Origin of the sequence: Nonomuraea basaltis, assembly GCF_005893125.1 — a bacterium.
GTDB classification, from domain to species: domain Bacteria; phylum Actinomycetota; class Actinomycetes; order Streptosporangiales; family Streptosporangiaceae; genus Nonomuraea; species Nonomuraea basaltis.
The window spans coordinates 56457-168123 of sequence record NZ_VCJS01000001.1 but is presented as its reverse complement, the minus strand read 5'-3'; the positions used below and the strand labels follow the sequence as shown (position 1 = coordinate 168123).

The following is a 111667-nucleotide window of genomic DNA, read 5'->3' as shown; positions in this document are numbered from 1 at the left end:
GGGATCTCGACGCGCTGAGCGCGCACGCCGCGGCCCGCTTCGGCAGTCCGGCGCCCGGGTCCCGCGGCTCGGCCGGATGGCCGGCGGCCGCTCCCGTGACCTACCCTCTCGTGTCGCGCGGCGAGCGCTTCCCGTTCGACGCCCCCCACGCCGAGACCTTCACCCTTGGCGAGCCGGCCGACGACGTCGAGCGTTACCTGGCGATCCTGCTGGGCGCGGCCTTCGTGGAGCGCCTCTGCTTCGACTACCTCGACCTGCTCGGCGCCCCCGTGGACGGGGAGATCATCCTGACCGGCGGCGCCACGAAGAGCGCATTCTGGACCCGGCTCAGGGCGGACGTCCTGGGACGTCCCGTGACGCTGCGGGAGAACGCCGAACCCGCACTCGGCATGGCCGTCCTCGCCGGCGGCGACCCCGCCCGGATGATCAGGACCCGCGCCGTGGTGGAACCGTCCGGGGAAGACCTGCGGGAGCCGTACCTGCGCTTCGTCGGAGAGCTGGAGCGGCGCGGGTGGCTCCCCGGAAGAGCCGCGAACCACGCCCGTGAGAGGACCTCCCGATGACCGACCTCGTACTTGTCCGCCACGGCCAGACCGTCTGGCACGCCGAGAACCGCTACGCCGGAGTCAGCGACGTCGAGCTGACCCCGCACGGTCACGCCCAGGCCGCCCAGCTGGCCGAATGGGCCGCGAACGCGGGCCTGGAAGCAGTCTGGGCCTCCACGCTCAGCCGGGCCAGGATCACCGCCGAGGCCGCCGCCGCCAAGGCGGGCGTCGCGCTCCGGAGCGACGCCCGGCTGCGCGAGCTGGACTTCGGCGACGGAGAGGGCCTGACCGCGGCGGAGATGAAGGCCCGCTTCCCCGAGGCACGCGCCGCCTTCGAGGCCGACCCCGCGGAGCACCCGCTCCCGAGTGGCGAGGACCCGCACCGGGCCGCCGCCCGCTTCGTGGACGCGCTGGACGACATCGCCGCCGCGCACCCCGGCGGGCGCGTGCTCGTGGTGGCCCACACGACGGCCATCAGGCTCGCCCTGTGCCGGCTGATCGGGGTGCCGCTCGGCGAATACCGCCGGCTGTTCCCGCGCCTGGACAACTGCGCGCTGACCGAGTTGCGCCCGCCGGAGCTCGGCGAGCACGGGCGGGCCGCGCTGCTGCAGTACAACTCCCCGATTGGAGCCGTTCGTTGACCATCCGAGTCCTGGCCGCAGGCGACCACTTCGTCCAGAACCGCCTGCTTGTCCACGCGCTCAGGCGCGAGGTCCCCGGCGAGGTGGACATCCGCGAGCTGACGCTGCCCTGGCCGGTGGAGCCGTTCGGCCGGGTGGGCGAGGTGGACGAGGCGTCGGACGTGGAGGACGAGCTGATCGAGGCGCTGCGCGGCGTCGAGGTCTGCGTGACCCAGATGGCCCCGCTGACCAAGCGCGTCCTCGACGCCTCCCCCGACCTGCGGCTGTTCTGCGTGAGCCGGGGCGGCCCGGTGAACGCCAACCTGGAGGCGGCGGCGCGGGCGGGTGTCGCGGTGACGTACGCGCCGGGGCGCAACGCGGTGGCCACCGCCGAGCACACCCTGGCCATGCTGCTGGCCGCCACCCGCAGGATCCCCCAGACCCATGCCGACCTGGCCGGGGGCGTGTGGCGGGGCGACTACTACATGTACGACAACGTCGGCCCCGAGCTGGAGGGCAACACGGTCGGCCTGGTCGGCTACGGCGCGATCGGCCGCCGCGTGGCGCGCATGCTGGCGGGCTTCGGCGCGGACGTGCTCGTCCACGACCCGTACGTCGACGTCACCGGCCAGGTCGGGCTGGACGAGCTGCTCCGCCGCTCGCAGTTCGTCTCCCTGCACGCCCGCGCCACTCCGGAGACCGCCGGCATGATCGGCGCGGCCGAGATCGCCGCCATGCCCCGCGGCTCGGTCCTGGTCAACTGCGCCCGCGGCGCGCTGCTCGACTACGACGCCATGTGCGACGCGCTGGACTCGGGCCACCTGTTCGGCGCCGCGATGGACGTCTTCTCGGAGGAGCCCATCCCGGCGGGCTCGCGCCTGCTCGCGACGCCGAACCTGGTGATGACTCCGCACCTGGCCGGAGCCAGCAAGGAGACGGCGATGAAGGCGGCCGCGATCGTGGCCGCGGACGTGGCCCGCTACGTGCGCGGCGAGCCACTCGCCCACCGCGCTACCCCTTGAGCGCGCCCGCCATGAGCCCGCGCATGAAGAACCGGCCCAGCACGATGTAGATGATCATCGTGGGGACGGACGCCAGGATAGCCGCCGCCATCTGCTGGCTGTACGGGGTGGCCTGCGCACCCGCGATGTTGTTCAGCATCACGGTCGTCGGCCAGCTCGTCGGCCCGGTCAGGAAGACGGCGAACAGGAAGTCGTTCCACAGCGAGGTGAACTGCCAGATGATGACCACCGCGATCGCGGGCCCGGACACCGGCAGCATGATCGACCAGTACGCCCGCAGCATGCCGGCCCCGTCCACCCGCGACGCCTCGATCAGCTCGTCGGGGATCGTGACGTAGTAGTTGCGGAAGATCAGCGTGCAGATCGGGATGCCGTAGACGACGTGGGCCAGCACCAGCCCGGGGATGCCGCCGTAGAAGACGCCGTCGAGCCCGGTCAGCTCGTTCAGCCCCACCAGCAGCTGCACCAGCGGGATCATCACCCCCTGGTACGGGATGAACATGCCGAACAGGAACAGCGTGAACAGCACGTCCGCCCCGGGGAATCGCCACTTGGACAGCACGTAGCCGTTCATGGAGCCGAGCGCGCACGACAGGAGCGAGCCCGGCACGGCCAGCAGCACGCTGTTCCACAGTCCCGGCGCGAGCTTCTCCCACGCCACCCGCCACGCCTCAATCGTCCACGTCCGCGGCAGGTTCCAGGCCTGGCCCGGGTCCGCCTCCGAGAGCGGCTTGAAGCTGGTGACCAGCAGCACGTAGATCGGGATGAGGAAGATCACCACGAAGATGACCAGCAGGCCGAACCGCATCCAGGGGAACCCCTGCGCCCTGCGCCCGGCCACCGCCGTCATGATTTCCTCTCCTTACGCACGGACCAGATCAGGTACGGAATGACGAAGATCGCCACGCTCACCACGATGTAGGACGCGATCGTGGCCCCCTTGGCCGGATCGTGCGAGTCGAACACCGCCACCCACATGAACACCGCCGGCACGTCGGTGATGATCTGCTTCCCCGACACCGCGACGATCAGATCGAACACCTTGAGCGAGATGTGCCCCAGGATGATCAGCGCCGACAGGGTCACCGGCCGCAGCATGGGCAGCACGACGTACCGGTAGACGCCCCACTCGGTGCAGCCGTCCACCCGCGCCGCCTCTCGCAGCTCTTCGGGCACACCCCGGAACCCCGCCAGGAACAAAGCCATGACATATCCGGACATCTGCCAGATGGCGGGCAGCGCCATCGCCGCCATCCCCCAGTCCTGGTCCCTGAACCACTGCCACTGCGGCAGCCCGAGCCAGTCGAACAGCCGGTTCAGCCCGACCGCCCGCTCCCCCGTCCCTGAGTTCATCAGCCACCGCCACACGATCCCGGTGGCGACGAACGAGATGGCCATCGGGAACAGGTAGATCGCCCGGAACGTCCCCTCGCCCTTGATCCCCTTCTCCATGAGGAACGCCAGGAGCCAGCCGAGCAGCAGCGCCCCCAGCACGAACACGACCGTGAACACGATCGTGTGGTTCACCGAGAGATGCCATCGGGGCTGGTCCCAGATGTCGATGAAGTTCGTCAGCCCCACGAACTCGCCCTCGGACACCTCATCGTGCTTGTCGGTCATGGCCAGCCGGAAGTTCCAGCCGAGCAGGCCGTACACGAAGACGCCGATCGCGATGATCGACGGGGTGACGAGGAGGAGCCCGGGCAGCCACGCGCGTGCCCGCCTCACAACCATTCCCTCCCACGGGTGCGGCAGGCGCGCCCGCGCCTGCCGCACCCCACGAGCCGAGTTACTGAGCGTTTGCCGCGGCCGCGTCGGCCAGCCCCTGCTGCAGGGCCTTGACGTCCTTGCTGCCGATGAACAGCCCGACCGCCTCGGTGATCGATGCCAGCCACGGCTGGTTCACCGCGACGCCGTGCTGGATCGACCCGGCGAGCTTGTTGCTCGACCAGTCCTCCAGCGCGTCGGCCAGGTAGTCGGTGTAGAGCGACTGGTCGGCGTCCTTGCGGGCGGGGATGGAGCCCTTCTTCGGGTTGAAGGCGTCCTGGCCCTCCTTACTGGCCGCGACCTTCAGCCAGGCGGCGGCCCCGTCACGGTTCTTGGCGCCCTTGGGCAGGGTGAAGCTGTCGGACAGCCACAGGTACGTGCCCTCGGTCCCGGGGGCCGGCGCCCAGTCGAAGTCGGTCTTCGACGTCTTGCCCAGGCCGCCCTCGGGCGGGTTGTGGAAGTAGCCGTACGCCCAGTCGCCCATGACGTTGAACGCGGCCTCGCCGTCGGCCACCTGCTTGGCCGCGGGCTGCCAGTCGTCCTGCGGGTCGCCCGCGTACGACATGATCTTGGCGAAGCTCTCCAGCGCCTTGGTCACCTCCGGGCTGTTCCAGTTCGCGCCCGGCTTGAACAGCGCGTTGTAGGCGTCGGTGCCGAGCGAGCCCAGCAGCACGCTCTCCAGCAGGTGGGTGACGGTCCACTCCGACCCGATGGACAGGGGGACCTTGCCCTTGGCCTTGACCTTCTCCAGCGCCGCGACGAACTCGTCGAGCGTCTTGGGAGCGCCCGCCACGCCGGCGTCCTTGAGCACGGCCGGGTTGAACCACAGCACGTTGGACCGGTGGATGTTCACCGGCACCGAATAGATCTTGCCCTCGACGCTGATCTGCTCGACGAGCTGAGCCGGGAAGACGTCCTTCAGTTTCAGCTCGTCGTAGAGGAAGGTCAGGTCCTCGAGGTTGCCGGCCTTGATGTAGCCCTGCAGCTCGGCGCCCGCGTGTCCCTGGAACGTGTCGGGCGGCTGGCTGGCCTGGAGCTTCGACTGCAGCAGCGCCTTGGCCTTGTCGCCGGAGCCGCCCGCCACCGCGGCGTCGAAGAACGTGTAGTTCGGATTCTGCTGCTCGAAGATCTTCCGCATTTCCTGGAGACCGTCGGCCTCACCGGGGCCCGTCCACCAGGAGAAGACCTCAACCTGCTGTTTGCCGCCGCCGCCCGCCGCGGGCGACTGCGTCGCCTGTCCACCGCCGCCACCGCCGCAGGCCGCCAGGCCCAGCACGCTCGCCATCGTGATCGAAACGGTCGCTAACCACCGTCGCATCGCACACCATCCCTTCGAAGTCCCCCCGAAGTAGGTGATTTGACAACGTTGTCAACGATTCTCTTCCCGCTCTTGGTCGTCAAGGGATGGTCGGTAACAGCTCCGCATATTCAGCGAAGGCGCTCCAGCGTCCCCCCGGGGCCCGTCACCACGGTGACACTGAAGTCGTGGCTGGTGCCGGGGAGATCGCCGCCGCCGCAGGCCACCACCAGCGCGCCCTTCGACACGCCGAGACCGACGAGGGCGACCAGATCGCTGCCGCCGCCGGGCCGCCACGTGGTCAGCACCACGTCGGACTCGGCCAGGCCTACCGGGAGGTCGAGCTCGGCCATCCTGGCGAGCAGGTCGGCGTGCGACAGGCGGCGGCCGTCCGCCAGCAGGAGCGCGTCCTGGCGCTTGGCGTCGAGCGCGGGCAGCGCGGTGGGCTCCAGCGTGAGCAGGCTGCGGAAATCGATCGCGTCCAGCGCGGCGCCGAGCGAGACGACCTGGCGCACCCGGGACCCCTCCGCCGCCAGCGTCGCCGTCTCGGCCAGGTCGGGCGTGGTGATCAGGGTACGCGCGTCGCAGGCGCCCAGCCAGGCGGCCACCTCCTCCGCACCGAGCGCGGGATCGATCGGCGCCGCCACCCCGCCGGCGGCCAGCACCGTGTGCACGGCCAGCGTCTGCGCGCCCGCCGTCGAGACGTGCACGCCCACCACCTGGTCGCGCCGGGCACCCCTGCGCACCAGCCCGGAGGCAGCTCTGGTCACCTCGGTCACCAGCCGCCGATAGCCGTAGACGTGGCCGCCGCGCAGGTCGACGAGCGCCGGCCGGTCGCCGCGCTCGTAGGCCCGGCGGAACACCTCGTTGATCACGGTGCCGGTGGTCGAGGCGGTGGGCTTCATGACCGACAACGTACGGCCGCCTCACGGAGCGCAGCATCCACCGATATATGTAGGCCGATGTGCATCTCCACGCCGCCGATGTGCAGACCTGCGCGGGCGGGCCCGAGCCCTGCGCGGCTCGGGCCCGCTGTCACGCGCCCGGTGCCGGACCTCCACCCCTCCGAAGAGGTTCGGCCCCGTGCGGACGCGTGACGTCCCCGATCGATCGGCCGCGACGTCCCCGGCGCGAGGGCGGGGTGCGCGCGGTGCGGTCGATCACTGGAAGCAACGGTAGGCGTGCAGCCGGGCACGGCACATGCGCTGACATGGCCATTCAAAGGTGTAGGCGGACCGGCCCGGCAATGTGTAGACGGGTGGCGCGGTCAGCGGCTCGCGATCACCCACGCGGCGATCTGTGTACGCGTGGAGAAGCCCAGCTTGGCCAGGATGTTGGCCACGTGCCGGGCGGCGGTGGCCGGGCTGATGACCAGTTCGTCGGCGATCGCCCGGTTGCTGAGCCCTCTGGCCACCAGGTCGGCGATCTCGCGCTCTCTAGGCGTGAGCCTGCTCTCCTGCCCGGCCGGGACGACCGGCTCGGCCGACGGCTCGGGCAGCGCCCCGTCGAGCGCGCAGGCCACCGCCTGGTCAGCGGTCATGGCCGTGCCCTCGGCCCACAACACGCCGACCAGCACCTCGCCGAGCGCGGCCCGCGCGGGTCGCAGCACGTCCTCGGTACGCGCGTCCGGCTGGCGGCCGCGCAGCGCCACGGAGGCGGCGGCCAGCAGGATCGCGCGCCGGTGGTCGCCCTCGGCCGCGACCAGGGCCGACCACGCTTCCAGCCGCCTGGCGACGCCGGCCCGCAGCCCCGCGTCGCGGCTGAGCAGCAGCGCCTCGGTGAGCCTGGCCCGGGCCTCCACCAGGTCGCCCTGGTCGAGCGCCACCCTGCCGAGCCCGGCCAGGCAGCTCACGATCTGCTGCCTGGCGTCCACGTGCCGCACCAGGCGCAGCCCCGCCTCGTAGTGCCGCTTGGCGGTCGCCGGATCGCCCGTGCGCCTGGCCACGTGGGCCAGGCCGATGTGGGCGACGGCCTGGCCGTAGTGGTTGTCGAGCTCCTCGCAGATCGACAGGACCTCCTCGAACGCCCGCCGCGCCTCGCACAGGCGGCCCTGGTGCAGGCCGAACTGCCCCCTGGCGACCTGGGCCAGGGCCTCCGTGACGAGGTCGCCGGACTGCCTGGCGATCTCCAGCGCGCGGGTCAGGGCCTCCTGCTCGCCGGTCAGCTGGGCCAGCACGATCGTGCCGACGGCCTCGCCGTACCTGTCCTTGGCCCGCGCGCACAGGTCGAGCCCGGTGCGGGCGCACCTGGTGGCCAGCTCCATGTCGCCCGCCGCCAGCGCCAGCTCGCCGCGCAGGATCATGGCCTGCCCGCGCAGCCCCTGCGGCACCTGCGGCGCGTCCAGCGCCAGCAGCCGGTCGAGCCGCTCGACCATGTCCAGCTTGTGCCCGCTGCCGATCAGCAGGTAGCGGATGTCGATCAGCAGGCCCAGCCCCGTCTCCGGCGTGCCGTTCACGATCGACCAGTCGCAGGCTGCGCCGATCTCGATCTTCAGCCCGTCGAGCAGGTTCACGAGATGCTTGATCACCGTCCACGGCGTGCGCGCGCCAGGCGCCAGCGCCTCCCTGAACCGGGTCGCCAGCCTGGCCAGCGCCATCAGGTGCCGGCGCCGCAGCTCGGCCTCCTCGCCGGAGCCGGCGAGCTGCTCGAGCGCGTATTCGCGGACGGTTTCCAGCAGCCGGTAGCCCGCTTGGCCGGCGATCTCGCCGTCGAGGGCGACCAGTGACTTGTCGACGAGGTCGCAGAGCCTGGGCAGCACCTCCTCCTCCGGCAGGCCGGAGCCCGAGCAGACCCACTCGGCGAGGTCGAGCGTCCAGGAGGAGCGGAAGGCGGCCGTACGGCGCAGCAGCAGCCGTTCCTGCGCGGTGAGCAGCCGGTAGCTCCAGTCGACGGCGGCCCGGAGCGTGCGGTGCCGGGCGGGAGCCGTACGCGCGCCGCCCGCCAGCAGCCTGAACCGGTCGTCGAGCCGCTCCACGAGCTGCCCGACGGACAGCACCCTGACCAGGGCGGCGGCCAGCTCGATGGCCAGCGGCAGCCCGTCGAGCGCCTGGCACAGCGCCACGACCAGCGGCAGCGTCTCGCCGGTCAGCTCGAAGCCGGGCCGGGCGGCGGCGGCCCTGGCCACGAACAGCCGCACGGCCTCGCTCTCCTCGCCGTCCACGCAGAGCGGCGGCACCCGCCACACCGTCTCGCCAGGGACGCGCAGCGGCTCGCGGCTGGTGGCCAGGACGGCCAGCGCGGGGCAGGCTCCGAGCAGGTCGCGGCAGAGCTCGGCGCACTCGCCGACCACGGCCTCGCAGTTGTCGAGCAGCAGCAGCACGCGCCGGTCGCCGATCGTCTCGGCCAGGTCGCCCGCGATGCCGAGCGTGGCGGCGACGTGCCCGCGCAGCTCGCCCTTCTCCAGGTCGGCCAGCTCGATCAGCCACACGCCGCCCGCGTGGCCGGAGGCCATTCTGGCGGCCAACCGCAGGGCGAGCCGGGTCTTCCCGATGCCGCCCGCACCGCACAAGGTCACGGCGCGCGAGACGCGCATCAGTTGAACGAGCTCGTCCATGTCGGACTCGCGGCCCACGAACGTGTTCGATTCGGCCGGCAGGTTGCTGAAGTCGGCAGATCGCGGCATCACTGTGAGTGTGTCATCAACTACGGCGTGCGCCCAGAGATAGTGGAGAACCGGTCAATGCCCACGGACACATTCGGGGCGTAGCGCCCTCCAGGCCAGGGCCTACCGCTGACCGGCGCTCACGCCAGGGCAGCCTCGATCACGGCCCGCGCGATCGGCGCCACGGCCTCGGCCCGCGCGCCGGGATTCTCCAGCACGACCCCCACGGCCACCTCGGGCCTGTCCGCGGGCGCGAAGGCCGTGACGAGCGCTTGATCCTCCGCGCCGGGGACGGTCCGCGAGGTCGCGGTCTTGGCGGCCACCTCCACCCCCGGGATGGCCGCGCCCGTCCCGGTGCCGCCCGCGTGCGTCACCGTGGTCATCATCGCCGCCAGGTGCTTGGCCAGCGTGGGCGACACCGCCGTCCGGTACGGCGTGGGACCGGCGCGGTTGATGACCGAGCCGTCCGGCAGGCGCACCTCCTCCACCAGGTACGGCCGCATCAGCACCCCGTCGTTGGCCACCGCCGCCGACAGCATGGCGATCATCAGCGGCGTGGCCCGGTTCTCGTGGTGCCCGATGGCCGCCAAGGCCGTCTGCGCGCGGTCCGTGGACGGCGGATACCGGCTCGGCGTCGTGGCCAGCGGGATCGCCAGGCCGTCCGCGTTGAACCCGAACGCCTCCGCCTGGTCCCTCAGGACGTCCTGGCCGAGCTGGAGCCCGAGGTTGGCGAACGCGGTGTCGCACGAGACCTGGAAGGCGTACATGAGCATCGGGTGCGCGTCGCGGCAGCCGGGATCGTCGCGGACGGACATGGCGCTCCCGGGCAGCGGCAGCCGCACCGGCGCGTCCAGCAGGCTGGCCGCGCTGTACTCGCCGGAGCCCAGCGCCGCTGCCGTGGTGACCAGCTCGAACGTGGACCCGGGCGGATACGCCCGGTGCAGCGCCCGGTTCAGCAGCGGCTGCGACGGCGCCCGCATGAGCCGCCGCCCCGTCTCGGCCAGCCGGGCGCGGTCGAAGGCGGTGAAGGCGTTCGGGTCGTACGACGGATACGTGGCCAGCGCCAGGATCGCCCCCGTCGCCGGGGCGATGGCCACCACCGCCCCCGGAACGCCCGTCGCCTTGAGACTCTGGTACGCCGCCCACTGCGCCCGATCGCTGATCGTCAACCTGACGTCGGCCCCCTCGTCGGCGCCGTCCCTGACCAGCGACCTGACCTTGACCTTGGCGTCGTCGCCGGACAGGACCGCGTCCTGCGCCTGCTCGATGCCGGTGGAGCGGTGCAGCGACAGGTGGCCGGTGACGGGGGCGTAGAGCTCGCCGTCCTTGTAGACCCTCCGATAGCGGTACGGGCCACCGCCGGCCGGCCGGCTCGTGGCGATGACCGTGCCGTCATAGGTGAGGATGTCGCCGCGCGGATGGCCGAACCTGGTGATCAGCGGCCGCTCGTTCCTGCGGTCGGCGTTGAGCGCCTGCGAGCCGAACGCCTGCACGATCGTGACGTGGGCCAGCAGGGTGAACAGCATCGCCGCGCAGAGCATGGCGACGCGGCGCAGCGACGCGTTGATCCGCCCGCCCTTCGATCCGGCCATGGATCTTGGTTTAGCGACCGGATCGCAAAGGCGGGGCTAGCGGACTCTCCGGTAGTAGGAGATCTTGGTCTGGATGTAGCGCTGGCGCTCGGCCAGGTTCGCGATCTGCGCCTGGACCTGCTGGTCGTGCTCCTCCAGCAGCTTGATCCGGTCGGGGATCGTGTGGTCTCCCGCGCGGACGAGATCGGCGAAGCGCAGCATCGTGGCGATGGGCATGCCGGTGTCGCGCAGGCAGCGCAGCGTGCCGAGCCAGCCGATGTCCTCCTCGCTGAACCTGCGCTGTCCTGCCGCGTTCCTGTCGACACGCTCCAGCAGGCCGATCTTCTCGTAGTAACGCAGGGTGTCGAGGCTGAAGCCGGTCTCCTCGACGGCCTCCGCAGGTGTGTACACGCTCACGCTCCTAGGATCTCACCTGGAGTGCGCTCCAGGTCAACCCGTTGACCTGGAGCACGCTCCAGCTCACAAGGTTGGGGCCATGAACATCGCACTCGGCACGATTCCCTTCGGCACCACCGTCGGCCTGCAGGACACCTTCGCCATCCTGGACCGGTTCCACGAGGCGGGCGGCACCATGCTCGACACCGCCAACAACTACCCGTTCTGGGTGGAGGGCCGCACGGGCGACGAGAGCGAGCAGGCCATCGGGGCCTGGCTGGCCGCCCGCGGCAACCGGGACCAGATCTTCATCAGCACGAAAGCCGGGGCCCGGCCCACCGTCCCCGGTGACACCACCCTGGACTCCGCCGAGGGCCTGTCGGCGCCCGTCATGGCCCGGGCCGCCGAGGGCAGCCTCCGGAGGCTGGGGACCGACTACATCGACCTGTACTGGTCGCACATCGAGGACCGGTCCGTCCCGCTGGAGGAGACGCTCGGGGCGTTCAACGAGCTCGCGACGCAGGGCAAGGTACGCAGCCTGGGCGCGAGCAACATCGCGACCTGGCGGCTCGAACGCGCCAGGAACATCTCGGCGGCGCGGGGTTGGATGCCGTACACGTACCTGCAGCTGCGGCACACGTACCTGCGGCCGCGGCCGCAGGCCAAGCCCGCGGAGGCGGGGCACACGCTGGTGTCGGACGAGACGCTCGACTACCTCGCCGCCGAGCCGGACATGACGTTGTGGGCGTACAACACGCTGATGTTCGGCGCGTACACGCGTCCCGACCGGCCGATCTCCGAGATCTACGACCACCCGGGCACCACCCGCCGCCTCGCCGTCCTCCACGAGGTCGCCAAGGAGCTGGGCGCCACCCCGAACCAGGTGGTCCTGGCCTGGCTGATGGGCGACGGAATCGTCCCCATCGTCGGAGTCTCGACGATGGCCCAGCTCGAGGAGGCCATCGGCGCCGCCGACCTCAAGCTGGACCAGGACCTGCGGGCCCGCCTGGACGCCCCGTGCTGAGGCTCGCACGCAGCCTGCCGCCGCCACCCCTGCGACGCGGCACGCCGCACGGCCTCCGCGTCCCGGGCTTGGGCCGCCGGGGCACTGCACCGGCGACGGCGCCGACCTGACGAGACACCGGCCTGGCAGGCGGATGCGCACCAGCGCGGTCCGCGGCCAGGCCGAGCGGTCGGGGGAGGTTACGGGAGGTGGTCGGCGAGGTAGCGGCGGACCAGGTGCTTGCACTCGGCGATCAGCGCCTCGTCGCCTCGGGGGTTGACGCGGAAGGCGAGCTTGAGCACCGCGTCCGTCGCCTCGACGGCCACCAGCAACGCGCGGTCCAGCCCCGGCCCCGGGGGCGCGTCCAGCAGCTCCCGCGAGAGCGTGCGCAGCCGATCGGCCACGATCGCGTTGTTGTCCTTCGTCCCGTCCAGCGCCCGCTGGGTCCCCTCGATCGCGGGCCCGCCGGGCGCGATGAGCACCTCGCCGAAATCGACGACCGCGAACCCCGGCGTGGTGCGCTTCATGTTCACGAACTCGTCGATGGCCAGGTCGACCAGGTCGGTCCAGTGCCCGAGGTCGGCCGTGGCGATGCACTCGGTGACCCGCTCCAGGAACGCGTCCAGGTTGCGCAGCGCCAGCGCCCGCACCAGCCCCTGCTTGTCGCGGAAGAACTGGTAGAACGTGCCGATCGGCACCTCGGCCCGGCGCGCGACCTCTTTGGTGGTCAGCGCCTCGTATCCGACCTCGTCGAGCAGCACCGCGCACTCGTCGAGCATCCGCTCCACCCGCTCCAAGCTGCGACGTTGGGCAGGACGGCGGCGCAAGATACTCGTCATGCCCCCATCCTGGCCTATTACCAGCAGGTACAGGGAGTCACATGGGCTTCAGTTAACATGAGCCATACTCGCATAACGGCAAGGAGCCCGCGATGTTCCTATGGGGTACGGCCACGGCCGCCTACCAGATCGAAGGCGCCGCGGCGGAGGACGGCAGGGGCGTCTCCGTCTGGGACACCTTCTCCCACGAGCCCGGGCGCACCAGGGACGGGCACACCGGCGACGTGGCGTGCGACCACTACCACCGCTGGCCCGAGGACCTCGGCCTCATGTCCGGCCTGGGGGTGAACGCCTACCGCTTCTCGATCGCCTGGCCGCGCGTCCAGCCGCTCGGCACCGGCGAGGTGAACGCAAAAGGTCTCGACTTCTACGAACGGCTCGTGGACGCCCTGCTGGAGCGGGGCATCCAGCCGGTGCCCACGCTGTTCCACTGGGACCTGCCGCAGGCGCTGGAGGATCGCGGCGGGTGGCTGAATCGTGAAATATCAGAAATCTTCGCCGAGTACGCCTCCACGGTCGCCGAACGCCTGGCCGACCGCGTCCCCCTGTGGATCACCCTGAACGAGCCGTTCGTCCACATGGCCTACGGCTACGCCATGGGCGTCCACGCCCCCGGCCAGGCCCTGCTGACCGGTGCCCTCCCAGCCGCCCACCACCAGCTCCTCGGCCACGGCCTGGCCGTAAGAGCGCTCCGGGCGGCAGGCGCCCGCCAGGTCGCGATCACCAACAACTGCACCCCGGTCTGGCCCGCCTCACAGGAGGAGCCCGACCTGCGGGCAGCCGAGGCCTACGACATCCTCCACAACCGCCTGTTCAACGATCCCGTACTTCTCGGCAAATATCCGGATTTGTCGGCGTACACGCCCGCCCTCGACTTCCTCCACGACGGCGACCTGGAGATCATCTCCACGCCCATCGACGCCCTGGGCGTCAACTACTACAACCCCACCCGCATTGCCGCCCCGGCGGCCGACGGGCTGCCGTTCGCCGACGCGGGCATCACCGGCCACCCCACCACCGCCTTCGGCTGGCCGGTCGTCCCCGACGGCCTGCGCGAGCTGCTGACCGGCCTCAAGACCCGGTACGGCAGCGCCCTCCCGCCTATCCACATCACCGAGAACGGCTGCTCCCAGGAGGACACGGTCACCGAGCACGGCACGATCGAGGACGAGGGCCGCATCGCGTACCTGGAGGCCCACATCGCGGCGATGCGGCGGGCCATGGCCGAGGGCGTGGACGTGCGCGGCTACTTCGTCTGGTCGCTGCTGGACAACTTCGAGTGGGCCGAGGGCTACCACCAGCGCTTCGGCCTGGTCCACGTGGACTTCGAGACCCAGCGCCGCACCCCGAAGGCGTCCTACTCCTGGCTGAAGGCGTTCCTGGAGGGTCAGAACACCGACACGTGAACGTGGTCGTAGTGGTTGGCGGTCACTCCGCCGCGGTCCGACATCGGATCCCAGCCGCCGCCGGAGCGGATGTCGTAGTAGCGCTGCTTCCAGATGATGTACATCACGCCGATCCTGGGGCCGTTCTTGATGAGCCAGGCGGCCAGGGCGTCGCCGTTGGCGGCGTCGGCACCGCCGGCCATGGTGCCGCCTCTTGACATCATGAAGTCGCAGGCCCGGCCCTTGCCGTGCTCGCCGGGGTCGCCGGGACGCAGGCATCCCACGCCGTACCTCATGGGGAAGTTCTGCATGATCTCCGCGCGTACCGAGACCATGCGGGGCGTCAGGCCGTCGGCGCCGCCGGGTTCCTGGAAGCCGAACTTGTTGAGCAGGCGCTCGACCTCGCGGCGCTTGCCCAGCAGGGTCTTGATCTCTTTCTTCAGCTTCTGGATCTTCTCGTTGGCGTCGACCTTCGCGTCCTTGGACGCCTCGATCAGCTTCTGGATTCTCTTGACGCGCTCGGTCCGCTCGGTGGCCATGTAGGCCATGTTGGCCGCGTGCCCCAGCACCTGGTACGGCTCGCCCTCGACGGCGAGGAGCTGGAGGCCGTCGATCGGGCCCGCGATGTAGGCGGTCTGGGCGATGCGCGCCACGTCCGCCTGAGCGGCCTTGAGCTGAGCCTCCAGATCGCCGGACGTGTCGGTGGCCCGCTTCGCCTGGATCCTGATCTCCTCCAGGCTCTGGATCTGACCGCGGTAGAGCTCGTTGAGCCGGGTCGCCTGTTTGGTGAGTTTGCGCAGCTCAGCCGGGGAAGGCTCGGCCGCGGCCGGGGACGGGGCAGGCAGGCCGAGCAGCCCGGCGAGGACGGCGACAAGAACGGCGAACCGCCAGATTCTCACACCCGTCCCCTCCCCTCATAGACGGACCGAAACTATAGAAGATGATCTTTATCCTTGTCATCCGAACGGCAGAACTGCCGTACCTTTGGCGAGGTTTGATCGATTTGTCCAATTGAGCGGACTCCCGAGATTGGGTCTTGTATAGATCGCTCCAACGGTCTGAGATGGCGATCGAACTCGTCTCTGCGAAGGGGCAGACCGTGTCGCGAACATCGACCCTCGCCATGGCCGTGATCCTCGGCTTAGGCACATCCGTCGTGGCCATCCCCGCCCATGTCTCCGCGGCCGCGCTGCCGCCCGGCGACCAGATCGAGCTCTACCAGCTCGACAGCGCGCCGGGCACCGGGCAAGCGCTCAGAGAGAAGGGCTTCGACGTCGTCCAGCAGGAGACCAAGGACGGCAAGGAGCACATCGAGCTGACCGCCGCCCAGGCGGACCTCACCGGACTGAAGAAGCTCGGCTACAAGCCCGAGCCCGTACGCAACCCGCAGGGCGAGACCCAGCTGGAGGCCGCCAAGGCGCAGGCGGCCGGCGGCTACACCGTCTGGAAGTCCTACTCCGAGCCCGGCGGCATCGCCGACCAGCTCAAGGCCATCGCGAACGCCAACAAGGACGTCGTCAAGCTCCAGTCGATCGGCAAGTCCCTGAAGGGCCAGGACATCCTGGCCGCCAAGGTGAGCACGGGAGCCAGGCTGCTGCCCGACGGCCTCAAGCCCGCCACCCTCTACTCCGCCACGCAGCACGCCCGCGAGTGGATCTCCACCGAGATGGACATGCGGCTGCTGAAGTACGTGATCGCGAACAAGGCCCCGCTGAAGGACCTGCTCAACAAGACCGAGCTGTGGTTCGTGCCGGTGGCCAACCCCGACGGCTACGACTTCACCTTCACCGAGGGCAACCGCCTGTGGCGCAAGAACCTGCGTGACGTGAACGGCGACGGGCAGATCACGGTCGGCGACGGCGTGGACCCGAACCGGAACTTCCCCACGAACTTCCACTACGACGAAGAGGGCTCGTCGAGCGTCCCCAGCAGCGACACCTACCGCGGCACGGGCCCGGCCAGCGAGCCGGAGACCAAGGCCATGGACGGCCTGCTCAAGCGCGTCGGGTTCGAGATGCAGCTGAACTACCACTCGTACGGCCCGCTGCTGCTCTACCCGATCGGCGTGCAGATCGCGACGGAGACGGCCGACAACCCGATCTACGAGGCGCTCACCGGTACCGACGAGAAGCCCGCCGTCCCCGGGTTCGACCCCGACCTCGGCGCCGAGCTGTACACCACGAACGGCGACACCAACGACCAGGCGCACCACCAGTACGGGACGTTGTCCTGGACGCCGGAGCTGAACGAGGGCTGCGACGGCTGCGGCTTCGTCTTCCCCGACGACGAGGCCCTGGTACAGGAGGAGTTCGAGAAGAACCTGCCGTTCGCGCTCGACGTCGCCAAGTCCGCGGTCAACCCGGTCGAGCCGGTGAGCCACCTGGGCAACAAGACCGCCGACTTCGTGCTCGACCCGTTCGAGGTCAGCCACGGCAAGGACCAGGTCGTCCAGGTCAACGCCAAGCGCAAGCTCGGCCCGGTGTTCCTGAACTACCAGGTCAACGGCGGGCGTACGAAGACGGCCCTGACGAGCGAGTGGAAGGGCGGTGAGCGCTACGGCAAGGGCTACAACCGCTACTACCACTGGATGCGCGGCAAGATCACCGGCACCGGGCCGGGCGACAAGGTGAAGGTCTGGTTCACCTCGATCGGCAAGAAGAGCGCGGACTTCACCTACACCGTCGCCTCCGACATCGGTGGCAAGGTGCTGGTCCTGGCTGCCGAGGACGTCACCGGCATCAGCCCCGCGCAGGGAGTCACCGAGGCCAAGTACGCCGACGAGTACGCGACGGCGCTGCAGTCTGCCGGATACACCTCGGACGTCTACGACATGGACAAGTTGGGCCGCAAGGCTCCCCACCCGCTCGGCGTGCTCAGCCACTACAAGGCCGTGGTCTGGGAGACCGGCGACGACATCATCCCGAGGTCGGCCGGCCAGGTGCCGGGCACCACGTCGAAGTCCGGCGTGGACACCGAGCTGGCCGTGCGCGACTACCTGAACGAGGGCGGCAAACTGCTGCACGCCGGCAAGTTCCCGTCGTACGCGGCCAACGCCAACGGCGCGTACTACTACGAGCCGGACTACCCCGCGCAGCCCGAGTGCACGGTCGACGACGACCCGCCCTGCATCCCCGTGTTCAACGACTTCCAGCAGTACTGGCTGGGCGCCTACGTCTACTTCGACGACGCGGGCACCGACCACGACACCGGCCTGCCGTTCGCGCTGACGGGCAACGGCGGCAAGTTCGAGGGCTTCAACGCCACGATCGAGCCGAGCCACACCAACGCCTTCGTGGCGACCTCGGCCATCCTGCCCGCGGACCGCTTCCCGCTGTTCGCGAGCTCCGCGCAGGTCAAGTGGGTACGCCCGGGCGGCCCGTTCGACCCGCACACCGGCTCATGGGACGTCTACAGCGGCATCGCCGACGTCTCCTGGAAGCGGCTGACCAAGACCATCGACCTGACCGGCAGGACGAGCGGCGACCTGTCGTTCTGGACCTCGTACGACACCGAGAGCGCCTGGGACTTCCTGACCGTGGAGGCCAGGACGGCGGGCGGCGACGACTGGACCACGCTGCCGGACGCCAACGGGCACACCGCCCAGGACACCGGCGACAGCTGCGACCCGCCCAGCGGCGGCGAGGGCTGGCGGTCGATCCACCCGTTCACCGAGCGTTACCAGGGCCCGAACTGCGAGCCGACCGGCACCTCCGGCTCGTGGCACGCCGCCTCGGGCAACTCCGCCGGCTGGCAGGAGTGGAAGATCGACCTGACCCCGTACGCGGGCAAGCAGGTCGAGCTGTCGATCTCCTACATCAGCGACTGGTCCACCCAGGGCGCGGGCGTCTTCCTCGACGACGCCAAGGTCACGCTGGACGGCGCGACGGCCGAGGAGACCTCGTTCGAGTCCGACCTCGGCGGCTGGACCGTCGGGGCGCCGCCCGAGGGCACCTCCCCGTCGATCAACAACTGGTTCCGCACGGACCAGGTCTTCGAGGAGGGCGGCGGCATCGTCACGAAGGACACCGTCTACCTCGGGTTCGGCGTTGAGAGCGTGACCGACCAGGCCACGCGTACCGATCTCGTCAAGCGGTCCATGGAGCATCTGCTCGGCGATTCCCGCTGAGTCCGGGAAGAGGGGCGCGGCGCGGGCCGCGCCCCTCTTGCATGTGCGGACAGAACATGGTTCGGTCACCTTGAGGCGTACCGTAACCAAGCAAGCATTCGGTCAGCAGGAGGGTCACGACATGCGCCAGCACGACACGCTGTTCATCGGGGGCGAATGGGTGGCCCCAGCGGGCACCGGAACGATCGACGTCGTCTCGCCGCACACCGAGGAGGTCGTCGGCCGGGTGCCTGACGGCACGGCCGAGGATATGGAGCGCGCGGTCGCCGCCGCCCGCCAGGCGTTCGACCACGGGCCCTGGCCGCGCATGACGTTCGCCGAGCGGGCCGAGGTGATCGGCAGGCTGGCCGCGATCTACAACGAGCGGCAGAGCGAGATGGCCGCGCTCATCACGGAGGAGATGGGCTCGCCGATCACCTTCTCCAACCTGGCGCAGGCACCGCAGCCGCTCGGCATGCTGCAGTACTACGCCGAGCTGGGCAAGACGTTCGAGCAGGAAGAGCAGCGGCCCGGCCTGTTCGGCCCGATCACGGTGCGGCGCGAGCCCGTGGGCGTGGTGGCGGCCGTGGTGCCGTGGAACGTGCCCCAGTTCGTCACGATGACGAAGCTGGCGCCCGCGCTGCTGGCCGGCTGCACGGTCGTGCTCAAGCCCGCGCCGGAGACGCCGCTGGACGCGTACCTGCTGGCCGAGTGGGTGGCCGAGGCGGGCGTGCCCGCCGGGGTGCTCAACATCGTGGCCGCGGGCCGCGAGGCCGGCGAGCACCTGATCTCGCACGCAGGCGTGGACAAGGTGGCCTTCACCGGCTCCACCGCGGCCGGCCGGCGCATCGCCGCCATCTGCGGCGAGCAGCTCAAGCGGGTCAGCCTGGAGCTGGGCGGCAAGTCCGCCGCGATCATCCTGGACGACGCCGACCTGGCCGCCAGCATGGGCTTCCTGTCCATGGCCTCCCTCATGAACAACGGCCAGGCGTGCGTGGCGCAGACCCGCATCCTGGCCTCGCGCAACCGCTACGACGAGGTCGTCGAGGCCGTCGCGAACATGGTCACCTCCCAGCCCGTCGGCGACCCGGCCGACCCGGCGACCGGGATCGGCCCGCTCGTGGCCAAGCGGCAGCAGGACCGGGTCGAGGGCTACATCAAGATCGGCATGGACGAGGGCGCCAAGGTCGTCGCCGGCGGCCTCAACCGGCCGTACGACCGCGGCTGGTACGTCTCCCCCACCGTCTTCGCCGGAGTCTCCAACGACATGCGCATCGCCCGCGAGGAGATCTTCGGCCCGGTCCTGGCCGTGATCCCGTACGAGGACGAGGCGGACGCCCTACGCATCGCCAACGACAGCGACTACGGCCTGGCCGGCACCGTGTGGACGGCCGACACCGAGCACGGCATGGAGGTGGCCCGCCAGGTGCGCACCGGCACCTACGGCGTCAACTGCTTCATGCTGGAGTCCAACGCGCCCTTCGGCGGCTACAAGGCCAGCGGCATCGGCCGCGAGCTCGGCCCCGAGGGCCTGAGCGGCTACATGGAATACAAGACGATCGCCCGGCTGGGCTGAGCCGTCCCGCGCAGGGCTCCGCGGGTGCCGCGGGGCCCTGCAGGATGTCACCCAGCGCGCCCCCGCGACGCTAGGTGCACACCCCGCAGTGGACTGCTGGACGCAGACCACGGTGAGCGACTGCCTGACTACTGAAGTATGTCCCACGTCCACCGCATAGGCGGTTTCCTTCCCTGGGGACTTTCTCCCGGCGGTTTCCTTCCATCCGCCCTAGGTAGACGTGTATTACTCACGAAAAGTTTGAAGAGATCCACTTGCCGATCCGGCGGATGAGCTCGGGGGTCGCGGCGGACTCCGCGTGACCGTACCCGGGCTCGATCCAGAGCTCCTTGGGCTCGCGGGCGCCGGCGTACAGCTGGTGCGGGTGATCCAGCGGGAAGAACGCGTCGGCGTCCCCGTGGACGATCAGCAGCGGGGTCGGCGAGAGGAGCGCGGCGGCCTCGTGGGGTGGCATCGGGATCGGGTCCCACCGGCCGCGGGCGATCCTGGTGCGCTTGGCCACCCTGGCCGCCCACCGCCCGACCGGCTGCTCGATGGCCCAGTGGACCTGGCGCATCGGCTTGGTGCCCCGGTAGTACCAGCGGGCCGGGCCGCTCACCGCCACCACCGCGTCCACTCCCCGGCGCAGCCCCGCATGCCGTACGGCCACCGCCGCGCCCATGGAGAAGCCCACCACCGCGATCTTCGAGTAGCCCACCACGCGGGCGTGCCTGACGGCGGCCTCCACGTCGAGGATCTCCAGGTCGCCCACGGTCGTGCGGCCACCGGAGCGGCCGTGGCCGCGCAGGTCGAGCGCGACCACGCCGCCGTAGCCGCTCAGCACGTGCACGATGCGGCGCGCCGCGCGGTCCCGCCACGATCCCGTGAAGCCGTGCGCCACCACGATCCCCAGGTCCGTGTGCGTGGACGGGGTGTGGGCGGCGTCGATGCGGACCCCGTCCTCGGTCCTGAGCATGACGGGGAAATGGGGTGCGAAAGGCATGAATACCAGCTTAAGCACGCCCGGCGCTCACCTTCCGTCGAGGCTCCGCGACTGCACCGGATGGCAACGCAGGGCGCTCAGATCTGCGACGCTCATGACGATGCGTACGCGGGATTCCTCCGCCGCCTCCAGCGCCCGCGGGAGGTCGGAGATCATCACCCGGGCGCCGCTGGCCCGGATCCGGTCTCTGAGCGCGTCCGCGTCGAGGTCGGCGGGCACCGGCCAGGCCACGCCGCCGGCGGCGATCACCGCGTCGGTCGCCACCAGCAGATCCGGCCCGACGGGCAGGCAGATGAGCACGGTGTCGCCCACCCGCACGCCCCTGCGCCGCAACTGGACGATCGCGATGGCGGACCTCTCGTCCAGTTGCTTCTCCGTGAGCTTCTGGCCCGTGCCCGAGTCCACGATGACGATGCGCTCATCCATGGAGCCCACCGTAGGGAGGGCGTCTCGTGCCTACATGGGGCGGAATATGCAGATCCCTATGCAGAAGGGTCCGGCGGGTGCTCGGCGGCCCACACCGCGATCTGCGCGCGCGAGGTGTAGCCCAGTTTCTCCATGATGTTGGCGATATGCCGGGCGACCGTCGCGGGACTGATCACCAGCTCCCCCGCGATGGCCCGGTTCGACAGTCCCCGGGTGAGCAGGTGGGCGATCTCCTGCTCGCGGGCGGTCAGCAGCGAGCGCCTGACGGGCTCGGCGGCCACGGGCGGCCCCGGCGCCGACCGCTCGCCCTCCAGCACGTGGCGGGCGGCGTCGTCGGGGCTCATCGCCCGGCCCCGCGACCACAGCGACGCGGTGCGGCCGTCGCCCAGTTTGACGCGGGCCCGGCCGAGCAGCTCCTCGATCCTGATCGTGGCCGAATGCTGGCCGATCGACTCGCGCAGCGTGGCCGCCGCCGCGGCGGCCAGCACGGCGCCCTCGATGTCGCCTTCGCACTCCGCCAGCACCGACAGACCCACCAGGCAGCGGGCCACACCCTGCCGCTGCCCGGTCTCCCTGCTCAGCGCGAGGCTCGCGGCCAGGCGCTCCTTGGCGGAGCCGAACTCGTGCAGCATCGCCGCGACCCGGCCGATCCTCGCCAGGCAGCGCGCCAGGTCGGCGTCGCTGCCCAGCTCCCGCAGCCAGGGGACGGCCATCTCGTATTGCGCCCTCGCCGTCACCAGGTCGCCGCGGGCCTCGGCCACCGCGCCGAGCTGGGTCGCGGTCCTGGCCATGATCCAGCGGTGGCCGTGCTCGCGCGCCCGCGCAAGCGCCTCCTCGCCATGCCGCTGCGCCTCGCGCAGCCGGCCGCGGGTCAGCGCCACCGCCGAGAGCCCGGCCAGCCCCGCCGCCTGGTTCCACGTGTCGCCGGAGCGCGTGGCGACGGCCAGGCCCTCCTCCGCGTGGTGCAGCGCCTCGTCGGCCCGGCCCATGCGCAGCAGCACCACGGCGATGAGGCTGTGCATGACGCAGTAGGGGAACGCGTTGGCCGGCGACATCCCCGCCAGGCCCTGCTCGGCCACCTCCAGCGAGCGGCTCAGCTCGTCCCTGGCCTCCAGGCCGTAGGCGAGGTAGCCCTTGGCGTGCGCGATGTGCTCGTCGGACACGCGGGACAGGTCGAGCGAGAGCAGCCGCTCTGTCCAGCCGACGATCTCCGTCAGGTTGCCGCCGATCGGCAGCAGCCCCGTGCTGGTCGTGCAGAGCCGCAGGCCCAGCGGCACGTTGCCGGACTCGGCCGCCCAATCGAGCGCCACCCGCTGGTCGTCGAGCAGGCTCTTGCTCGCGGTCAGGGCCCGCAACCGCGCCGGCCACGGTACACCGGGCTCCACCATCTCGGTCGTGAAGTGCCGCTCCTGCAGCTCGCAGAGCACGTTGAGGTGCCGCTCGCGCAGGACGTCGCGCTCGCCCGCCTGCTGGAGTCGCTCGACCGCGTAGCGCTTGATGGTCTCCAGCATCCAGTAGCGCGTGCGGCTCTCGTCGCACAGCACGAGGGACTTGTCGACCAGGCCGCCGAGCAGGTCCACGATCTCCGGCCGCGAGATGGGCCGCTCGGCGCAGACCTGCTCGGCGAGGTCGAGGGCGAAGTCGCCGGCGAACACCGACAGCCGGCGCAGCAGCACCTGCTCCTTGGCCGACAGCAGGTCGTAGCTCCACTCGACGGCCGCGAGCAGCGTGCGCTGCCGGGCCGGAGCGGTCCGGCCGCCCGTGGTGAGCAGCGAGAAGCGGTCGTCTATGCGGTCGGCGATCTGGCCGGGGCTGAGCAGGCTCGTACGGGCCGCGGCCAGCTCCAGGGCCAGCGGTAGCCCGTCGAGCGCCCGGCACAGGCGTACGACGTCTGGAAGGCTGCCGGGACCCAGCCTGGTGCCCGCGGCCGCCGCCCGGTCCATGAAGAGCTGCACGGACTCGGCGTCGGCGCTCTCCGCGCCGGGCAGGTCGAGCGGCGGCACCCGCCAGATCAGCTCGCTCGCGATGCGCAGCGGCTCCCTGCTGGTGGCCAGGATGCTCAGGCGCGGACAGGAGGCCACCAGCGCGGCCGCCACCTCGGCGCAGGCGTCGACCACGTGCTCGCAGTTGTCCAGCAGCAGCAGGCAGAGCATGTCGCGCAGCCTGGCCGTCACGGTGTCGAGCAGCGACCGGTTGGTCTCCTCCCGCACGTGCAGCACGTCGGCGATCTCCGGCACGACCAGCTCGGCCCGGCTGAGCCTGGCCAGCTCGACCAGCCAGACCCCGTCGGGGTAGGCCGGCACAAGGCCCGCGGCGACCCGCAGGGCCAGCCGGGTCTTGCCGATGCCGCCGACCCCGCACAGGGTCACCACGCGGGTCTCGCCGAACAGCCCGCGAAGGTCGTCGAGATCGCGCTCGTGACCCACGAACCGGTTGGGCTCGGCCGGAAGGTTATGCCGCGGGGGCTCTGGCATGTGGTCACCCTGCGTCGCTGAAGGATCACACTCCCCCACAGTGTCGCACTTCTTCACCGGCGAGAAACCTGCTCATCGGGCTGTCGTGCCGGAGAGGGTTTCTCCCGGATCACAGCCCGAGCGAGCTCACGATCGCCCTTTCGTCGACGACGCGCAGGATCGGATCGCCGAGCAATCTCCTGGCCAGGTCATACGGCGCGACCACCATGGTGGCCCGGCGCTCCTGGGCCAGCACGCGGCAGCCGACCAGGCTCGGCTCGTGGGCGACCACGACGTGGGCGCCGGACATCATCGCCAGATCGACCACCCGCAGCCCACGGAACGGCTCGCTGACCGCGCTGATCACGACGTCGTCCTTGCCGATCACCAGCCGCGCGGCCAGCCTGCGCAGGTCTCCGCTCAGCTCGTCGTGGTCGAACAAGCGCAGGCGGTCGAGCGTGAGCGCCGGCCCCGCCAGCGGGCCGAACTCGACGACGCCGTTGAGCACCAGATCCCCGAACGGCCTGGCCCCCGGCACCGGCTGGAACGAGAAGACCTGCTCGACCTTCACCGCGGCAGGATCGTAGCCGCGCTGCGTGATCATCATGCGGGCCTCGCCGGTGGCGTCGAGCACCGCTATCCCGCCCGCCCAGGCGACGGAGTGGACCGCGACGGGCAGCGTGGCGCCGAGCGGGACGTTGACGATCACATGGTCGCCGTACTGCAGGCCGTGGCGGCGCAGCCCCGCGGCGGCCCGCATGACCCGTCTCACGAACGCGGAGTACGACAACACCTCACCGGTCCTGACGTCGCTCACCGCCGGCTGGTCGCCTTTCGTCGGTGCCGCCTCCATAACCAGCTCTGTCCAGGTCATGCCGTCAATCTAGGGACCACGTCCGGGCTTGCCATGCGCACAATTGTGCAACCCGTTATGTAGGTGGGGACTCCGTCCCCAACCTGCGGCGGACCGCTGGACGCAGCCCGACCATGAGCCGGCGGCCCGCCTACGCTTGCTCCATGCGGGACGACTCCCTCGGGCGCATCCTCGACGCCGCCTACGCGACCGAGCCGGAGACGATCCCGCTCGTCAACGATGAGGACGCCCGCGATTACGCTCGCCGTCACCTCGCCCCGCTCCTGCCATCAGGGGGGATCAACTAGACTTAAGTAGTCGCGACTTCGCGCGGCGGCCCCCACGACACAGAGCGAGACGTCATCATGCCTTTGAACAGCCGCGACGACCTGCGGAACATCGCGATCATCGCGCACGTCGACCATGGCAAGACCACGCTGGTCGACGCCATGCTCTGGCAGTCCGGGGCCTTCCGCGCCAACCAGGACGTCGACGACCGCGTCATGGACTCCAACGACCTCGAGCGCGAGAAGGGCATCACCATTCTCGCCAAGAACACCGCGGTCAAGCACGGCGGCATGACCCTCAACATCATCGATACCCCCGGCCACGCCGACTTCGGCGGCGAGGTCGAGCGCGGCCTGTCGATGGTCGACGGCGTGGTGCTGCTGGTGGACGCCTCGGAGGGCCCGCTGCCGCAGACCCGGTTCGTGCTGCGTAAGGCCTTCGCCGCCAAGATGCCCGTCATCCTGTGCATCAACAAGGTCGACCGCCCCGACGCCCGCATCAAGGAGGTCGTGGACGAGGTCTATGAGCTGTTCATGGATCTCGACGCCACCGAGGAGCAGATCGACTTCCCGATCGTCTACGCCTCGGCCAAGGCGGGCCGGGCCTCGCTGAACCGTCCAGAAGACGGCGGCATGCCCGACTCCGAGGATCTCGAGCCGCTGTTCGACATCATCAAGTCGACCATCCCGGCGCCGACGTACGACCCGAGCGCGCCGCTGCAGGCCCACGTGACCAACCTCGACGCCTCCTCCTACCTCGGCCGCATCGCGCTGTGCCGGATCCACCAGGGCGTCATACGCAAGGGCCAGCAGGTGGCCTGGTGCCGCACCGACGGCACGATCCAGCGCGTCAAGATCACCGAGCTGCTCATGACCGAGGCCCTGGAGCGCAAGCCGGCCGAGGAGGCCGGCCCCGGCGACATCATCGCCATCGCGGGCATCCCCGAGATCATGATCGGCGAGACGCTGGCCGATCCCGAGGACCCGCGCCCGCTGCCGCTGATCACCGTGGACGAGCCGGCCATCTCGATGACGATCGGCACCAACACCTCGCCGCTGGTGGGCAGGGCCAAGGGCACCAAGGTCACCGCCCGCATGGTCAAGGACCGCCTCGAGAAGGAGCTCGTCGGCAACGTGTCGCTGCGCGTGCTGCCGACCGAGCGGCCCGACGCCTGGGAGGTGCAGGGCCGCGGCGAGCTGGCGCTGGCCATCCTCGTCGAGCAGATGCGCCGCGAGGGCTACGAGCTGACCGTCGGCAAGCCGCAGGTGGTCACCAAGATCATCGACGGCAAGGTGCACGAGCCCGTCGAGCGGCTCACGGTCGACTGCCCCGAGGAATACCTCGGCGCGATCACCCAGCTGCTGGCCGTGCGCAAGGGCCGCATGGAGCACATGACGAACCACGGCACCGGCTGGATCCGGATGGAGTTCGTGGTGCCGGCGCGCGGCCTGATCGGCTTCCGTACCGAGTTCCTGACCGAGACGCGCGGCACCGGCCTGGTGCACCACGTGTTCGACTCGTACGAGCCGTGGTTCGGCGAGCTGCGCACCCGCAACAACGGCTCCCTGGTGGCCGACAGGTCCGGCCCCGTGACCGCGTTCGCCATGCTCAACCTGCAGGAGCGCGGCACTCTGTTCGTCGCGCCGACGACCGAGGTCTACGAAGGCATGATCGTCGGTGAGAACTCGCGGTCCGACGACATGGACGTGAACATCACCAAGGAGAAGAAGCTCACCAACATGCGCTCCTCCACCAGCGAGGAGACCGAGAAGGTGATCCCGCCGCGCAACCTCTCGCTGGAGCAGGCGCTGGAGTTCATCCGCGAGGACGAGTGCGTGGAGATCACTCCGGACTTCGTACGCATCCGCAAGGTCGTGCTCGACGCCTCCACCCGCGGCCGCGCCGCCGCCCGCGCCAAGCGCGCGTGATCTGAGGATTCACACCGGCCGCGCTTTGCCCGTCTTTTTATCCCGGCAAAGCGCGGCTTAAGTGTTAGTGCCGTTAGTAAGCGCTGCCATTCGCCCGGGCGCTACCACGTGCGATGGACGGGCGCTCCCGTGCCGGTCCGTAAAGAAAAGTTGTTATGGGAGCAGCTGTAATCACACCGTTATCGCACGAGATAGAACATTCGGGCATGCGCGTGAATCATCCAAATTGTGGGAAAGCTCCGGATGGCAATCGCGTTCGGGCTGGCGCTGGTGTCGTTGGGGGCGATCGTTTGGTGCACCGTTGCTGCCAGACCGGTAGCGGGGCCTGCGCCGCCTAAGAGCACCGCAGGGCCCAACCCGTGGGTGGCCGCCGCCGCCCGCGCCGACCCGCTCGTGGGATGGGCCCGCAGGGCCACGACCGAGGTCCTGCTCACCAAGGCGTCCGAGAACGACCTCGAACCGGTGCCTGAAGGGCGAATCGACCCCCGGCACCGCCAAGTCAAGATCACCGTCGCCCATCGGCTCCAGATGGACCGCAAGGACCCGCTCATCGAGGCGTTACGCCAGGGTGGCGGGTTCCCCGGCACGCTCCAGCAGGTCACCGATGCCGCGTTCGGCGCGATCAAGGTGGACGGTCCCGGGCTGGCGCCCACGAGGCGGCTGGCGCCGATCCTCACTTCCGACTCCCGGCGCACCACGGCCACCTTCACGGTGACGCTGCTGCGGCAGCTCGAGACGGAGCAGCTACTCAAGATCGACTTCGCCGCGCCCAACGCCTTCCCGCTGATCGTCACCTCGCGGTCCATCGCCGTGCTGCCCGGCGAGTGGACCGTGCTGCGGCAGGAGGGGATCACGCCGGAGCGGGAGCAGGAGGAGCGGCTGGAGTTCGCCATCGGGGCCTACCCGGTGAGCATGACGCTGGCGCCGGACTCCTTCGGGTTTCCCGACGTGGTCGTGGAGGACGACTTCTCGTGGGCCACCGCGCTCGGCGTGCTCACCGCGGTCGCGCTGGTCGCCTTCCTGCTGCGCTCGCTCGGCCGCGGGTGGTGGTCATGGCTGCCCAACAGGGAGCTGGTCGTCGGGCTCGCGCTGGCCGCGCCCACGCTGCTGATCCCGCTGTTCGCGAAGGACTGGTCGGCGGTCGCGTACGTGATCCTCTTCGTCGCCGTGCCCGCGCTCGTGCTGCGGCACGCCGGGCGGGTGCTGCCCACCAGCCCGCCGTGGGACACCCGCGACCTGCTCGTCGTGACCGGGCTCGGCGTGGTCGTCGGGCTCGGGATGCTCGTCTGGTCGTGGCTGCACGGGCAGCTGTCCGGCCAGGCCCTGCTCGCCGGCGGGGCGGTGGCCGCCCTCACCGCGGCCGGGTCGGCGATCGCGTTCAGCGTGGACCTCGGGGTCCGGCCGGTGATCGTACGGATGGCCGTGCTGTCCGCCGAGGCCGCGATCGGGCTGCTGGCGCTGGCGCTGTGGCTGCGGGCGCTGCTGGCCGGGGTGTACCCGCCCGACAGCACCCGGCTGGTGCTGGCACTGGGCTGGGCGATGATCCCGATCGCGGCTCTGGCGGTGGCGACCAAGCAGTGGAGCCGCGGCGCGGTCGTGGGCGCCGTGTTCATCAGCCTGCTGGTGCAGGGCTGGCCGACCGAGTGGCTGGACGCCGGGTCGTGGAGCCTGGCCGTGCCGCAGCCGGTGCCCACGATCGGCAGCCTGCCCCTCGACCCGATCGTCCGCGGGGTGCTCGGGCTGCTCCTGCTCGGCTTCGTGATGCTGGTGCTCCGGCTGCGACGGCTCGGCGGTCAACTGTCCGCGATCGACAACCCGGTCGCCGAGTCCACGATGATCGCCGTCCTGATGGTGCTCTACATCACGCCGAGCGGCAGCACGACGCTGGCCGACATCGACGTACCGCTGCCGCTGCTGGCGATCACCTCGATCGTCGCCTGGGCGACCGCCCGCTGGCTGCTCACCGGGCCGCACGTGGCGATCGTCGAGCCCGTCACGCAGGAGCAACACCGGCAGTTGGTCAGGGCGGCCATCCACAAGCGCCTGCTGCTGGTGGCCGAACAGGAGCTCTACCGCATCGGGCGGAGCAGGCTCGGCGCGGGAGACATGTCGATGGCCGACTTCGACCAGCGGCGGACCTCCCTGGAGGGGGCGCTGCGCCAGCACGGGCGGCATCCGGAGACCGCGTTCGCCACGGCCGCGGCCTGCACGCCCTGGCACAACGGCGTGCACGCCTTCACCCTCAGCCTGCTGCTGAGCCTGCCCTTCACCATCGTGTACGGGCTGCCGGAAGGCGTGGACCTGACCACTTTCGTCTTCGACGGGCGCTACCTGATCACGCTGCCCGCCTTCGGCTTCCTGTTCGGCTACTTCTACCCGCGCATCCGCGGCACCCAGCCGATGACCAAGGCGCTCCACCTCACGGCCGCGGCCCTGCTGACCGAGCTGTCCGGGTACCTCTCGACGCTCGTGGAGCCGGACATCGGGGCGCCGGACAAGGCGCAGGTGGTGGGAATCGTGGTGGGGCAGGTGATGATGGTGTGCATCGGGCTCGGGTTGTTCTGGGAGTGGCGCATCATGCACCTGGCCGACGAGCCGTGGGCGCGGGTGCGCAACCTGCGCAGCGTCCGCAGCCTGGCGGCGCCGACGCTGGCCCTCGTCCTGGCGGCGGGCACCACGGCGGCGACGTCGGCGGCGGGGCAGACGGTCGACCGCATCCTCAAGGGCGACCAGGTGACCAGCGCACCCCGCTGACCACGGCCGCCTCCGGCACGCGACCCGCCGCCCGGTGAGCCGGCGCAGGGTGCGGCGGTCGAGCCACCGTAAGCGGGCGGCACGACCGCGGCCCGGTCACCTGGGTGGCAGTTCGCTGCCTCGGACGTGGGAGCAGAGCCATTCGACCAGGGGGCCGTAGGCGCGCCAGGTGCGTTCGACGCGCGCGCGTGCCTCCGTCGTGTGCACCCACGGCTCGGGCTCGAAGCGCATGCCCGCGTAGAGCGACTTGTGCCGCAGCAGCTCGATGCGTGGGTGGCCCTCGGTGAACCCGCGCGGCTTGGTCTTCAACCGCTCCCCCTCGATCGCGTAGCCCGCCGCCACCAGCGAGTCGATGATCGCCGACAGCGGCTTGCCCGTCAGGTCCTCGTCCACCGCCGCCCGATAGCGGGCGACCTGGTCGGACGCCTGCGTGTAGCAGCCGCCCGCCGTGAACAGACCCGACGCGCTGATCTCGACGTAGAGCCCGATCCCGGGCATCAGGTCCACGAACGCGCCCTGGTGGGTCTTGTACGGCGACTTGTCCTTGGCGAAGCGCACGTCACGATAGGGCCGGAAGAGCTGCGCCGGCCCGAACTCGGCGGCCAGCTCGTCGGTGAGCGCGAGCATGGGCGCCCGCACGGCCTCCTCGTAGAGCTGCTTGTGCCGGGTGAAGTATGTCTTCGAGTTGTCCGCCTCGAGACCCTCGTAGAAGAGGAACGCCTCGTCGGGGAAACCGGTGAAACCCATGCCGTAAGGGTGCCACGTGCCACCGACATCCCGGGTCACCGCTCGGTGTACATCATCCCCGGCTCGGGCGTCCTGCCGTACAGCTCCGAGACCGTGACGAACGTGTAGCCCTTCCTGCTGAGCGTGTCGAGCAACGCCGGCACGGCGTCCACGGTGCTGGGGTGGATGTCGTGCAGCAGGACGATCGACCCCGGCTTGGCCTCGCCCGCCCGCTTGGCCACGGTCGTGGAGACCCGGTCGCGCCAGTCGAGGGTGTCGACGTTCCACAGGATCTGCGCCAGCCCCTCGCGGCGGGTCTCCTCGGCGACGTCGTCGTCGGTGGATCCGTACGGCGGCCGCATCACCCGCATCCGGACCCCGGTCAGCCGCTCCACGATGTCGTCGGTGTCCTGGAGCTCCTTCCTGACCGCCTCCAGCGGCAGCTCGGCCAGCGGAGGATGGCTCCAGGAGTGGTTGCCGAGCTCGTGACCGTCGTCCACCATGCGGCGGACGGTACGGCCGCCCTGGTCGGCGGCCACCATCTGCCCGATGACGAAGAACGTGGCCCTGACGTCACGCCGCTTGAGCAGGTCGAGCAGTCGGCCCGTGGGCTCGCCCGGCCCGTCGTCGAAGGTCAGTGCCACGCACTTGATCCGCGAGCAGTCGAACCTGCGGCTGCGCGGCCAGCCGGGCTGCATCGACGCCAGCCGTCTGGCCACCAGGACCGGATCGATCGGTACCGGCCTGGGTAGGACGACCACCGGCGGCTTGGCCTGCCGGCGGTGCGCCACCGACTCGGTGACGCAGGCCACCAGGGCGAGCAGGGCCAGCGGCAAGGCCCACACGCGCATGCTTCCCCCCGAAACGCCGCATGCGGGGGCCTACGGATAGTCCTGGGCCGGTTTCCCCCGCAGTTCCCTGGCCAGGTCGTCCCACCAGAGTGGGATATCCGCCTGCAGTTCCTTGTAGCGGCGCGCCACGCGTATGGCACATCCGACCGGATCCGTACCCAGATGCCGACGTTTCACCGGTCCTTCCTGCCAGCGGTAAAAACCATCCCTGTAGCGAACGACCAGACCGATCCACACCGAGATGGTCGCGTCGTCGCCCACCTCGTACGAGTTGGTGACGCCCAGACCATGGAGCTCCGCCTGGAGCTTCTCCGTCGCCGCTCGGGCCTCACTCACACGCCACCCCCTGCCGACGTTCCGCCGTACACCAGGGATGTACCCAACAATGGGCATCCGCCGTCCAAGACATGGAGTAATCGTCAACCATCAACTCGTGCCCCTCTGCGGCAACCGCCGGTGCCGCCTGTCCCGCAATGTGCGGACGTGCCCACTCCAACCGATGATCCCGAACGTCAGTGGTCGGGGGCCTCGCGGGGTTCGGCGACCACCATCACCAGCCTGAGCGGCTCCTTGCCCAGGTTCGCATAGCGATGGGGCCGGTCGGCGGTGAAGAGCACAGCGTCGTCCTTGCCGATCACATGGCTCTTGCCGTAGACCGTGAGGGTCAGCTCGCCGTCCAGCACGGTCAGCATCTCGCGGGTGCCGGGCGGGTGGGCGTCGCCGTCGTGGTGCTCGCCCGGCGCCAGGCGCCAGTCCCAGAGCTCCAGGATCATCGGCGTGTCCGCGCCGACGAGCAGCCGCGCCTGCACGTCGCCCTGGTGGAACGTGACCACGTCGGCTTTGTCCACGATGCGCACCATGGGGACGTCGGCCACCTCGACCAGCCGGGCCACGGTGACGCCCAGGGCCGAGGCGATCCTGGTGAGGGTGGAGACGCTCGGGTTCGTACGCCCCTGCTCCACCTGCACGAGCATCCCGCGGCTGACACCAGACCTGGCGGCCAGCTGGTCCAGCGTCAGCGCGCGATGCGAGCGCTGGAAGCGGACGTTGTTGGCGATGGCCTGGTTGATCAGCTCTGGGTCCTCCATGGAAGTTCAGTCTAGTGAAACTGATTTGCACTATGTTGCACTCACTGTGTTGTACTAGGCGTGCAATGTATTGAACTATGAAGGGATGACCGGTGACCGCAGTGATCTTGGCGACCGTCTGCGCGGTGGTCTACGGCACGGCCGACTTCTTCGGCGGCCTGGCCAGCAGGCGAACCCAAGTGCTCTCAGTCGTCGCGCTCTCGCAGATCGCCGGGCTGGCGCTGATCCTCGGCCTCCTGCCGGCGCTGCCGGGCGCGTTCACCGACCGCGCGCTGCTCTGGGGACTGGCCGCGGGGCTGTCGGGCGCCGCCGGGCTGGCGCTGTTCTACCGGGCGCTGGCCGCGGGGACCATGTCGGTGGTCGCGCCGACGACGGCGGTCACCTCGGCGACGCTGCCGGTGGTGTTCGGGCTGGCGACGGGTGAGCGGCCGGGGTTCTGGGCGCTGGTGGGCGTGGTGCTGGCGCTGGGCGCGGTGCTGCTGGTCAGCCAGGACGGGTCCGCGAAGGGGCGCGCCTCGCTCGGCGCCCTGCTGACGTCGCTGGCCGCGGGCGCCGGGTTCGGCGGATTCTTCATCCTGCTGGCCATGGCGCCGTCCGACGCGGGCCTGTGGCCGCTGGTCGGGGCGAGACTGTCCTCGGTGACCACGGTGGCGCTGCTGGCCCTGGCCACCCGGCGTACGCTGCGGCCGAGCGCGGGCTCGCTGCGCATCATCGTGGCCGCGGGCGTGCTGGACATGGCGGCCAACGTCCTCTACCTGCTGGCGCAGCGCCAGGGCCTGCTCAGCCTGGTCGCCGTACTGGTCTCCCTCTACCCCGCCAGCACCCTGCTGCTCGCCAGGCAGGTGCTCGGAGAGCGGCTACGGGGGATCCAGGTGGCCGGCGTCGCATGCGCGCTGGGAGCGGTGGCGCTCATAGCCGTTGCGTAGCCCCGCCGGCGCTTGCTACGTTTCGCCCGTGCGCCCTGAGCGGGCACGTACCGATGGCGAGGGTCTGAGGCACGTTGGGGTGCCGTACGACTCTGATGAGTCCTTTCTGGATCTCGCCGTGCCGCGCGTGCGGGCCGCGCTGGACGAGGGCAGGCGAGTGCTGGTGGTCACCTGCGCGCCCAAGCTCGGCCTGCTGGCCGACGCCCTCGGGGGCGACGCGGGACTCATCGACAGCCGGGTCTCCACCGCCTGGTACGGGCACCCGTACCGGACGCTCGCCGCTTACCACGAATACACGCGGGGGCGCCGTACCCTCGTGATCGGCGAGCCCATCTGGAAGGGCAGGAGCGAGCGCGAGATCAGCGAGATGATCCGCTGCGAGTCCGTGGTGAACGCCGCGCTCGGCCCGGCGGCGTCCGTCATGCTGTGCCTGTACGACCGCCGCAAGGTGCCGCCCACGGTGCTCGACTACAACGCGGTGAACCATCCAGTGCTGCTCGGCGCGGACGGCGAGGCGGCGAGCACCCGGTTCGTCCCGCCCCACGAGCTCGTGCTGGACCACGACCGGGCCCCGCTCCCCGAGCCCGGTCCCGGCGCCGTGACCATCCGCTTCACCGCGCGCGAGCTGCGGCGGCTGCGCCAGAGCGTGGGCGACTACGCCCGGGCGGCGGGCATGGACCGCAACCTGATCACGTCGCTCGTCATCAGCGTCTCCGAGATCGCCGCGAACAGCATCGAGCACGGCGCCGGGTTCGGCACGATCACGATGTGGGTGAGCGACGGGGAGCTCGTCTGCGAGATCGCCGATCCTGGGGGCGCCCTGGACGACCCCTTACCCGGCTACATACCACCAGAGCCCGAATCCCCCAGGGGATACGGGCTCTGGATCAGCCGCCAGCTCTGCGACGTCGTGGAGCTGCGCGCGGAAGGCGGCGTGTTACGCGTCCGCCTTCATCTGTCTATGGGGTCCTAAGCCGCCGCACGCTGGGCCGGGAGCCGCAGGGCGCCCTCCTCGCGGGCGTACTCCTCCAGCATGCCGCGCAACTGGCGGCGGCCCCGGTGCAGCCGGGACATGACCGTGCCGATGGGCGTGCCCATGCGCTCGGCGATCTCCTTGTACGCGAACCCCTCGACGTCGGCCAGGTAGACGGCCACGCGGAAGTCCTCGGGAAGGGAGCGCAGGGCGTTCATCACGACGCTGTCGGGCAGCCGGTCGAGCGCCTCGGTCTCGGCCGACCGCAGGCCCGACGAGCTGTGCGACTCGGCGGCGTGCAGCTGCCAGTCCTCGATGTCCTCGGCGGCGGACAGCTTGGGCGAGCGCTGCTTCTTGCGGTAGTCGTTGATGAAGTTGTTGGTCAGGATCCGGTGCAGCCACGCCTTGAGGTTCGTGCCCTCGCGGAACTGGTGGTACGACGTGTAGGCCTTCGCCACCGTCTCCTGCACCAGGTCTTCCGCGTCGGCGGCGTTGCGGGTCAAGCGCATGGCGGAAGCGAACAGCTGCGACGTCACGGGCACGACATCGCGTTCGAACCAATCCTGTCGCTGCTCATCGGTCATAGTGATCAATTCATTCCCCCTTGCGCTATCCCCCGTTTCGGCACAGGCCGCCTGACGGCGCTCCCATCATGGCAAGTCCCGAGTAAGGGACGCGTTAGAGAGGTTCCGCCTTGGTCAGAAGGGGTTTCTGTCCATCTGCTCGCGGCGTGCGTGGTCACGTCCACGGCCGGACAAGTCTCGTTATCATAACACTACCCACCCAATTTCGCTGTAATAGTGGCCAGAGTCACATGGGATAGCGTAAGGACATGGATTTCAGGGACCGCCACGATGCGGGGACACGCCGCTGGGTGGCGGAGGCCATACGCAAGGTCGAAGCCGACGCCAACCGTAGTTGCGACACACATCTGCACGTCTTTCCGCTGCCCTCCGACTGGGGTGTAAACCTCTACCTTAAAGACGAGTCGGTGCACCCAACTGGTTCACTCAAACATCGACTTGCTCGGTCCCTGTTCCTCTATGGCCTGGCCAACGGCTGGATCGGGCCCACGACGACGATCGTCGAGGCGTCCAGCGGATCGACCGCCGTGAGCGAGGCCTACTTCGCCCGGCTGCTCGGCCTGCCGTTCATCGCCGTCATGCCGGCGTCCACGTCACCGGAGAAGATCCACCTCATCGAGTTCTACGGTGGGAAATGTCACCTCGTCGCGGACCCCGGCGCGATCTATGACGAGTCTCACCGTCTGGCCGCCGAGACCTCCGGCCACTTCATGGACCAGTTCACCTACGCGGAGCGGGCCACCGACTGGCGCGGCAACAACAACATCGCCGAGTCGATCTATTCCCAGATGTCCTTGGAGCCCTACCCCGAGCCCTCCTGGATCGTGGTCGGGGCCGGCACCGGCGGCACGTCGTCGACCATCGGCCGCTACATCCGCTACCGCCGCCACGCCACCCGCCTGGCCGTCGCCGACCCCGAGGGCTCGGCCTTCTACCCTAGCTGGCTCTCCGGCGACGCCTCCGCCACCGCTCCCGGCTCCCGCATCGAGGGCATCGGCCGGCCCCGCGTGGAACCGTCCTTCCAGCCGTCCGTCATCGACCGCATGATGGCCGTACCCGACGCCCGCTCGATCGCCGCCATGCACTGGACCCGCGAGGTCACCGGCCTGGACGTCGGCGGCTCCACGGGCACGAACATGGCGGCCTGCGTGGAGCTCATCGACGAGATGCGGCGGGCGGGCGAGCAGGGCAGCATCGTCACGCTGATCTGCGACAGCGGCGACCGCTACAAGGGGACGTACGGCAACCCGCAATGGCTCGCCGGCCAGCATCTGGACATCGAGCCCCACCTGACGCAGCTCCGCGCCTTCCTGCCCCGTTAGGGAGGCGGTACGAAGAACCGTCAGGAGGTCGTCTTGGCCGGGTCGACGCCGAAGAACTTGGCCACGTCGTCCAGGATGGCGTGCGCGCCCTGGATGCCCACGGCGGTCATCCATGTCAGGTCGCTGACTTCGTGCTTCTCGCCCTTGAGCTTGCCCCACAGCGGGTTGCTCACGAACTTCTCCTTCGACTCCTCGATCGCCGGGTCCTCGGGGTCCTCATAGGTCGCGACGAAGATGTGTTCGGCGTCCAGGTCCGAGATCCGCTCCTGGCTCACGTCGACCGCGATCGTGTCCTGCACGGTCGGCTGGCCCTCGGGGCGCGGGAAGCCGATGTCCTTCATCACCAGGCCGGAGTAGGACTTCTCGACGTACAGCCGGACCGTCGGCTCACCGGCGAAGCGCACGATCGAGATCGTGGGCAGCTCGCCGTCCTTCTCCTTGATCGCCGCACCGATCTTGGCCGCCCGGTCCTCGTACTCCTTGATCCTGGTGTCCGCGAGCTCCTGCTTGCCCAGGGCCTGGCCCATGAGCCGGAGGTTCTCCTTCCAGATGGCCCCTGTGGTCTCGCTGAAGACGGTCGGCGCGATCTTGGAGAGCTTGTCGTACAGGGCCTCGTGCCGGACCTTGGCCGAGACGATCAGGTCGGGCTTGAGCGCGATGATCTTCTCCAGGCTCGGCTCCGCCAGCGTGCCGACCGGGGTCGCTTCCTTGCCATTTGTCTCGGCGACCGTCCCCAGGTAGGCCGGCAGCTTGTCGTCGAGCGACCGGTACGTCGTGTAGCCCACGACGGGCGTCTCCAGCGTGAGGACGGCATCGACGAAGCTCTGGTCGAGCGCCACCACGCGCTTCGGCTGGGCCGGGATCGTCGTCTCGCCCATCGCGTGCTTCACGGTCGCGAACGGCGCGCTCGCCGTGGTGGAGGTGGTGGAGGTCGTGGCCGTGGGCTCGGCCGAGCCGCAGGCGGCGAGTCCCACAACGAGGAGAGCACCGACCAGCGCGCGCAACGGTTTCATCAGATCCCTTTCCCGAGGAAGTAAGGCAAACCTAAATTAGGTTAGCCCTGCCTAAGCTGGCATACTTCACCAGGATCGAGCAAACGCTGAGGAGGGAACGGGTGAGCGTAACCGCCGCCGCGCCGCGCCTCCACGGCATCCGTCAGCGCCGGCTCACCGTCCTCTTAGGTCTTTTCGCCGCCGTGCTGGTCGCGGTGGTGCTGAGCATCACGATCGGCGCCAAGTCCGTGCCGCTCGCGGACGCCTGGACCGCGCTCACAGCGCCCACCGGCACCGAGAACGACATCGTCATCCGTTCCCTGCGCATCCCGCGGACTGTGCTCGGCGTGCTCGCCGGCATCGCGCTCGGCGTGGCGGGCGCGCTCATGCAGGGCCACACCCGCAACCCTCTCGCCGACCCAGGGCTGCTCGGCGTCACGCAGGGCGCGGCGTTCGCGATGGTGGCCTCGATCATCCTGCTCGGCGCCTCCAGCCTGCTCGTCTACATCTGGTTCGGGCTGGCGGGCGCGCTGGTCGCCAGCGTGGCGGTGTTCGCGCTCGGCATGGTGGGCGGCAGGGGCGGCCCCACCCCGGTCACGCTGGCGCTCGCCGGCACCGCCGTCAGCGCCTTCCTGTACGCCCTCACCTCGGCCATCGTGCTGCTGGACGAACAGGCGATGGACGTGTTCCGCTTCTGGCAGGCGGGCTCGATCGCGGCCAGGGGCCCCGACGTGGTCTGGCAGGTGCTGCCGTTCATCCTGACCGGCCTGGTCCTGGCGATGATCAACGCCCCGGGACTGAACGCGCTCTCCCTCGGCGAGGACGTGGCCAGGAGCCTCGGCCAGAACATCGCCATGACCCGCACCATCGGCGTCGCCGCCGTCACCCTGCTGTCCGGCGCGGCGGTCGCCGCCTGTGGCTCGATGTCGTTCGTCGGCCTGATCGTGCCCCACCTGGCCCGTCCCATGGCGGGCACCGACCACCGGTGGCTGCTGCCGTACTCGGGGTTGATCGGCGCGGCGCTGCTGCTGGTCGCCGACGTGATCGGCCGCGTGGTGGCCCCGCCGGGCGAGCTGGAGGTGGGTGTGGTGCTGGCACTGATCGGCGCCCCGTTCTTCGTGGCCCTGGTCCGCCGCAGGAAGCCGGTGCGCCTGTGATGACCACTGTTGCGTTAGGGCGATCTCATGCCGGCTTTGAGATCACTGTGTCAGGGCGATCTCATGCCGACTTCTGAGCTTGCCATCCCCCTGCGCGTCGCCGGCCTGTCGTGGCGGCTACGCCTGCGCGGCGTCGCGATCACTCTGCTCGGCCTCGTACTGCTCGCCCTGCTCATGGCCATGAACATGCGCATCGGCGAGATCCAGATGACGCTGGGCGAGGTGATCGCCGGCACCTTCGACCAGAGCAGTGCCGCCCACTTCGTCATCATGGAGCTGCGCCTGCCGCGCGCGCTGACCGGCGCCCTGGTCGGCGCCGCGCTCGCGCTATCCGGCGCGATCATCCAGTCCATCGCCCGCAACCCGCTGGCCAGCCCCGAGATCCTCGGCGTCACCACCGGCGCCTCCGTCACCGTCGTGGCGGGCGTGGTGGCCAGCGGCAGCGTGTACGGCGGCACGAGCGGCCTGCTCGCCGCCCTCGGAATCCCCGCGCTCGCCCTGCTCGGCGGCCTGATCGGCGCAGCCATCGTGTACGGTCTGGCATGGCGGCGCGGCCTCGACGGCTACCGCCTGGTGCTGGTCGGCATCGGCGTGGCCGCCGTCTTCACCAACATCAAGTTCTGGCTCCTGACCATCGGCGACGTGAACGACACCAGCCGCGCCATGGTCTGGATCAGCGGCTCGCTCAACGGCCGTGGCTGGGAGCACGTGGCGCCCACGGCACTGGCCTTGGCTTTGCTGGTGCCGCTGACGCTGCTCGGCACCCGCTCGCTCGACGCGCTGCGCTTCGGCGACGACACGGTCACGTCCCTGGGCGTCCGGACGAACCTGGCGCGTGCCCTGATGATCCTGGCCGCCGTCCTGCTGGCCGCCGTGGCCACCGCCTCCGCCGGGCCGATCGCGTTCGTGGCGCTCGCCTCGCCGCAGATCGCGCTCCGGCTGGCCCGCTCGGGACAGCCGCCGCTGCTGTGCTCGGCGGTCATCGGCGGCGTCCTCACCACGGTCGCCGACCTGATCGCCAGGACCGCGTTCTCCCCGCTCGAACTGCCCGTCGGCATCGTCACCGCCGTCCTGGGCGCTCCGTATTTGATCCACCTCATCTGGAGGGCTCGGAAGTGAGACTGCAGGCCGCCGGCGTCAAGCTCGGGTACGGCGATCGTATCGTCGTCGACGATCTCGACCTGGGCATCGAAGCGGGCACCGTGACCACCATCATCGGCCCGAACGGCTGCGGCAAGTCCACCCTGCTGCGCGCGCTGGGCCGGCTGCTCAAGCCCCACGGCGGCGAGGTGCTGCTGGACGGCAAGCGCATCGACAAGATCCCCACCCGCGAGGTGGCCAAGATCCTCGGCGTGCTCCCCCAGGCCCCCACCGCTCCCGAAGGGCTGACCGTCGCCGACCTGGTGGCCAGGGGCCGGCATCCGCACCAGACGTGGTACCGGCAGTGGTCCTCCGACGACGAGCAGGCGGTCGCGACGGCGCTGGACATGACGGGCCTGGCCGACCTGGCCGAGCGGCCGCTGGACGAGCTGTCGGGCGGGCAGCGGCAGCGGGCGTGGATCTCCATGGCGCTGGCCCAGGGCACGGATCTGCTGCTGCTCGACGAGCCGACCACGTTCCTGGACCTGGCGCATCAGGTGGAGGTGCTGGAGCTCGTACGGCACCTGCACCAGGAGGCGGGCCGCACGGTCGTCATGGTGCTGCACGACCTCAACCTGGCCGCCCGGTACGCCGACCGCCTGGTGGCCATGCGCGCCGGGAAGGTGATCGCGGCGGGCACCCCGCACGAGGTGCTCACCGAGGAGCTGCTGGGCGACGTGTTCGAGCTGGACGCCAAGGTCATCGAAGATCCCGTGGCGGGGACGCCGCTGGTCATCCCGATCCGCCCGCGCTCCCATGCTGGAGCGCAGAAAACCTGACCCGCCGCGGCGGCGAGTGGGCCACGGGTCACACCTCGGCCAGCGCCCGCCCGACGTCCTCGTCGCCCGGGGCGAGCTGGGCGGCCTTGAGCAGGTCCTGCCTGGCCTTGTCCGGCCGGCCCGCGGCGCGATAGACCACCGACCTGTTGAACAGCAGCTCGGCGGTCTCCTCCAGCTTCAGCGCGCGGGTGAGGTCGGCCAGGGCCGCGCCGTTGTCGCCGTGCTCGTAGGCCAGCTCGGCGCGGCTCGCCCAGGCCGCCACCAGGTCGGGGTCGAGCTCCAGCGCCTGGTCGTAAGCGGCCTGCGCCTCCGGGTGCCGGCCCGCGGCCTGCTCCACCTGCCCGAGCACGCACAGCAGGTGGGGGTCGCGCGGCGCCAGCGCCAGCCCGCGCTCCACGTCCTTCCTGGCCAGCTCGTAGTCCCCCATGGCCCCCGCCATCCCGCTGCGGTTGACGTAGGCGGGCGCGAACTCGGGGTCCAGCTCCAGCGTGTGATCCAGGTCGGCGCGGGCGCCCTCGAGGTCGCCCTCGGCGAACCGGAGCTCGGAGCGGTTGTAGTACGCCTCGGGGAAGGGCGGGCTCAGCCGCATGACGGCCTCGTAGTCGGCCAGCGCCTCCTCCGCCCTGCCGAGCCTGTGCAGCAGGTTGCCCCGGTCGAGGTAATAGTCAGGGTAGCCGGGGTCGGCCTCGACGGCGCGCGTGTAGTCGGCCAGCGCCTGGTCCGTACGGCCCGCCGCGGCCAGGAGCTGGGCGCGGTTGGCGTGCAGCACGAGCCGGTGGATCGGGTGCTCACCGGGCAGGTGCGCCTCGGCAAGGTCGATGGCCTGCTGGACGAGGTCCATGGCGGCGTCGTGGCGGCCCCTGCGTACTTCCACCAGGGCCTTGCCGTTGAGGTCGAAGCCGAGGTGGAAGGCGCGCTCGCGGGGGTCGGGCAGCAGGGACGTGATCGTGATCGCCTCGTTGATCCAGGCCAGGGCCTGCTCGGGGTCGCGCCGGGCCGGGTCGTGGTGGCGTACGAGGATCATGGCGGTGGCGTAGGCGACGGTGGCGCGGTGCTTGGGGTCGGTGCTCAGGCGCCGGGCCCGGTCGTAGAGCTCGCGGGCTTCGTCCTCGCGTTCGATGGCCTCCAGGGCGGCGGCGACCCGCTGCAGGAGGTGCTGCCATCCCCCGGGGTCGTCCTCGTACGTCAGGCCGCGCAGCCTCTCCAGGCCCGACTCCGCCATGGCGTGGTGGAAGCCCTCGTCGCGGTAGCGGTCGAAGTCGGCGGGCAGCGGCCCCGTCCCGGGAGCGGACGGCCCATCCTCGATCCGCAAGAGGCCCGGGCCGAGCCTGCGCCGCAGCACGGCGACGAACTCGCCATCGGTGTGGTCGGCCTCGCCCAGGTTCGTCACGATCAGCGCGAGCGCGCCGGCGCCGGTCAGGTGGTCGCGGACGAACTCGGCCAGCCCGTTGGCGATCCTGAGGCTGCGCCGGGCGCCGGGCACGAGCACACGCTGCGCCCTGGGCAGGTCGTCGGCCAGCGAGCGCCGGCGCGCCGGAACGGCGTCGCGCATCCGCGGCGCCGCCGCGCGGATCTCGATGTCGTGGGCGGCCACCAGGTCGGGCCGGCGCTCCAGCGCCGGCGGGACGAGATGCTCGAGGAGTGCAGCGGCGAGCGTGTAGGGGCCGCCGATGCGGCGATCGGCGTCGAGGATGATCGTGTCCACGCGACCCATTTTCCGCGGTGGCCGGCGCCCCGGGCGAGGTGCCGGCCTGCGCGTTCAGCTGTTGTGCCTCGGTGCGGCCGAGGCGGCGGGCCGCACGGTTCCGGGCCTGTGAACAACGATCTTTTTCATTGGCGCCCTTTCGCGTCTTCGCGGGATCGAGCGATCATTGATGACCGGTACATGTCAGCACAGAACGAAGTCGCCGATCAAAGGTTCAACTGGTAAGGGCCATTCCGACGGTGATTACAGCCCGGCCGGAAAGGTCAGTCGCCCAGGATCGCGTCCACGAACACCTCGGGGTCGAACGGCGCCAGGTCGTCCGGCCCCTCGCCGAGCCCCACCAGCTTGACCGGGACGCCCAGCTCGCGCTGCACCGAGATCACGATGCCGCCCTTGGCGGTGCCGTCGAGCTTGGTCAGCGCGATGCCCGTGATGTTGACGACCTCGGCGAACACCTGGGCCTGGCGCATGCCGTTCTGGCCCGTGGTGGCGTCGAGGACCAGCAGCACCTCGTCCACCGTGGCCTTCTTCTCGATGACCCGCTTGACCTTGCCCAGCTCGTCCATGAGCCCGGTCTTCGTGTGCAGGCGGCCGGCGGTGTCGACGATGACGACGTCGACCTTCTCCTCGATGCCCTTGGCGGTGGCGTCGAAGGCCACGGAGGCCGGGTCGCCGCCCTCGGGACCGCGCACCGTGTCGGCGCCGACCCGCTCGCCCCAGGTCTGGAGCTGGTCGGCGGCGGCGGCGCGGAAGGTGTCGGCCGCGCCGAGCACGACCTTCTTGCCGTCGCCGATGAGGGAGCGGGCGAGCTTGCCGGTGGTGGTGGTCTTGCCGGTGCCGTTGACGCCCACGACGAGCACCACCGCGGGCCGCTCGCCGTGCTTCTGGACGTGCAGCGTGCGGTCGAGGTCGGGGTTGACCAGGGCGAGCAGCTGCTCGCGCAGCAGGCCGCGCACCTCCGCGGGCGAGCGGCTGCCCAGCACCTTGACCTTGGTGCGCAGCTCCTCGACCATGACGCGGGTCGGCGTGACGCCCACGTCGGCCGTGATCAGGCTCTCCTCGATCTCGTCCCACACGTCGTCGTCGAGCCGGTCGCGGGACAGCAGCTCCAGCAGCCCGCGCCCGAGCGCGCTCTGCGAGCGCGCCAGCCGCGAGCGCAGCCGCACCATCCGGCCCGCGGACGGCGGCGGCACCTCGACCTCGGGCTTGACGACCACCGGCTCGGCCGGTTTGACCGGCGGCGGGAGCGTGGTGGTCGCGCCCTCCCCCTCCTCTGCCGCGGGCCGCCTCTCCTCGGGAAGGGTGGGCGCCTCGGGCGGCTTGACCGGCGGAGGCGCCTTGCGGCCCGGCCTGAAGAGCAGGAAGAGACCGCCCGCCGCCAGCAGGGCGACGACGGCCACGATCACGATGACGGCGAGATAACCTTCCACAACATGTCAGTTTTCCAGATCGTTCGGCATGCTCACGCACTAAGCCACACCGATCAGGCGGACTCGCGCTCCCGAAGCCGCTGGCTGACGACCTGCGTCACGCCGTCGCCGCGCATCGACACGCCGTAGAGAGCGTCGGCGATCTCCATCGTGCGCTTGTTGTGGGTGATGACAATCAGCTGCGAGCTCTGCCGCAGCTCCTCGAACAGCCTCAGCAACCGCTGCGTGTTCGTGTCGTCGAGCGCGGCCTCGACCTCGTCCATCACGTAGAACGGCGACGGCCGCGCCTTGAAGATGGAGATCAGGAACGCCACCGCGGTCAGCGACCGCTCGCCGCCCGACAGCAACGACAGCCGCTTGACCTTCTTGCCCGGCGGCCTGGCCTCGACCTCGATGCCGGTGGTCAGCATGTCGTTCGGGTCGGTCAGCACCAGGCGGCCGTCGCCGCCGGGGAACACCCTGGTGAAGATCTGCTCGAACTCGCGGGCCACGTCCTCGTACGCCGAGGAGAACATCTGCTCGACCCGGTCGTCGACCTCCTTGACCACGGTCATGAGGTCGCGCCTGGTCTTCTTGAGGTCCTCCAGCTGCGAGGTGAGGAACGCGTGCCGCTCCTCCAGCGCCGCGAACTCCTCCAGCGCCAGCGGGTTGACCTTGCCGAGCTGGTTCATCTGCCGCTCGGCAGCCCTGGCCCGCTTCTCCTGCTCCTCCCGCACGTACGGCACCGGCGGGTCGCCGGGGACCGGGACCTCGGGGCCGTACTCGGAGATCAGGGCCTCGATCTCGACCCCGAACTCCTCCATCGCCCGCTGCTCCAGCTGCTCCAGCCGCAGGCGCTGCTCGGTGCGGGCGACCTCACTGCCGTGTACGCGGTTGACCAGCTTGTCGAGCTCCTGGCCGAGCTCGCGCACGCGCAGGCGCACCTGCTTGAGCTCGGCGTCGATCGCGACCCTGGCGAGGTCGGCCTCGTCGCGCTCCCTGGAGGCGAGCTGGACGGACTCGGCCAGGGCCCTGAGCACCTGCTTGGCGCCCTTGCTGACGGCCTCCGCCACGGCGGCCTGCCGCCGGCGCCTGGCGCGCTGAGCGGCCGCCTGGGCGCGCTCCTCGCGCTCTCGCGCGGCGGCGCGCATGAGCGCGTCGGCGCGGCCGTCGATGCCCTTGACGCGCTCCTCGGCGGAACGGACCTGCAGGCGGGTGTCCATCTCCCGCTGCCTGGCGGCCTCGCAGGCGCTCGCCAGCTCGTCGCGCAGGTCGGTGGTGGGCTCGGACTCCAGCTCCTGGGCGTATTCGGCCTCGGCCAGCCGGATCTCCAGATCGGCCAGCTCCTCCAGGCCCTCGGCGCGGGCCTCCTCCGCCCTCGTGACGCTCCCGGACAGCCGCTCGGCCTCGGCACGGGCGGCGTCGGCGGCGGCCTCGAGCTGGGCCAGCTCCTTGGCGGCGGCCGCGGTGCGCTGGTCCGCCTCCCGCTGGCGGCCCCTGACCTGGTCGAGCGTGCCCTGGGCGGCGCTGACGCCGGCCTGGGCGGTGGTGACGGCGGTCTGGGCCTCGCTGACCTGCGCCTGTGCGGCCTCCAGCGCCGCCTGAGCGGCCTGCTCGGTCTCGATCGCCTCGTCCAGGGCCACGGCGGTCTCTTCAGCCCTGCTCTCAGCCTCCGCCAGGTCCCTGACGGCCTCGTCGAACGCCGCCCGTACTTGGAGCACGGAGATGCCCCCTTCGGACCCGCCGCTGGCCAGGTGCGCGCCGACCACGTCACCCGCCTTGGTGACGGCCTTGATGCCGGTGTGACGCTCGACGAGCGCGCGTGCCGTCTCCAGGTCGTCCACGACGGCGACGTCCTTGAGCACGTGGTCGAGGGCGGGGCGCAGATGCTCAGGAACCGTGACCAGGTCGGCGGCCCACTGACTGCCCTCAGGAGCCGCCGTGCGCGGGCGCCTGCCCCCGCCGGGCGCCGCCGGGGAGCCGCCCGCCGAGTCGGCGCCGGTGGAGTCGTCCAGGACCAGGGGGTGGTCGTCTTCTCCGCCCGCGGGGAGCGCCACCAGGAGGGTGGCCTGGCCCGCGCCCTGGGTGCGCAGCAGGTCGAGGGCCTCGATGGCGGTGTCCAGGGTCTTGACGGTGATCGATTCGGCGATGGGACCCAGCACGGCGGCCACCGCCAGCTCGGCCCCCGGCGTGACCTGCATCGAGGCGGCCAGTGGTCCGAGCACCCCGGCCAGGTCGGCCTCAAGCAGGGCCGCGCCGCCGTCGCCCTTGGCCAGCCCCAGCTCCAGCGCGTCCCGGCGGGCCCGCAGGGCGGCCACCGAGCGCTGCGCCTCCTGGTCGGCGGCCCGCGCCGTCGCGACGCCCGACTTGGCGGACTGGAGGGCGGCGCGCGGTGCGTCCAGGGCCGACTTGGCCTCCTCCGCCGCGACCCGGGCCTCGTCGGCGACCGCCCTGGCCTCCTCGACCAGGGCCTGCGCCGTGGCCAGCTCCTCAGCGAGCGCGGGATCGACCGCGGGCTCCTCCTGCCGCCGCGCCTCGAGGTCTTCCCTGGCCTGCCGCTCGCGCTCGGCGGCGCCGGCCACGGCCTGCTGGAGCCGCCCGATCTCGTCCTCGGCGGCGCGGGCCCGGCTGCGAACGGAGTCGACCTGGCCGCGGAGCCTGGCCAGCCCCTCGCGGCGGTCGGCGGCGGCCCTGGCGGCCAGCGCCAGCCGCTGCTCCTCGGCGCTCAGCTCGGCCTCGCCGGCGGCCCGCCGCTGGACGGCCTCCTCCAGCAGCTCCTGCGCCTGCTCCAGCTCGGCCTTGAGGATCAGCTCCTGCTCGCGCACCCCGGCCGCCTCGCGTTCGAGGTCCTCGGGGTCGCGGCCGCGGCGCTCGATGGCGGCCGCGTCGAGGGCGTGCCGGTGGCGCTCCGCGGCGAGCTGCTCCAGGCCGGTGATGCGCTCGCGCAGCGACGAGAGCCTGAAGTATGTCTCCTGGGCGGCCGCCAGCCTAGGCTGGGCCTCGGCCTCGGCGGTCTCCAGCGCCGTCTCGCGCTGCTGGGCCTCGGCCAGCTCCGTCTCCACCTGGGTGCGCCTGGCCATGATCGCGGCCTCGTCGGCGGCCTCGCGCTCCAGCGTCGTACGCAGGATGCCCATGTCGTCGGCCAGCAGCCGCAGCCTGGCGTCGCGCAGGTCGGCCTGGATGACGGCGGCCTTGCGGGCGATCTCCGCCTGCCTGCCCAGCGGTTTGAGCTGGCGGCGCAGCTCGGTGGCGAGGTCCTGGACGCGGGTCAGGTTGGCCTGCATGGCGTCCAGCTTGCGCAGCGCCTTTTCCTTGCGCTTGCGGTGCTTGAGCACACCTGCGGCCTCTTCGATGAACGCCCGCCGGTCCTCAGGACCCGCGTGCAGGACGGCGTCCAGCTGGCCCTGGCCGACGATGACGTGCATCTCGCGGCCGATGCCCGAGTCGGACAGCAGCTCCTGGATGTCCAGCAGGCGGCAGGTGTCGCCGTTGATCGCGTATTCGCTCTGCCCCGACCTGAACATCAGCCGGCTGATCGTGACCTCGGTGTAGTCGATCGGCAGCGCGCCGTCGGAGTTGTCGATGGTCAGCGTCACCTCGGCGCGCCCGAGCGGCGGCCTCGAGGAGGTGCCGGCGAAGATGACGTCCTCCATCTTGCCGCCGCGCAGCGACTTGGCGCTGTGCTCGCCCATGACCCAGGCCAAAGCGTCGACGACGTTGGACTTGCCGGAGCCGTTGGGACCCACCACGCAGGTGATGCCCGGCTCGAACCGGAGGGCGGTGGCGGAGGCGAAGGACTTGAAGCCGCGCAGGGTGAGGGTCTTCAAATACAAGCGCGGCCCCCTTCTCCTGACACGGACTTCGGAAAAGACTACTGGTCCTCACTGCCCCACGTGGGCATCTACAGTCCGGGACCGTCTTGACCAGGGCTTTCCTTATCAGGAGAAATAACAAGGGACGCCTCTCCGAGACGTCCCTGGGTCTTGCGCTCCGATCACTCTCAGGTGAGTGCCGGCTCGCGCTCTTGCATGCGACTGAGTGCCTCGTCGCGGGTTTGCGCCGCAAGAGCGTCATTCGTGGCCTGAAGTCGGATGAGTTCTGCCTCCAGATCCCGGATACGCTGCTGCAGGCGGCGCATCTCCGAGACCATCCGAGGGTCAGGACCGCCGACGTGGCCGAGTAGAGCCTTCGCCATGGTAAAGGGTCCTCCACGCTGAGTGACCAGACTGGTTCGCGCACTTCGATTCCGCGGGAGGGGTGCGCGTGGTACCTAACAAGAGTCGCACCGGCAGTGTGGGCGGTCAAGTCGAACAAACCGCTGCGCCCTACTGATGGGCACTCCCAACATACAACTATACCCTGTTTGGCCGGTTTAACGAAAGCGGCTACCGCTCTACAAACCCGCCCAAACTACCTCGGGGTTCGCTCCACTGTTCCACTACTCCATCCACCCTGCCCGGCGTGTCGCAACCTCTCAGCAGCTCCAGCAGCTTGACGCAGCCCTCGCGCGGCCCCTCCGCGACGACCTCCACCCGGCCGTCCTCGGTGTTGCGCGCCCATCCCGCCAGACCCAGCTCCAGTGCCCTGGAGCGGGTCCACCAGCGGAACCCCACACCCTGGACCCTCCCCCGGACCCATGCGGTTAGCCTGGTGTTTTCCGGATTTTCTGCCATTTTTCCTCCTACTCGGTCTCAAGCGCCCAGGGCCTCCGCCCCCAGCGCCTGCCCCACCCCCGCCGTGTTAGAGCCGACTTCTGAGACCGCTGCGTTAGAGCGATCTCATGCCGACTTCTGAGACCGCTGCGTTAGAGCGATCTCATGCCGACTTCTGAGACCGCCCCGTCGAACGCCCTCACCGCCGCCGTCTCCGCCGCCCTCACCCAGGCCAGCCCCAAGATCGACGGAGGCAGGCCCGTGACCGGAACGAAACTTATGTCGGGGCGCCTGTGGTAGGCCGCCGTAGGTGCGCATAAGAGCTCGCCGCCTCGGTTGAGCGCCACCTGCGTGAGGCCCTCCTGGGTGGTGGCGACCATACCGGCCCGGGGAATCGGACGGCCGGAAGGGGTTACGGAGGGTGCCAACCGCTCGCGCCACCAGCGTGGAGCCGGGCCCGCCAGTCCGATCAGGGGAACGGAGGCCAGCTCCTCCGCGCCGATGCTCGCGCGCCCGGCCAGCGGATGGCGCACGGAGACGCCGAGCTGGTAGGGGACCCGGTTCAGGGCCGCGCCGGTGACCAGGTCGGGCTCGTCCACCGGCAGCAGCGTGAAGGCGATGTCCACCTGCCCGGCACGCAGCTTGCCGAAGGGGTCGGAGAGCGGGATCTCCACCAGTTCTACCTCGCACCCCGGGTAGCGGCGCTCGAAGGCCCGTACGCTGCCCGTGACGGCGTCCGTGGGCGTGGCCAGGAAGCCGACCCTGATCACGCCCGTCACCTCGCGGGCGGCGGCCTTGGCCCGGCTCACGGCGTCCGCCAGCCCGTCGTAGGAGGGCCTCAGGTCGGCCAGGAAGCGTTCGCCGAGGGGTGTCAGGCGTACGCGGCGGCTGGTGCGGTTGAAGAGCCTGGCGCCGATCCTGGTCTCCAGGGAGCGCATGAGCTGGCTCACCCGGCCCGGTGACAGGTAGAGGCGCTCGGCCGTACGGGCGAAGTGCAGCTCCTGGCTGAGCACCAGGAAGCACTCCAGCTCCCTGAACTCCATCTCCACCTCCGGGATCGCTTAGCTCACCTAAACCAAGCCTTCGGCCTTCGCCATTGTTCCCGCAGGCGGGCGGGCAGAAGGCTGAGCGGCATGACAACCCTTGTTCCCACCCCCGTACGGGCGCGCCGGCTCGCCGTGTCCTCGGTCGCGATAGGCACCTTCACCATCGTGACCAGCGAGATGCTTCCTGTAGGCCTGCTGACCTCGATCGCCTCCGACCTCGGCGTGTCCCCCGGCACGGCCGGGCTGATGATGTCCGCGCCCGGGCTGGTCGCCGCCGTCTCCGCGCCCGTGCTGGCGATCGCCACGCGCCGGCTCGACCGGCGGGCCGTGCTGCTGGGGCTGATGGCGCTGCTGGCGGTGGCCAATCTGGCGGGCGCGCTGGCGCCCGGCTATCCGGTCATGCTGGCCGCCCGGCTGCTGACCGGCGTGAGCATCGGCGGGTTCTGGGCGTTCGCGGCGGGTCTCGGCGCGCGGCTGGCGCCGGAGCGGCACGTCGGGCGGGCCACGTCGATCATCTTGGCCGGGGTGTCGGTGGCGTCGGTGCTGGGAGTGCCCGCGGCGACGTTCGTCTCGTCGTTCGCGGGGTGGCGGGCGGCGTTCGCCGCGATGGGCGTGCTGGCCCTGGCCCTGGTCGCGCTCCTGGCCACGACGCTGCCGCCGCTGCCCGGCGAGGCTCCCGCCCGCAGGGGCGCGCTTCGGCTCTCCGGGCCGCTCAAGGTCGTCCTCGTGCTGACCGTCCTGATCGTGTCCGGCCACTTCGCGGCCTACACCTACGTCCGGCCGTTCCTGGAGCAGGTCTCGCACGCCGGTCCCGGGCTCGTCGGCACGGCCCTGCTCCTGTACGGCGCCGCGGGCGTGCTCGGCAACTTCGCCGCCGGCGCCAGGGCGGCCAGGAACCCCAAGCCGGTCCTGATCACCCTGGCCGCCCTGATGGCCCTGGCCACCGCGGCGCTGCCGCTGATCGGCCTGCCGCTGGCCGTACTCGTGGTGTGGGGGCTCGGCTACGGCGGCGTGGGGGTGACCCTGCAGCTGTGGATCATGCGGGAGGGCGGCGGCGAGCTGGGCACAGCGCTGTTCGTCGGCGCGTTCAACGTGTCCATCGCGCTCGGCTCGCTGGCCGGCGGGCGGATCGTGGACGGCGTGTCGATCTCCGCCGTGATGTGGCTGGGAGCGGTGCTCAGTGTGCTGGCCGCGGCCGTCGCTGGCATCTGGGGCAGGAGTAGGACGACCGGTTCATGAACGCCTCACGCCTGATCGAGGTGCCGCAGCGGGAGCACGGCAGGTCGCGGCGGCCGTATACCTCCAGGGAGCGGTCGAAGTAGCCGCTCTCACCGTTGACGTTCACATAGAGGCTGTCGAACGACGTGCCGCCCTGATGGAGCGCCGCGGCCATGACCGTGCGCACGGCGGCGAGCAGCTCGGTGATCTTGGGGCGTGTGAGCGTATGGGTGGGCCGGGCCCAGTGCAGCTTGGCGATCCACAGCGCCTCGTCGGCGTAGATGTTGCCGACGCCGCTGATCAGCGACTGGTCGAGCAGCGCCCGCTTGATCTCGGTGTGCCTGGCCCTGAGCCTGCGGGCGAACTCGGGCCCGTCGAATGCCGCCTCGAACGGGTCGGGGGCGATGTGGGAGATCGGCTCGGGCACGCCGCCCGCCAAGGAGGTGAGCATGACGTGCCCGAACGTACGCTGGTCGACGAAGCGCAGGTCGGCGCCGCCGTCCTCGAAACGGAGGCGGACCCGCAGATGCTTCTCCGGCGGCGCGTCCTGGTCCACCAGGAGCAGCTGGCCGCTCATCCCCAGGTGGGCCAGGAGGGCCTCCTGGGCACCCGACAGCGGGAGCCACAGGTACTTGCCGCGGCGCTCGGCGGACAGCACCGTGCGGCCCTTGAGCCGCGCGGTGAACTCGTCGGCCCCGGGCACGTGACGCCTGATGGCACGGGGGTGCAGCACCTCCGCCGCGGCGATCTCACGGCCGACGACCCACTGTGCGAGGCCGCGCCTGACGACCTCGACCTCCGGCAGCTCCGGCACCTGGACCTCGCCCTCTGCGCGTGTGGGGTGGCTCAGCCCGTGGGCTGGCTCTCGCGCTGGTTCTCGCGCTGCTCGCGGCGGGCCCTGATGCGGGTCCACGCCGCCTCGGCCGCCTGCTGCTCGGCCTCCTTCTTGCTGCGCCCGGTGCCCGAGCCGTAGGACTCACCGCCGACCCGCACCATCGCCGTGAACGACTTGGCGTGGTCGGGGCCGCTCTCCTCGACGTGGTATTCGGGCACGCCGAGCGCCTCGGAGGCGGTCAGCTCCTGAAGCGAGGTCTTCCAGTCGAGCCCGGCGCCGAGCGAGGCCGAGCGGACGATCAGCGGGTCGAACAGCAGGTGCACCACCCGGAACGCCTCGTCGAGCCCCTTGTCGACGTAGACCGCGCCGATCAGGGCCTCGAGGGTGTCGGCCAGGATGGAGGACTTGTCGCGGCCTCCGGTGCCCTCCTCGCCCCTGCCGAGCCGCAGGAACCGGCCCAGACCCAGGTTGCGGGCCACGTCGGCCAGTGCGCGCATGTTGACCACGGCGGCACGCAGCTTCGCGAGCTGGCCCTCTGGCAGATCGGGGTGGTTGCGGTAGAGGGTGTCGGTGACGACCAGACCCAGCACCGAGTCCCCGAGGAACTCCAGGCGCTCGTTGGTGGGCAGGCCACCGTTCTCGTACGCGTAGGAGCGGTGCGTCAGCGCCCGCTCGAGAATGTCGGGGTCGAGACCGACCGCCAGGACCCGATCCAGCTCGTCTTTGGCGACCTCCACGGCCACCGGCTTAGGACCTGCGCCCACGTGCTTCCTCCTCGGACATCTTCACACGGCGCGCCGGCTGCGGAAGATGCCCGAAAACGTGGTGGGCGTCGGGGTAATGCATAGCCCCGGCGTCCACCACGGCCGCGGGCGAACCGCCGCCGCACGCATCTGAGACGGTAACGCCGACCGAGGCACAATGGCACCCGGTCGGCATCACGTCAATATCAGGCGGACGGCTCGATGACCTGACGACGGTTGTAGGTGCCGCAGGTGGGGCACGCGATGTGCGGCTGCTTGGGCGAACGGCACTGCGGGCAGCTCACCAGGGCGACAGCAGTCGTCTTCCACTGGGAGCGACGGGCGCGGGTGTTGCTCCGCGACATCTTTCGCTTCGGGACGGCCACGTCACTTCTCCTGATCGTTATCTTTGTCGGAAACCAGACCTTGCAACGACGCCCAGCGGGCGTCGATCTTCTCGTGCCGGTGATCTTCGCCGGCCTCGGCCAGCTTGATCCCGCATTCCGTGCAGAGCCCCGCGCAGTCCTCGCGGCACACCGGGCTCAACGGCAGTGCGAGCACCACCGCGTCGCGGAACGTCGGCTCGAGGTCGAGCAGCTCTCCGTCGAGCAGCGAATCATCCTCCGAGGCGTCCTCGTTGGAGTAGAAGAACAGCTCCTGCAGGTCGACCTCGATTTCCGAGGTGACGGGGTCGAGGCACCGCGAGCACTCCCCGGCGAGCGGGGCCTGCGCCGTGCCTGAGACGAGCACGCCTTCCATCACTGCTTCGAGCCGGAGGTCCAGCCCGACTTCGGCGTCCTTGGGGACACCGATCATGTCGACGCCGACATCCACCGGTGCCGGGAGGGTCAGGGTCATCTGCCGCATCGAACCTGGCCGCCTTCCCAGGTCATGCGTGGAGATGACCCAAGGTGAGCGGGGGTCGAGGTGGTGAGTCATCCTGCTCTCGCTAGGCATGGCGAAAACGATCGCCGTCGTACAAGGCCGAAATGAAAGGATAGCAGGCCTGCGGGGGGCATGCCCCCCGCATACCCCCCAAGGGCATCGAGCTTCGCTCGTTTCTCTGAACGCCGAAGCGAGCTTCGGCGTCCCCCAAGGGCATCGAGCTTCGCTCGTTACCCTGAACGCCGAAGCGAGCTTCGGCGTTCAGCCCCTGAGTCGCTCGATGAGCAGCTTGTGGACGAGATCGGGCACGAGCCCCGACACGTCCCCGCCGTACCTGGCGATCTCTTTCACCCGGCTGGAGGACAGGAACGAGTATTCGGGGTTCGTCGGCATGAACAGCGTCTCGACCCCCGACAGACGGTAGTTGAGCTGCGCCATCTGCAGCTCGTAGTCGAAGTCGCTGACCACCCTGATGCCCTTGACGATGGCGGGGATGTCGTTCTGCTTGCAGAAGTCGACCAGCAGGCCGTGGAACTTCCGCACCTTGACGTTGTCGAACTCCTTGGTCACGGTCTGCAGGATCTCAATGCGTTCATCCACCGTGAAAAGGCTGCTCTTCTCGACGTTGATGAGGACGGCCACGGTCACCTCGTCATACAGGTGGGCCGACCGGCCGATGATGTCGAGATGGCCATTGGTGATGGGGTCGAACGACCCCGGGCAGACTACGCGGCGCAAGACGCCTCCCAGGTCTACGGGTTCCCGGCGGCGCGACCGTACCAAACGGACGCTTCACCATAGCGACGGACCCTCTCCTCAACGTACCCTTCAGGCCACATCAGAGCTTTTCCCCTGCTTTCCCGCTCGAATGCCACCAACCCCTCATCAACCAGCCAGCCGTTGTCGCGCAGCAACTCCAGGACCCTGAGGACCTCGCTGTCGGACACGGCGTAGGGCGGGTCGGCGAAGACGATGTCGTACGGGGCGTCGGGGGTCTTGGCCAGGGCCCGCTCCACCTTGTCGGCCACCACGCCGGCGCCTTCCAGGCCGAGGGATTGGATATTGGCCTTGATCGTCCGGACGGCCCTGGGGTCGGATTCGACGAGCACCGCCTCGGCCGCTCCGCGCGACAGCGCCTCCAGGCCGATCGCCCCGGAGCCGGCGTACAGGTCCATGACCCGGGCGTCGCGGAGTCCGTACAGTGAATCGAGCGTCAAGAAGATCCCTTCTCGCGCCCTATCGCTGGTCGGTCTCGTGCCGCGCCCCGGCGGCACGGCCAACCGCCTGCCACCCGCGCTCCCCGCGATGATCCGAGTCATGTGCCCCATTGTTCCGCATGTTCATGCAGGTCAAGAGTGGACAAGTGTCTTCCTCGACTGCGCAAGGATGATTCACATCTGCGCCGTGGGCCCGCAAGATGGGTTCTGCGGCCTTCGAGGTGACCCACACGAAGGCCGACCGGCGTGATCGTGAGCCCTTCCGCACGCCGGTTCCCTCGGCACCTGACCCGAGGGTGGGCCCAGCCGGGGACGGCATTCGGGGGGAGGCCGTCCCCGCGGCTGGGTTTCTTTTTGTCGTCATGGACATCATTTGTTACGGCAGGGCCGAGTTGGCGCCACCCGCCGTACGTCGTCTCCGCGCCGCGTCGGGTCAGGCCTTCTCCAAGTATTCTGCGCGTTCGTCTGCCAGCAGGCGGCCGATCTCGGCGCGGAGGTCCTCGTGGGTCGTCAGGTCCGGGTCATCGGCCAGGAGGGCGGTTGCCTCCTCGCGGGCCGTGGCGATGACGTCCTCGTCACGTAGTAGCTGCAGGAGCTTCAGTGACGAGCGCTTGCCCGACTGCGCGGCACCGAGCACGTCGCCCTCCCGGCGTTGTTCCAGGTCCACGCGTGACAGTTCGAAGCCGTCCAGGGTGGCGGCCACCGCGTCCAGGCGGGCGCGGGCCGGGGTGCCCTCGGAGAAGTCGGAGACCAGGAGGCAGAGGCCGGGGAGGCCGCCGCGGCCCACGCGGCCGCGGAGTTGGTGGAGCTGGGAGACGCCGAAGCGGTCGGCGTCCATGATGATCATTACGGAGGAGTTGGGGACGTCGACGCCCACCTCGATGACCGTTGTGGCGATCAGGATGTCGAGCTCGCCCCGGGTGAAGGAGCGCATGATCCCGTCCTTCTCCTCCGGCGGCAGCTTGCCGTGCAGGGTGCCGACGCGCAGGTCGTGGAAGGGGCCCTGGGTCAGGAGCTCGGCCACGTCCAGGACCGCCAGAGGCGGCCGGCGCTCGTCGTCCGCGGCGGTGGCCGCCATGTCACCCTCGTCGCCCTCGAGATCGCCGATGCGGGGGCACACGATGTACGCCTGCCGCCCCAGCGCCACCTCTTCCCGCACCCGCTCCCAGGTGCGCTCCAGGTAGTGGGGCTTCTCCGCGGCCGGCACGACGTGCGTGGTGATGGGGGCGCGGCCGGACGGGAGCTGGGACAGCGTCGAGACCTCCAGGTCGCCGAAGACCGTCATCGCGACCGTGCGCGGGATCGGGGTGGCGGTCATGACCAGGACGTGCGGGCGCGCGTCCCCGGCCTTCTCGCGGAGTGCGTCGCGCTGCTCCACCCCGAACCGGTGCTGCTCGTCGACCACGACCAGCCCCAGGTCGGCGAACTGCACGTGCTCCTGCAGCAGAGCATGCGTGCCGACGACGATCCCCGCCGTGCCCGAGGCGGCGTCGAGCAGGGCGGAGCGCCGGGCGGCCGCGCCCATCGAGCCGGTCAGCAGCGTGACCGCGGTGCCGCCGAACATGCCGCCCTGCGCAAGGTCGCCCAGCATGGTGGTGATCGAGCGGTGGTGCTGCTGGGCGAGCACCTCGGTGGGCGCCAGCAGCGCCGCCTGGCCGCCCGCGTCGACCACCTGCAGCATCGCCCGCAGGGCCACCACCGTCTTGCCCGCGCCGACCTCGCCCTGCAGGAGCCGGTGCATCGGGTGCTCGCGCGCCAGGTCGTCGGCGATCTCCTCGCCGACCTGCGCCTGCCCCTCCGTCAGCGAGAACGGCAGCCGCTCGTCGAAGTCGGCCAGCATCCCGTCGGCGCGCCTGGGCCGGGGCTTGGCGGGCCAGGCGCTGGCCGCCTGCCGGCGCATTCCCAGAACGGCCTGCAGCACGAACGCCTCGTCGAACTTCAGCCGATTGCGTGCCCGCCCCACCTCGGCGAAGTCCTTCGGCCGGTGGATGGCCACCAGGGCCTCGGACAGCGGTTGGAGGCCGTGGCGCACCCGCAGGCCGGCGGGGAGCGGGTCTTCCAGCGGGCCGAGTGTGTCGAGCACGATGCCGACGGCGCGCCTGATCGCCCACGGAGTCAGGTCTTTGCCCGCCGGGTAGATCGGCACCGGCGCCGCCGCGAATTCCTCCGCGCTCTCCTCGCTCTCCTCGAACAGCTCGAACTCGGGATGCGTGAGCTGCCAGCGCGGCTTGGCCCGCGCCCCGAACAGCCCCACCTTGCCGGCGAACATGCCGCGCCGCCCCGGCTTGAGCCGCGACTCGGCCACGTGGGAGCCCTTGCCGAAGAACGACAGGTAGATCTTGTTGCCGTTGCCGTCGACGACCTCGACCTCCAGCCAGGTGCCGCCGCGGTTGCGCATGGGCTTGCGCATGAGCCTGGTCACCTCGCCGACCACGGTGACGTGCTCGTCGACCTCCAGCGCGTCCAGCGAGGTCAGCTCGCCACGCTCGGCGTAGCGTCGCGGATAGTGGCGCAGCAGGTCGCCGACCGTCTCCAGGCCGAGCACGCTGTGCAGCAGCTTGGCGGTCTTCGGGTCGAGCGCCTTCGTCAGGGGCTCGTCGAAACGGCTCACGGGATTAAGTTCTACCGCCTCCGGCCGACAGGAATCCCGCCGGTGCCGTACGTGTGCCGTTCGCTCTCCGCAATGTCCCGCTCACCCGACCGCGCCGGAGTCACTCCACGCCGATCAGCAGCGGGTAGCCGCCCTGCTCGCCGTCGTAGACGACCAGGTCCACGTCCGGGCGCGTACGTCTCAGGTGCTCCTCGATGTCGGCGGCGAGACGTGCCGGCGCGTCCGCGCCCGTGACCAGGGTCACCAGCTCGCCGCCGCCCGCCACCATCCTGTCCACGATCACGGTGGCCACCCGCTCCAGCGTGTCGCCGATCATCGCCACGTCACCCTCGATCAGGCCGAGCACGTCCCCGGGGCGGCACACCCCCGCGCTCGTGAACGCCTCCCTGTCGGCCACCGTGACATGTCCGTACCTCGTCTGGCCGGCCGCGTCGGTCATCGCCACCACGTCGTCGTCGAAGCGGCGCAGCGGGTCGTGCACGGCCAGCGCCGCCAGTCCCTGCACGGTCGCCTTCGTGGGCAGCACGCTCACCACGACGCCGTCCTCGCGGGCGATCTCGGCCGCGGCGGTGGCGACGGAGCCGGCGCCCTCGTCGTTCGGCAGGACGGCGACCTCGCTGCCGGCCTGCCTGATCGCGGCCAGCAGGGCGGGGATCGCAGGCCGGGTGCCGGGCGCGCGGCGTACCACGACGGCCCCGCACTCCTCGAACAGCGCCGCGATCCCGTCCCCCGCGGCGACCGCCACCACGCCCCGGCCCGCACTGCCGCGGTGGGTCCGCTCGGCCAGGTAGGTGATCCTGATCCGGTGCGGCCGCCCCGCCCGCAGCCCGGCCTCGACGGCGGGACCGGCCTCGGCCACGTGGACGTGGACGTTCCACAGCCCCTCGCCGCCGACCACGACGAGCGAGTCGCCCATGGCGTCGAGCTCCTCGCGCAGCCCGGCGACCGCGCGATCGTCGGCGTCCAGCAGATACATCACCTCGTAGCCCGCCCCGACCTCGGTCATCGGCATCACCCGCGCGGTCGGCGCGGGCACGTCGTAGTGATCGGTGTACGAGTCGGTGATCACGGCGGCCAGGGTCTCGAGCACGATCGCCGCACCGGCGCCACCCGCGTCCACGACCCCGCTGCGGGCCAGCACGTCCAGCTGGCCGGGGGTACGCCGGAGCGCCGCCCGCGCCTCCCCCGCCGCCTGCCGCGCCACCTCGTGCAGGTCCCCGTCCAGCTCCTGCACGGCCCGCGCGGCGGACTCCAGAACGCTCAGCACCGTGCCCTCGACCGGCCTGGCCACCGCCTCCCTGGCCAGCACGGCGGCCCTGAGCAGCCCGGCCCGCAGGTCGTGGCCGTCCTTCAGCACCTCGGCGAGGCCGCGCAGCGCCTGGCTGACGATCACTCCGGAGTTGCCGCGGGCCCCGACCATGGCGCCGTACGAGAGCGTCTGCCACACCACGGCCGCGTCCACGTCGTCGGGCAGCGACTCGACGGCCTCGGCCGCGGACAGCATGGTCAGGTGCAGGTTGGTGCCGGTGTCGCCGTCGGCGACCGGGAACACGTTGAGCGCGTCGATCTCCGTCCGGGCCCGGCCCAGCGCGTCGGCGGCCATGCGTGCCCAGCGGCGCACCGCGGACGGGTCGAGGATCTTCATTTGCGCTCCCCCAACCAACCGACCCCGACCGACTGCGTCCCCGACCAACCGACCCCGACCGCCTGCGTCCCCAACCAACCGACCCCGACCGACCTCCCGGCCTCCCGGCCGGCCCGAATGCGCTACCGTTGTGCGAGGAGGATATCTCCGTGCCGGGCCGAGTCCAGTGCTCGGTCCAGTGCTCCGGTTCGCGTCCAACGGCATGGATCGGATATTCTCGTCTGGCTGGCCGGTCGTCCCGGCACGCCCTCCGCCCGGAAAGCATCCGCGGACAGGGCTACATCGACTGTTTTAAGGAGCGATACCGTGGCTTCCGTCTGCGATGTCTGCCGCAAGGGCCCGACCTTCGGCAACAATGTGTCCCACTCGCACCGCCGCACCCGTCGTCGTTGGAACCCCAACATCCAGACGGTTCGCGCGGTCGTCGGCGGCACGCCGAAGAAGCTGAACGTGTGCACCTCGTGCATCAAGGCGGGCAAGGTCACCCGCTAGTTCCCACTTCCGCGAAGGCCCGCCTCCCGTTCGGGAGCAGCGGGCCTTCGTTGTGCCCGGAACCGGGTCGACGCCGCCCCATAGGGGTCAGCGCCAGCGCCAGGCGTGGTCGACCGGGCCGATGCCGGCGCCGAGCGGGAAGCCGCGGGCGATGGCGCCCGTCACGTACTCCTTCGCCTTGCCCACCGCATCCGGCATCTCGTCGCCCTGCGCGAGCCGGGCGGCGATGGCCGAGGCCAGCGTGCAGCCCGTGCCGTGGGTGTGGCGGTTGTCGAGACGTTCGGCGGCGTAGCGGTATTCGCTCGTGCCGTCCGTGAGCAGGTCCACAGGCGTGCCGGGCAGGTGGCCGCCCTTGATCAGCGCCCACGTGGGCCCCAGCTCCAGAACGGCGTCCGCCGCCCTGCGCAGCCCGTCCTCGTCCTCGACCTTGACAGAGGTGAGCTGCTCCACCTCCCACAGGTTCGGCGTCGCCACGGTGGCCACGGGGAGCAGCCGCGTCCGCATCGTCTCGACGGCCTCGGGTGCCAGCAGCGAGTCACCGTGCTTCGACACCCCGACGGGGTCGACCACCACGGGCGCGGCGTAAGAACCCAGCACGTCCGCCACGGTCTCGACCAGCACCGCTGAGGCCAGCATGCCGGTCTTGATCGCCTGGGCGCCGATGTCGCCGAGCACCGAGTCGAGCTGCGCCCGCACGGCCTCGGGCGGCAGCTCCCAGTAGCCCTGGACGCCCAGCGAGTTCTGTGCGGTCACCGCCGCGATGACGCTCATGCCGTGGACGCCCATGGCCAGCATGGTCTTCAGATCAGCCTGGATGCCCGCGCCGCCGCCGGAGTCGGAGCCGGCGACGGTAAGCACGCGAGGAGGGGTCGAAACCGTCGTCATGCCTCCCATCCAACCATTCAGCTGATGGCACACTCCCCGCCGACCATGCCGCAGGTCCCGGCCTCCTCGCCCCTGCCCGTGGCGGTGAACGAGACGTCGGCCGAGCCGCCCGCCGCCAGCGTCGCCGACAGGTCCAGGATCAGCAGGTCGCCGTCCTGCGTCCACTCCGCGCCGTCCACGTCCAGCACCCGGCCCTCGACGGGTACGGAGACCGTCGGGTTGTCCAGCGTCTCCTGGGAGGTGTTCGAGAGCGTCAGGTCGGCCGAGTAGGTGGTCAGGCGCTGGCTGATCCTCTGCCTGATGTTCACCGAGCCGCCGCTGGGCGCGGACTCGACCGTTCCCCCGCCGCCCGTCGGCGTGACGCCGACGGTCGGTACGACACCGGTGCCGCCGTCGTCCAGCGGCGAGGGGTCCTGGGTCGGCGACACCGTCACGTTGTCCTCGGTGGGCGTCTCTTCCGGCTCCTCCGTCGGCGTCGCGGACGTCTTCGCCCGGGTCGTCTTGGTCGGCTTCAGCTTGGGCGTGGGGGACGTGGTGCGGCGCGGCGCGCGGGCGGCGTACGTGGCCGTCGGCGTCGGGGTCTCGGAGGGCGTCGTCTCCTCCTCGTCCGGTGCCGGCTCCTCCTCGGGCTCGGCCTCCTCCTCCGTGGCGGGGTTGGAGCCGCCGGGGGCCGGCTGGCTGGTGGCCTGTACGGCCGCGCAGGTGTCGCCCTGACAGCTGCCGGCGCCGCTGGACGAGCTCATGAACTTGACGCCCGCCACGGTGCCGCCGAGCACGACGGCCACGGCCGCGACCGACAGCAGCGCGACCCGGGCCTTGCTGCCTCCCGAGGGGGCCGCGAGCAGCTCGTCACCGCCGCCTCGTGCGGCCTTGCGGCGGCCGCGGCGGCGCTTGGGCTCTTCCGGCTCGTCGATGCCGGAGTCGGACGACCAGCCGGAAGCCAGGAATCCGGTCTCCGCCTCCGCCCACGCCGGGGTCTGCACGGCCGTCGGCTCGCCCGCCACCTTGATGTCACCGGGCTCCGGCGGGTGGGCGGGGACGTCGAACCTGCCGGTACGGTCCGCGGGCCCATCGAAGGCACCGTCAGGCCCGTCGAAGGGTCCCGGTCTTCCGCCTGGTCCAGCGAAGGGCCCTTGCCCTCCGCCCGGTCCGTCGAAGGGGCCCTGCCCTCCGCGGGGTCCGTCGAAGGGACCGGCTCCACCGGCCGGCCCGTTGAAGGGGCCACTTCCGCCATGGGGACCGTCGAAGGGGCCGGTTCCGTTGTCGGGACCGCCGAAGGCGCCCGGATGTCCGGGGCCCGGCGCGTCGAAGCCGGGCGTGCCCGGAGGGCCGCCGAAGACGGCCGTGCGCTCGGGCGGCGCGCCGAAGAAGCCGGACCCATCGCCGGGACCCGAGCCGTCGAAGGGGCTTGGACCGTTCGAAGGGCCGGGCCCGGGCGGGAAGCCCGGCTCGTTAGGGGAGCCCGGGCCGGGGCGGTTGGGAGGCGAGTCCCAGTCCTGCGGCCGGGCGAACGCGCCCGTCGTCTCGAAAGGCCCGGCCTGCTCGCCATAAGGGCTCGGTGGCAGCGGGAAGGCGCTCCCAGTGTCGTTGGCCGGCGGGAAGGCACCCGCAGGGTCGTTGGCCGGTGGGAGGCTCCCGGCGGAGTCGGTGGGCAGCGCGAACGCCCCGGTGCTCTCGAACGGCTCGGACCGCGGCTCGCGCGGCGGCGGCTCGCCCTCTCGCCGTGGCATGGGGGCCCACTGCCCCGTTACCTCGGGCCGGTCCGGCAGCGAGGGCCAGCCTGGCGGCTCGATCTCCTCGTCAGGACCCCAAAATGCGCTGCTGCCCTCCCGTTCATCCTCGTCGTCGGATCCACCTGTGCCGTGGCGGCCCATGGCTGCCCTTTCTTCCGGTTACAGTGGCCGCCAATCTTCATAACACCTTTGCTACGCCGTTGTCACAGCAATCCCACTAGTCCTACCCTAAACCGGGCAATTTTCACGTAAATCGGGACAAGTCATCACCGAAAGTGATCCCATCCGCCTTGCCCCATCTCGCGCCCATACACCACAACGCCTTCGCCCGCGACCACCCGGCCCACTACCTGCCACGACGGCGGCAGCCGTACCTCTGAAGGGAACACCGCCGCGAGCGCGTGATCCTCGCCACCCGTGAGAACCCACTCCAGCGGATCGAGCCCCAATTCCTTTGCCGCCGCCACCACCGGTTCGCCGACCACGAACGCCTGCGGATCCAGCTCGATCCGCACCCCGCTGGCCTTGGCGACGTGGCCGAGGTCCTGCAGCAGACCGTCGCTGACGTCGAGCATCGCGCTCGCGCCCAGCTCGGCCGCGCGCGGCCCCTCCGCGTACGGGGGGCAGGGCCGCCGGTGCCCGGCCACGGCCTCCTGGAGTGCGGAGGAGTCCGCCGGCGCGCCGGCGGCGAGCAGCGCCCAGCCGGCGGCGGCGTACCCGAGCCGGCCCGCGACCGCCACAACCTGCCCCGGCGCGGCTCCCGCGCGGGTCACGGGAGGCCGCCCGCCCAGGTCGCCCAGCGCCGTCACACCGAGAACCACCAGGTCGCACCGGGTGATGTCGCCGCCGGCCACGCTCGCGCCGACCACGGCGCACTCGTCGCGGAACCCGTCGGTCAGCGCGTCCAGCCATGCCACCGGGAGGTCGGGCGGGATCCCCAGCCCGACCACGATGGACGTCGGCCTCGCGCCCATGGCGGCCACGTCGGCGAGGTTCTGGGCGGCGGCCTTGCGGCCCACGTCATAGCCGCCGGACCAGTCGCGGCGGAAGTGCCTGCCCTCGATCAGCAAATCCGTGGAAACCACCACGCGCCCGTCGGGCACACTGATCATTGCGGCGTCGTCGCCCGGGCCCAGCATTACCACCTCGCCCTGGGGAAGACGTCCGATAATACGATTTACCACACCAAATTCGCCGAGATCTCCGACTGTGATGACGCACCTCCTGACGCACACAGGGTACGGTGGCCCTTCGGCGTGATCCAATCGCCCGGGAGGACGTAATGGTGCAGGCCTACATCCTTATTCAGACCGAGGTCGGCAAGGCCGCCGCCGTGGCTCACGAGATTTCCGGGATTCCCGGCGTCACTCAGGCTGAGGACGTGACGGGTCCCTACGACGTGATCGTCCGCGCGGAGGCCCGCAACGTCGATGAGCTGGGCAAGCTCGTCGTCGCACAGATTCAGGCAGTGGAGGGGATCACACGTACGCTTACGTGTCCGATCGTCCATATCTGAAGGTAGTCGTCGCATGCGTGCCGCCGCCGTCTTGCTCGTTCTCCTAGCAGTCGCCGGTTGCGGCGGCACCGTACAGGTCGAGCCGCCCGTGCCGCAGGGCCCGGCGGTGGCGGCCTGCGACAAGCTGGCGACGCTGCTCCCCCAGACCCTCAACGGGGCGCCGCGTGGCACGTCCACGCCCGAGTCGCCGTACGTCGCGGTCTGGGGCGACGGCGTCATCGCGCTGCGCTGCGGCGTGCCGAGGCCCGCCAGGATGGCGCCGACCGACCAGCTGCAGGAGATCGACGGGGTGGGCTGGTTCGCCGATCCCGAGAAGCCCGCGTTGTTCACCGCCGTGACCGACTCCGCCTACGTGGAGGTCACGGTCGGCGGCGAGCACACGGCCGCCGAGGTGCTCGCGGACCTGTCGAAGCCGATCGGCCAGATCTCGGCGCAGCCCGGCTGAAGGCGGGCGACACTCACCGCAGGCCCGCCCGCCGGTTCATCGCAAGCTGGATGAGCCGGTCGACCAGCGCCGGATATGGCAGGCCCGAGGCGGCCCAGAGCTGCGGCGCCACCGACAGCGCCGTGAACCCCGGCATCGTGTTGATCTCGTTGAAGATCAGCTTGCCGTCGGGCGTGTAGAAGAAGTCCACCCGTGCGAGCCCCTCGCAGTCGAGCGCCTCGAACGCCCGCACGGCCATCGCCCGCAGCTCCTCGACAGTTTCGGCCGGGAGGTCGGCGGGCACGGTCAGCGACATCTGGTCGGGGTAGTACTTCGCCTCGAAGTCGAAGAACTCGTGCCCCTCCACGACCTTCACCTCGCCGGGCACCGACGCGGCGGCCGGCTCGTCGCCGAGCGACTCCAGCACCGCGCACTCGATCTCGCGCCCCGCGATCGCGGCCTCGATCAGCACCTTGGGGTCGTGCTGCCTGGCGACCTCGACGGCCTCCTCAAGCTGGGCGCGGTCGTGGGCCTTGGAGATGCCCTGCGAGGAGCCGGCCCTGGCGGGCTTGACGAACACCGGCCAGCCCAGCTCCTCCGCCTCCTTGAGCACGAGCTCGCGGTTGAGCCGCCAGTCCCGGTCGCGTACGACCACGTAGCGGCCCGTCGGCAGCCCCGCGGCGGTCATCACGGTCTTCATGTGGGCCTTGTCCATGCCGACGGCGCTGGCCAGCACGCCGGAGCCGACGTAGCGCACCCCGGCCATCTCCAGCAGCCCCTGGATCGTGCCGTCCTCGGCGAACGGCCCGTGCATCACGGGGAAGACCACGTCGACCGAGCCCAGCTCCACGGGGATGCTGCCCGGGTCGTACGCCACCAAAGAGCTGCCGCCGGAGGGCAGCGCCAGCGCCGCGCCCGAGGTGTCGACGGCCGGCAGCTCGCCGGCCTCGATGGAGTAGCGCTGGTCGGACGCGGCCAGCACCCACCTGCCGTCCTGGGCGATCCCGATGGGGATCACCTCGTACTTGCTCCTGTCGATCGCTTCCAGCACGCTGCCCGCGCCCATCAGGGACACGGCGTGCTCAGAATTGCGACCTCCGAAAACGACGGCGACGCGTGGCTTGCTCATGGTGTCCGAATCTACCGGGGTGTCCACGCCACAGCGAGCCAAGCACGCCGCGCAGCGCACTCCATCACACTCCGTAGCGCTCCGGCTTGGGCGAACGGGACATGAGCAGCATCCCGGCCTCGGCCGGCGACATGCCGTCGTGGACGACGCCGACGACGACCTCGGTGATCGGCATCTCCACGTCGTGCTTCCTGGCCAGCGCCAGCACCGACTCGCAGGATTTCACGCCCTCGGCGGTCTGCTTGGTGGCGGCGACCACCTCGGCCAGCGTCATGCCCCGGCCCAGGTTCTCGCCGAACGTGCGGTTGCGCGACAGCGGCGACGTACAGGTGGCGACCAGGTCGCCCATCCCGGCCAGCCCGGCGAACGTGTGCGGGTCGGCCCCCAGTGCGGCGCCCAGGCGGGAGATCTCGGCCAGCCCCCTGGTGATGAGCATGGCGCTGACGTTGTCGCCCATGCCCATGCCGGCGGAGACGCCGACGGCCAGCGCGATGACGTTCTTCACCGCGCCGCCGAGCTCGACGCCGACCACGTCGGGGTTGGTGTACGGGCGGAACCACGGCGGCAGGTGGCAGACCGCCTGGAGGCGCTCGGCGACGGACTCGTCCGTGCAGGCCACGACCGTGGCGGCGGGCTGGCGCTGGGCGATCTCCTTGGCCAGGTTGGGCCCGGACACGACGGCGACCCGCTTCTCCGGCACCTCGGCGACCTCGCGGATCACCTCGCTCATCCGCTTGGTCGTGCCCAGCTCGATGCCCTTCATCAGGCTGACCAGGACCGCCTCCGGCGGGATGTGCGCGCGCCAGACGGCCAGGTTGGGCCGCAGGAGCTGCGACGGCACGGCCAGCACCACGAAGTCCGCCCCGTCGAGCGCCCGCTCCGGGTCCGTCGTGGCGCGCAGCGCGGGCGGCAGGGCCACGCCGGGCAGGTAGTCGGTGTTCATGTGGGAACGGTCGATCACGTCGACCAGCTCCTGCCTGCGCCCCCACAGCGTGACCTCGTTGCCGGCCTCCGTGAGGACCATGGCGAACGTGGTGCCCCACGAGCCTGTGCCGAAAACGGCCACTTTTGTCATGCCATCACCGCCTGGCGGGATCGTAGGGCATCTCGGGGGCCTTCTCGCCACGCAGCTCGGCCAGCTGCTCGGTGATCGCCGCCATGATGTCGGCCGTCGCCTCGCGCAGGACATCGGCGTGCGGCTGCTTGCCTTCGTACTTCGACAGGTCCACGGGCGGGCCCACCGACACGCGGAACGTCTTGCGCGGGAACAGCCGGGGCCTCTTCTCGCCGTACGGCAGCAGCTCGTGCGCCCCCCAGTGGGCCAGCGGGATGACCGGGGCGCCGCTCTCCAGCGCCAGCCGGGCCGCGCCCGTCTTGCCCACCATGGGCCAGAGGTTCGGGTCACGGGTGCAGGTGCCCTCGGGGTAGAACAGGATCGCGCACCCGTCGTGGAGCCGCTGGGACGAGGCGCGCAGCGACTTGGCGGCCTCGGCGCTGCCGCGGTGGACGGGGATGGCCAGCAGGCCCGTCACGGCCCGGCCCAGGAACGGCACCTTGAACAGGGCCGCCTTGGCGAGGATCACCGGCCAGCGCCCGTTGTTGTAGAGGAAGTGCGACAGCAGGACCGGGTCCGTCCAGGAGAGGTGGTTGGTCGCGATGATCACGCCGCCGGTGTGCGGGATGCGCTCGCCATGGCGCCAGTCCCTCTTCACCAGGAGCCTGGACAGCGGTTTCACGATAACTACTGCCAGGGTTTCCCAGAAACGCGATGGTCGCGTGGGGCGGCTCATGGTTTCCTCCTCCAGTATGCGCCCCAAGTCTCCCGGTTGGCCGCATGGGATGTCGAGGCGGGATGCTTAAGGGTATGAGCATCCGCTGGTCACTGGTCATTCCGGTGAAGACGCTGGTCGCGGCGAAGACCCGGCTGGCCGCCGCGACGGGACCGCATCGTACGAAGTTCGCCGTGGCCGTGGCCAGTGACACCGTTGCGGCGGCGCTCGCGTGCCCGCGGGTGGCGCGGGTGATCGTGGTGACGGCCGACCCCGCCGCCGCCGGGCCGCTGGCGGCGTTGGGCGCCGAGGTGGTGACCGACCCGGACCGCGGCCTGAACACCGCCCTGCGCAGGGGTGCCGCCCATGCCGTACGGGTCGCGCCCGGCGACGCGGTGGGGGCGCTCCAGGCGGACCTGCCCGCCCTGCGGCCGGCCGAGCTGGGCGTGGCGCTGGCGGCGGCGGGCGAGTTCGACCAGTCGTTCGTGCCCGACGCGCTCGACGTCGGCACGACCTTCTACGGGGTACGTCCCGGCATGCCGTTCGCGCCGAGGTTCGGCGGGGAGTCGCGGGCCAAGCACCTGGCCGGCGGGGCGAAGGAGCTGTGCGTGCCGGGGATCGAGTCGGTCAGGCGCGACGTGGACACGCCCGACGACCTGCGCGCGGCGATCGCGCTCGGGCTGGGCAGGCACACGGCGGCGGTGGTCGCGGAGCTGTGGCCGGCGCCTTGAGGCCCCTTACCTGAGGCCCGTTCATCAGGTGGTCGTCCGCGCGATCCGCGGGGCCAGGACGACGGCGAGGTACGACAGGCCGAGTCCCGCGACGCCGGCGGCGAAGACCGCGTACCCGCCGAGCCACTCCCCCAGCGCACCGCCGGCCAGTCCGCCCACCGGCATCGCGCCCCACATGAGGAACCGCATGCTGGCGTTGACCCGGCCGAGCAGGCGTTCGGGGGTGATGCGCTGGCGGTGGCTGAGCTGGGCGATGTTGAACACCACGCCGGCGCCGCCGGCCAGTGCCGAGAAGACGGGGAAGGCCAGCAGCCGCCATCCCGGTCCGGTGGCCACGGCGGGCAGGCAGAGCACCATGGTCAGCAGCGCGGAGCCGTACAGGGTGGGGCCGATGCCGAGCCTGGCCGTCACCCGGGCCGCCACCGTCGCGCCGGCCAGGGCGCCGACGGCGGAGGCCGACAGCAGCAGACCGTAGGTGGTGGCGTCGACGCCCAGCTCCGCCACCAGATAGAGCGGGTAACCGACCGCGCAGGCACCCAGCGCGACCCTCGTGAGCGCGCCGCCGATCGCGACCCTGAGCAGGACCGGGTCCTTGACGACGAACGCGACGCCCTCGGCCATCTCGGAGCGCAACCGCCTGGTTCTCTCCCGGGAAGGTGTCTCCTCGGCCCTGATGCCGGACAGCAGATGCGCAGAGACGAGGTAGGCGCCCGCGTCGGCGAGCAGCGCGAACGGCGCTGTGAGCGCGGTGACCAGCCAGCCGCCCACGTCCGGCCCGGCCAGCACGGAGACGTGCCTGGTGACCTCCAGCCGGCCGTTGGCGCGTTCGAGCCGCTCCTTCGGGACGATCGCCGGCACGAAGCTCATCTGGGCCACGTCGAAGAACACCGTGCCCACGCCCAGCACCAGCGCGACGGCGTAGAGGTGTGGCAGCGTGAGCCCGTCCAGCCAGGCGGCCAGGGGCACGGTCAGCAGTGCCGCTCCGCGGATCAGGTCGGCCCAGACGAGGATCGGGCGGCGGCGCATCCGATCCACCCAGACCCCGGCGGGCAGCCCGATCAGCAGGAACGCGACCATCTGGGCGGCGGACAGCAGGCCGAGCTCAATGGCGCCGGCGTCGAGCGTCAGCACGGCGGTCAACGGCAGCGCGACGATCGTGACCTGGGTGCCCAGCTGGGTGATGCCGTTCGCCCCCGCGAACCGCCACAGGTCCCCCGGACGCTCCATGGCTCGCGATCCTCGCCCGCTCGCCGGTCGGAGGCAAACCAATTAGGCTGGTCTGCGTGCAGGCGACGGTACGCAGCTTCGACGAGGCCACCCGCTCGGGCACGGTCTTCCTCGACGACGGGACCGTGCTGGAGTTCGGCACGCCTGCCTTCGACGCCGGCCCGCTGCGGCTGCTGCGCACGGGGCAGCGGGTGAACCTGGCGATGTCTGGCGGGGAGATCACCTACATCACGCTCTCGACGTTCCCGGTCCCGAACCCGTGAATGCGGACGCCCGGGCCGTTCAGCCCGGGCGTGGCCGTCCGCTTGATTTACTTCTTCTTTCCGACTTTCTTGCCACCCTGATTGACCAGCTCTTTGAAATCGGAGCCGGGGCGGAACTTGGGCCCCCAGCTCTCCGGGACGTTGATTTCCGCGCCGGTGGACGGGTTCCTGGCCGTGCGGGCAGGCTTGTGCACCATCTCGAACGCGCCGAAGCCCGTGATGGAGACCTTGTCGCCGCCCGCCACGGCCTTCTGGACGGCGTCGATGACCGCGTTCACGGCCTCGGTGGCCGTCTTCCTGTCGCCCACCCGGTCCGCGATGGCCTCGACGAGTTCTCGCTTGTTCATGAAAGTCCTGCTCCCCCAGTTACGGCTCAGGGTTCCAGCTCACGAGTTCGACGTAGAAACCCCTTACGCGCTCGAAAGTAGGCGGGATCGCGGGGGAACTCAATCACCTAGCGTGTTTCCTCATTACGTGGCGTGTCGGGGGCTGCGTCGAGGCAGGTCAGAAACGCTTCGAGGCGGGCGGCGGCCCTTTCAGGATCGCGCTTTGCCAGATCGCAGATGGCGAGATAGCGGCGGGCCAGCCGCTCCTTATCGCTCGCGGGCAGCATGCGGACACGGCGGTGCGCTTCGCGCAACCGCCGCGCCAGTTCGTCGTCTTCTAGACGGTGGTCGGCAGCCATGGCTGCCGACCATTCTCGTACGCCGCCACATCGTCGGCGTGACGCAGGGTCAGCCCGATGTCGTCGAGGCCCTCCATGAGCCGCCAGCGGGTGTAGTCGTCGATCTCGAACGGCACGGCCTCGTCCGCCCAGCGGACCTGGCGATCTCCCAGGTCGACGGTGATCTCCAGCTTGGGGTCCGCCTCGACGGCCGACTGCAGAGCTTCGACCTTGTCGTCGGGCAGGATGACCGGCAGCAGGCCCATCTTGGTGGAGTTGTTGCGGAAGATGTCGCCGAAGCGGGCGGCGATCACGACACGGAACCCGTACTGCTGCAGCGCCCAGACGGCGTGCTCGCGCGAGGAGCCGGTGCCGAAGTCGGGGCCGGAGACGAGGATCGTGCCGCCCTCGTAGGAGGGGTCGTTCAGCACGAACGACGGGTCCTCGCGCCAGGCCGCGAACAGGCCCTTCTCGAAGCCGGTGCGGCTGACCTGCTTGAGCCAGACGGCCGGGATGATCTGGTCGGTGTCGACGTTGCTGCGGCGCAGCGGCACCGCCGTACCGGTGTGGGTGGTGAAGGCGTCCATCAGCTTCTTTCCTTACAGGTCTGCACATGGGGAGCGCGTCGGTCAGGCGGCCTGGCCGCCTGAGCGCGACGGCGCGCTAGAGGTCCGCGGGAGCGGTCAGGCGGCCGGTGACCGCGGTCGCGGCGGCGACCTGCGGCGACACCAGATGAGTACGGCCACCCTTGCCCTGGCGGCCCTCGAAGTTGCGGTTGGAGGTCGAGGCGCTGCGCTCGCCGGGCTGGAGCGTGTCGGGGTTCATCCCCAGGCACATCGAGCAGCCGGCCTCGCGCCACTCGGCGCCCGCGGCCTTGAACACCTCGTGCAGGCCCTCCTGCTCGGCCTGCAGCTTGACCATCATCGAGCCGGGCACGATGAGCGTGCGGGTCCTGACCTGGCGGCCGCGCAGGATCTCGGCGGCCGAGCGCAGGTCCTCGATGCGGCCGTTGGTGCACGAGCCGACGAAGACCGTGTCGACCTCGATCTCACGCAGCGGCGTGCCCGCGGTCAGGCCCATGTACTCCAGCGCCCGCTCGGCGGACGAGCGCGCGACCGGGTCGGCGAAGGACTCGGGGCTCGGGACGGAGTCGCCCAGCGGCAGGCCCTGGCCCGGGTTGGTGCCCCACGTGACGTACGGAGTCAGCGTCGCGGCGTCGATCTCCACGACCTTGTCGAACACGGCGTCGTCGTCGGTGCGCAGCGACTTCCAGTATTCGACGGCCTGGTCCCACGCCTCACCCTCGGGCGCGTGCGGGCGGCCTTTGAGGTAGGCGAACGTGGTCTCGTCCGGCGCGATCAAGCCGGCCCGGGCGCCCGCCTCGATCGACATGTTGCAGACCGTCATGCGGCCCTCCATGGAGAGCTTGCGCACGGCCTCGCCGCGGTACTCGACGATGTAGCCCTGGCCGCCGCCGGTGCCGATCTTGGCGATGATGGCCAGGATCAGGTCTTTGGCCGTGACGCCGGGGGGCAGCTCGCCGGAGACCTCGATGGCCATCGTCTTGGGCCGGTAGGCCGGCAGCGTCTGCGTGGCCAGCACGTGCTCGACCTCGGAGGTGCCGATGCCGAACGCGATGCCGCCGAACGCGCCGTGCGTCGAGGTGTGCGAGTCGCCGCAGACGATCGTCATGCCCGGCTGGGTCAGGCCGAACTGCGGGCCGATGATGTGGACCACGCCCTGGCCGGCGTCGCCCATCGGATGGAGCCTGATGCCGAACTCGGCGGCGTTCTTGCGCAGGGTCTCGACCTGCGTCTTGGAGACAGGGTCGGAGATCGGGCCGAGCACTGTCGGCACGTTGTGGTCCTCGGTGGCGATCGTGAGCTCGGGCCTTCGCACCTTCCGGCCGGCGAGACGGAGCCCGTCGAACGCCTGCGGACTGGTCACCTCGTGAATGAGGTGCAGGTCGATGTAGAGCAGGTCAGGTTCGCCCTCGGCACGCCGGACGACGTGTTGCTCCCAGACCTTCTCGGCCAGTGTGCGGCCCATGCTGATCTCCTCCTCGAGACTTCCTCCGACTTGCTTTCTCATATGTCGAGACTGCAGTATCGGTGTATGGACAACTCTAGCGGAGTCGGAGTACTCGACAAGGCGGTTCTTGTACTCAATGCCCTCGAAGCGGGACCCGCTTCACTGGCGCAGCTCGTCCAGGCCACCGGTCTGGCCCGTCCCACCGCCCACCGGCTGGCCGTCGCTCTCGAGCACCACCGCATTGTGACCCGTGACACGCAGGGCAGGTTCGTGCTGGGCCCGCGGCTTTCCGAGTTGTCCACCGCGGCCGGCGAGGACCGGCTGCTGGCGGTGGCCGCGCCCGTGTTGACGCAGCTGAGGGATCTGACCGGGGAGAGTGCGCAACTCTACCGCCGTCAGGGCGATGAGCGGGTGTGCGTGGCCGCGGCGGAGCGGGCCAGCGGCCTGCGTGACACGGTTCCGGTGGGTTCGGCGCTGCCCATGACGGCAGGTTCGGCGGCGCAGATTCTGCTGGCGTGGGAGGAGCCCGACCGGCTGCACCGGGGCCTGCGCGGGGCCAAGTTCACCGCCGCCACGCTCGCCTCCGTACGCCGCCGCGGGTGGGCCCACAGCGTCGGCGAGCGCGAGCAGGGTGTGGCCAGCGTCTCCGCCCCGATAAGGGGTAGCGGCGGGAAGGTGATCGCCGCGGTGTCGGTCTCCGGACCCATCGAACGGCTCACGAGGGCGCCGGGCCGGCTGCACGCGGTGCCCGTCATGGCGGCCGCCGAACGCATCACGGAGGCCATGCGCCGCACGTCATGATCAGCAAAAGGATGTATTTGGGGAGCCGACTGCCTCGCGGGCGCACTAGCCTGTGTGCGTGACAGATCGCATCGAGGTAGCCGCCACTGAGCTGCGACCCCTGCTCGAAGAGTTCATCATGTGGGCACGCGCCAACGCGCCGGGAAGCGACCCCGAGCTCGTGGGGCCTGCCGCACTCTGGCACCGTCTCGCCTTCTCGCAGGATCTCGGCACGTGGAAGCGCGCTGACCTGCGCAACCTGCTGCTCGACCGCATGCCCAAGGTCGTGGAGGATCCCGACGCGGCCGCCGACGGGATGCTCCCGGCCGTGGACGCGTACCTCACGTTCCTCTCGCAGACCGGCAGGCTGACCCAGCGCTCGGACTCCCTCGCCGATCTGCAGGCCGAGCTCGACGACGTCGAAGACGAGTTCGTCGATCTCATGGAGGAGCTCCTGGAGGACACCGAGGGCGACGACGTGGAGGATGAGGCCGGAGACCTGGGCGACTTCGAGCTGTTCGCCGACGAGCTGGCCGAGCTCGACACGATCAGGCTGCGGCCGGACGCAGAGCTGGCCGCGGCCGCCCGCCAGGCGCCGCTCGTCGCCAAGGCCCGTGACCTGGCCCTGTGGGTGGGGTCGGGCCGCCGGGTGGGCGAGGACACGCTGCTCAGCGACGCGGAGGTGGAGGAGGCGCTGGCGGCCGTCGGGCTGCCCACGCCGGAGACCGACGGCCCGATCGCCGAGGCCGTGCCATACCTGTGGAACATCTGGAACCTGGCCGTGGACCTGGAGTTCCTTGAGCCGGGCGACGGCAGCACGGTTGCGGTCCAGGACGACACCTCGGAGTGGCCGTTCGACGACGACGAGGACGTGCTCGACGCGTGGATGCTCGGGCTGCACTCGGTCGACTACGGCGACCCCGAGCTGCCCGACGACGATCTCACCATGGCCCTGTCCGGCCTGACGCGGGGCGTGCTGGTCCGCCTGCTGCTCGCGGGCGGCTCGCGCGACCTCGACGAGCTGGCGCAGGAGCTGGCCGAGGCCGCCGCCGACCTCGACGAGGAGCTGGGCGCGGACGCGTGGGAGGCGGCGGGCGACCCGCTGGCGCCCGCGATCGACTGGCTCGTGGGATACGGCATGGTCGAGGTCCAGGGCCGGACCATCAGCCTCACGCCGCTCGGCACCGAGGGGGTCGTCCACCTCGTGGACGACGCCGACATCGAGGTGGACGCGCGGCCCGCGATCGAGTCCATGAGCGCCCACGAGCTGCTGGTGCTCAGCGCGGAGCTGCCCGAGGAGGAGGCCGACGCGGAGTTCGCGGCATGGATGCGGCTGCGCGAGCCGGCCAAGGCCGCCGAGGAGCTGCTCGAGGCGGCGGCCGAGGACGACAGCGACGCACTGATCAGGGTGCAGGCCGCCAGCGTGGTCGGCACGCTGGGCGAGGCGGCGATCCCGGCCTGGCAGGCGGCGCTCAAACAGCCGTCGCTGCGGCCGTACGCGGCCACCCATTTGAGCCAGCTGGAGGTCGAGGGAGCGCCCGAGCCGACGCAGGACGACACGCACTGGCTGATCCTGGACATGTGGACGATCTCGGCCGGGCTGGGGCGGTCGGAGTTCGTGAGCAGCCTGCAGGACATCGGGCCCGACATGGTCAACAGCCTGCTGGAGGTGATCTGGAAGATCCCGCACGCGCACGTGGAGGAGCTGCTGGATCTGATCTCGCAGGTGCACCCGGACAAGCAGGTGGCCAAGACGGCGCGGCGCGCGCTGTTCAAGGCGCGCTCTATGTGACGTCCACCCAGGCCCTCGCCATCCGCGGCGGGGGCCTTCGCCATTCCGGTTCACAGGGCCGGGCGCCGATACGTGCGCGCTGTGGGCCGCCCGCGTGAAAGTCGTGAACCAGCTAAGAGCGAGGGTCGTGAACCGGCTGAAAGCGAGGGTCGTAACCGGCCGGAAAAAGCGAAACGCCCCGGGCCGTGGGCGCCGGAGCGGTGATGCAGATGTAGTCCCGACCGGATTCGAACCGGCGCTACCGCCTTGAGAGGGCGGCGTCCTGGGCCACTAGACGACGGGACCTTCGCAAGCTTGGTGACAGTGGTAGTCCCGACCGGATTCGAACCGGCGCTACCGCCTTGAGAGGGCGGCGTCCTGGGCCACTAGACGACGGGACCCTGTCCACAAGCTGTTGTGCCGGGTCTCCCCGGCGACGTCGGTAACTCTACCGCACCCCGCAGACCACAACCAAACCGCTTATCCGCCCACCAGATGGGGCCGGGTGGGGCGTCACGCGGTGAGGAGGCCGCGGCGGTAGGCCTCGCCGACGGCGGCGGCGCGGTCACGTACGTCGAGCTTGGCGTAGATGTGCAGCAGGTGCGTCTTGACGCTTGCCTCGCTGATGAACAGGCTGGCCGCCGCCTCCTTGTTGGTCGCTCCCCCTGCCACCAGGCGCAGCACCTCCAGCTCGCGCTTGCTCAGCGCGCCCCTGGCGGGCTTCCGCACGTGATCGGCCAGGCGGCCGGCCACGGCGGGCGCGAGCACGGTCTCGCCTTTGTGGGTGGCCCGGACGGCGCGTACCAGCTCCTCCGGAGGGGCGTCCTTCAGCAGGTAGCCGCTGGCTCCCGCCTCCAGCGCGGGCAGCACGTCGGTGTCGAACGTGGTCAGGACCAGCACCCGCGGGCCGGTGCCGCTGAGCCTGCGGATGGCGGCGACGCCGTCCATGCCGGGCATGCGCAGGTCCATGAGGACGACGTCGGGCCGGAGCTCGGCGGCCAGGCGCACGGCCTGGGCGCCGTCGGCCGCCTCGCCGACGATCTCGAGGTCGGGCTCGGCGCCGAGGGCTGCGCGCAGGCCGTCACGCACGATCGGGTGGTCGTCCGCGATCAGCAGCCTCAGCGTCATCGGTCTCCTCCCTGAAGGTCTTGTCTTCCCGAAGGTCGTGTCTTCCCGAAGGTCATCGTCTCATCGAGTGTTCCGGTCGGCGGTGGACGGGCTTGGGTCGCTCTCCGCGGGTATGGCGGGGACGGCGGCGGCGATGGCGGTGCCGTGGCCGGGTTCGGACTCGATGTCCAGGGTGCCGCCGACGCCGCGTACCCGCCGGCGCATCCCGTCCAGGCCGAAGCCGTCAGCGGGCGTCTGCGGGGCGAAACCGGCCCCGTCGTCGCGGATGTCGAGGAGGATGACTTCGTCCGTGTACGACAGGGTGAGGCCCGCCCTGGTAGCTCTGGCGTGCTTTGCGACGTTGGCCAGCGCCTCCTGGGCGACGCGGAACAGCGTGGCCTCCACGTCGGCGGCCAGGGCGACGGGTGTGCCGGTGATCTCCAGGGCGAGGTCCACGCCCGACGCCTTCGACCAGGATTCGGCCATGCGGGCGAGCGCCTCCGGCAGCATCGCGTGCTCCAGCGGCTCGGGGCGCAGCGCGGTTACGGACCTGCGGGCCTCGGCCAGGCCGCGGCGGGCGAGCTCGGCCGCCTGGTCGAGGTGGCGGCGGCGGGCCGGGCCCTGGGTGGCGCGGCCGGCGGCGTCGAGCTGGCCGATCAGGGCGACCAGGTCCTGCGCGACCGTGTCGTGGATCTCGCCCGCCACCCGGTGCCGCTCGTCGAGCACGCCCGCCCGCCTGGCCTGGTCGAGCAGCCTGGCGTGCAGGTCGGCGTTCTCGGCCAGGGCGGACCGCAGCCGCTCGATCAGACGGCGGCGCTTGTCGTGCTCGGCGGAGACGTACCAGCCGGCCAGGACCAGTGGCAGGGCGACGCCTGCGATCACGGTGAGCAGGGCCGTGCGGTCCCCCGGACCGGCCTGGGCGGCCACGTTGACGATGGCGGTGACCGTCACGCCGGCCATGACGAGCCGGGCGGGCAGCATGGCGATGGCCAGCGGATAGCCGACCGAGGCGAACACGGTGAAGGCCGCGCTCTCGGCGGCCAGCGCTCCGGCGAGGGCGATGAGGACGAGGTAGTGGGCCACGACCAGCGCTCGGCGGACGTCGCGGCGCTGGTGGAGCCAGGCGATGGGTGCCAGCCACACCCCGGCGGCCGCGGCCAGCGCGGGCCAGAGCAGGCCGCCCCCGGGATCACCCGTCCCGGCCCGCCACCCGAGTATGGACGTGCCGCCCGCGTCCATGAGGATCGCCGCGATCGCGGAGAGCGCGAGCAGCGCGTAGGCGAGTCCCAGGAACGCCCAGCGCTCGCGGCCGTCGAGCCAGCTCATGCGGTCCAGCCTGGCACGCATCCACCGATCGGTGGATGTCCGGCATCCACCGCAAGTCGCGCCGCACGGGCGATGTGCACCCGGGCTGACGTGGGCGAACCTCGCCATATGAACATTCCGAGCAGGAGATCGATGTTCCGGATGGCCGCCGTCGCGGGCGCGGGCGCCTACGCCACCTCGGCCACCGCCGAGCGCAAGGAGGTGACCACGTACGTCTTCGTGACCGGCTCGAACGGCGTGGCCAGCGCCGATGCCGAGCTGATGCTGCGCGGCCACCGCGCCGTGGGCGTGAGCCTGCCGGGGCACGGCCCCGAGGAGCAGTTCCACCTGGCCTACCAGGCGCCGCAGGACCTGGCGAAGCTGGCCACCATCCCGTCCCCGATGGCGGACGTGACGCTGGACGACTATGTGGAGGCGACGGTGAACACCGTTCGCCGGGTCTCCGGCCACGGCCCGGTCATCCTGGTGGGCGGCAGCCTTGGCGGCGCGACGATCACCAAGGCGGCCGACGAGGTGCCCGGCCTGATCGACCGGCTGGTCTACGACGCGGCCTACTGCTGCACGAAGCTGCGCTCGCCGGCGGAGTACCTGGAGACGCCGGAGGGCAAGACAAGCCTGGCGGGCAGCATCTTCTCGGGCATCGTCGGCGATCCCCGGGTGCTCAAGGCGATCCGCGTCAACTGGCGCACGAACGACCGGAAGTTCCTGGACGCGGCCAAGGCGGCGTTCATGGCGGAGGCGAGCGAGGGCGAGTTCCTCGCCATGCTGAACACGCTGCTGCCCGACGAGAGCCTGCAGGTGTCGAGCGCCGACGCCCGGGGCCGCAAGAGTGCCTGGGGGCGGGTGCCCCGCGTGTACATCAGGCACACGCGGGACAGGGTGCTCCCGATCGCGCTGCAGGACCGCATGATCAAGGAGGCGGACGCGGCGACGCCGGGCAACAGGTTCAAGGTCTTCACGGTGGAGTCGTCGCACGCGCCGACGCCCAAGGCCTATCGGCAGATCACCGAAATCCTCGACCGGCTCGCGAAATGAAAAAACGGACGTCTCCTGTGGAGACATCCGTTCAATGCTGGGGTACCAGGACTCGAACCTAGACTAACTGAACCAGAATCAGTCGTGCTGCCAATTACACCATACCCCACCGCTGCGAAACCCCTAGGGGGCGCGCTTGGCGACGTCCGAAAGAATAGCCCAGCTCGGGGGCTAAGACCAAAACGATTCGCCGAGCGGCCCCTCCACTACCCACAGCGTGCCAAGCTGATGGGGACAAAACACCACGTGGAGGAGCCCGAGCGTTGGCCGAGAATCCGTTCTTCGCCCCTAGCAACCTGCCGTACGAGCTGCCGCCCTTCGCGGACATCCGCGAGGAGCACTACCTGCCCGCGTTCCGGCGCGGCATGGCCGAGCAGCTTGCCGAGGTCGACGCGATCGCAGGCAGCGCCGAGCCGCCGGCCTTCGACAACACGATCGCCGCGCTCGAGCGGTCGGGACGGATCCTCGACCGGACGGCCACGGTTTTCTACAGCATCGCCGCGGCCGACTCCAGCGACGGCATCATGGAGATCGAGAAGGAGATCTCTCCGGAGCTGACCAGGCACAGCGACGCGATCCGGCTCAACCGGGCGCTGTGGGCGCGCATCAAGCAGGTGACCACGGAGGCCCCGGAGGAGGCCTGGCTGCTGGAGAAGTACCGGGACGACTTCATCCGGGCCGGCGCCGACCTGTCGGAGTCCGAGCAGGACCGGCTGCGGGAGCTCAACGAGGAGCTGTCGAGGCTCTCGACCGACTTCGCGCAGAGCCTGCTCAAGGCCTCGACGGAGTCGGCACTGGTGGTGGAGGACCCCAAGGAGCTCGACGGCTTCGACGAGGCCAGGATCGAGTCACTGCGCAAGGACGGCAAGTACGTCCTGCCGCTGCTCAACTTCACCGCCCAGCCCGGCCTGGCCCAGCTCACGAACCGCGACGTGCGCCGCCGGCTCTACGAGCTGAGCGTCGGGCGGGCGCCGGGCAACTTCGAGGTGGCCGCCAGGATGGCGACGCTGCGGGCCGAGCGGGCGGCGCTGCTCGGGTTCCCCAGCCACGCCGCCTACTCGGTCGCCGACCAGACGGCCAAGACCGTCGAGGCGGTCGAGGAGATGCTCGGCCAGCTCGTCGGCCCCGCGGTGCGCAACGCCAAGAGGGAGGCCGAGGAGCTGGCCGAGATGGCCGGGTTCGACATCGAGCCGTGGGACTGGCCGTACTACTCGGAGAAGGTGCGCCAGGCCCGTTACGACTTCGACGCCGCCGCGATGCGGCCGTACTTCGAGCTCAACCGCGTCTACCGGGACGGGATCTTCTTCGCGGCGGCGAAGCTGTACGGCGTCACCTTCACCGAGCGGCCCGACCTGGGCGGTTACCACCCCGACGTGACCGTGTACGAGGTGTTCGACGAGGACGGGAGCCGGCTGGGGCTGTTCGTGCTCGACCCGTACGCCAGGGAGACCAAGCGCGGCGGGGCGTGGATGAACAACCTGGTCGACCAGTCGTTCCTGTTCGGCCTGCGGCCGGTGGTGATGAACAACCTCAACGTCACCAAGCCCGCCTCGGGGCCGACGCTGCTGACGTACGACGAGGTGAACACGGCCTTCCACGAGTTCGGGCACGCGCTGCACGGATTGTTCTCGCAGGTGCGCTTCCCGCGCGTGTCCGGCACCAGCGTGCCGCGCGACTTCGTCGAGTACCCGTCGCAGGTCAACGAGATGTGGGTGACCTGGCCGGAGATCCTGGCCAACTACGCCAAGCACCACGAGACGGGCGAGCCGATGCCGGCCGAGCTGGTGGCGAAGCTGACCGCGGCCGAGAAGTTCAACCAGGGCTTCAAGACTGTCGAATATCTGGCCGCCACGCTGCTCGACTGGGCCTGGCACAAGCTGGCGCCCGGCGAGCCGGTGACCGACGCCGAGGCGTTCGAGTCGGCGGCCCTGGCGACCGCGCAGATCGCCGTTCCGCAGGTCAGGCCGCGCTACCGGACCAATTACTTCGCGCACATCTTCTCCGGCGGCTACAGCGCCGGCTACTACTCCTACATCTGGAGCGAGGTGCTGGACGCGGAGAGCGTGGAGTGGTTCAAGGAGAACGGTGGGCTGACCAGGGAGAACGGCGACCACTTCCGCCGCGAGCTGCTCTCCCGCGGCGGGAGCCTCGATCCGCTGACCGCCTTCCGCAACTTCCGCGGGCGGGAGCCGAGCATCGAGCCGCTGCTCAAGCGCCGCGGCCTCGACTAGGTCACCTGAACGCGTCCGCGTGCTCGGCGGCCCACTGCGCGAACGTGCGCGGTGGGCGCCCGGTGACGTTAGGAGCTATTGCGGCAGGTTCAGTTCCTCGATTCGCTGACGGAGCCATTCCTTCTCGGCCTGGCTCGACGCGCGGGCGATCAGCAGCATGCCGCGCCGGTAGGGGTCCGGCTCGTCTTTCGCCCTGACCGGTTTGCTGCCCTGGTAGAAGAAGCTTGCGGGCGCCTCCAGGAACGCCAGCCTGCGGTTGAGCACTTTCGCCTGGTCGGCCGGGTCGGGCAGCGCCGACAGGAACGTCAGCAGCGTGAAGAACCTGGTCTGGTCACTGATGTCCAGGTCCGCAGGCTCGCGCAGGCGCCGCAGCAACTCCTCGCGGCCCGCCCCGGTGATCGTCAGCACCTGCCTGCGCGCGGCCGCGGCGCCCGCCTCTTCGTGCCGTTCGACCAGCTCTTTCGCCTCGAGCCTGGAGATCGCCGGGTAGAGCGCGCCGTCGCTGACCGGGCGCAGATGTCCAGTGAGCGCGGCGAGGCACGACTTGAGCTCGTAGCCGTGCATGGGGCGTTCGTTCAGGAATCCCAGGATGGTGAGGCCCAGGTCGCCGCCGCTTGCCATGGGGTACATCGTAACGCTATACCTCTAATCGATGTATATCGAAACGAGGTACTCGTGATCCGGCTGGCCCTGCCCATCTACGTGGAGTTGCTCACCGCCGTGGTCGCGGTCGGCGTGATCGACCTGCTCTGGGTCTCCTCGCTGGGCGAGGCGGCGATCGCCGCGGTCACTGTGGGGACCACGGCCGAATACCTGGCCTACGGGCTGTTCCTGGCGGTGCCGACCGGCGTCACAGTGCTGGCCGGGCGCCGTGACGGGCACGCGCCGCTGGCTCCCGTGATCAGGACGGCCTGGCTGCTCTGGGCCGCCTTCTCGATCGCCGTCGCCGTGCCGGGCGTGCTGCTGCGCGAACCTTTGGCGGCCCTGTTCACCGACAGCCCTTCGTTGACCGCGGACTTCTTCCTGATCTCTCTCGGCGGGCTGCCGGTGTACTTCGCCCAGACGATCGTGGACGGCATTCTCAAGGGCCTGGGGAACACAAGGCTCCCCATGCGGCACGCACTGATCTGCAACGCCCTGGTGATCGTGCTGGATCCGCTGTTCATCCACGGCCTGGAAATGGGAGTCCAGGGCGCCGCGCTGGCCACCGTACTGGCGCGCGCCGTCACGCTGGCGATCGCCCTCAGGTCCGTGTTACGGCTCCGCGACCGGGGCCGGGGCCTGGTCGCGGGCGAGGTGCTCCGGACAGGGCTTCCCATGTCCGGAGATTTCCTGGCTCGCGCTCTGGTGGGGATGGCGCTGGTGGAGATCGTGGCCGGGTTCGGCACTGCGCAGGTGGCCGGCTACGGGATCGGCCAGAAGATCATGCTGGCCGGCGTCATGGTCTTCTACGCGCTGCGGCAGGCGGCGATGATCCGTACCGCCCGCTCGGAGGCCGTCGGATCGCCGCTCTGGCTCGGGCTCGGGTCGGGAGCGGCCGTCGCGGCCGTGCTCAATCTGGCGGCCGCGCCGGTCGCCGGGCTGTTCACCGCCGACCCCGAGGTGGCCGTGGGGTTCCTGCGGTGGATGGCGCTCTATCTGGTGCCGTTCGGCGGGCTGATCGCCGTGGGCGGAGTGCTCCAGGCGAGCGGAAGGGGCAGTCGCCTGCTCGCCGCCACGCTGGCGGGCTTCGCCGTGCAACTGCCCCTCGCCTATGTGCTGAGCTCGTGGCTCGGCCTCACGGGGGTGTGGTTGTCGATGGCCGCAGGGGCCTTGATCAGCCTTGCAGGCGCGCTAGCGCGGCACGCAGGCGGTCCTGGACGCGCGCGCGGCCGAGCACCTCGATCGACTCGAACAGCGGCAGGCCCACCGTGCGGCCGGTGAGCGCGACGCGGACCGGGGCCTGGGCCTTGCCGAGCTTGAGCCCGTGGGCCGCGCCGACCTGCTCCAGCGCCTCCTTGAGCGACTCCGGATCCCAGCTCACCGCCTCGAGGCGGTCGAGGTAGCCGGTGATGATCTCCACTGGGGAGTTCTTCATCGCCTTGTCCCAGGACGCCTGGTCGAACACCGGCTCCCCGAGGAAGAGGAAGTCGACGTTCTGCCTGATCTCCGACAGCACCGTGATGCGGGTCTGGGCCAGGACGGCGACCTTGCTGAACAGCTCGCGATCCCACAGAGGGTCGAGGTAGGGCGCGCAGCGCTCCTCGAACGTCTCCAGCGGCAGAGCCCGGATGTACTCGCCGTTGAACGCGCGCAGCTTCTTCTCGTCGAAGAACGCGCCGGCGGAGTTGACGTCCTCCAGCCTGAACAGCGGCACCATGTCCGACCACGGCATGATCTCGCGGTCCTCGCCGGGGCCCCAGCCGAGCAGCATGAGGTAGTTGACCATGGCCTCGGGCAGGTAGCCCTCCGCGCGGTAGTCCTCCAGCGCCACCTTGTCGCGGCGCTTGGACAGCTTCTTGCGCTGCTCGTTGACGATCACCGGCAGGTGTGCCCAGACCGGCGGCTTCGCGCCCAGCGCGGGCCAGAGCAGCATCTGCTTGGCCGCGTTGCCCAGGTGCTCCTCGCCGCGGACGACATGGGTGATGTTCTGGGTGATGTCGTCGACCGCGTTGGCCAGCACGTAGAGCGGCGAGCCGTCGGTGCGGGCGATGACGAAGTCCTCCTGCGCCTCGTTGGGGAACTCCACGTTGCCGCGGACGAGGTCGGCCACCACGGTCACGCCCTCGTCGGGAGTGCGGAAGCGGACCGCGCCCTCGGTGAGGTCCCGGTCGCGGCAGAAGCCGTCGTAGCCGCGGTGCTCGGAGCCGGTGCGGGCGACGAGCGTCTCACGTGTGCAGTCGCAGTGGTAGGCCCTGCCGTCGGCCAGCAGCTTGGCCACCGCCTCGCGGTGCTGCGGCTCGTACGCCGACTGGAAGTAGGGGCCTTCGAACACCGGGTTGGTGCCGTTGATGCCGATCCAGTCGAGCGCGGAGATGATGCCCTCGGTCCACTCCGGCTGGTTTCTGGACGCGTCGGTGTCCTCGATGCGCAGCACGAAGCGGCCGCCGGATTGCTCGGCCAGCGCCCAGTTGAACAGCGCCGTGCGGGCACCGCCGACGTGGAACATGCCAGTAGGAGACGGGGCGAACCGCACCCGTACGTCAGTCACGGGAGACCACCTTGTTCGTGAGTGTGCCGATGCCTTCGATGCCGACGCTGACCTCGTCACCGATCTGGAGAGGGCCGACGCCTGCCGGGGTGCCGGTCAGGATGACGTCGCCGGGGATCAGCGTCATGACCGCGCTGACGTAGGCCACCAGCGCGGGGATGTCGTTGATGAGCTGGCTGGTGCGGCCGCTCTGGCGCACCTCGCCGTTGACCGTGGTCGTCAGCGCGAGGTCGCTCGCGTCCAGGTCGGTCTGGATCCACGGCCCGAGCGGGCAGAACGTGTCGAACCCCTTGGCCCGGGTGAACTGCACGTCCTTCTTCTGCAGGTCGCGGGCGGTGACGTCGTTGGCGCACGTGTAGCCGAAGATGACGTCCTTGGCCCGTTCGACCGGCACCTCGCGGCAGAGCCGGCCGATCACGACGGCCAGCTCGCCCTCGTAGTCGACGCGGTCGGACAGCGACGTGGGGTAGGCGATGTTCTCGCCGTGGCCGATCACCGTGGTGGACGGCTTCATGAAGATGAGCGGCTCGTCGGGCACCTCATTGCCGAACTCGGCCGCGTGCTCGGCGTAGTTTCTGCCGATGGCGACCACCTTGCTCGGCAGCATCGGGGCCAGCAGCTTCACCTGGGAGAGCGGGTAGCGCTCGCTGGTGAACTGCACCTGGCTGAACGGATGGCCGGAGATCGCGGAGACGAACTCCTCCCCCGGACCGCCTTCCACCACGCCGAACGACACGCCTTCGCCTGTGGAGAACCTCGCTATACGCACCCGACAAGGCTATCGCCGCCACCACAGGGGTCAGCCCAACGTCGCCGGGCCCACCACGTTCCGCCACTAAACAAGTCAGGAATCATCCATATTTGCCCCCAGAGTCCGTTTTCTTGCGCATCACCCGTATAGGAGGGGTTATTTCTCCCTAAGACGTACAGGGGGGTGATGGACCGTGTCAGACATGATGTCCACGAAGGTCACGGAGGCCGGGCAGGCGGGAACCGTGCCACGGCCCAGAACGCAGGACACCGGCTCGGCGACCTCGCTGGTCACCGACAGGGGCACCACCAGCATCGACGACGGCGTCGTCGCGAAGATCGCCGGTCTCGCCGCCCGCGAGGTGTCGGGCGTGTACGCCATGGGCGGAGGTGCGGCGCGAGCGTTCGGCAGCATGCGCGGCATGGTCGGCGGGGAGCCGAGCATCTCGCAGGGCGTGTCGGTGGAGGTCGGCGAGCGACAGGCGGCCGTGGACCTGGACGTGGTGGCCGAGTACGGCACGGTGATCCCCGAACTGGCGGCGGCCGTGCGGAAGAACGTGATCGGGGCGGTCGAGCGGATGTGCGGCCTCGAAGTGACCGAGGTCAACATCAGGGTCGGCGACGTACACCTGCCCGGCCAGGACCGGGATCGGCAGCCGGAGGGGCCCGGGATGGGCGCCGAGCAGGAGCCCAGGGTCCGATGACGGGGTCTGCCCGGGCTGGGGCAGACCCGATGGCGGGTGGCGATGAGGCCGCTCGGCTCATCGCTGCGCGGGTGCGGGCCTGCCCTGGGGTGGCCGGACTGTCCGGCGGGCCCTTCGGGACGGTGGCCACGTACCTGCCCGGGGAGCGGCTCGTAGGGGTTTCCGTGGACGACGGCGAGGTGGAGATCGCCGTCGTCGCCACGATGGACCGCCCGCTCCCGGAGACCGCCGACGAGGTGCGCCGGGCCGTGGCGGACCTGGCCGGAGATCGCCTGGTGAACGTGCGCATCGACGACATCGTGGAGGGATCATGGACAACATCCAGTTGATGCCGCTGATCGGCATGACCGTCGGCATCATTCTCGGGCTGGTCGCGGCGTTCGGCGGCCTCGGGGCGTTCCTGCTGGTGCTCGTGCTCGGCACGGTCGGCTTCCTGGTCGGGCGGATCGCCGAGACGGGCGAGGTGAACCTGTCCGGCCTGAACGTGAGGCGCAGATGACCACCATCGCCCCCGGCCGCGAAGCGGATGTCGTGACGGTGCCCGCGCAGCGTCTTCCGCCGCCGGAGCGGCGCGGGCGCACCGAGATCGCCGGCCGGGCGGTCACCAAGATCGCGTGCTGCGCCGCCGAGGAGGTCCCCGAGGTGCGCGCGGTGCACCTGCGGGGCCTGCCGTGGACGCATCCGTCGAGCGCCGAGGTCCACGGCGACCTGGCCGTCATCCGCATGGACGTGAGCGTCGCCTACCCGTCCCCGCTGCACGCCGTGGCGGTGCGACTCAGGGAACACGTGATCCGCCGCGTCACCTACCAGACCGGCCTGACCGTCACCCGCCTGGACATCACCATGACCGATCTGGGCGGCGACCCGCGATGACGGTCTGGACGACGCTCTTCAACGGACCCGGCCGCAGGCCGGACATGACGGCGCAGGGTGGCCAGGAGGTTCGCACCGTCCCGGTCGCCGGACCCGGCGCGGACCCGGCGGCGGGTGGGCCCGGCACGCGTCGATCGGCCGGTGAGCCGCCGCCCCGTGACCGGGCGGCCGACCGCGCGACCGTGCGGGCCTTCCGGTCGCACCGCAGGGTCCCGGCCATCGTCGTCGCCGGCCTGCTCACGATCCTGGGCCTGCTCGTCGCCGCCGAGACGATCTCCGCGCTGACCGGCCGCCCGCAGCGCCTGGTCCCGTACGACCGGATGCTCGCATGGGCCTCGTCGACGCTCTGGTCGGACCCGCTGTTCCTGGCCGGCGCGGCGCTCGTGACGCTGACCGGGTTGGCCTTGCTGGCCGTCGCCCTGGTGCCGGGGCGGCCGAGAATGGTGCCGGTACGCGGCGGCGACCCCGACCTGATCATCGGTCTGCGTCCCAAGAGCCTCACCCGGGCCCTGGCCCACGCCGCCGAGGAGGTGTCCGGGGTGCACTCGGCCCGTGCCAGGATCCGGGGCCGTACGGTCACCGTCACGGCCACCACGTCCGGCTGGGGCAGGGAACGGTTCCGCAAGGCCGTACGCGCCGCCGTGCTGACCAGGCTGGCGGGGCTGGATCCCGTCGAGCCGTACCGGGTGGTCGTCGACGTCAAGGAGCGGAAGTGAGCAGGCGGACCAGCCGGGGCAACCGCTGGGGGCTGGCACTGGCCGGCCTGGCGCTGGCGATCCTGGGCGGGGTCGCGCTGGCCCGCGGGCTGGGCGCGTTCCCGCAGGACTCGGCCGCCGCGCGGACCCCGATCGTGGACGACGGCATGCGGGCGTTCTTCGCGCTGCACGGCTGGTGGATCTGGTGGGCGGTGGCCGTCGCGTCGATCGTCATCGCGCTGCTGGGCCTGCGCTGGCTGTTCGCGCAGGGCCGCTGGGAGACGCGTCGCGTCGTGCGACTGGAGGGGGGCCCGACCGGGGTCACGGAGCTGTCGGCGGGCGGGATGGCGCAGGCGGTGGCGGCCGACGTCGAGTCGTGCCCGGCCGTGCTGAGCGCCGACGCCGGCGTGGCGCACTCGCAGGGCCGGCCCGAGGTACGGCTGAGCCTCGTCGCCGACGAGTCGGTCCCGATGAGCGAGCTGACCTGGCACCTGTCCACGGTGACGCTGCCGCACCTGCGCGACGCGCTGGACCGGGATCATGTGCCGGCGGTGGCCCGCGTTAGCCTGGAGCCCTCATCTGCGCCGCATCGGGTGGTGCACTGAGGCGCTCACGAGAGGGGTTCCCGTTGTCCGTCGTGAAGATCAACGTGCTGACCGTGCCCGCCGACATGCGGGCGGAGCTGGAACGGCGCTTCTCCAGCCGGGCAGGGATGGTGGAGTCGGCCGACGGGTTCGAGTGGTTCGAGCTGCTGAGGCCGGTGGAGGGCACGGAGCAGTATCTCGTTTACACGCGCTGGCGCAGCGAAGAGGACTTCCAGAAGTGGCAGCAGAGCCAGGCGTTCCAGCGCGGCCACGCCCAGGCCGCCGCCCAGGCCGCCCAGGCCGCCCAGGGGCACGGACAGGGCCACGGCCATGGGCAGGGGCCGGCGGCGACGGGCTCCGAGGTGTGGACCTTCGAGGTCGCCGAGAGCGCGGGCCCCAAGGCGTAGGCCCGCGCTCGTCTCAGGCGTCCAGCGGGTTGCGCGCGATCCGGTCCACGATGCCGCCCGCCACGAACCGGGCGGCGAAGCTCGCCGGCTTGCGCGCCCCCTGCTCCGAGACGCACACGGCGAACTCTTTGGAAATCTCCAGCCGGGGGTAGCGCTCCAGCACCTCCCGCCGCACGTCGGCGGGGATCTCGTCGGTACGGCGGCCGGAGATGTCCATGCCGGTCGAGAGCTCCAGCAGGTGCCCCTCGGGATCCTCCTCCACCGGCACCTCCTCCCACATGTGCCGGATGATCACCTCGGAGGCGCGTAGCCTGCGCTCGGGCGACCAGCCGGCCCCGGCGCAGAAGGCCCAGGCCACGTGACCGCCCGCCTCCTCGTACGGCACTGTGTGGCTGTCGAACTCGGCGACCAGGCCGATGTCGTGCAGCATCGCCGACACGTACAGCAGTTCGGCCTCGAAGGCGATGCCGTTGTCCCGCGCGTACGCGGCCGCCCACAGGTAGGCGCGGATCGAGTGGTTGAGCAGCGACGGCGAGTGGTAGCGGCTGGCCACTTCGAGCGCGCCGCGGCAGGCGGGTGTGTCCGGGATCACGAGGTCGTCGAATGTCACGGGCACCAGCATGTCGCGGCGGGCCCACCGCTCGCCAGCCAGGGTGCCGGGTGCGAGCATCAGGCGACTGCATCGGGTGGTTAACGAATCAGGCATTCACCTTGACCGGCTGATCGCCATTCGAAAGCATGTCCCACCCTCATCTTTTGTCCCGAAAGGAACTGGCGTGCGCCAGCTCGCGATACCTCTTGCCCTCACACTCGCAATCGGCGGGTTCGTGAGCCCTGCGCAGGCCGACAAGGTGACGCGTACCGCGGAGTGTCAGGGCGACTGGCTGCCCGGCACGCCGACGGCCGGCGACGTCATGCGGGGCGAGATCTCGCTGGTGGGGCTGCCGGCGTACAAGCTGGGCAAGAAGATCAACTGGGGTGCGAGCCCGTACCGGAACCGCTCGTGGGAGTACGTGTTCCAGTCGCTGCGCTGGATGGGCACGCTGGTCGTCGAGTACGAGAACAGCGGCGAGGAGCAGTATCTGGAGCGCGCCAAGGAGATCGCCAAGGACTGGGTCGCGAACAACAAGTACGGTGCCCGCGGCACCAAGGCGTACGTGTGGAAGGACCACCCGGTCTCGCTGCGCAGCCAGCCGCTGCTCTGCCTGAGCAGGCACGTCAAGGAGAGCTGGCTGAAGGACAGCCTGGCGACGCACGCCAGGCTGCTCTCCGACGCGCGGCTCTACAAGAAGGGCCACAACCACGGCATCGACCAGGACATCGCGCTCATGGGCATCGGCTGCAGGTACGGCCGCGAGGACTGGGCGAACCTGGCCTCCAAGCGCCTCACCGGCACGGTCAAGCTCGACGTCGACGCGCAGGGCGCGCTGATGGAGCAGGCGCCGCGGTACGCGGTCTACGTGTACGGCCGGCTCCAGGTCGCGATGACGAACATGAAGTCCTGCGGCCGCAAGGTGCCCGGCGCGATCTCCTCCCGGGCCGAGGCGCTGAAGGACTTCATCGCCCACTCGACCATGCCGAACGGATACATGGTTCCCCTCGGGGACGGCAGCGCCGAGACCGAGCCGAAGATGGAGACCGGCACGCCGAAGCAGGAGGTCAAGGCGTACCGGGCGGGCTACGTGTTCGGCCGGACGGCCTGGGGCAAGCCGGAGTCGGCGTACTACTCGATCAGGTTCGGGCCGGGCATGAAGTACCACGGGCACGAGGACCACCTGGGCGTGACGTACTACGCGCAGGGCCGCGACATCCTCGTCGACGGGGGCTTCCACTCCTACGAGCAGAGCTCCTACCGCCACTGGACGCTCTCACCGGAGGCGCACAACGTCCCGGCGGTGGTCGGGGCCCGGTTCCAGCCGCGCACCTCCTCCCAGCTCACCAAGTCCTCGTACGGGAAGGACCGCCAGTCGTTCCGGGTGACCGACAAGGCGTACGGGGTGAGCCGGACCCGTTCCGTGCTGGTGAACCACGGCGAGGACGTGATGGCGGTGCTGGACACGGCGGGGGGCGGCAAGAGGGTCAGGAACATGTGGCGGTTCGCCCCGTCGTTCAAGTTGATCTCCAACGGCGGCGGCAAGGTCGTGCTGGGCGACGGGAAGTTCAAGGTCACGCTGGTGCAGCTGTCGTCGTCATGCGACCGGGTCGGCGGGCAGAAGGTGGAGCGCGGCGGGAAGCTGGGCTGGGTGTCGCCGACGTACCTGTCCAAGCAGCCGGCCAACGTCGTCGTGTCGCCGGCGGCGAAGTCGCTGCTCACGGTGATCGTGCCGGGCACGGACTCGCCGAAGGTGTCCTGCTCCGGCGGGAAGGTCACGGTCGAGGGCGTCTCGTTCCCGTCCGACCTCTTCTGAGGCCTGCCTGCTGGGGGCGCCGCGCGCCCCCATGCGGGCGGTCAGCAGTCGCGGCCCGCGCGCAGCAGGCCGTACGTGACCGCCTGCTCAAGCGCCTGCCACGAGGCCTCGATGATGTTCTCCGCGACCCCGACCGTTGCCCACTCGCCCGTGTCATCGCTCGAGGTGATGAGCACCCGGGTGATGGCGTCCGTGCCGTGGGTGTCCTCGAGTATGCGGACCTTGAAGTCCACCAGCTCCAGTCTGGCCAGCTCGGGATAGAGCTGCTCCAGCGCCAGCCGCACGGCCCTGTCCAGGGCGTTGACGGGGCCGTTGCCCTCGCCGGTGGCCACGATGCGCTCGCCCTTGGCGTGCACCTTGACCGTGGCCTCGCTGACCAGCTCGCCGCCCTTCGTCCGCTCGACGATGACGCGCCACGACTCGACCGCGAAGTGGCGCTTGCGCTCCCCGAGCACGGTGTCGCGCAGCAGCAGCTCGAACGAGGCGTCCGCGGCCTCGAACGTGAAGCCCTTGGACTCCAGGTCCTTGACCCGCTCGACCAGCGTCTTGGTGTGCTCGGGCGTGAGCTCGTAGCCCAGCTCGCGGCCCTTGAGCTCGACCGAGGCGCGGCCGGCCATGTCGGAGACCAGCATGCGCATGTCGTTGCCGACGGCCGCCGGGTCGATGTGCTGGTAGAGGTTGGGGTCGACCTTGATGGCGCTGGCGTGCAGGCCGGCCTTGTGGGCAAAGGCGGACATGCCCACGTAGGGGGCGTGCGAGTTGGGGGTGACGTTGGTGACCTCGGTGATCGCGTGGGCGATGCGGGTCATGTCGGCGAGCGCGTCCGGCGGCACGAGGTCGAAGCCCCGCTTGAGCTGGAGGTTCGCGACGACGGTGAAGAGGTTGGCGTTGCCGGAGCGCTCGCCGTAGCCGTTGGCGCAGCCCTGGACGTGCGTGGCCCCCGCCTTGACCGCGGCCAGCGTGTTGGCGACCGCGCAGCCGGTGTCGTCGTGGCAGTGGATGCCGACGCGGGCGCCGGCCTGGACGGCCTCGTGGACGATGCCGGCCAGCTCGTCGGGGAGCATGCCGCCGTTCGTGTCGCACAGGGCGATGACGTCGGCTCCTGCCTCGGCGGCGGTTTTGAGGACCTCCAGCGCGTAGGCTGGGTTGGACCGGTAACCGTCGAAGAAGTGCTCGGCGTCGAGGAAGACCCGCTGTCCCTCCGCACGAAGATGAGAGACCGTGTCGCGGATCATCGCGAGGTTCTCCTGGAGAGTCGTGCGGAGGGCCAGCTCCACGTGCCGGTCGTGGCTCTTGGCGACAAGGGTCACGACCGGCGCGCCGGATTCGCGCAAAGCGGCCACCAATGGGTCGTCGGCTGCCTTCACACCGGCCCGGCGGGTCGCGCCGAACGCGGCTAGTTGCGCGTGCTTCAGGTCGAGCTCTGTTTGAGCGCGCCTGAAGAACTCTGTGTCCTTGGGATTGGCGCCCGGCCAGCCCCCTTCGATGAAACCGACGCCCAAGCCATCCAAGTGACGAGCGACGGCGAGCTTGTCGGCGACGGTCAGGCTGAGGCCCTCCTGCTGTGCGCCGTCACGCAGCGTCGTGTCGTAAACGTGGAAGCGGTCGTCGGCCATGGGTCTCACTTCTTTCTGGAAAACAAAAAGACCCCTCACGGACGTGAGAGGTCTGCGCGCTGGCGGTGTCCCTGTATCAGCCAGCGCGCCTGCCGATAATGAGCAGACCGTAGAACATGGTGCCGCCCAGTCTGCCACATGGATTCACCATTCGGCACATCGATCTCAACCGGTGGGACACGGCGCGTCACACCGCTGTGCTGAATGCGATCTCATGCCGACTTCCTAGACCGTCACGCCGCCGCCTCCTGTGATGGCGCGTTCGAGCGCGGCGGCGTCGAGCGCCTCGTTGCCCAGCAGCTGCCCGTCGAGCAGCAGGGTCGGGGTGCCCTCCAGCCGGACCTTCGCGGTCTCCGCCAGATGCTCCTCGGCGTACGACTGGGACGTCACGCACTCGTCCACGGCCGCGCCCGCCTTCCTGGCCGCGCCGGCCAGCTCCTCGACGGTGAACCCCGACGCCACGCCGTGCGGCGCGGGCTGGATGGCGTACAGCTCGTCCCTGAAGGCCAGCCAGTTCGCCTCTGGGACGCAGCGGGCGGCCGCGCCGGCGCGGATGGAGTTGGAGCGCATGGGCTCGTCCTGGAAGATCGTCACAGCATGGAAGACGACCTTGACCCGGCCCTCGCGCGCCAGCCGCTGGATCGTGGCGTCGACCTTGGCGTGCATCTCCTTGCACACGGGGCAGTCGAAGTCCTCGTACACGTCTAGCACGGGAGCGCCGCTCGACCTGTCCGCCAGCACCATGGAGCCGTCCGCCTGCCTGATCAGCCGCACCCCGTCCGACGACACGCCCGGCTCGGAGAACGCCAGGACCGCCAGCACAGCGATCGCCACACATGCCAGCGCGACAGCCACCAACCGCTTCATCATTTGCCCACTCTCACCTCATTGATCGCGCAGACCCTACCTGAAACGGAAACAATGGCCGCATGAAGGCATACCTCCTCGACGCCGCCGTCGCACAGTACGTCCACGACCACTCGACCAAGCCCGACCCCTTGCTGGAGGAGCTGGCGAAGGAGACGGCCGAGGTCGCGGGCGAGAGGGCGGAGATGCAGATCTCCCCCGACCAGGGCGTCTTTCTCACCATGATCACCCAGCTCGTGGCGCCCGCCGTGGCCGTGGAGGTGGGAACGTTCACCGGATATTCGTCTCTGTGCATCGCCCGCGGGCTGTCGGGCGGCCGGCTCCACTGCTTCGACGTGAGCGAGGAGTGGACGTCGATCGCCCGCCGCTACTGGGCGGAGGCAGGCGTGGCCCACCGGGTGACGCTCACGCTGGGGCCGGCGCTGGAGACGCTCGCCGCGTTCGACCAGACCGTCGACCTGGCCTTCCTCGATGCCGACAAGGGCAACTACCCCGGCTACTACGAGCTGCTGATGGACCGCATGCGGCCCGGCGGGCTGATCGTGGTGGACAACACGCTGCGGAGGGGGTACGTGGCCGATCCGGCGCACGACGAGGCCACGACGGTGGAGATCCGCCAGTTCAACGACCTGGTGATCGAGGATCCGCGGGTGACCGTGCTCATGCTGCCGGTCGCCGACGGGATGACGATGATCAGGAAGAACTGATCCCGTCCAGGTTCGCGAAATCAGCCCTTCGCGCGATCTTCCGGAATACGCTGAGTCATCTCACGACTACGCGAGGACGACGGCATGGTCAGGCCACTCGAAGAGCGTTTCCGCACGGTTCGCGATCTGCTCCCCGAACATCGGGTGGAAAGAACCGCGGGCCGGATCGTGGTGAACGAGTCGGGCACCTGGCAGCACAACCGGATCATGTCGCGGCTGCTGTTCCAGATCGTCGGCACGGTCGCCGCGCGGGGCTGGGAGATCTGGCCGAACATCACCGTCTACCTGGGTGAACACGCCGACCAGTACGTGCCCGACCTCGCCGTGGTGCCCTGCTCGCCGCGCATGGAGGAGGACCACGCCGTGCACGGCGATTCGACGGTGCTGCTGGTGGACGTCGTCTCCACCAGCAGCACCTACGACGACTACTTCGTCAAGCCGCGCGGCTACGCGCCGGCCGGCGTGCCGCTCTATCTGCTGATCGATCCGTTCCAGGACGCGGTGCGGCTGTTCAGCGAGCCCGCCGGGCCTGAATACGGCAGGCAAACGGTCGCGGGCGCGGGCGAGCGGCTGCTGCTGCCCGCTCCGTGGGGATTCGCCCTCGACACCGGGGAACTGCTGGACTAGACGATCTTGTGGATCCAGTTGCGGGGGTCGGGGCGGGCGCCGTACTGGATGCCGACCAGCTCCTCGCGCACCCGCATCGTCACCGGCCCGGGGGTGCCGTCGCAGACGGTCCAGGCGCGGTCGGCGCCCTTCACCGAGCCGACCGGCGTCACCACGGCCGCCGTCCCGCAGGCGAACACCTCCGTCAGGTCGCCGGACTCGCACCCGGACTGCCACTCGTCGACCGAGATGAGGCGCTCCTCCGTCTCCAGGCCGAGGTCGTCGGCCAGCTCCAGGATGGAGTCCCTGGTGATGCCGGGCAGCAGGGTGCCGGTCAGCGCGGGGGTGACGAGCTTGTTGCCGAAGACGAAGAACAGGTTCATGCCCCCCATCTCCTCGACGTACTCGTGGGCCTGGGCGTCCAGCCACACCACCTGGTCACAGTCGTTCTCCACGGCCTGCCGCTGGGCGACGAACGCCGCGGCGTAGTTGCCGCCGCACTTGGCGAACCCGGTGCCGCCGGGGGCGGCCCGCGTGTACTCGGTGGACAGCCAGACCGAGACGGGCTTGATGCCTCCCGTGAAGTACGAGGCCGCCGGCGAGGCGATCACCATGTACTTGTACGTCTTCGACGGGTAGTTGACCCCGAGCCCCGCCTGGGTGGCGATCATGAAGGGCCGCAGGTAGAGGCTGTGCCCCTCGGTGGTGGGCACCCACTCCCTGTCGGTCGCGACGAGGAGCTCGAGGGAGTCCACGAAGGTCTCCTCGGGCAGCTCCGGCATGGCCATGCGGGCGGCCGAGCGGTTGAAGCGGCCGGCGTTCTCGTACGGGCGGAACGTCACGATCGAGCCGTTGATCTGGCGATAGGCCTTCAGGCCCTCGAACAGCTCCTGCGCGTAGTGGAAGACCGAGGTGGCCGGATCGAGAGAGAGCGGTCCGTACGGCATGAGCCGGGCGTCATGCCACCCCTGGCCCTCCGTGTAGTCGATCGAGATCATGTGATCGGTGAAGGTCTGCCCGAATCCCGGGTTCGCCAGTACCTGCTCGCGCTCGGCCGCGGTGCGAGCGTGGTCGGATAGCTGCACGTCGAAGCTGAGCTTCTGAGCGATGGTCATGACGGCGATCCTTCTCTCTGCGAATCTGCGAAATCTACCGAATCCTGCGGATCTGCGGATCCACGATGCTGCGGTAGCACTGCCCGGGGGCAGCTTGTACTTCCTATTGTCTCGCTATATGGGATGGCAAGCGGCCCATGGGCTGGTTCACCCGCTTGCACGCAAAAACGCGCCCGGCAGTCCTTCTCGGACCACCGGGCGCGTTTGAGGCTAGGCGGTCCTAACCGGATACTCGCGCGGTGATGTCGTCACCGATCTCGTGGGTGGTGCGGCCCGCCCAGCCGGCCAGCCGGTCCACGATGTCGTCGGCGACCGCCTGCTCGACCCTGCCCGCTTCGGCGTGCAGGCCGAGGTGGTCGAGGAGCATCGCGACGGAGAGGATCGTCGCGGTCGGGTCGGCCTTGCCCTGCCCGGCGATGTCGGGCGCGCTGCCGTGCACCGGCTCGAACATGCTGGGCGAGATCCGCTCGGGGTTGATGTTGCCGCTCGCGGCCAGCCCGATGCCGCCCGCGATGGCCGCGCCGAGGTCGGTGATGATGTCGCCGAACAGGTTGTCGGTGACGACCACGTCGAACCGCTCCGGCTGGGTCACGAAGAACATCGAGGCCGCGTCGATGTGGCAGTAGTCGGTCGTGACCTCGGGGTATTCCTGCGCCAGGCGGTTGACCGTGCGCTGCCACAGGTCGCCCGCGTAGGTGAGGACGTTGGTCTTGTGGACGAGCGTGAGCTTCTTGCGCGGCCGCGCCATGGCCCTGTCGAACGCGTAGCGCACCACGCGCTCGACGCCGTAGGCGGTGTTGAGCGACTCCTGGGTGGCGATCTCGTGCGGTGTGCCGCGCCGCATGGCGCCACCGGTGCCCGCGTAGAGGCCCTCGGTGCCCTCGCGGATGACGATCATGTCGATGTCCTCGGCGGGCGTGTCGGCCAGCGGGGTCTCCACGCCAGGGAACAGCTTGACCGGCCGCAGGTTGACGTAGTGGTCGAACTCGAAGCGGAGCCGGAGCAGCAGGTCGCGCTCGAGGATGCCCGGCGGCACGCTGGGGTCGCCCACGGCGCCGAGCAGGATCGCGTCGTAGCCACGCAGCTCCTCGAGCACCGCGTCCGGCAGCGTCTCGCCGGTGCGGTGGTAGCGGGCGGCGCCCAGATCGTAGTGCGTGGGCTCGATCTTCGTGCCTACGGCCTCCAGGACCTTGAGTCCTTCGGCCACGACCTCGGTGCCGATGCCATCCCCGGGGATGACGGCCAAGCGGATATTACGCGACTCCATGGGCGGTACCTTACCGGCTCGTCTCGACTGACGAACACATCATCTCATGTTTCGGACAAGTGGCCGGAGCTCGACGCGAGGTCGCCGCATCGGCTCATCGGTCACCGACCTGCAATGGCTCGAGCAGGTCCCGGGCGACGCTCCGGCGCTGGTCGTCGCCGAGGGCCTGCTCCACTACCTCGATCCGGCCGAGGGCCGCGCGCTGCCGCGGGCCATCGTGGAACGTGACCGGACGCGCGTTCGGCATCGACGGCTTCGAGGAGCCGTCAGGGGTCCATAGGGCGCGGCCTGGGTCGCCAAGGCCCTGCCGCGGATGAAGCGGACGGCAGTGTTCTACTGGGTTCTACTCGGTTCTACTGGTTTCACTGGCTGGAATTCTGAGGCGCGCCGCCGTTGTCCCGGCGGTCCAGCGCGGTCTGCACGGCCTCGGCGGCCTCGTCGTCGTGGTCTTCGGCACGGTTCCAGGCATACATCTCGTACATGGCTCTCATCTCGTTTCGCGGACGCGTTCCAGATGGGACGTCGGACCCCGGTCGCGAATCCGACCGGGCCTGATCTCGCGGTCCGGATCACGGACCGAACGATGGGACTTACCGGCCGACACAACGCCGCTCACCGCGGCGAGTCGTCGACCTGCCCTAACAGGCCCCGCCGCGGCAGGTAATGAGTACGAGCACCTGGCGCATTTGTAGTTACACTACCTGAGCCATCTCGTTGGATGTCCTAGTATCTCGCATCCTGAGACAAGAAAAAGCCGCCACCCGGAACGCTCCGGGTGACGGCCCTGTCTGATCAAGAGGCCAGAGGATCAGTCCTCGAGGTCCACCGAACGGCCGCTCTCCGCGCCGATCTCGCCCTCGATCTGCTCGACCACGTCGGCCGGGATCGCGGAGTCGACGGTCAGCGCGATGAGCGCCTTGCCGCCCTTGACGTCGCGGGCCACCTGCATCGAGGCGATGTTGATGCCCCGCTCGCCCAGGATGCGGCCGACCACGCCGACGATGCCGGGACGGTCGGTGTAGGTGAAGAAGCACAGGTGGGCCGTCGGCTCGATCTCCATCTCGTAGCCGTTGACCTCGACGATCTTCGTGATCTGGCGGGGACCGGAGAGGGTGCCCGAGACCGAGACCCGGCGGCCGTCGGCCAGGACGCCGCGCACGGTGACCACGTTGCGCCAGTCGGGGCTCTCCGAGCTGGTCACCAGCTCGACGGTGATGCCGCGATCCTTGGCCAGCAGCGGGGCGTTGACGTACGTGACCTGCTCCTCGATCACGTCGGCGAACACGCCCTTGAGCGCGGCCAGCTCGATCACCCGCACGTCATGCGAGGCGATCTCGCCACGCACCTCGATGTCGAGCTTGGTGGCGACCTCACCGGCCAGCGCGGTGAACACGCGGCCCAGCTTCTCCGCCAGCGGCAGGCCCGGCTTGACGTCCTCGGCCACCGCGCCGCCCTGCACGTTGACGGCGTCCGGCACGAATTCGCCCGCCAGCGCCAGCTTCACGCTCCGCGCGACCTGGGTGCCGGCCTTCTCCTGCGCCTCGTGGGTGGAGGCGCCCAGGTGCGGCGTGGCGACGACCTGGTCGAGCTCGAACAGCGGGCTGTCGGTGCACGGCTCCTTGGAGAACACGTCGAGGCCCGCTCCCGCGACCCGCCCCTCCTTGATCGCCGAGTAGAGCGCGGCCTCGTCCACGATGCCGCCGCGCGCGACGTTGATGATGCGGACGGACGGCTTGACCTGGTGCAGCTCCCTGTCACCGATGAGCCCGAGCGTCTCCTTGGACTTGGGCAGGTGGACGGTGATGAAGTCGGCCTGCTTGAGCACCTCTTCGAGGCTGAGCAGCTTGACGCCCATCTGCGCGGCGCGGGCCGGCGGCAGGTAGGGGTCGTAGGCGATCAGCTCGACGCCGAACGGCTGCAGCCGTTGTGCCACGAGCTGGCCGATCTTGCCCAGGCCGAGGATGCCGACGACCTTCTCGTCGAGCTCGACGCCGGTGTACTTGGAGCGCTTCCACTCACCGTTCTTCAGCGCGGCGTGGGCCTGGGCCGTGTTGCGCGCGCTGGCCAGGATGAGCGCGATGGTCTGCTCGGCGGCGCTGGTGATGTTGGAGGTCGGCGCGTTGACGACCATGACACCGGCCTTGGTGGCCGCGTCGACGTCGACGTTGTCGAGGCCGACGCCGGCCCGCGCGACCACCCGCAGCTTGGTCGCCGCGGCGATGGCCTCGGCGTCGACCTGAGTGGCGGAGCGCACGATCAGCGCGTCCACGTCGGCGAGGGCGGGCAGCAGCTGGGAACGGTCGGCGCCGTCGGTGTGGCGGACCTCGAAATCAGCGCCGAGCACGGCGAGGCCGGCCTCGGACAGCTCCTCTGCGACCAGAACGACGGGCTTGTTCACAGGTGTGAATCCTTAGGGGCTTGCGGCGGGTCTTTCGGGGGACACATCCCACGGATCCCCCAGCGGTCCCACAGAGTCTATCCGTCGCTTGTGAACGCGTTCACGAGGGACCCACGATGTGAGACAGGTCCGCCGTACCCAGCAGGCGGCAAACTCATCCACTCTGCGGCCATCTTTGTCTTGATCGGGAGATTTATTAGCCATTAGCCTGATAAGCCGTGACCAACTACCTATCGTTCGTCATATGAGCATCGGGAATCCTGCGCTTGCCGACGTGCTCGCCCAGCATGGCACGCCCCATCGCCTGCTGGGCGCTCTCGCCGACGGTGGTGTCCTGGTGGCAGTGCGACCAGATCGTTCGGTCGTCCTCGGGACGACCCAAGCCGGTGACCGCGTGTTGCTCGGATACACGAGCCCCGCTACCTATGCGAGGCACCGCGGAAGCCATTCCCTGTCGGCGTGCGACGCCGACACCATCCTGGACATCCAGCGCGTCACCGGCGTGCGGGAGATCGTGATCGACGCGGCCGGACCAGCCGCCGCTGCCGTGCCGATCGACGACCTCCAGCGCTTCCTCACTACGACGCGCACGGGGCCGACTCCCGTCCTGTCAGGGGCGGTGCCGGCCGCCTATGCGACGGGCGCGATGGCCACCGTGTCACGCGGTGCCGCGCTGGCCCAGGTGGCGCCCCCGAGCCCGCAGGCGCCGTCGTTCCCGTGGGTGCCCGCGCCGCGGCCGCACCTGTCGGGGCCGATGCAGCAGGTGGACCCGGGCTACCGGCGGTGCACGCACCCGATCCTGCCCGCGCTGCGGCAGGCGATCGCGCAGTTGCTCATGGACTTCCCGCTCGTGCACCACGTCTGGATCTCCGAGGCCCGCACGGCGTCCGGGGCTCCGGGGATCATGCTGCACGTGAAGGTGCACATGTCGGCCGCCGAGGACGTCGTACGCGACCTGCACCGTCTGGTGCGCGCGCGGCTCCCGCAGTTCGCGGCCAGCGGGGCGCCGATCCTCATGGCCAGGGTGGCGGACACGCGCAGCGAGCGACGGATGATCGAGATCGGCGCCCACGTGGTGTGCGCCGACGTGTGCGACTGACGGACCGGCAGGGGCCGGGGCGACCGGGTCCCCTGGCGCATGCGCGAAAACTGGGTCTCCCTGAGCAAGCTCTCGCTCGGCTTCAATGAGAGCATGATCACATCGGCGGTGAGCACGCCCACCGTCCCCCGAGGCGTGCGCCTCGGCTACGGCGTGGGTTCGTTCTGCACGGCCACGGTCAACGCCGTGCCCGGGCTGCTCCTGCTCTACTACATGACCAACTTCCTGGCCGTGCCCGCGTGGCTGGCCGGGGTGGTGGTCACCGCGCCCAAGGTCTGGGACCTGATCATCAATCCGCTGGTCGGGCGGTGGTCGGACCGGACCGTCTCGCGCTGGGGTCCGCGGCGGCCGTGGCTGCTGGCCGGGGCGTGCACGCTGCCGATCGCGTTCTTCCTGGTGTTCGCCGGGCCGCCGCTGACCGGGGCCCCGGCCGCCGCCTACGTGGGCCTGTGCTTCCTGGCGACGGCGACGGCCTACGCGCTCTTCGAGGTGCCGTACAAGGCGATGCCCGGCGAGATGACGCACGACTACCACGAGCGCACGTCGCTGCTGCAGTGGCGGATGGTGTTCATCGGCGTGGCCACCGCGATCAGTGGCGTGCTGGCGCCGGCCATCGCCAACAGCGAGGGCGAGAACGGCACCCTGGGCAGCTACCGGGTGATGGCGGTCACGATCGCGGTCATCCTGTTCGCCGCCATGCTCGGCTCCTTCTTCGGCACCGCCCGCGCTCCCATGACCGGCGCGCCGGAGGCGGACCGGGGCGGGTGGCGCGAGCAGTTCGCGGCGATCAAGGGCAACCGGCCGTTCCTGTGGCTCACCGTGCTGGCCTGCACGCAGATGCTGGCCGTGAGCATGATGCTGGCCGCGGCGCCGTACTTCGCCACCTACACGCTCGGCACGCCCCAGGCCACGCAGACGCTCTTCGCCGCGCTGGTGGGCCCGATCCTGCTGACCATGCCGCTGTGGGTGCGGCTGGCCAGGCGGTTCGACAAGCGCGGCGCGATGATCCTGGCGGCGCTGCTGTTCGGGGGCGGCACGACGGCGACCATGGCGACGCCGCTGTTCGGCGCCGTGTGGGCGCACCTGACGATCCTGCTGGTGGGCGTCGGGTACGCGGGGGTGCAGCTGATGCAGTTCTCGATGCTGGCGGACGTGATCGCGGCGGACGCGGCCAAGACGGGCAAGCGGCGGGCGGGCGTGCTGACCGGGCTGTGGACGGCCATCGAGAACGCGGTCAGCTCATCCGGCGCACTGATCTTCGGCGTGATCCTGTCGATCGGCGGCTTCATCGAGTCGGAGCCGAGCAAGCCGGTCCAGCAGCCGGACAGCGCGGTGACCGCGGTCCTCATCGGGCAGACCATGGTCCCCGCGCTGATCATCCTCGCGTCGGTGCTGATATCAATGAAGTACCGCCTCACGCCACCCGTCGCGCCAGCGCAAGACGCGTCCGCGTGAACGCCCCGGCGACCAGCGCCGCCAGCAACGGCAACCCGATCGCGACCCCGGCCATGAAGAGCCAGGGGATGGAGATCGTGGTGGGGCCGGGGTCGTAGAAGGCCTCCCCCGGCTCCCGGTCGTTCATCCGGGTCAGCGGCCAGGTCAGCGCGATGCCGCTGACCGCGCCCCCGACCACCCCTACCAGGGCGCCGAGGCCCGAGATGTACGCGGCCTGGGCCGCCACCACGAGCCTGCGGACCCGCGGCGGCCCGCCGACCGCCGACATGGTGTCCAGGTCCTGGCGCATGTCGGCCGCCGCCAGGCCGGTGGCCGCGAACGTGCCGCCGAACACCAGGACCAGCGCCGCGCCCAGCAGCACAAAGAGGGTGACGAAGAGGTCCTCATCGTAGGTGCGCTCCACGTCGACGGACGCGATCTCGCTCACGGCCCTGAGGTCGCGGCGCAGACCTTCCTCGTCGGCGGGCAGGTGCGAGGCGTAGACCACGCGCTCGGCCACCTTGAGCCCGGCGGCCTCCACGGCCGACGCCGGGATCAGGGCGCCGGTCTGCGCGGGCTCGGCCGCGCTGGACACCACGGCCGGCACCTTGACCGTCGTGGCCCGCCGCGGACGCTCGCCGTCCCATGCCCGGGTGTCCAGCTCGATCATGCCGTCGTGAACCAGCTCGGGATCGAACGCCACGACCTTGCCCTCCGCCAGCGCCGCGGCGGCCTGCGCGTCATGGCGTCCTTGGAGGAAGGACAGTAGCCGCTCGTCGCCAATCGGCATGGGCATGCTGTAGTGGTCGGGCGGATAGCACCTCTTCTTGTCCGGGCACTTCTCGGGGCTCCAGGCAACGGTCAGGATCACGTTGCCGCCTTGGTCGTTCATCGCCTCCATCCCGGCGACCAGGCTCACTCCAGGCAGCCTCCGCTCGACCGCCGCCCGCAGCCGGGACCACCCCTGGTCGTCCAGGTTGCGCCCCTTGACCGTCAAGGTGCCCGTGGGCACGAGCGATGAGCGGTTCGCCTCGCGTTCGGCGTAAGCGCTGCTGACGCCGATGCCGATGGTGACCGCCGCCATGGTGGCTCCCATGACGGCCGCGGCGGCGGAGGACGTGCGGACGCGGTGGCGGGAGGCGTCGCGGACGGACAGGCGCAGCGGGAGCGGCAGCGACCGGGCGAGCCGGCCCGTGGCGCGCACGAACCATGGCATCAGCGCGACCAGGCCCAGTACGAGGATCGCGGCCGAGGCCGCGACGGACAGGATGCCGTGGCGCACGGCCACGAAGCTCGCGCCGAGCCCGAGCACCACCAGCGCGAGCCCGAGCAGCGGACGGCCGGCGCGCGCGTGCGTGTCCACGGCGGCGCGCCCGGCCAGCACCTGTACGGTGCTCTGCCGGCTCGCCTGCAGCGCGGGCACCAGCGCGGCGGTCAGCCCGCTGACCACGCCCAAGGCCGCCACGCCGAGCACCTGCCGCCACGGGACGTCCACGGGACCGTGCGACCAGTCCAGCGCGCGGGCCGCGGCGGACTCCACCAGCACGCCAGCGCCGATGCCGAGGGCGGCGCCGAGCAGCGCGGCAGCGCCGCCGAGCACCAGGCCGTCGGCCAGCACGATGGACCGGAGCTGCGGGCCCGAGGCGCCCTGTGCCGCGATGACCGCCAGCTCCCTGCGCCTGCGCCGCAGCCCGACGGCGAAGGCGGGCCCGGCCAGCAGGGCGGTCTCCGTGACGATGAGCACGACGGCGATGCCGAGCGAGGCCGCCGCGCGCGCGCCGCCGTCCGGCTCCCATACGTCTTCGGCCAGCTCGGCCGGCGTGGGGTTCTCGGTCACGGCGCGGGAGGCGACGGCCAGGCCCGCCTGGTTCAGCCGCCGGATGTCCGCCCGCTCCACGGGGCCGGGCGTATCGGCGAGCCAGCCGCTGCTGTTGCCATCGTTCTGGTGGGGCAGCACGGTCTCCGGCAGGGCGACCAGCTCGGGCAGGCCGGGCCGGTTCGGGTGCTGGACGACGCCGACCACACGCACCGGCTTGTCCTGCCGGGTCACCTTGATCGTGCCGCCCACCCGCGCGCCGCGATCGGCCAGCTCGGGAGAGACCGCGACCTCGCCGGGGCCGGCGGCGAACCTGCCCTCTTTCAGCTCGCGCAGGCCACGGGTCATCGGGTCGCGCAGGTCCACCTCCAGCACGTCCACCCGGTCGTAGCCGTCGCCCAGGCGGGCCTCCACGACGTTGTTCTGGTAGCGGAGCAGGCGTCCTTCGAGCAGAGTGTTGATCTCGGCGGGCGTCCAGGGCCGGCCGGAGCGCGGTGCGTCGCGCTGCGTGTGGGTCCCGCCCGCGTAGCCCTGCTTGACGGGGGTGCGGAAGGGGAGCGTGATCAGGCGCGCGTCGGCCGAGCCCAGCAGGGAGTCGAGCTTCTCCTGCGGGGTGACCTGGGTGGTGGCGGCGCCGGTGAGCACCGCCGTGATGACCAGGACGGGCAGGCCGATCATCACCATGATCAGCGCGGTGCGGCCCTTGAAGCGCAGCGCGTCCCTGCGGGAGATCCGCAGCGCGGCGCGGAAGGCGCTCATCGGGCGCTCTCCAGTCGCACGGCGTTCGCCTCCGCGATCAGGCCGTCACGCAGGTAGATCACGCGGTCGGCCCAGGCGGCGTAGCGCGGCTCGTGGGTGACGAGCAGCACCGCCACGCCGTCGTCGCAGCGGGAGCGCAGTAACTGGAGGATCTCGTCGCCGGTGGCGGTGTCGAGGGCGCCGGTCGGCTCGTCGGCCAGCAGCAGCCGCCGCTCTCCGACCAGCGCCCTGGCGATGGCCACACGCTGGCGCTGTCCGCCGGACAGCTCCTCGGGGAAGCGCTCCGCGACCGCCTCGGCCCCTACCTCGGCCAGCACGGTCAGCGCCTCCGTCCGGGCCCGCGCCGATCGGACGCCGTCGAGCTCCCTGGGCAGCATCACGTTCTCGGCGGCCGTGAGGGACGGGATCAGGTTGAGGTCCTGGAAGACGTACCCGACGCTGCCGCGCCTGAGGGCGGCCAGGTCCTTCACCTCGGCGAGGTCGCGGCCCTCGATCGTCACGCTGCCGGAAGTGGGCCTGTCGAGGCCGCCTGCCAGGTTGAGCAGCGTCGACTTGCCCGAGCCCGACGGGCCCATGACCGCGACGAGCTCCCCGCTCGACACCTCCAGGCTCACGCCCCTCAGGGCGTGCACCTGGCCGTGCTCGCGGGTCACCTCTCGCAACCTCACCACAGTCATGAGTTCTTCTCCTTGGACTTCTCGGTGGAAACGACCTCGCAGTGGTCCAGCCAGCGCTGCTCCGCCTCGGCCTTGAAAATGAGGGAATCGAGGACCAGCCGCTGCGCGAGCCCTCCGGTGGCGGCCCGCTTGGCGTGGGTGAGCTCCTGCAGCCCGCGCATGGTGGCCATGCGCTGGGTGTGGATGACCTCGGCCACGTCGACGTCCGCGCCGGCCGCGGCCATCGCGATCTTGATGGCGAGCTCGTCCCGAGGCCGGTCGTTCTGGGCGACAGGGGTGCTGAACCATCGCTCCAGCTCCGTACGACCGGCCTCGGTGATCGTGTAGACCGCGCGGCCCTGCTCGTCGGTGCCTCCCGGCGCTACGAGCCCGTCGCGCTCCAGGCGGGAGAGCGTCGTGTAGACCTGGCCGATGTTGAGCGGCCAGGTCGCCCCCGTCGACGCCTCGAACTCCACCCGTAGCTGGTAGCCGTAGCGCGGTCCGCTGCTCAGCAACGCGAGCAGTCCGTGTCTGATCGACATGGATACTGAGTATGCATACCGGGTATGCCCTTGGCAACTGATTCGTATTCTGGACAGGGGACGAGGTTCGGGCCGATACTCGCTACATGAGCTCGACACACCCGCCCTTTCGCGCATCCGACGGGGAACGTGACCGCGCGATCGACGAGCTCAAAGACCGCGCCGTAGAGGGCCGGATCTCGCACGACACCTTCGTGGGCCGCGTGGACCAGGCGCTGCGCGCGCGCAGCCGCTACGAGCTCGACGAGCTGGTGGCCGACCTGCCGCGGCGGCAGACGATCAGGCAGCGGCTGACCGATGCGGTGGCGTCGGTGTCGGAGTTCTCCACCAAGCTGCAGTCGGCCTGGCGGCGGCCGCGGCTGCCCCGGCTGGCGCTGCCCGACGACGATCGCCTGCGTTACGTGGTGGGCCGGGGGTCGGCCTGCGACCTCGTCCTGTCCGACCTGACGGTCTCCCGGGTCCACGCCGAGCTGCGGCGCGAGGGCGACGGCGGGTGGCTGCTGGTCGATCTGGGGTCGCTCAACGGCACACGGCTGAACGGGTGGCGGCTCGTCGGGCCCGCCCGGGTGAAGTCGGGCGACGAGATCTCGTTCGGCGACTGCGGCTTCCTGCTGACGTCGGGCCAGCCGTCCTTCTGATGCCGCGCGCCGTGGCGTACCGGCGGATGCGATGAAGCGATAAATACGGATATTTGCGGATTACAGGCTGACTGCGCTGATCCATGCTCTCATGCGATCCCCCAGTCCTTTGGAGACCCCATGCGGCGCACCTCAGCCTCCCTCGTCGCGGGCGCGCTCGTCGCGGCCCTCGCGTGGGCGTCCAGCCCGTCCTCCCCCGCTGTCGCCCTCGAACCCTCGGCCGGCGTGGCGGACCTGACCCAGGACATCAACCAGATCCTCAGCGACTCGCGGCTCACGATCGCCAGGGCGGGCGTCGTGGTCAAGAGCGCGGCGACCGGCGAGGAGCTGTACGCCACCGACGCCGGCAAGCTGCTCATCCCGGCGTCCAACACCAAGCTGTTCACCTCGGCCGCGGCGGCGGAGACGCTCGGCCTCGACTACCGCTTCCCCACGACGGTCCTGAACACCGGCCGCAAGACCGGCTCCATCCTGACCGGCGACCTGGTGCTGCGCGGCACCGGCGACCCGACCATGCTGGCCGGGGACTACGACGCGCTGGCCGCGAAGGTCGCGGCCGCGGGCATCAAGGTCGTCACGGGCAAGCTGGTGGCCGACGACACCTGGTTCGACTCCCAGCGGCTCGGCAACGACTGGTCGTGGGACGACGAGACCGCCTACTACGCGGCGCCCATCTCCGCCCTGACCGCCTCACCCGACCGGGACTACGACGCGGGCTCGGTGATCGTCGCGGTGGCCGCCGACGGCGACAAGGTCAAGGTGTCCACGACACCGGAGACCGACTACCTGAAGATCGTCAACAAGGCCACCGTGGGCTCGGCGACCAACGTGCTCATCGAGCGGCAGCACGGCACGCGGACGGTCGTGATCACCGGTACGGTGGCCGCCCCGTACCAGGAGTGGGTGGCCGTGGACGACCCCACCGCGTACGTCTCCTCGCTGTTCCGCAAGTCGCTGGCCAAGCACGGCGTCAAGGTGCTCGGGCCGACCGCGGCGGGCGCGACGCCGGAAGGGGCGAAGGAGCTGGCCGGGCACGAGTCCATGACGCTGGGCGAGCTGCTGGTGCCGTTCATGAAGCTGAGCAACAACATCCACGCCGAGATCCTCACCAAGGCCATGGGCCGCAAGGCCGCCGATCAGGGCACGTGGGCGGCCGGGCTCAAGGTCAGCACCGACTTCGCCAAGGCCAACGGGGTTCAGGTGATCAACATGCGGGACGGGTCCGGGCTGTCGCGCCGCGACGGGTTCTCGCCCGGCTCGATCGCGCAGCTGCTGACCGCCGTACGCGGCAAACCGTGGTTCCAGACCTGGTACGAGTCCCTGCCCATCGCCGGCAACGCCGACCGCTTCGTCGGCGGCACGCTGCGCAGCCGGATGCGGAACACGCCGGCCGCGAACAACGTCCACGCCAAGACGGGCTCGCTGACCGGCGTGACGTCGCTGTCCGGGTACGTCACGAGCGCCGAGGGCGAGCCGCTGATCTTCTCGATCATGCTGAACCAGTACCTGTCCGGCTCGCCGAAGGACATCGAGGACAAGATCGCCGTCCGGCTGGCGCAGTTCTCCCGCGCCAACCCGGTCGGCGCCGCCGCCCAGCTCCGCTCGGCGGACGACGCCCCGGCGGGCGACCTCGAGTGCTCGTGGCTGAAGCCCGTACAGTGCTAGCCACCCGCTGACCCCGCGGCCCTCTGACGTCCAGGGGGCCGCTATGGTTTACCGAGCTCGGCGCGTGTCCCATCACAATTCGGCCACTTGGAGCTCCAGGTATGGGTCGACTTTTCGGGACATGGCCGACTTTGGAGGACCAGAATGCGGATTCGACGCAGTGTCGAGCCCTCAACCGGAGGACAAATGCGCAGACAGCTCCAGGCGTTGGCCTGTCTCGGGAGTCTGGCGGCATTGAGCTTCCCCGCGCCCGCCGCGCAGGCGGCGAACGCGAAGCCGCAGACCGCGACGCAGGCGTGCCGCGTGGTCGCGGTCAAGCCGCTCGTGTCCAAGGGCAAGGTACGGGGCTCGGCCGTCAGGACCGGATGCGCGGACAAAACCCGCCTCCGGGTACGCATCACGGTGGCCGTAACGGGCCCCGACCGCGTCGTCAAGAGCGGCTCGCAGATCGTCGGCAACGGGCGCATCACCGCCGGCGCCGGCTGCTCCGGCACCGCGCGCCGCTACTACGTGGTCGCGCTCGACGCGCAGGGCCGGACCAGCCAGTCGCGCCCCGTGAAGCTGTCGTGCGGGCGCCCGGCCGCGAGCGGGGGCTTCGCCTCGGCGGCGGAGACGGCGGTCGTCAAGCTCACCAACGAGGCCAGGGCCAAGAACGGCTGCCGCCCCCTCGTCCACGACGCCAAGCTGCACCTGGCCGCCGACCGGCACTCGGCGGACATGGCGGCGAACAACTACTTCGACCACGACTCGCGCGACGGCCGCACGTTCGACCGGCGCATCCGGGCGACCGGCTTCGCCTTCACCAGGGCGGCCGAGAACATCGCCAAGGGCCAGCCCAGCGCCGCCGCCGTGGTCAGGGCTTGGCTCAACAGCCCCGGTCACCGAGCCAACATCATGAACTGCGCCTTCACCCACATCGGCGTCGGGCACAACGCCAAGGGCCCGACCTGGACACAGGACTTCGGCGCCCACTGAGAGCCACGGGAGCGCAGGGCTTCACCGGCCACACCCCAAGCCGGTTTCCCACCGCACGCCCAAGCGCTCCCCTCCCAGCGGGCCCGGCCGCGTCTCCCCCCGCACACTGGACCGCGGCCGGGCCCGCCTTTCCGCCCGGCGTCTCCGGGCCGGCCCCGCACTTCCGTTCACCTTCTCCGGGCCCGCACCTGCCCTTCCCGCCCGGCGTTCCCCGACCCGGCTCGGGGGCGGGCGCCACACCCGCGCGCCGGCCCATGAGGACGGGCTCGGCCACCGGCCGCCGCCTTCGGTGCCGTGCCGGTCGTCCCGCGGCCACCCTGCGCGTACGGGGCGCGGGGTGTGCGGGCCGAGCATCGGGTTCACGTCACGAGGGGCGGCGATCGGCGAAGCGGGCCAGGACCAGGGACTCGACGACGCCGACCACCGCGTACGCGAGGATGGACACGGCCGTGACCACCACGATGTCGGCCCACACCTCGTCGTACCGGAACCCGCCGATCGCCCGCAGGATCTCGGCGCCGATGCCCTGCCCGGTGGCCAGCCACTCGGCGATGAGCGCGCCGATGATGGAGGCGGGCACGGAGATCCGGGCGGAGGCGAAGACCGAGGGCATCGCGGTCGGCACGGCCACCTTGCGCAGGACGGTCAGGCGCGTGCCACCGTACGCCATGATCAGGTCGCCGGCCTGCGGGGAGGCGGACCTCAGGCCGAAGGCGATGTTCACCAGCGCGGGGAAGAACACGACGATGCCGCCGATGACGGCCACGCCCATCAGGTCCCGGCCGAAGATCAGCGTGATCAGCGGGGTCATCACCACGAGCGGCACCGACCGCAGCAGCATCGCGACCGGCATGAACGTCTGCTCGACGGTCCTGAACAGCACGAAAACCACGGCAACGGCCGTGGCGGCGACCATCCCCGAGGCGAAGCCGACGGCGGCGTCCCTGATCGTGATGCCCAGCGCGCCGAACACGGCCTCCCGGTGGGCGGCCGACCCCGTCAGGTACGCCCAGACCTGCGGCGGCCGCTTCCCCACGAGCGGGCTGATCCCGAACGCCTCCAGCAGCAGCCACCACGCGGCCACGACGATGACCACGGACGGCACGAGGGGCCCGACGATCCTCAGCACGGTGCGGCCGATCACGGTGATTCGCCTCTCGACCAGGGGGTGACCACGCGGGCGACGAGCGCGACGGCGGCGTACCCGAGCCCGGCGATCAGGCCGGATACGAGCGCGAGCCCCCAGGTGCGCGGCACCTGGAACTGCTGCTGGGAGATCATCAGGGAGACGCCGAGCCCCTGGTCGTTGCTGCCGAGGTACTCGCCGATGACGGCGCCGAGCAGCGCGGAGGGCGCGGAGATCTTCAGCCCGGCGAACGTGCTGGGCAGGGCGGAGACGATCTGCACGTAGCGGAGCCTGGCGAGGCGGCCGCCGCCGTACACGGTGATGAGGTCGAGGCTCGCCCGGTCGGCGGAGCGCAGCCCGAGCAGGGCGCCGATGAGCGTGGTGAAGAAGACGGAGATGGCGGCGAGGAACACCACGGTGGCGTCGCCGCCGAAGACGACCAGCACGATGGGCCCGATGGCCAGCAGCGGCACGCAGTAGCTGATCACCGCGAGCTGGGTGGCGACGGCCTCCAGCCGCGGCACGAGCAGCACCAGCAGCGCCACGCCGATGGCCAGCCCGTTGCCCCACAGGAAGCCCTGGACCGCGGCGGACACGGTGGCGGCGGCGTTCGGGCCGTAGAAGGCCCAGCCGTCCTGGCCCATCGAGGCCAGCACCGCCCACGGGGTGGGCACCGCGCCCCCGCCGGCGAACACGGTCACGGCCAGCAGCCACCAGAGCCCGACGAGGGCGACGACACCGGCCAGGCCCTGGGCCCGTCTCATGAGCCGTGCCCGAACAACAGGTCGGTGAGGTGGTCGTGGATGGCGTGGAACTCGGGCATGCGCATCATGCCGGGCGTACGCGGGCGCGGCAGGCCGATCTCCACCAGCTCCACCACGCGCCCGGGGCGGGGGCTCATGACGGCGACCACGTCGGACAGGAAGACGGCCTCGCCGATGCCGTGCGTGACCATCAAGGTGGTGGCCGGCTTCTCCGTCCAGATGCGCAGCAGCTCCAGGTTGAGCCGCTGCCTGGTCATTTCGTCGAGGGCGCCGAACGGCTCGTCCAGCAGCAGCACGCTGGGCTTGACCACGAGGGCGCGGGCGATGGACACGCGCTGGCGCATGCCGCCGGACAGCTCGGCGGGCCTGGCCTTCTCGAACCCCTCCAGGCCGACCAGCTTGATCAGGTCGTCGATCACGCCGGGCTCCGGCCTGATCCCGGCGACCTCCAGCGGCAGCCGGATGTTGGCCGCGACGCTGCGCCAAGCCAGGAGCGCCGAGTCCTGGAAGGCGATGCCGAGATGGTGACCGCGGCGCAGCTCCTCGGGGGTCTCGCCGTTCACCCGGAGCTCGCCGCTGGTCGGCTCCTCCAGGCCGGCCAGGATGCGCAGCACCGTCGACTTGCCGCAGCCGGACGGGCCGAGCAGCGACAGGAACGAGCCCTTCGGCGTCTGGAGGTCCACGCCGTCGACGGCGGTCAGGCCCTTGCCGAAGGTCTTGCTCAGCCCGGTGATGCTGATCCCGCTCATGACGGCTTCAGGCTCGGGTCGGCCTTGTAGATCTCGTCCAGGATCGTCAGGTCGAACAGCTGCTCGGCCTTGATGTTCAGCCCGGCCTTGGCGAGGGAGGCGATGTTCTGCTCGATCAGCTCGGGCGTCATCGTGAACAGGCCGTTGGCCTTGGCGTCGGGGGTGACGACGAGCTCGTTCTGCATCTTGGCCTCCTCGGTCTGCTCCTTGACGTCGAGGTTCTGGTCCTTGCCGTAGACGGTGGCGGCCAGCTCGGCGGAGCGCGCGGGGTCGGCGACGGCGTCCTTCCAGCCCTTGATCTCGGCGGTCAGGAACGCCTTGAGCTTGTCGCGCTCGCTGTCGATGGTCTGCTGGGTCACGGTGAACGTCTCGGCGACGAGCGGCAGTCCGGCGTCGGCGAGCAGCAGGTACGCGGGATCGTGGCCCTGCATCCTCAGCCGTACGGGGCCGCTGGTGACGAAGCCGACGTACCCGTCGAGCTGGCCGGAGGTGAGCATCGACGGGTCGGACTGGAACGGCACCCGCTTGACGCTCGCCGGGTCGATGCCGTTGGCCTTGAGCAGCGCGTTCCAGACCAGCTCGTTGGAGTCCTGCACGCCGATCCGCTTGCCGACGAGGTCCTTGGCCTGCTCGATCGGGTTCTTGCTCAGGGAGACGATGGCGAACGGGTTCTTCTGGAAGGTCGCGCCGACGATCTTCAGCGGGGCACCCTGGAGGATGGCGGGGGCGGTGATGGTCGGCGCGGACAGGCCCGCCCAGCAGCGGCCGGTGGCCAGGCCGGACTCGACCGAGGTGCCGGAGCCGCCGCCGGACAGCAGCTCCACCTGGGAGAACCCGGCCGACGTGAAATACCCCTTGCTGTCGGCGAAGTACTCGCCCGCGAACTCGACGTTCTTCTTCCAGGAGAGCTGCAGCTTCACCGCCCCGAACCCGTCGCCGCCGGAGGACGTGGTGGTGGTCGTGCCGCCGTCACCGCAGGCGGCCAGACCGAGCGCCAGGCCGGCCAGACCTGTTGTCCGCAGGAACGCACGGCGGTCGAAGGTAGCCATAATTCTCCTTGAGCGGCGGTGAACATGCAGGTCAGGACGCTATCCAGGGATTATTACCGTCGTGTGACGGTGATTTGGGGCAGTGCGCCGAGCGGCTCTCCATTGACGGGGAAGTGCGGAAAACCGCTGGCCGAGCCTGTAGGTCCCTACGAGAGGGCAGCGTGAGGACCGTAGATCCCTCCAGCCGCCTTGAGGCTCCGGTAGCGTCGATCGTGAAATGAGACTCGACGGAATCCCCCTCTGGGACGGTACCGAATACCGTGGCCCCGCCGACCTGAGCTGGGAGCCCGACCGGATCATCGACGTCCGGCCCGCCACCGCCCGACACGACGATCTCTGCGTGCTCCCCGGCCTGGTGGACACGCACGTCCACCTCGTCGGGTACGCCGGCGCCGGCGACCCGCCGGACTTCGCGACCTGGCCGCTGGTCACCTCCCGCGACGAGCAGGTGCTGCACGGCGCCGCCCACGCCCAGCAGGCCATGCGGCACGGCGTGACGACGCTGCGCGACCTGGCGGGCGACGAGGCGCAGATCGCGCTGCGCCGCGCGTTCGACGCCGGGGTGCTGCCGGGGCCGCGCATCCAGGTGCACGGCGTGGTGGGCATGACGGCCGGGCACAACGATCTCTTCGTGCCGCCGGCGTACCCGCTGCGCAAGCCCACGGCCGACGGCCCGGACGAGTGCCGCAAGCTCGTGCGTACGTGGGCCCGCGCCGGCATGGACGGCATCAAGCTCACCACCAGCGGCGGCGTGCTGTCGATCGGCGACAGGAACGCCTGGCGCAACTACACCCGCGACGAGATCAAGGCGGTCGTGGACGAGGCGCACGCGCTCGGCATGCGGGTGGCCGCGCACGCCCACTCCGAGGACGGCATCCGCGTCGCGGTCGAGGAGGGCGCCGACTCGATCGAGCACGGCACGCTCATGAGCAAGGACCTTGCCGAGGCCCTGGCCGCCCGCGGCACGCCGGTCGCGCCGACGCTGCTGATCAACGAGGCCATCGCGGAGGGCCGCGTGCCGGTCACCGCCGAGGCCCGGGCCAAGGCCGCCGAGCTGGTCGCCACCCGGGACGTGCTGCTCGCCCAGGCCGCCGCGCTGGGCGTGCGGTTCGTGCTCGGCACCGACGCCAACGGCCACCACGTGCGCTTCGGCGACCAGCTCGCCGAGGTCGTCCACAT

Annotated in this window: 106 protein-coding genes and 3 tRNA genes (2 of these 109 only partly in view); 43 read left to right on the top strand and 66 right to left on the bottom strand. The window is 70.5% G+C overall.

Translation table 11 applies throughout. The annotated features are described in order from the left end of the window. The 3 genes in view from EJK15_RS00785 to EJK15_RS00775 are tightly spaced (each overlapping or abutting the next) and all read left to right on the top strand, a layout consistent with a single transcriptional unit that may run on beyond the window. A protein-coding gene (locus EJK15_RS00785) for an FGGY-family carbohydrate kinase (protein WP_138708367.1) crosses the window boundary here: on the top strand, positions 1-563 show its final stretch. 895 nt of this gene lie to the left of the window's left edge; only the last 563 of its 1458 coding nucleotides appear in the window; its start codon lies off the left edge, out of view; its stop codon occupies positions 561-563. Continuing rightward, entirely contained in the window at positions 560-1186 is a 627-nt protein-coding gene (locus EJK15_RS00780; protein WP_138708366.1) for a histidine phosphatase family protein, read from the top strand. The genes EJK15_RS00785 and EJK15_RS00780 overlap by 4 nt, the downstream gene beginning before the upstream one ends. Then, positions 1183-2187, top strand: coding sequence for a 2-hydroxyacid dehydrogenase (locus EJK15_RS00775; RefSeq protein ID WP_171074027.1), 1005 nt, complete (start codon positions 1183-1185; stop codon positions 2185-2187). Before EJK15_RS00780 ends, EJK15_RS00775 begins: the two co-directional genes overlap by 4 nt. On the opposite strand, the gene EJK15_RS00770 is transcribed toward EJK15_RS00775, so the two are convergent. The 7 genes from EJK15_RS00770 to EJK15_RS00740 all read right to left on the bottom strand — a co-directional run bounded on the left by EJK15_RS00770 (position 2177) and on the right by EJK15_RS00740 (position 10834). Beyond that, on the bottom strand, positions 2177-3037 hold the full coding sequence (locus EJK15_RS00770; protein ID WP_138708365.1) for a carbohydrate ABC transporter permease: 861 nt from the start codon (positions 3035-3037) through the stop codon (positions 2177-2179). The two genes, EJK15_RS00775 and EJK15_RS00770, sit on opposite strands and share 11 nt — an antisense overlap. After that, on the bottom strand, positions 3034-3921 hold the full coding sequence (locus EJK15_RS00765; protein ID WP_138708364.1) for a carbohydrate ABC transporter permease: 888 nt from the start codon (positions 3919-3921) through the stop codon (positions 3034-3036). Before EJK15_RS00765 ends, EJK15_RS00770 begins: the two co-directional genes overlap by 4 nt. A 55-nt stretch (positions 3922-3976) precedes the next feature. Then, positions 3977-5272 (bottom strand): ABC transporter substrate-binding protein, encoded by a 1296-nt coding sequence (locus EJK15_RS00760; protein ID WP_206060578.1) that lies wholly within the window; start codon positions 5270-5272, stop codon positions 3977-3979. A 110-nt stretch (positions 5273-5382) separates the two neighbouring features. Then, positions 5383-6156, bottom strand: coding sequence for an AMP-binding protein (locus EJK15_RS00755; RefSeq protein ID WP_138708363.1), 774 nt, complete (start codon positions 6154-6156; stop codon positions 5383-5385). 362 nt (positions 6157-6518) lie between these two features. Further along, on the bottom strand, positions 6519-8873 hold the full coding sequence (locus tag EJK15_RS00750; protein ID WP_138708362.1) for an ATP-binding protein: 2355 nt from the start codon (positions 8871-8873) through the stop codon (positions 6519-6521). Positions 8874-8992: 119 nt separating this feature from the next. Continuing rightward, a complete protein-coding gene (locus tag EJK15_RS00745; protein WP_138708361.1) occupies positions 8993-10444 on the bottom strand; it encodes a peptidoglycan D,D-transpeptidase FtsI family protein in 1452 nt (483 codons plus the stop codon). Positions 10445-10480: 36 nt separating this feature from the next. Next, complete coding sequence (locus EJK15_RS00740; RefSeq protein WP_338089837.1) at positions 10481-10834, bottom strand: MerR family transcriptional regulator; 354 nt, start codon at positions 10832-10834, stop codon at positions 10481-10483. An 85-nt stretch (positions 10835-10919) separates the two neighbouring features. Between EJK15_RS00740 and EJK15_RS00735 the strand changes: the two genes are divergently transcribed. After that, the gene (locus EJK15_RS00735) at positions 10920-11843 is read left to right on the top strand and encodes an aldo/keto reductase (RefSeq protein WP_138708359.1); all 924 of its coding nucleotides are present in this window, start codon (positions 10920-10922) and stop codon (positions 11841-11843) included. A 179-nt stretch (positions 11844-12022) separates the two neighbouring features. Here the strand turns inward: EJK15_RS00735 and EJK15_RS00730 are convergent, their stop codons facing one another. Further along, entirely contained in the window at positions 12023-12661 is a 639-nt protein-coding gene (locus EJK15_RS00730) for a TetR/AcrR family transcriptional regulator (RefSeq protein ID WP_138708358.1), read from the bottom strand. Between the two features lie 92 nt (positions 12662-12753). Between EJK15_RS00730 and EJK15_RS00725 the strand changes: the two genes are divergently transcribed. Beyond that, the gene (locus EJK15_RS00725; RefSeq protein WP_138708357.1) at positions 12754-14067 is read left to right on the top strand and encodes a GH1 family beta-glucosidase; all 1314 of its coding nucleotides are present in this window, start codon (positions 12754-12756) and stop codon (positions 14065-14067) included. Here EJK15_RS00725 and EJK15_RS00720 read toward each other — a convergent pair. After that, a complete protein-coding gene (locus tag EJK15_RS00720) occupies positions 14049-14945 on the bottom strand; it encodes a VldE C-terminal domain-containing protein (RefSeq protein WP_138708356.1) in 897 nt (298 codons plus the stop codon). The genes EJK15_RS00725 and EJK15_RS00720 overlap by 19 nt on opposite strands. Before the next feature lie 200 nt (positions 14946-15145). Between EJK15_RS00720 and EJK15_RS00715 the strand changes: the two genes are divergently transcribed. Then, entirely contained in the window at positions 15146-18172 is a 3027-nt protein-coding gene (locus EJK15_RS00715; RefSeq protein ID WP_240776679.1) for a M14 family metallopeptidase, read from the top strand. A 121-nt stretch (positions 18173-18293) separates the two neighbouring features. Continuing rightward, the gene (locus EJK15_RS00710) at positions 18294-19727 is read left to right on the top strand and encodes an aldehyde dehydrogenase (RefSeq protein WP_138708355.1); all 1434 of its coding nucleotides are present in this window, start codon (positions 18294-18296) and stop codon (positions 19725-19727) included. Between the two features lie 229 nt (positions 19728-19956). Here EJK15_RS00710 and EJK15_RS00705 read toward each other — a convergent pair whose 3' ends face one another. The 4 genes from EJK15_RS00705 to EJK15_RS00690 all read right to left on the bottom strand — a co-directional run bounded on the left by EJK15_RS00705 (position 19957) and on the right by EJK15_RS00690 (position 24462). Next, entirely contained in the window at positions 19957-20709 is a 753-nt protein-coding gene (locus tag EJK15_RS00705) for an alpha/beta hydrolase (RefSeq protein ID WP_240776677.1), read from the bottom strand. 27 nt (positions 20710-20736) lie between these two features. Then, positions 20737-21135, bottom strand: coding sequence for an AMP-binding protein (locus EJK15_RS00700; RefSeq protein ID WP_138708354.1), 399 nt, complete (start codon positions 21133-21135; stop codon positions 20737-20739). A gap of 56 nt (positions 21136-21191) precedes the next feature. Next, the gene (locus EJK15_RS00695; RefSeq protein WP_138708353.1) at positions 21192-23609 is read right to left on the bottom strand and encodes a tetratricopeptide repeat protein; all 2418 of its coding nucleotides are present in this window, start codon (positions 23607-23609) and stop codon (positions 21192-21194) included. Positions 23610-23718: 109 nt separating this feature from the next. Further along, positions 23719-24462 carry an AMP-binding protein gene (locus tag EJK15_RS00690; protein WP_138708352.1) on the bottom strand — a complete coding sequence of 248 codons (744 nt, stop codon included), beginning with the start codon at positions 24460-24462 and terminating at the stop codon, positions 23719-23721. A 143-nt stretch (positions 24463-24605) separates the two neighbouring features. Between EJK15_RS00690 and EJK15_RS69990 the strand changes: the two genes are divergently transcribed. The 3 genes from EJK15_RS69990 (at position 24606) to EJK15_RS00680 (ending at position 29411) form a co-directional block, all read left to right on the top strand. Next, complete coding sequence (locus EJK15_RS69990) at positions 24606-24749, top strand: hypothetical protein (RefSeq protein ID WP_171074026.1); 144 nt, start codon at positions 24606-24608, stop codon at positions 24747-24749. Positions 24750-24806: 57 nt separating this feature from the next. After that, the gene (gene typA, locus EJK15_RS00685) at positions 24807-26657 is read left to right on the top strand and encodes a translational GTPase TypA (RefSeq protein ID WP_138708351.1); all 1851 of its coding nucleotides are present in this window, start codon (positions 24807-24809) and stop codon (positions 26655-26657) included. A 243-nt stretch (positions 26658-26900) separates the two neighbouring features. Further along, positions 26901-29411 (top strand): hypothetical protein, encoded by a 2511-nt coding sequence (locus EJK15_RS00680; protein WP_138708350.1) that lies wholly within the window; start codon positions 26901-26903, stop codon positions 29409-29411. A gap of 96 nt (positions 29412-29507) precedes the next feature. On the opposite strand, the gene EJK15_RS00675 is transcribed toward EJK15_RS00680, so the two are convergent. The 4 genes from EJK15_RS00675 to EJK15_RS00660 all read right to left on the bottom strand — a co-directional run bounded on the left by EJK15_RS00675 (position 29508) and on the right by EJK15_RS00660 (position 32076). Continuing rightward, positions 29508-30158 carry a DUF2461 domain-containing protein gene (locus EJK15_RS00675; RefSeq protein WP_138708349.1) on the bottom strand — a complete coding sequence of 217 codons (651 nt, stop codon included), beginning with the start codon at positions 30156-30158 and terminating at the stop codon, positions 29508-29510. A gap of 35 nt (positions 30159-30193) precedes the next feature. Next, positions 30194-30988 carry a polysaccharide deacetylase family protein gene (locus EJK15_RS00670; protein ID WP_171074025.1) on the bottom strand — a complete coding sequence of 265 codons (795 nt, stop codon included), beginning with the start codon at positions 30986-30988 and terminating at the stop codon, positions 30194-30196. Positions 30989-31018: 30 nt separating this feature from the next. Further along, positions 31019-31324, bottom strand: a complete 306-nt coding sequence (locus EJK15_RS00665) for a hypothetical protein (protein WP_138708348.1) — start codon at positions 31322-31324, stop codon at positions 31019-31021. Positions 31325-31500: 176 nt separating this feature from the next. Then, positions 31501-32076: a helix-turn-helix domain-containing protein gene (locus EJK15_RS00660; protein ID WP_138708347.1), complete on the bottom strand. Its 576-nt coding sequence runs from the start codon at positions 32074-32076 to the stop codon at positions 31501-31503. A 92-nt stretch (positions 32077-32168) separates the two neighbouring features. Here EJK15_RS00660 and EJK15_RS00655 point away from each other — a divergent pair, with 92 nt between their 5' ends. Together EJK15_RS00655 and EJK15_RS00650 are read left to right on the top strand one after the other, a co-directional pair. Beyond that, positions 32169-33002 carry a DMT family transporter gene (locus EJK15_RS00655; RefSeq protein ID WP_138708346.1) on the top strand — a complete coding sequence of 278 codons (834 nt, stop codon included), beginning with the start codon at positions 32169-32171 and terminating at the stop codon, positions 33000-33002. 79 nt (positions 33003-33081) lie between these two features. Continuing rightward, on the top strand, positions 33082-33975 hold the full coding sequence (locus tag EJK15_RS00650) for a sensor histidine kinase (protein ID WP_171074024.1): 894 nt from the start codon (positions 33082-33084) through the stop codon (positions 33973-33975). Here the strand turns inward: EJK15_RS00650 and EJK15_RS00645 are convergent. Continuing rightward, complete coding sequence (locus EJK15_RS00645; RefSeq protein WP_138708344.1) at positions 33972-34559, bottom strand: sigma-70 family RNA polymerase sigma factor; 588 nt, start codon at positions 34557-34559, stop codon at positions 33972-33974. The two genes, EJK15_RS00650 and EJK15_RS00645, sit on opposite strands and share 4 nt — an antisense overlap. Before the next feature lie 248 nt (positions 34560-34807). Between EJK15_RS00645 and EJK15_RS00640 the strand changes: the two genes are divergently transcribed. Then, the gene (locus EJK15_RS00640) at positions 34808-35881 is read left to right on the top strand and encodes a PLP-dependent cysteine synthase family protein (RefSeq protein ID WP_138708343.1); all 1074 of its coding nucleotides are present in this window, start codon (positions 34808-34810) and stop codon (positions 35879-35881) included. A 20-nt stretch (positions 35882-35901) separates the two neighbouring features. Here EJK15_RS00640 and EJK15_RS00635 read toward each other — a convergent pair whose 3' ends face one another. Next, positions 35902-36894 (bottom strand): ABC transporter substrate-binding protein, encoded by a 993-nt coding sequence (locus EJK15_RS00635; RefSeq protein WP_138708342.1) that lies wholly within the window; start codon positions 36892-36894, stop codon positions 35902-35904. Between the two features lie 101 nt (positions 36895-36995). On the opposite strand from EJK15_RS00635, the gene EJK15_RS00630 reads away from it, so the two are divergent. From EJK15_RS00630 to EJK15_RS00620, 3 genes are all read left to right on the top strand, one after another. Then, complete coding sequence (locus tag EJK15_RS00630) at positions 36996-38030, top strand: FecCD family ABC transporter permease (protein ID WP_240776676.1); 1035 nt, start codon at positions 36996-36998, stop codon at positions 38028-38030. 63 nt (positions 38031-38093) lie between these two features. Next, positions 38094-39149 (top strand): FecCD family ABC transporter permease, encoded by a 1056-nt coding sequence (locus tag EJK15_RS00625; RefSeq protein WP_171074023.1) that lies wholly within the window; start codon positions 38094-38096, stop codon positions 39147-39149. Continuing rightward, a complete protein-coding gene (locus EJK15_RS00620; protein WP_138708339.1) occupies positions 39146-39949 on the top strand; it encodes an ABC transporter ATP-binding protein in 804 nt (267 codons plus the stop codon). Before EJK15_RS00625 ends, EJK15_RS00620 begins: the two co-directional genes overlap by 4 nt. Before the next feature lie 28 nt (positions 39950-39977). On the opposite strand, the gene EJK15_RS00615 is transcribed toward EJK15_RS00620, so the two are convergent. The 6 genes from EJK15_RS00615 to EJK15_RS00590 form a co-directional block, all read right to left on the bottom strand. Beyond that, the gene (locus tag EJK15_RS00615; protein WP_240776675.1) at positions 39978-41663 is read right to left on the bottom strand and encodes a tetratricopeptide repeat protein; all 1686 of its coding nucleotides are present in this window, start codon (positions 41661-41663) and stop codon (positions 39978-39980) included. A gap of 254 nt (positions 41664-41917) precedes the next feature. Further along, positions 41918-43084 carry a signal recognition particle-docking protein FtsY gene (gene ftsY, locus EJK15_RS00610; protein WP_138708337.1) on the bottom strand — a complete coding sequence of 389 codons (1167 nt, stop codon included), beginning with the start codon at positions 43082-43084 and terminating at the stop codon, positions 41918-41920. Between the two features lie 53 nt (positions 43085-43137). Next, positions 43138-46896: an AAA family ATPase gene (locus EJK15_RS00605; RefSeq protein ID WP_138708336.1), complete on the bottom strand. Its 3759-nt coding sequence runs from the start codon at positions 46894-46896 to the stop codon at positions 43138-43140. Between the two features lie 167 nt (positions 46897-47063). Beyond that, positions 47064-47258 (bottom strand): hypothetical protein, encoded by a 195-nt coding sequence (locus tag EJK15_RS00600; RefSeq protein WP_090938435.1) that lies wholly within the window; start codon positions 47256-47258, stop codon positions 47064-47066. Positions 47259-47448: 190 nt separating this feature from the next. Next, complete coding sequence (locus EJK15_RS00595) at positions 47449-47736, bottom strand: acylphosphatase (RefSeq protein ID WP_138708335.1); 288 nt, start codon at positions 47734-47736, stop codon at positions 47449-47451. A 131-nt stretch (positions 47737-47867) separates the two neighbouring features. Then, positions 47868-48758 carry a LysR family transcriptional regulator gene (locus EJK15_RS00590; RefSeq protein WP_138708334.1) on the bottom strand — a complete coding sequence of 297 codons (891 nt, stop codon included), beginning with the start codon at positions 48756-48758 and terminating at the stop codon, positions 47868-47870. A 90-nt stretch (positions 48759-48848) separates the two neighbouring features. Between EJK15_RS00590 and EJK15_RS00585 the strand changes: the two genes are divergently transcribed. After that, positions 48849-50000, top strand: coding sequence for an MFS transporter (locus tag EJK15_RS00585; protein ID WP_171074022.1), 1152 nt, complete (start codon positions 48849-48851; stop codon positions 49998-50000). On the opposite strand, the gene mutM is transcribed toward EJK15_RS00585, so the two are convergent. The 8 genes from mutM to EJK15_RS00545 all read right to left on the bottom strand — a co-directional run bounded on the left by mutM (position 49939) and on the right by EJK15_RS00545 (position 57915). Continuing rightward, on the bottom strand, positions 49939-50793 hold the full coding sequence (gene mutM, locus EJK15_RS00580; RefSeq protein ID WP_138708333.1) for a bifunctional DNA-formamidopyrimidine glycosylase/DNA-(apurinic or apyrimidinic site) lyase: 855 nt from the start codon (positions 50791-50793) through the stop codon (positions 49939-49941). The genes EJK15_RS00585 and mutM overlap by 62 nt on opposite strands. Before the next feature lie 32 nt (positions 50794-50825). Beyond that, the gene (gene rnc / locus EJK15_RS00575; RefSeq protein ID WP_138708385.1) at positions 50826-51557 is read right to left on the bottom strand and encodes a ribonuclease III; all 732 of its coding nucleotides are present in this window, start codon (positions 51555-51557) and stop codon (positions 50826-50828) included. Between the two features lie 206 nt (positions 51558-51763). Next, positions 51764-51943 (bottom strand): 50S ribosomal protein L32, encoded by a 180-nt coding sequence (rpmF, locus tag EJK15_RS00570; protein ID WP_033409409.1) that lies wholly within the window; start codon positions 51941-51943, stop codon positions 51764-51766. A 1-nt stretch (position 51944) separates the two neighbouring features. Further along, positions 51945-52514 carry a YceD family protein gene (locus tag EJK15_RS00565; protein WP_138708332.1) on the bottom strand — a complete coding sequence of 190 codons (570 nt, stop codon included), beginning with the start codon at positions 52512-52514 and terminating at the stop codon, positions 51945-51947. Positions 52515-52703: 189 nt separating this feature from the next. Next, complete coding sequence (coaD, locus tag EJK15_RS00560; protein WP_138708331.1) at positions 52704-53180, bottom strand: pantetheine-phosphate adenylyltransferase; 477 nt, start codon at positions 53178-53180, stop codon at positions 52704-52706. Positions 53181-53194: 14 nt separating this feature from the next. Then, complete coding sequence (gene rsmD / locus EJK15_RS00555) at positions 53195-53761, bottom strand: 16S rRNA (guanine(966)-N(2))-methyltransferase RsmD (protein WP_138708330.1); 567 nt, start codon at positions 53759-53761, stop codon at positions 53195-53197. Between the two features lie 331 nt (positions 53762-54092). Then, positions 54093-56270: an ATP-dependent DNA helicase RecG gene (recG, locus tag EJK15_RS00550; protein ID WP_138708329.1), complete on the bottom strand. Its 2178-nt coding sequence runs from the start codon at positions 56268-56270 to the stop codon at positions 54093-54095. 100 nt (positions 56271-56370) lie between these two features. After that, positions 56371-57915, bottom strand: a complete 1545-nt coding sequence (locus EJK15_RS00545) for a DAK2 domain-containing protein (RefSeq protein ID WP_138708328.1) — start codon at positions 57913-57915, stop codon at positions 56371-56373. 306 nt (positions 57916-58221) lie between these two features. Between EJK15_RS00545 and rpmB the strand changes: the two genes are divergently transcribed. Then, positions 58222-58407, top strand: coding sequence for a 50S ribosomal protein L28 (gene rpmB, locus EJK15_RS00540; protein ID WP_043618345.1), 186 nt, complete (start codon positions 58222-58224; stop codon positions 58405-58407). An 87-nt stretch (positions 58408-58494) separates the two neighbouring features. Here the strand turns inward: rpmB and thiD are convergent, their stop codons facing one another. The 3 genes from thiD to EJK15_RS00525 form a co-directional block, all read right to left on the bottom strand. After that, positions 58495-59301: a bifunctional hydroxymethylpyrimidine kinase/phosphomethylpyrimidine kinase gene (thiD, locus tag EJK15_RS00535; protein WP_138708327.1), complete on the bottom strand. Its 807-nt coding sequence runs from the start codon at positions 59299-59301 to the stop codon at positions 58495-58497. An 8-nt stretch (positions 59302-59309) separates the two neighbouring features. Next, complete coding sequence (locus EJK15_RS76095) at positions 59310-61022, bottom strand: hypothetical protein (RefSeq protein WP_138708326.1); 1713 nt, start codon at positions 61020-61022, stop codon at positions 59310-59312. A 269-nt stretch (positions 61023-61291) separates the two neighbouring features. After that, a complete protein-coding gene (locus EJK15_RS00525; protein ID WP_138708325.1) occupies positions 61292-62260 on the bottom strand; it encodes a thiamine-phosphate kinase in 969 nt (322 codons plus the stop codon). 47 nt (positions 62261-62307) lie between these two features. Here EJK15_RS00525 and EJK15_RS00520 point away from each other — a divergent pair, with 47 nt between their 5' ends. Both EJK15_RS00520 and EJK15_RS00515 read left to right on the top strand, forming a co-directional pair. After that, entirely contained in the window at positions 62308-62541 is a 234-nt protein-coding gene (locus EJK15_RS00520; protein WP_138708324.1) for an Lrp/AsnC family transcriptional regulator, read from the top strand. A gap of 13 nt (positions 62542-62554) precedes the next feature. Beyond that, on the top strand, positions 62555-62986 hold the full coding sequence (locus EJK15_RS00515; RefSeq protein WP_138708323.1) for a DUF3515 family protein: 432 nt from the start codon (positions 62555-62557) through the stop codon (positions 62984-62986). Between the two features lie 13 nt (positions 62987-62999). Here the strand turns inward: EJK15_RS00515 and EJK15_RS00510 are convergent, their stop codons facing one another. The 3 genes from EJK15_RS00510 to EJK15_RS00500 form a co-directional block, all read right to left on the bottom strand. Beyond that, positions 63000-64094 (bottom strand): D-alanine--D-alanine ligase family protein, encoded by a 1095-nt coding sequence (locus tag EJK15_RS00510; protein ID WP_138708322.1) that lies wholly within the window; start codon positions 64092-64094, stop codon positions 63000-63002. Positions 64095-64158: 64 nt separating this feature from the next. Further along, the gene (locus tag EJK15_RS00505) at positions 64159-65169 is read right to left on the bottom strand and encodes an NAD(P)H-dependent glycerol-3-phosphate dehydrogenase (RefSeq protein ID WP_138708321.1); all 1011 of its coding nucleotides are present in this window, start codon (positions 65167-65169) and stop codon (positions 64159-64161) included. 4 nt (positions 65170-65173) lie between these two features. Continuing rightward, on the bottom strand, positions 65174-65884 hold the full coding sequence (locus tag EJK15_RS00500) for a lysophospholipid acyltransferase family protein (RefSeq protein WP_138708320.1): 711 nt from the start codon (positions 65882-65884) through the stop codon (positions 65174-65176). 74 nt (positions 65885-65958) lie between these two features. On the opposite strand from EJK15_RS00500, the gene cofC reads away from it, so the two are divergent. Next, positions 65959-66594 (top strand): 2-phospho-L-lactate guanylyltransferase, encoded by a 636-nt coding sequence (gene cofC / locus EJK15_RS00495; RefSeq protein WP_138708319.1) that lies wholly within the window; start codon positions 65959-65961, stop codon positions 66592-66594. Between the two features lie 24 nt (positions 66595-66618). On the opposite strand, the gene EJK15_RS00490 is transcribed toward cofC, so the two are convergent. Next, positions 66619-67821 (bottom strand): MFS transporter, encoded by a 1203-nt coding sequence (locus tag EJK15_RS00490; RefSeq protein WP_138708318.1) that lies wholly within the window; start codon positions 67819-67821, stop codon positions 66619-66621. A gap of 56 nt (positions 67822-67877) precedes the next feature. On the opposite strand from EJK15_RS00490, the gene EJK15_RS00485 reads away from it, so the two are divergent. After that, positions 67878-68084: a hypothetical protein gene (locus EJK15_RS00485; RefSeq protein WP_138708317.1), complete on the top strand. Its 207-nt coding sequence runs from the start codon at positions 67878-67880 to the stop codon at positions 68082-68084. Positions 68085-68131: 47 nt separating this feature from the next. Here EJK15_RS00485 and EJK15_RS00480 read toward each other — a convergent pair whose 3' ends face one another. The 4 genes from EJK15_RS00480 to leuC all read right to left on the bottom strand — a co-directional run bounded on the left by EJK15_RS00480 (position 68132) and on the right by leuC (position 70797). Then, positions 68132-68431: an HU family DNA-binding protein gene (locus EJK15_RS00480; protein ID WP_138708316.1), complete on the bottom strand. Its 300-nt coding sequence runs from the start codon at positions 68429-68431 to the stop codon at positions 68132-68134. A 107-nt stretch (positions 68432-68538) separates the two neighbouring features. Next, positions 68539-68769, bottom strand: a complete 231-nt coding sequence (locus EJK15_RS00475; RefSeq protein ID WP_138708315.1) for an SCO5555 family protein — start codon at positions 68767-68769, stop codon at positions 68539-68541. Further along, positions 68748-69335: a 3-isopropylmalate dehydratase small subunit gene (leuD, locus tag EJK15_RS00470; protein WP_138708314.1), complete on the bottom strand. Its 588-nt coding sequence runs from the start codon at positions 69333-69335 to the stop codon at positions 68748-68750. The genes EJK15_RS00475 and leuD overlap by 22 nt, the downstream gene beginning before the upstream one ends. Before the next feature lie 76 nt (positions 69336-69411). Further along, entirely contained in the window at positions 69412-70797 is a 1386-nt protein-coding gene (gene leuC / locus EJK15_RS00465; RefSeq protein ID WP_138708384.1) for a 3-isopropylmalate dehydratase large subunit, read from the bottom strand. Positions 70798-70863: 66 nt separating this feature from the next. On the opposite strand from leuC, the gene EJK15_RS00460 reads away from it, so the two are divergent. Next, positions 70864-71580: an IclR family transcriptional regulator gene (locus EJK15_RS00460; RefSeq protein ID WP_138708313.1), complete on the top strand. Its 717-nt coding sequence runs from the start codon at positions 70864-70866 to the stop codon at positions 71578-71580. Positions 71581-71638: 58 nt separating this feature from the next. Then, complete coding sequence (locus tag EJK15_RS00455; RefSeq protein ID WP_138708312.1) at positions 71639-73351, top strand: hypothetical protein; 1713 nt, start codon at positions 71639-71641, stop codon at positions 73349-73351. Between the two features lie 212 nt (positions 73352-73563). Here EJK15_RS00455 and EJK15_RS00450 read toward each other — a convergent pair. The 4 genes from EJK15_RS00450 to EJK15_RS00435 form a co-directional block, all read right to left on the bottom strand. Then, positions 73564-73636 (bottom strand) — tRNA-Glu (locus EJK15_RS00450). A 19-nt stretch (positions 73637-73655) separates the two neighbouring features. Continuing rightward, positions 73656-73731: transfer RNA gene (locus EJK15_RS00445), tRNA-Glu, on the bottom strand. Positions 73732-73843: 112 nt separating this feature from the next. After that, complete coding sequence (locus EJK15_RS00440) at positions 73844-74458, bottom strand: response regulator (RefSeq protein ID WP_138708311.1); 615 nt, start codon at positions 74456-74458, stop codon at positions 73844-73846. A gap of 60 nt (positions 74459-74518) precedes the next feature. Further along, positions 74519-75763, bottom strand: coding sequence for a sensor histidine kinase (locus EJK15_RS00435; protein WP_171074021.1), 1245 nt, complete (start codon positions 75761-75763; stop codon positions 74519-74521). A gap of 132 nt (positions 75764-75895) precedes the next feature. Here EJK15_RS00435 and EJK15_RS00430 point away from each other — a divergent pair, with 132 nt between their 5' ends. Then, positions 75896-76798 (top strand): alpha/beta fold hydrolase, encoded by a 903-nt coding sequence (locus EJK15_RS00430; protein WP_240776673.1) that lies wholly within the window; start codon positions 75896-75898, stop codon positions 76796-76798. A 37-nt stretch (positions 76799-76835) separates the two neighbouring features. On the opposite strand, the gene EJK15_RS00425 is transcribed toward EJK15_RS00430, so the two are convergent. Then, a tRNA-Gln gene (locus tag EJK15_RS00425) sits at positions 76836-76907 on the bottom strand. 154 nt (positions 76908-77061) lie between these two features. Between EJK15_RS00425 and EJK15_RS00420 the strand changes: the two genes are divergently transcribed. Continuing rightward, positions 77062-79029: a M3 family metallopeptidase gene (locus EJK15_RS00420; RefSeq protein WP_138708309.1), complete on the top strand. Its 1968-nt coding sequence runs from the start codon at positions 77062-77064 to the stop codon at positions 79027-79029. 75 nt (positions 79030-79104) lie between these two features. On the opposite strand, the gene EJK15_RS00415 is transcribed toward EJK15_RS00420, so the two are convergent. Then, on the bottom strand, positions 79105-79650 hold the full coding sequence (locus EJK15_RS00415; RefSeq protein WP_138708308.1) for a PadR family transcriptional regulator: 546 nt from the start codon (positions 79648-79650) through the stop codon (positions 79105-79107). 54 nt (positions 79651-79704) lie between these two features. On the opposite strand from EJK15_RS00415, the gene EJK15_RS00410 reads away from it, so the two are divergent. After that, entirely contained in the window at positions 79705-80952 is a 1248-nt protein-coding gene (locus EJK15_RS00410) for an MATE family efflux transporter (RefSeq protein ID WP_171074020.1), read from the top strand. Here the strand turns inward: EJK15_RS00410 and gltX are convergent. Together gltX and EJK15_RS00400 are read right to left on the bottom strand one after the other, a co-directional pair. Then, positions 80846-82177 (bottom strand): glutamate--tRNA ligase, encoded by a 1332-nt coding sequence (gene gltX / locus EJK15_RS00405; RefSeq protein WP_240776682.1) that lies wholly within the window; start codon positions 82175-82177, stop codon positions 80846-80848. The two genes, EJK15_RS00410 and gltX, sit on opposite strands and share 107 nt — an antisense overlap. Positions 82178-82211: 34 nt before the next feature. Beyond that, the gene (locus EJK15_RS00400) at positions 82212-82988 is read right to left on the bottom strand and encodes a fumarylacetoacetate hydrolase family protein (protein ID WP_138708305.1); all 777 of its coding nucleotides are present in this window, start codon (positions 82986-82988) and stop codon (positions 82212-82214) included. Positions 82989-83175: 187 nt separating this feature from the next. On the opposite strand from EJK15_RS00400, the gene EJK15_RS00395 reads away from it, so the two are divergent. Genes EJK15_RS00395 through EJK15_RS00365 form a run of 7 tightly spaced genes read left to right on the top strand, consistent with a single transcriptional unit; the run spans position 83176 to position 86232 of the window. Then, positions 83176-83673, top strand: coding sequence for an Asp23/Gls24 family envelope stress response protein (locus EJK15_RS00395; RefSeq protein ID WP_171074029.1), 498 nt, complete (start codon positions 83176-83178; stop codon positions 83671-83673). Then, positions 83670-84002, top strand: coding sequence for an Asp23/Gls24 family envelope stress response protein (locus EJK15_RS00390; RefSeq protein WP_240776672.1), 333 nt, complete (start codon positions 83670-83672; stop codon positions 84000-84002). The genes EJK15_RS00395 and EJK15_RS00390 overlap by 4 nt, the downstream gene beginning before the upstream one ends. Beyond that, positions 83984-84172, top strand: coding sequence for a hypothetical protein (locus EJK15_RS00385; RefSeq protein ID WP_138708303.1), 189 nt, complete (start codon positions 83984-83986; stop codon positions 84170-84172). The genes EJK15_RS00390 and EJK15_RS00385 overlap by 19 nt, the downstream gene beginning before the upstream one ends. Continuing rightward, positions 84169-84546 (top strand): Asp23/Gls24 family envelope stress response protein, encoded by a 378-nt coding sequence (locus EJK15_RS00380; RefSeq protein ID WP_138708302.1) that lies wholly within the window; start codon positions 84169-84171, stop codon positions 84544-84546. Before EJK15_RS00385 ends, EJK15_RS00380 begins: the two co-directional genes overlap by 4 nt. Continuing rightward, a complete protein-coding gene (locus tag EJK15_RS00375; RefSeq protein ID WP_138708301.1) occupies positions 84543-85262 on the top strand; it encodes a DUF6286 domain-containing protein in 720 nt (239 codons plus the stop codon). The genes EJK15_RS00380 and EJK15_RS00375 overlap by 4 nt, the downstream gene beginning before the upstream one ends. Beyond that, positions 85259-85846, top strand: coding sequence for a hypothetical protein (locus EJK15_RS00370; protein WP_138708300.1), 588 nt, complete (start codon positions 85259-85261; stop codon positions 85844-85846). Before EJK15_RS00375 ends, EJK15_RS00370 begins: the two co-directional genes overlap by 4 nt. A 23-nt stretch (positions 85847-85869) precedes the next feature. After that, positions 85870-86232: an antibiotic biosynthesis monooxygenase family protein gene (locus EJK15_RS00365; RefSeq protein WP_138708299.1), complete on the top strand. Its 363-nt coding sequence runs from the start codon at positions 85870-85872 to the stop codon at positions 86230-86232. 13 nt (positions 86233-86245) lie between these two features. Here EJK15_RS00365 and EJK15_RS00360 read toward each other — a convergent pair whose 3' ends face one another. Beyond that, on the bottom strand, positions 86246-86902 hold the full coding sequence (locus tag EJK15_RS00360; protein WP_240776671.1) for an HD domain-containing protein: 657 nt from the start codon (positions 86900-86902) through the stop codon (positions 86246-86248). Between the two features lie 106 nt (positions 86903-87008). Between EJK15_RS00360 and EJK15_RS00355 the strand changes: the two genes are divergently transcribed. Next, positions 87009-88640, top strand: a complete 1632-nt coding sequence (locus EJK15_RS00355) for a heparinase II/III family protein (protein WP_240776670.1) — start codon at positions 87009-87011, stop codon at positions 88638-88640. Between the two features lie 41 nt (positions 88641-88681). Here the strand turns inward: EJK15_RS00355 and cimA are convergent, their stop codons facing one another. Further along, on the bottom strand, positions 88682-90256 hold the full coding sequence (gene cimA / locus EJK15_RS00350) for a citramalate synthase (RefSeq protein WP_138708298.1): 1575 nt from the start codon (positions 90254-90256) through the stop codon (positions 88682-88684). A 225-nt stretch (positions 90257-90481) separates the two neighbouring features. Then, the gene (locus tag EJK15_RS00345) at positions 90482-91126 is read right to left on the bottom strand and encodes a DsbA family protein (protein WP_138708297.1); all 645 of its coding nucleotides are present in this window, start codon (positions 91124-91126) and stop codon (positions 90482-90484) included. Positions 91127-91185: 59 nt separating this feature from the next. Between EJK15_RS00345 and EJK15_RS00340 the strand changes: the two genes are divergently transcribed. Together EJK15_RS00340 and EJK15_RS00335 are read left to right on the top strand one after the other, a co-directional pair. Further along, complete coding sequence (locus EJK15_RS00340; protein WP_138708296.1) at positions 91186-91830, top strand: O-methyltransferase; 645 nt, start codon at positions 91186-91188, stop codon at positions 91828-91830. Positions 91831-91914: 84 nt separating this feature from the next. Continuing rightward, positions 91915-92457, top strand: coding sequence for a Uma2 family endonuclease (locus EJK15_RS00335; RefSeq protein ID WP_138708295.1), 543 nt, complete (start codon positions 91915-91917; stop codon positions 92455-92457). On the opposite strand, the gene EJK15_RS00330 is transcribed toward EJK15_RS00335, so the two are convergent. From EJK15_RS00330 to serA, 4 genes are all read right to left on the bottom strand, one after another. Next, a complete protein-coding gene (locus EJK15_RS00330; RefSeq protein ID WP_138708294.1) occupies positions 92454-93551 on the bottom strand; it encodes a branched-chain amino acid aminotransferase in 1098 nt (365 codons plus the stop codon). The genes EJK15_RS00335 and EJK15_RS00330 overlap by 4 nt on opposite strands. A 220-nt stretch (positions 93552-93771) precedes the next feature. Beyond that, a complete protein-coding gene (locus EJK15_RS00325; protein ID WP_138708293.1) occupies positions 93772-94818 on the bottom strand; it encodes a 3-isopropylmalate dehydrogenase in 1047 nt (348 codons plus the stop codon). Between the two features lie 94 nt (positions 94819-94912). Beyond that, positions 94913-95065 carry a hypothetical protein gene (locus EJK15_RS69985; protein ID WP_171074019.1) on the bottom strand — a complete coding sequence of 51 codons (153 nt, stop codon included), beginning with the start codon at positions 95063-95065 and terminating at the stop codon, positions 94913-94915. A gap of 561 nt (positions 95066-95626) precedes the next feature. Then, on the bottom strand, positions 95627-97216 hold the full coding sequence (serA, locus tag EJK15_RS00320) for a phosphoglycerate dehydrogenase (RefSeq protein WP_138708292.1): 1590 nt from the start codon (positions 97214-97216) through the stop codon (positions 95627-95629). A 244-nt stretch (positions 97217-97460) separates the two neighbouring features. On the opposite strand from serA, the gene EJK15_RS00315 reads away from it, so the two are divergent. Continuing rightward, positions 97461-98315, top strand: coding sequence for a hypothetical protein (locus EJK15_RS00315; protein ID WP_138708291.1), 855 nt, complete (start codon positions 97461-97463; stop codon positions 98313-98315). A gap of 39 nt (positions 98316-98354) precedes the next feature. Then, positions 98355-99770: an MFS transporter gene (locus EJK15_RS00310; RefSeq protein WP_240776669.1), complete on the top strand. Its 1416-nt coding sequence runs from the start codon at positions 98355-98357 to the stop codon at positions 99768-99770. On the opposite strand, the gene EJK15_RS00305 is transcribed toward EJK15_RS00310, so the two are convergent. The 3 genes from EJK15_RS00305 to EJK15_RS00295 are packed head-to-tail and all read right to left on the bottom strand — an operon-like array spanning position 99730 to position 103522. After that, positions 99730-102324, bottom strand: coding sequence for an FtsX-like permease family protein (locus EJK15_RS00305; protein WP_138708290.1), 2595 nt, complete (start codon positions 102322-102324; stop codon positions 99730-99732). The genes EJK15_RS00310 and EJK15_RS00305 overlap by 41 nt on opposite strands. Continuing rightward, entirely contained in the window at positions 102321-103001 is a 681-nt protein-coding gene (locus EJK15_RS00300; protein WP_138708289.1) for an ABC transporter ATP-binding protein, read from the bottom strand. The genes EJK15_RS00305 and EJK15_RS00300 overlap by 4 nt, the downstream gene beginning before the upstream one ends. Next, positions 102998-103522: a PadR family transcriptional regulator gene (locus tag EJK15_RS00295; RefSeq protein WP_138708288.1), complete on the bottom strand. Its 525-nt coding sequence runs from the start codon at positions 103520-103522 to the stop codon at positions 102998-103000. The genes EJK15_RS00300 and EJK15_RS00295 overlap by 4 nt, the downstream gene beginning before the upstream one ends. A gap of 86 nt (positions 103523-103608) precedes the next feature. On the opposite strand from EJK15_RS00295, the gene EJK15_RS00290 reads away from it, so the two are divergent. The 3 genes from EJK15_RS00290 to EJK15_RS00280 all read left to right on the top strand — a co-directional run bounded on the left by EJK15_RS00290 (position 103609) and on the right by EJK15_RS00280 (position 106800). Then, positions 103609-104160, top strand: a complete 552-nt coding sequence (locus EJK15_RS00290) for a DUF1707 and FHA domain-containing protein (protein ID WP_138708287.1) — start codon at positions 103609-103611, stop codon at positions 104158-104160. Positions 104161-104280: 120 nt separating this feature from the next. Further along, positions 104281-105825: a D-alanyl-D-alanine carboxypeptidase/D-alanyl-D-alanine endopeptidase gene (dacB, locus tag EJK15_RS00285; RefSeq protein ID WP_138708286.1), complete on the top strand. Its 1545-nt coding sequence runs from the start codon at positions 104281-104283 to the stop codon at positions 105823-105825. Between the two features lie 186 nt (positions 105826-106011). Then, positions 106012-106800, top strand: coding sequence for a CAP domain-containing protein (locus EJK15_RS00280; RefSeq protein ID WP_138708285.1), 789 nt, complete (start codon positions 106012-106014; stop codon positions 106798-106800). A gap of 364 nt (positions 106801-107164) precedes the next feature. On the opposite strand, the gene EJK15_RS00275 is transcribed toward EJK15_RS00280, so the two are convergent. The 4 genes from EJK15_RS00275 to EJK15_RS00260 are packed head-to-tail and all read right to left on the bottom strand — an operon-like array spanning position 107165 to position 110488. Continuing rightward, positions 107165-107944 (bottom strand): ABC transporter permease, encoded by a 780-nt coding sequence (locus tag EJK15_RS00275; protein ID WP_240776668.1) that lies wholly within the window; start codon positions 107942-107944, stop codon positions 107165-107167. Then, complete coding sequence (locus EJK15_RS00270; RefSeq protein ID WP_138708284.1) at positions 107941-108690, bottom strand: ABC transporter permease; 750 nt, start codon at positions 108688-108690, stop codon at positions 107941-107943. Before EJK15_RS00270 ends, EJK15_RS00275 begins: the two co-directional genes overlap by 4 nt. Next, complete coding sequence (locus tag EJK15_RS00265; protein WP_138708283.1) at positions 108687-109439, bottom strand: ABC transporter ATP-binding protein; 753 nt, start codon at positions 109437-109439, stop codon at positions 108687-108689. Before EJK15_RS00265 ends, EJK15_RS00270 begins: the two co-directional genes overlap by 4 nt. After that, positions 109436-110488, bottom strand: coding sequence for an ABC transporter substrate-binding protein (locus EJK15_RS00260; RefSeq protein WP_138708282.1), 1053 nt, complete (start codon positions 110486-110488; stop codon positions 109436-109438). Before EJK15_RS00260 ends, EJK15_RS00265 begins: the two co-directional genes overlap by 4 nt. 217 nt (positions 110489-110705) lie before the next feature. Here EJK15_RS00260 and EJK15_RS00255 point away from each other — a divergent pair, with 217 nt between their 5' ends. Next, positions 110706-111667, top strand: partial view of a metal-dependent hydrolase family protein gene (locus EJK15_RS00255; protein ID WP_138708281.1) — the 5' portion only. Its footprint extends 220 nt past the window's final position; only the first 962 of its 1182 coding nucleotides appear in the window; it begins with the start codon at positions 110706-110708; its stop codon lies off the right edge, out of view.

Excerpts from the sequence above, each read along its gene's own strand:
- EJK15_RS00625 (WP_171074023.1), top strand. The coding sequence starts at position 38,094 with ATGCCGACTTCTGAGCTTGCCATCCCCCTGCGCGTCGCCGGCCTGTCG.
- cimA (WP_138708298.1), bottom strand. The coding sequence starts at position 90,256 with ATGGCCGACGACCGCTTCCACGTTTACGACACGACGCTGCGTGACGGC.
- typA (WP_138708351.1), top strand. The coding sequence starts at position 24,807 with ATGCCTTTGAACAGCCGCGACGACCTGCGGAACATCGCGATCATCGCG.
- EJK15_RS00710 (WP_138708355.1), top strand. The coding sequence starts at position 18,294 with ATGCGCCAGCACGACACGCTGTTCATCGGGGGCGAATGGGTGGCCCCA.
- EJK15_RS00510 (WP_138708322.1), bottom strand. The coding sequence starts at position 64,094 with ATGAGCAAGCCACGCGTCGCCGTCGTTTTCGGAGGTCGCAATTCTGAG.
- EJK15_RS00520 (WP_138708324.1), top strand. The coding sequence starts at position 62,308 with ATGGTGCAGGCCTACATCCTTATTCAGACCGAGGTCGGCAAGGCCGCC.
- EJK15_RS00690 (WP_138708352.1), bottom strand. The coding sequence starts at position 24,462 with ATGACCTGGACAGAGCTGGTTATGGAGGCGGCACCGACGAAAGGCGAC.
- EJK15_RS00590 (WP_138708334.1), bottom strand. The coding sequence starts at position 48,758 with ATGGAGTTCAGGGAGCTGGAGTGCTTCCTGGTGCTCAGCCAGGAGCTG.
- EJK15_RS69985 (WP_171074019.1), bottom strand. The coding sequence starts at position 95,065 with ATGCCGAACGCGCGTCCGGTCACGTTCCACGATGGCCCGCGGCAGCGC.
- EJK15_RS00635 (WP_138708342.1), bottom strand. The coding sequence starts at position 36,894 with ATGAAACCGTTGCGCGCGCTGGTCGGTGCTCTCCTCGTTGTGGGACTC.
- EJK15_RS76095 (WP_138708326.1), bottom strand. The coding sequence starts at position 61,022 with ATGCCACGGCGAGAGGGCGAGCCGCCGCCGCGCGAGCCGCGGTCCGAG.
- EJK15_RS00780 (WP_138708366.1), top strand. The coding sequence starts at position 560 with ATGACCGACCTCGTACTTGTCCGCCACGGCCAGACCGTCTGGCACGCC.
- EJK15_RS00615 (WP_240776675.1), bottom strand. The coding sequence starts at position 41,663 with ATGGGTCGCGTGGACACGATCATCCTCGACGCCGATCGCCGCATCGGC.
- EJK15_RS00730 (WP_138708358.1), bottom strand. The coding sequence starts at position 12,661 with ATGACGAGTATCTTGCGCCGCCGTCCTGCCCAACGTCGCAGCTTGGAG.
- cofC (WP_138708319.1), top strand. The coding sequence starts at position 65,959 with ATGAGCATCCGCTGGTCACTGGTCATTCCGGTGAAGACGCTGGTCGCG.
- EJK15_RS00695 (WP_138708353.1), bottom strand. The coding sequence starts at position 23,609 with ATGCCAGAGCCCCCGCGGCATAACCTTCCGGCCGAGCCCAACCGGTTC.
- EJK15_RS00680 (WP_138708350.1), top strand. The coding sequence starts at position 26,901 with ATGGCAATCGCGTTCGGGCTGGCGCTGGTGTCGTTGGGGGCGATCGTT.
- EJK15_RS00755 (WP_138708363.1), bottom strand. The coding sequence starts at position 6,156 with ATGAAGCCCACCGCCTCGACCACCGGCACCGTGATCAACGAGGTGTTC.
- EJK15_RS00260 (WP_138708282.1), bottom strand. The coding sequence starts at position 110,488 with ATGGCTACCTTCGACCGCCGTGCGTTCCTGCGGACAACAGGTCTGGCC.
- EJK15_RS00600 (WP_090938435.1), bottom strand. The coding sequence starts at position 47,258 with ATGGCGAAGGCTCTACTCGGCCACGTCGGCGGTCCTGACCCTCGGATG.
- EJK15_RS00770 (WP_138708365.1), bottom strand. The coding sequence starts at position 3,037 with ATGACGGCGGTGGCCGGGCGCAGGGCGCAGGGGTTCCCCTGGATGCGG.
- EJK15_RS00335 (WP_138708295.1), top strand. The coding sequence starts at position 91,915 with ATGGTCAGGCCACTCGAAGAGCGTTTCCGCACGGTTCGCGATCTGCTC.
- EJK15_RS00430 (WP_240776673.1), top strand. The coding sequence starts at position 75,896 with ATGTTCCGGATGGCCGCCGTCGCGGGCGCGGGCGCCTACGCCACCTCG.
- EJK15_RS00565 (WP_138708332.1), bottom strand. The coding sequence starts at position 52,514 with ATGCCTAGCGAGAGCAGGATGACTCACCACCTCGACCCCCGCTCACCT.
- leuC (WP_138708384.1), bottom strand. The coding sequence starts at position 70,797 with ATGGGCCGCACACTGGCCGAGAAGGTCTGGGAGCAACACGTCGTCCGG.
- EJK15_RS00345 (WP_138708297.1), bottom strand. The coding sequence starts at position 91,126 with ATGATGAAGCGGTTGGTGGCTGTCGCGCTGGCATGTGTGGCGATCGCT.
- EJK15_RS00700 (WP_138708354.1), bottom strand. The coding sequence starts at position 21,135 with ATGGATGAGCGCATCGTCATCGTGGACTCGGGCACGGGCCAGAAGCTC.
- EJK15_RS00330 (WP_138708294.1), bottom strand. The coding sequence starts at position 93,551 with ATGACCATCGCTCAGAAGCTCAGCTTCGACGTGCAGCTATCCGACCAC.
- EJK15_RS00760 (WP_206060578.1), bottom strand. The coding sequence starts at position 5,272 with ATGCGACGGTGGTTAGCGACCGTTTCGATCACGATGGCGAGCGTGCTG.
- EJK15_RS00305 (WP_138708290.1), bottom strand. The coding sequence starts at position 102,324 with ATGAGCGCCTTCCGCGCCGCGCTGCGGATCTCCCGCAGGGACGCGCTG.
- EJK15_RS69990 (WP_171074026.1), top strand. The coding sequence starts at position 24,606 with ATGCGGGACGACTCCCTCGGGCGCATCCTCGACGCCGCCTACGCGACC.
- EJK15_RS00280 (WP_138708285.1), top strand. The coding sequence starts at position 106,012 with ATGCGCAGACAGCTCCAGGCGTTGGCCTGTCTCGGGAGTCTGGCGGCA.
- EJK15_RS00505 (WP_138708321.1), bottom strand. The coding sequence starts at position 65,169 with ATGACAAAAGTGGCCGTTTTCGGCACAGGCTCGTGGGGCACCACGTTC.
- EJK15_RS00440 (WP_138708311.1), bottom strand. The coding sequence starts at position 74,458 with ATGACGCTGAGGCTGCTGATCGCGGACGACCACCCGATCGTGCGTGAC.
- leuD (WP_138708314.1), bottom strand. The coding sequence starts at position 69,335 with ATGGACGCCTTCACCACCCACACCGGTACGGCGGTGCCGCTGCGCCGC.
- EJK15_RS00310 (WP_240776669.1), top strand. The coding sequence starts at position 98,355 with ATGCGCGAAAACTGGGTCTCCCTGAGCAAGCTCTCGCTCGGCTTCAAT.
- EJK15_RS00300 (WP_138708289.1), bottom strand. The coding sequence starts at position 103,001 with ATGACTGTGGTGAGGTTGCGAGAGGTGACCCGCGAGCACGGCCAGGTG.
- EJK15_RS00515 (WP_138708323.1), top strand. The coding sequence starts at position 62,555 with ATGCGTGCCGCCGCCGTCTTGCTCGTTCTCCTAGCAGTCGCCGGTTGC.
- EJK15_RS00360 (WP_240776671.1), bottom strand. The coding sequence starts at position 86,902 with ATGCTCGCACCCGGCACCCTGGCTGGCGAGCGGTGGGCCCGCCGCGAC.
- EJK15_RS00395 (WP_171074029.1), top strand. The coding sequence starts at position 83,176 with ATGTCCACGAAGGTCACGGAGGCCGGGCAGGCGGGAACCGTGCCACGG.
- EJK15_RS00375 (WP_138708301.1), top strand. The coding sequence starts at position 84,543 with ATGACGGTCTGGACGACGCTCTTCAACGGACCCGGCCGCAGGCCGGAC.
- EJK15_RS00390 (WP_240776672.1), top strand. The coding sequence starts at position 83,670 with ATGACGGGGTCTGCCCGGGCTGGGGCAGACCCGATGGCGGGTGGCGAT.
- EJK15_RS00295 (WP_138708288.1), bottom strand. The coding sequence starts at position 103,522 with ATGTCGATCAGACACGGACTGCTCGCGTTGCTGAGCAGCGGACCGCGC.
- EJK15_RS00290 (WP_138708287.1), top strand. The coding sequence starts at position 103,609 with ATGAGCTCGACACACCCGCCCTTTCGCGCATCCGACGGGGAACGTGAC.
- EJK15_RS00675 (WP_138708349.1), bottom strand. The coding sequence starts at position 30,158 with ATGGGTTTCACCGGTTTCCCCGACGAGGCGTTCCTCTTCTACGAGGGT.
- EJK15_RS00500 (WP_138708320.1), bottom strand. The coding sequence starts at position 65,884 with ATGAGCCGCCCCACGCGACCATCGCGTTTCTGGGAAACCCTGGCAGTA.
- EJK15_RS00745 (WP_138708361.1), bottom strand. The coding sequence starts at position 10,444 with ATGGCCGGATCGAAGGGCGGGCGGATCAACGCGTCGCTGCGCCGCGTC.
- EJK15_RS00750 (WP_138708362.1), bottom strand. The coding sequence starts at position 8,873 with ATGCCGCGATCTGCCGACTTCAGCAACCTGCCGGCCGAATCGAACACG.
- EJK15_RS00670 (WP_171074025.1), bottom strand. The coding sequence starts at position 30,988 with ATGCGCGTGTGGGCCTTGCCGCTGGCCCTGCTCGCCCTGGTGGCCTGC.
- EJK15_RS00340 (WP_138708296.1), top strand. The coding sequence starts at position 91,186 with ATGAAGGCATACCTCCTCGACGCCGCCGTCGCACAGTACGTCCACGAC.
- EJK15_RS00385 (WP_138708303.1), top strand. The coding sequence starts at position 83,984 with ATGGACAACATCCAGTTGATGCCGCTGATCGGCATGACCGTCGGCATC.
- EJK15_RS00490 (WP_138708318.1), bottom strand. The coding sequence starts at position 67,821 with ATGGAGCGTCCGGGGGACCTGTGGCGGTTCGCGGGGGCGAACGGCATC.
- EJK15_RS00480 (WP_138708316.1), bottom strand. The coding sequence starts at position 68,431 with ATGAACAAGCGAGAACTCGTCGAGGCCATCGCGGACCGGGTGGGCGAC.
- EJK15_RS00735 (WP_138708359.1), top strand. The coding sequence starts at position 10,920 with ATGAACATCGCACTCGGCACGATTCCCTTCGGCACCACCGTCGGCCTG.
- EJK15_RS00640 (WP_138708343.1), top strand. The coding sequence starts at position 34,808 with ATGGATTTCAGGGACCGCCACGATGCGGGGACACGCCGCTGGGTGGCG.
- EJK15_RS00585 (WP_171074022.1), top strand. The coding sequence starts at position 48,849 with ATGACAACCCTTGTTCCCACCCCCGTACGGGCGCGCCGGCTCGCCGTG.
- EJK15_RS00645 (WP_138708344.1), bottom strand. The coding sequence starts at position 34,559 with ATGACCGATGAGCAGCGACAGGATTGGTTCGAACGCGATGTCGTGCCC.
- EJK15_RS00325 (WP_138708293.1), bottom strand. The coding sequence starts at position 94,818 with ATGGAGTCGCGTAATATCCGCTTGGCCGTCATCCCCGGGGATGGCATC.
- dacB (WP_138708286.1), top strand. The coding sequence starts at position 104,281 with ATGCGGCGCACCTCAGCCTCCCTCGTCGCGGGCGCGCTCGTCGCGGCC.
- EJK15_RS00415 (WP_138708308.1), bottom strand. The coding sequence starts at position 79,650 with ATGGCAAGCGGCGGCGACCTGGGCCTCACCATCCTGGGATTCCTGAAC.
- gltX (WP_240776682.1), bottom strand. The coding sequence starts at position 82,177 with ATGTTCCACGTCGGCGGTGCCCGCACGGCGCTGTTCAACTGGGCGCTG.
- EJK15_RS00380 (WP_138708302.1), top strand. The coding sequence starts at position 84,169 with ATGACCACCATCGCCCCCGGCCGCGAAGCGGATGTCGTGACGGTGCCC.
- EJK15_RS00475 (WP_138708315.1), bottom strand. The coding sequence starts at position 68,769 with ATGGCTGCCGACCACCGTCTAGAAGACGACGAACTGGCGCGGCGGTTG.
- EJK15_RS00265 (WP_138708283.1), bottom strand. The coding sequence starts at position 109,439 with ATGAGCGGGATCAGCATCACCGGGCTGAGCAAGACCTTCGGCAAGGGC.
- rsmD (WP_138708330.1), bottom strand. The coding sequence starts at position 53,761 with ATGACTCGGATCATCGCGGGGAGCGCGGGTGGCAGGCGGTTGGCCGTG.
- EJK15_RS00545 (WP_138708328.1), bottom strand. The coding sequence starts at position 57,915 with ATGAAGATCCTCGACCCGTCCGCGGTGCGCCGCTGGGCACGCATGGCC.
- EJK15_RS00270 (WP_138708284.1), bottom strand. The coding sequence starts at position 108,690 with ATGAGACGGGCCCAGGGCCTGGCCGGTGTCGTCGCCCTCGTCGGGCTC.
- EJK15_RS00595 (WP_138708335.1), bottom strand. The coding sequence starts at position 47,736 with ATGGCAGAAAATCCGGAAAACACCAGGCTAACCGCATGGGTCCGGGGG.
- EJK15_RS00435 (WP_171074021.1), bottom strand. The coding sequence starts at position 75,763 with ATGAGCTGGCTCGACGGCCGCGAGCGCTGGGCGTTCCTGGGACTCGCC.
- EJK15_RS00315 (WP_138708291.1), top strand. The coding sequence starts at position 97,461 with ATGAGCATCGGGAATCCTGCGCTTGCCGACGTGCTCGCCCAGCATGGC.
- EJK15_RS00460 (WP_138708313.1), top strand. The coding sequence starts at position 70,864 with ATGGACAACTCTAGCGGAGTCGGAGTACTCGACAAGGCGGTTCTTGTA.
- thiD (WP_138708327.1), bottom strand. The coding sequence starts at position 59,301 with ATGGGAGGCATGACGACGGTTTCGACCCCTCCTCGCGTGCTTACCGTC.
- EJK15_RS00725 (WP_138708357.1), top strand. The coding sequence starts at position 12,754 with ATGTTCCTATGGGGTACGGCCACGGCCGCCTACCAGATCGAAGGCGCC.
- EJK15_RS00660 (WP_138708347.1), bottom strand. The coding sequence starts at position 32,076 with ATGGAGGACCCAGAGCTGATCAACCAGGCCATCGCCAACAACGTCCGC.
- EJK15_RS00705 (WP_240776677.1), bottom strand. The coding sequence starts at position 20,709 with ATGCCTTTCGCACCCCATTTCCCCGTCATGCTCAGGACCGAGGACGGG.
- EJK15_RS00765 (WP_138708364.1), bottom strand. The coding sequence starts at position 3,921 with ATGGTTGTGAGGCGGGCACGCGCGTGGCTGCCCGGGCTCCTCCTCGTC.